We start from the raw sequence: 107,733 nt of genomic DNA, 5'->3' as shown, positions 1-107,733 counted from the left end.
CAGGGTCGGCGTCTCGACGGTGACGCCCGCGCGCGGCACGTCGAGTTCGCCGATACGGGCGAGGCCGTCCTGTGCGCCGACCTCGAAGACGTCTCTCATTGCACCGGAGTAGCCACCTCGCGCGCTTGAGGCTTGCCTTCGGTGGCGGCCGTCAGGAGTCCTGTTCCACGTAGAAGACGCGCTCTCGGGGAATCCGGCGGACGGTGCCGTCGCCGGTCTTCACGAGCCAGTGGCCCGTCGACTCGTCGTAGCGCAGTCGCTCGTCGTCGGTCGGCCACTCGGTGACGCCGCCCTGCGGGTCCTCGTAGACGATGACGCCCATACCGGGTGCGCGTCGGGCAGCGAGATAAAGCTACGCGAGTTCGTGCTGGAGGACGCCGAGCGCGGTGCGCCCGTCCCGAATCTCGCCGTCCCGCACCGCGGCCACGAGGTCGTCGTAAGACTGGGTGGCGACCCGGATGGACTCGTCGTCGTCCAGCGACTGGCTGCCGGTCGGCGTGCAGCCCTCGGCGACGAAGTAGTGGTGGACGGCGTCGCTGATGCCGTTGGCGGGCTCGTAGGTCGCGTACTGTTCGAGGGTGTCCGGCTCGTATCCCGTCTCCTCGCCGAACTCGCGGCGGGCCGCCACGGCGAGGTCCTCGCCGGGTTCGACGCTGCCGGCGGGGAGCGCGCGGTTCACGCGGTCGACGGCCTGCCGCCACTCCTCGACGAGCACCACGTCGTCGTCGGGCGTGAACCCCAGTACGACGACCGCGGGGCCGTCGCGGAGGTAGTCGTAGTCGGTCTCCGTGCCGTTCGGCAGGCGGACGTCCTCCCGGACGATGTCGAAGCCGGGGCACGTGTACGCGACTTCGCGGCTCGTCGTCTCCCACGCGAGCGGGTCCGTCTCGTCGGTCACACCCGGGGCTTGGCGTCGTCCCGAGAAAAGGCTACCGCGGCGGCCACCGAGCCCGGTCCGACAGCGGTGTCGACGGAGCCGTGGCCCGGAATAGTGCTGTGACGGTCGGTGCGTGGGGCGCGCTCGGAACACAGGGTGAACGCTTTTGCCGCGGTGGCACCCTGTCTCGACCAGCCGATGAACGCTTCCCGGCGAACCACGGCATCTGTTGCCCTCCAGTTCCTCTCGTACAGCATCGTCGCGACGGGCGTGTACTACGTGTTCTCCGACGCGTCGCCGCGCGGCGCAGTGTCACTGGGGCTCGCCGCTGGCATCACTGTGACTGCCGTCGTGTACTGGCTGGGGTCGCGCGAGTAGCGCGCTGGCAGACTGCGTGGCACTCGCCGCACAGGCCCAGGGAGTCTGCGTCCGGGGGACGCCCGTCGCGGACAGTCAGAAGAGTTCGTTGACCTGACCGAGCGTCTCGTCGAGCGTGCCGGAGTTGTCGACGAGCGCGTGCTCGCCGGCGATGGCCTCGAACTGCTCGCGGAACCGCTGGTGGATGGCGAAGTCCGCGTCGCTCTCGTCGCCGGAGCGCGCGCGGATGCGGTCCTGAACCACGTCCTCCTCGCACTCGACTTTGACGAGTGTGAGCGGGACGCCGACGCGCTCGGCGGTGCGGCGGGCGGCCCCGCGGAGGTCGCGCTCCTTGAACGTCCCGTCGACGACGACCGGTTCGCCGGCGCGCAGCGCGGCGGCCGCGCGGTCGAGGAGTTCGTCGTAGACGGCGCGCATCTCCGCCGGCGTGTACTCGGGGTCCGGGAACAGCTCTTTCCGGACCACATCGGTGCGGAGCAACTCGGCGTCCAGCGTGTCGACGGCGTGCTCGGCGACGGTGGTCTTGCCGGCACCCGGCAGCCCACAGACGACGACGAGTCGCGGTTCGGTGCTTCTCGCGCCCCCGGCCTCCGAGATGGACTCCCCGCTCACGGTAATCGACTGGTAGACGACGTGCCTGCAATATGAAACTGTGGAAACGCGGCCGGGGTCGCGGCGGTCAGTTGCCGTCGTCGAGTTCCACGACGGCGGCCTCCCAGTCGGGGCTGTCGTCGCCACTCCGGCACGCCCACGCGCCCTGCACGTCGATGCCCTGGGCGTACGCCCGGACGAGCAGGTCCGCGAGAGCGGCGTTGAACGCTGCGGGTGTCGAGACATCGGCGTCGGACTGAGAGTCGCGAGTCATAGTGAGCCGGACGTGCGTTCCATTCGGCGAGAGTTCGACTGCCACGAGGCGGCCGCAGGCGACGTGTAACTCCGCATCGGGCGACGCGTCCACGCGCACCGAGACGTGCCAAACCGAATAGTGTACCGATAACCTTGGCATACCAAGCCAATTCTGGCCGCATGGCGTACCAAGCCGGCCGTATTTAACCGTCTCGGCCAGCTATTAGCACACACAATGAGCGTCATCGCGGAGCTCTCCATCCCCGCCAGCGAGTTCGAACTCGGGCGGATCCTCGACATCGAGGGCGACACCACCATCGAACTGGAGGAGATGGTCCCGCTCGGGGAGACCGCGGTCCCGTTCTTCTCGCTGCGCGCGGGCACCAGCGAGACCTTCGAGGAGAGCGTCCGCGACCACCCGTCTGTCGACAACCTGCAGCGAGTCAGCACCCACGGCGGCGACGTCTACTACTCGCTGAACTGGCGGCACGAGCGCGACCTCGTCTTCGAGGGGTTCCTTGAGACCGACGCGCACCTCCTGACGGCCACCGGCCACGCGAGCAACTGGGAGTTCGAGCTCCGCTTCCCCGACCACGACGCGCTCTCGACGTTCAAGCAGTACTGCGAGAACGCCCACGTCACGCTCACCGTCAACCGCATCTACAACCCCACGAAGCCCAGCGACGCGCCCTGGTTCGGGCTGACCGAGGTCCAGCGCGACACGCTCATGTACGCCGTCGAACAGGGCTACTACGCCATCCCCCGCGAGGTGTCGACCCAGAAGCTCGCCGACGAGTTCGGCGTCTCCGACCAGGCCGTCACCGAGCGCCTGCGCCGCGCCACTATCGCGCTCGTCGGGAACACGCTCGCCGTCGCAGCGGCCGACGGTGCACAAATCGACTGACGCCGGCCGGTCAGTCGCCGGCAGCCGTCTCGTGCTCGTGAATTACCGTGAGCAGCGGCAGGAGGTCTTCGAACGCCGGGCCGCGCCGGACGGTGCCGGAGTCGGGGTCCCACTCGACGTAGCCCATCGCGGCGAGTTTCGGGAGGTGGACGTGGTGGAGGCGAACCGCCGTCTCCGGCGAGGTCGGTGTGCTGACGAGCAGGTCTTCCGGGACTCGGACTGGCGGGTCGCCGTCGCTCGCAGTCGCCAGCAACGTGAGGAGGCGTCGCCGGTTCTCGTCCGCGAGCGCCGTGAACAGGGTGTCGTCCATGCGGTACTTTAGCACACAGACGACCAACTTCATTCGGCATGGCTTACCATGCCCACAGTCGCTCGTCAGTGGCGTGCCCGGCGACGACGCAGCACCGCCTAATCGGGAGAAGTGCTATCCACGGAGTGATACACTGCTTTACCTATCAGGGGGGTGCCGTTTCCCGGCCGCTGCCGAAGAGAGCGTATGAGCGACAGAGCCCCGCCAGTCGCCACTGCCTCCCTCCACCCCAGTCGACCGGCCGACGAGCCGTCGAACGGACGCCGCTACACCCTCCGCGCCGTGTCGCTGAACACACCCGACGACCCCCGGACCACCGGGAGACACAGCGGATGGTCTCGATAGCCGAGTTCCGGCTCCCCACCGACGCCTTCCCCCTCGGCACAGTGTTCGTCGGGCTCCCGGACGCGACCGTCTACCTCGACCGCGTCGTCCCCGGCACGGGCCGCGTGGTGCCGTACTTCTGGGTGCGGGACACCAACCGACCGCGCGTCCGCGACCAGTTCGGTGACCACCCCGGCGTGCGCGACGTCCGCGAAGTCGACCGCGTCGACGGCGACCACCTCCTGCGCTGCGAGTGGGTGCCCGACCACGCCGGCATCCTGGACGTGCTCGCGGCCGACGCCGTCACGCTGTTGTCCGCCGTCGGCACCGCCGACGGATGGACCTTCGAAGTCCGCGGCGACACCCGGGAAGCCATCGCGCGCTTTCAGGCCCACTGCCGCGACCGCAGCATCCCCATCGAACTGACCGAACTCCACACGCTCCAGGCCGTCGACGCGAACGACGTACTCACAGACGCCCAGCAGGAGGCGCTCGCGCTCGCCTACGACCGCGGCTACTTCGACTCCCCGCGCCAGGCGACGCTCGCAGAACTCGCCGACGGCCTCGACATCACCCAGCAAGCACTCGGTGCCCGCCTCCAGCGAGCGACCCGTCGGCTCGTCGAGCGGGCGCTCGGTGCCCAGCACCGCTGAAACGGGGCCCCGATAAGTACCCCCTTGTACTCGAAACAGCCAGAGTGACCCGCGCCGAGCGGCTACGTACGCTCGATGTCAGACCAAGGCACCCTTCCAGCCACCAACTCGACCCCCAGCGACCAGTCGGTCCCGGGCGCACCGACGCCGGGCGGCCACAACCTCGACCGGAGTGTTTGCTCGTTCGACTACTTCGAGTACGACGGCGAGAAAGCGGTCTTCTACGCCACCTTCGACAGCACCGACACCGACCCGAGTCTCGCCGTCGCGAGCGCGGTCGCGGTCGTCACCAACACCGACCCGACGGCCATCGAGCCCCTGCACACCACCATCGACACCGACGCCCTCGACGCGATTCTCACGCGGGGCCCCGTCGACGGAGCCGACGTCACGGTCACGTTCACGGTCGAGGGCCACACCGTCCAACTGGAGACCGGCGGCACGCTCAGCGTCTGCCTGCCCGACGCCGACACGTAACCCGACACGGGGTGACGGACCGCGGAAGCCTCGACTGTCTACTGCTCTCGCTCGATTCTCCGCCCGCCTGACCGACAGGGAACGGCCGAGCGACCCCAGAACGCCGGCCGTCGTCGGTCGGCCGAGAGCGTCACGACTCGTCGAGCTGAGCGGCCTCGACTGTGAGCACTCCCTTCTGTGTGAGTTCGTATACTTCGCGCCGCCCCTCCTCCCTCCCCGCGACGTAGCCTGCGTCGTCTAACTGCTCCAGGTGCTCGTAGATCGTACTGCCTTGGACCCCTAGCTCTTTGGCGAGCATGTAGCCGTGGCGTGGTTTCTCGTGGAGGAGAGAGAGAACGTCTCGCTTTGCGTCCGTCAGCGTCAGGCCCATGAGGGGGTTTCGTCTGCGCCCGTGGAAAAGTGTATTCTCACACACCCATGCGTAGGTGAGCACCTACCTAAATCGGGAGAAAGAATGAAGCACTCAAGTCCCCCAGACCCGGACGATAGAAGCAATCGAATGTTCCTCGTCGATCTCACGAGTATCGTCTCCGCTGCGTCGTCACTAGACGGAGTGCTGGACGAAACGAGTGGGCTGTGGGCGTCGCTGTACGACCGGATGGACGCCACCGAGACCCTCTGGGTTGTGGCACCCAACGATTACCGCGACGGGCAGATGTGGCCCGTTTCGATGGCCGCAGCCGACGCTGCCCGCGAGGAGTCGAATCTCGTTCTGAAGAACACGATCACACTCCACACGTGGGACGACCGCGGAGCCGACATGGAGAGCGCCTACGACGAGATTCTCTTTCTCGTGAAGGACAAACGCGAGTACCAGTTCCACAAAGACCGCATTCGGACCGCACACGTCTATCAGGGCCACGAGTGGGGCGGCGAGCGCGAGACGGGCAACAGCGCCTATCACGATAGCGCGGTGAGTCGATACAACGAGGACGGAAAAGACCCCGGCAACGTCTGGCTGGAAGAAGACCGGACACAGACCGACACTCAAGAAGTCAATGAGACGAACCAACTCCCTCTCGAAGAGGCTGTGCGCCGATGTGTACTCGCGGGGTCCAGTGAGGGAGAGACGGTTCAGTTGGTGAACGGAGACCACACCCTCGCAGCGACCATCGCCGGCGAAGACCGTGAAGTGGATGGACTCGATATCACAACACTCCGCGGAGAGGTGGTGGACTGATGCCCGGCCTCGATGCGTACGACGGGCTGAAGGTACACTGGCGTTCGAGCGAGGACATGGAGAGCGTCGACGAGGGCTCCGTCCAATCCGTCGTCACGTCACCGCCCTACTGGGATTTGAAGGATTACGGCCACGAGAACCAGATCGGGACGAGTGACGAATCGTACGAGCGATACCACGAGCGGCTGCAGCGAGTCTGGCAAGAGTGCTATGACGCGCTCTCCGAAGACGGGACGATGTGGGTCGTCGTCGACACCGTCATGGACCGAGGTGACCTCCAACTGCTCCCGTTCCACATCGCGGAGCGAGCCGAGGAGTGCGGGTTCGTGTTGCAGGATATGGTCACGTGGTACAAGCCGACGGCCATCGCGGGGATGACCGAGCGAAACGTCGTGAACAAGAAGGAGTACGTCGTCTTCCTCTCGAAATCGAAGGACCACAAATTCCGTGACGGACGCGGGTCGAATGGGTCAGAAGACCCCGCGGTCGGGTCCGGGCACCGACTCGGAAACCTGTGGCGGCAGCCAGTGAAGCGCGGGTCGGTCGGGCAGAACGTCCTCCACAAAGCCCCCTACCCAGTCGCGCTTGTTGACCGCATCGTTGAACTCTCGACGGACGAGGACGACACAGTTCTCGACCCGTTCCTGGGTTCGGGAACGACCGCGTACGCAGCCCTCGATTCGGGCCGCAGGTGCGTTGGGTACGAACTGAACGAGGAGTTCCGCGACGTCGTCGAGGAGCGACTCGAACCCGTCCGGCAACGGTCTCTCACTGAGTTCTAGATCTCCGTTTCTCTCGTCTCCTCCGTGGATCTGGGGGCGTGTGTAGCTAGGTAGTTACCTATGTATCGGCGTTCGAAGATTGATTGTTTATCGGGGGAAAGCGTCCGTACTCGCATATGTCTGACAGAGACCCCTGGACGGACAGCCTCGGATTCACGGATTTAGGGACCGAGGACCGAGCGGAGACGCTTGCGGAAGTGAAAACCCTCATTCAGGAGCTTCACGAGAAACACCCCGAGGTCTTCGACGACGAGTCGCTCACACCACAGGAGTACGGACGGGAACTTCGCGATGCGATCTTCTCTCTCGGAGGGACGTTCCGGCAGGGACACGGTGCCGACAACGAGGATGTCGTGCGCGACGTATTTCTCGCCCCGGCTCAGGAGGACGGGCACCTGACATACGCCGACAATCGGGAGGGCGAACGCATCGACTTCAAGGGGAGGCTCCGAGACACAGGCGACACCTTCGCGATGGACGTAAAGGGTGGCGAGGGACAGTCAATTGGCCATCTGCTCGTTCCAGACAACACGGACATCTTGGTGTTGTGGTCGGAGCGAAACGCTCGAAACACCAAATCACCCTCCTCACGGCTGAACGAAGTCATCAATAGAGCCGTGCGGTGGGGATTCAATCACGCGGAAGACCCGAGTTATATCGTAATCCGTGACCCGCCCGCGGGAGCAGTTACCGACGACAACCGTATCATCCCCGACGTGGTCGTCTTTCCCGAGCAGTTCCCGTCGCCAGACGACCCTGACCCCGACCTGCCCACCCTAGACAACCTCCGCTTCGCCGAACTGCTGTTCGATGTGCTGACCGACATAGGCGACCTGAACGACGATACCGTGAAGAAACACATCTGGTGGCACAACCTCACGTACAGTGACGGCCGGATCGACAAGGAAATCCGGAACGCGTGGGACGAGACCATCAGCCTGCCGACGCAGTCCATCGATTACTCCCGCATCTCGGACGTGACGTAGCTCGCCCACAGGGCACCGCTAGGCACGCACTCAAGCAGTCTACGAGGTGGCGCACCACGACGCCCCCCTGCTCTTGACGCACCCGCGAACAGTGGCACCGCGTGGTCGGTGCGCCACGCGTCGACCAATCCCGGTCTGAGGCCTTCGGGTCACAGCCCCGAAGAGGGTCCGGTTGCCTCCTCGCGAGCGAACGCGTAGTCGCAGACGGGGTGACCCGAGAAACCGACGAGCTGCTGCGCGCACGAGGCGGAAGTGCTGCAGAGACGCACCCAGACCACACTCCGCAGAGCCGTCCTGACCATCAGAGATACGGGGAGCGTGGACCGACGCGACGCCCAAATCACCCCGGAGCCCGGACCTCGCGAGTGTCCGATCGCTTCGCTCACGAGGGCGCACTCACGGCTAGCTGAATAGCGAAAGAAGTCACCAATCGAGTCGAATTGCGGGAGAAGTGGGCCGGCGCGAATTCGAATCGCGGTTACGGCCACCCGAAGGCCGAAGGATACCAAGCTACCCCACCGGCCCGCACTCGAACGAACGCACGTGGGCGGTTTAACGGTTCCGAATCGGCGAGCAGATGCGGGGCGAACGACCCCGTCGGACCGCCCGACGAGCTACCGTCCGGGCGAGAGCGCCGCGGTTACTGCAGGTCGAAGCGGTCGAGCTTCGTGACCTTACTCCAGGCGTCCACGAAGTCCTCGACGAACTTCTGCTCGGCGTCGTCGGCGGCGTACACGTCGCCGATGGCGCGCAGCCGGGAGTTCGACCCGAAGATCAGGTCGAAGCGCGTGGCCTCCAGTTCGTCCTCGCCGGTCTCGCGGTTCCGGCCGACGTAGACGTCCTCGTCCTCGTCGGACTGCTCCCACTCGTAGTCCATCGTGAGCAGCGTCTGGAAGAAGTCGTTGGTCAGCGTCCCGGGCTCGTCCGTGAAGACGCCGCGGTCGGAGTCGCCGTAGGTCGCGCCGAGGGCGCGCATGCCACCGACCAGCACGGTCATCTCCGAGGCCGTCAGGTCGAGCAGTTCGGCCTTGTCCACGAGGCGCTCCTCGGGGGTGTCGTCGTAGCCGTCACCGACGTAGTTCCGGAAGCCGTCGGCCTTCGGCTTCAGCGCCTCGAAGGACTCGGCGTCGGTCTGCTCCTCGGTGGCGTCGACGCGCCCCGGCTCGAACGGCACCTCGACGTCGTAGCCGGCGTCGGCCGCCGCCTGCTCGACGGCCGCGTGGCCGCCCAGCACGATGAGGTCGGCCAGCGAGACGCGGACGTCGTCCGACTGCGATGCGTTGAACTCCTCCTGGACGTCTTCGAGCGTGCGGAGCACGGTCGTCAGCTCCTCGGGCTCGTTGACCTCCCAGCTCTTCTGGGGCTCCAGACGGAGCCGGGCACCGTTCGCGCCGCCGCGCTTGTCGCTGTCGCGGTACGTCGACGCGGACGCCCACGCGGTCTTCACGAGCTGCGGGACAGAGAGGTCCGTCGCGAGGATGTCCGCTTTGAGTTCGGCCGCGTCCTCGTCGCCGATGACGTCGTAGTCGGCGTCCGGGAGCGGGTCCTGCCAGAGCATCTCTTCGTCCGGAACCTCGGGGCCGAGGAAGCGCTCCGGCGGGCCCATGTCGCGGTGCGTGAGCTTGTACCAGGCCTTCGCGAAGTTGATGCCGAACTCCATCGGGTTGTCCTGGAAGCGCTCGACGATTTCGCGGTAGTCCGGGTCACGCTTCAGCGCGATGTCCGTGGTGAGCATCATCGGCGTCACCGTGTCGTCGCCCTCGACGTCCTCTGCGGAGTCTCTGAGGTCCTCGTCGACCGGGAGCCACTGCCAGGCACCACCGGGGCCCTTCTGGGCCGCCCACTCGTACTCGAGGAGGTTGTCGAGGTAGCCCGAGTCCCAGGCGGTCGGTGCCTGCGTCCAGGGACCCTCGATGCCGCTCGTGATGGTGTCCTTGCCCTTGCCGGACCCGTAGCTGCTCGACCAGCCGAGGCCCTGCTGCTCGATGGGCGCAGCCTCGGGCTCCGGGCCGACGTGCTCGTCGGGGTCGGCGGCACCGTGGACCTTCCCGAACGTGTGACCGCCCGCGATGAGCGCGACGGTCTCCTCGTCGTTCATCGCCATGCGGTCGAAGGACTCGCGGATGTTCTCCGCGGACAGCTCGGGGTCGGGGTTGCCGTCCGGCCCCTCGGGGTTCACGTAGATGAGCCCCATGACGGTCGCACCGAGGTCGCCCTGGAGGCTCCCGTCTTCGTCCCAGCGCTCGGAGGCCTCCCACTCGTCTTCGGGGCCCCAGTCGACCGCCTGGTCGGGCTTGAACGTGTCCTCGCGCCCGCCGGCGAAGCCGAACGTCTTCGCGCCCATCGACTCGATGGCGACGTTCCCCGCGAGGATGATGAGGTCAGCCCACGAGAGCTTGCGGCCGTACTTCTGCTTGATCGGTTCGAGCAGCCGGCGGGCCTTGTCGAGGTTCGCGTTGTCCGGCCAGCTGTTGAGCGGCGCGAGCCGCTGAGCACCCTCGGAAGCGCCGCCGCGGCCGTCAGTGGTGCGGTACGTGCCCGCGCTGTGCCACGCCATCCGGATGAACAGCGGGCCGTAGTGGCCGTAGTCGGCCGGCCACCAGTCCTGCGACGTGGTCATCACGTCCTCGATGTCTGCCTTGACCGCGTCGAGGTCGAGGTCCTGGAACGCCTCGGCGTAGTCGAAGTCGTCGTCGTGGGGCCCGATGCTCCGGGCGTTCTCGTCGAGAATATTGACGTTCAACTGGTTCGGCCACCAGTCCTGGTTAGACTTAGTCATCGTCTGTTAATTGCTTCTTACCCATATAATCTTGTTCCATTCGGTAAGGAACCTTCGTACCAGCCCAAGCAAACTGTCTGTTGCGTGTAGGTGTCAGCGGTGGCTAGCGCGACCCTCGACGCCGGTCAGAGCGTCCGCGATTCGACGTAGTCGACGGCGTCGGTCGGCGTCTCGACGGCGTGGACGTGCGGGGCGTCGAACGTCCCGAGACCCGCGGTCGGGCGGTCGTGGATGCCCGCGTAGCCGAGTTCGGAGAGCGTGCCGCTCGCGCCGTCGACCGCCACCACGGCGTCGCCGTTCAGCACCACGAGGCCGTTGCGCGCGTGCCCGATGCCGGTCGCGATGGCTTCCTCGACGTGCTCGTTCGCGTCGGCGCGGTCGTAGCCCGGGAGGATGCCGATGGTGTGGCCGTCGTGCTCCCGAGCGCCCGCGCTGACGGCCTCCATGACACCGCCGAGGCCGCCCGTGACGACGGTGTGGTCGCGGTCGGCGAGCACGCGGCCGAGTTCCCGCGCGGTGTCGGCAGTCGCCTCGTCGATGCGGCTCCCGCCGACGACGCTCACGCGCACGGTCAGTACACCTCGAAGCCGTCGGTGTCGAGGTAGTTGTGCGCGACCGTGACGGTGTGGTCGGCGTGCAGGACTTCGGGGCCGACGCGCACGCGCTGGTCGCTGGCGTCGGCGAGCAGGGCGGCCTCCTCGTCGGTGAAGTCCCGGTGGTCCGACAGCACGAAGGTGGGGTCTGCCGGGGGTTCGACATCGGCCAGCGGCGCGCCGTCCTCGTGGAGTTCCACGACCGTCCCCGAGACGGCGTCCAGCACCGCCTCGAAGCCGCGTTTGGAGACGTGGATTCCGGGTGTCGACTCGGCCTCCCGGTGGCCGATGGCCTGGTCTTTCGCGTCGAGCGCCTTCTGCAGGAGGCTCGCGACGTTGCGCTCGTCGGGGTTCATGTACCGGAGGTCGCCGGCGTCGATGCGCACCGTCACCTCGTCGCCGAGGACGAGGAACACCGCCACGTCGTCGCGGATGCCGTGCGAGCGGAACAGCGCCGCACTTACGCAGCGGCAGAGCACGTCCAGCCGGCCGGCCGCGCCCGGCAGGTCGTCGAGCGGGAAGTCGGGAGTCGTCGGAGCGTCGTGCCCGATGACGACGAACTGTCTCATGCGTGGGTCGTCGGGCGTGGGTGGCTTACGTGCATCGGGTTCGGGACTGGCGCGGAGAACAGCTCCGACGGCCGCGGCGCGTGCAGGTAGCGACAAACCCTATGTGCCCGCCAATCGACTTCCTCAAAGAGATGAGTCGGTCGCTCGAACTCTCGGGGAGCGCGCTCCGGGTCGTCTTCGAGGCGGTGTCGGTGGTCGCCCTCGTGGTGTTCGTCGGGCCGGCCGTCTGGCCGCCAGAAGACGCCGCGGGCGTCGCGCTCGTCGCCCTGTTCGGCCTCGTGGTGGTCGGTCTCGTCGCCGCGATGTGGCGCAGCCGGCGCGTCGACGCGTCGTACCTCCGGTCGGGCTACGACATCTCCGACGACCCGGTCGGGGACCCAGGGCAGGTAGCGAAAGACCGATGGCGGAAGTCGGTCGCGCGTCTGCCCGACGGGAACGACGAGGAGGACGACTGACTGGACCCACCGACAGTAAGAACCACACAGCTAGTAAGATTTATACAATCCACTGTCGATATTAACGTATGGATATGCGGTTTCTGTCCCGACTGCAGAACCCCGAGTACACCGGTGAGAATCGATGTACGCCGTGTACCGTGCTCAACAGCCTCATCGCGGTCGCGGCGGCTGGCGGTGTGGCACTCGTCTCCCCGGCGCTTGCAGTCGCGACTCTCCTCGGCTCGGCGGTCGTCATCACCCTCCGAGGCTACCTGGTGCCCGGAACGCCGACACTCACTAAGCGGTACCTCCCGCGGCGCGTGCTGGCGTGGTTCGGGAAGACGCCGCTCCCCGACGAACCGGTACCGACGGACGACCGGCCGGAGAACACCGATACGGACCTCGAAGCACTGCTGTCCGAGAAGGGTATCGTCCGGCCGTGTGCGTCCGCTGACGACCTCTGCCTGTCCGACGCGGTCCGCGAGACGTGGCTCGCCCACCTCCGGACCGCGGACGAGTGCAGCCCGGAGCACGTCGCCGAACTCACGGACGATCAAGCGGCAACGTACGAAATCACCGAGAAGCGGGGCGGCGTCGTCGCCTACGACGGCGGGTCGGAGGTCGGCCGCTGGCCGTCCGAGGCGGCGCTGCTCGCGGACGCGACGTGCGCCGCGACGATGAGCGAGCACTACCCCGGCTGGGCGTCCCTCTCGGGCGAGCGGCGGGGCGAACTGCTCTCGACGCTCCGGTTCTTCACGCCCGAGTGCCCGCGAGCGAGCGGCGAGGTGGAGCTGACCACGGAAACCGTCGAGACGTGCTGTTCCGCCCAGGAGGTCGTCGCGCTGCAGTGCGTCGAGACGGGGACGAACCTGGCCAGGCACCCGCTCAGGCAGTGACGCCGGACCGGGCTGCCGTCCGGCGAGCGGCCACGCGGACGCCCCGTGACGGCTAGCGGTACCGCGGACTGGCTCGGACGGCGCTGGCGAGCGCCGCCGGGTCGACGAGCGCTCTGAGGCGGACGTCGTCGCCGTCCTCGCGTTCGACGACGACGGGATACTTCTCGAACGGGAGCACGTGAACGAGGCCCAGAACCGTCCAGCCGAGCGGGTCGTCGCCGACCGAGACCGAACTGATGTCCTCGACGGGGACGACCCACTGCGTCTCGTCGAGCAGCGAGTCGTAGGCGACCAGCGCGTCGTCGTAGACCCGGTACTCCTCGTTGGCGTGCCCCAGCCAGACCGCGGCGAACACGGTGAGGACGGCGACCGGCGGCGCCGCAAGGAGGGCTATCGCGACCGCCCACAGCGTGACGCGCAGCGACCCGGAGAGGAGAACCGCGACAGTCCCGAGGAATCCGGTCAGCGAGGTGGCGAAGAGGACGGCGTACGAGAGGCCGTCGTGGACCGCCCACGCGCGGACGACGCCGCGGTCGTTCTGGACGGTCGCTCGCGGCGGTCCGTCCGGGACCGAGAGCGGGTCGAGTGTCGCACCGCCCGCGGGGTCGAAGGTCAGCGGCCACGGGCCGACCCCGGACTCGCGGCACTCGAAGGCGAACTTCGGGAGGCAGAACAGCGCCGTGGCCGCGGTCACCTGCGCGGGGTCCGAAGGCGTCCTGGAGAGCCACCAGACGGCGACGCAGGCGACGACAGTGCTGTAGACGATGTCGCGGCTCGGTCGGACGGTTCGTGCCGACGCGGTCGCGTACCGGCCGGCCGCGGCCCACGTCTGAACGATGCGGTCGTGTTTCACCGCGACGAGGAGCACGGCCGGGAGCAGTGTCGGCCCGAGCCCGCCCTCGAACGGCTCCAGCGCGGTCCACGCGAGCACGACCACCGGGAACACGGCGAAGAAGACGACCCACTGGTCGACGACGTACGGGAGGTTCCGCGGGTACACCGACGGGAGCCGGGCCGCGACTCGGACGCTCCCTCGTTTGTCCGCCACCGTCTCGTACAGCGATTCGAGGAACCGGAGCGGCGTCATCGCGGGCGGCGTGGTCGACGCCCGTTCAGCCGCGAGGCGTTCGTAGAGGAGGCGGGCGATGCCGGCGACTGCGTCGAGCGCGAACACCACCGCGATCGTGAGTGCGCTCTCCGAGAACAGCGCCCCGACGACCAGGGTCGCGTTCAGCGCGAGAACGATGCCGAGGAGCCCGGCTGTCCCGCTTCGCATCCAATGATAATTTCGGGATGTTTCACTTGAATCTATTCATTCCGGCGGGGTGCGTCCGGGCCCGCTCCGTAGCGTGTAGCCGGCGGCGTGCCGCCAGCCGCGGTCCGAGTCGGAGCCGGTGGCCCGGAGCGACCACCAGACGTCTGTCGGCACTCGTCCGGCTAGCAGGCGTCGAGCTCTGTCGGAGTCCCGTACCCGCTGCAGACGTCGACCACGTCGGGGCCGGCAATCGTGTTCGCGTACTCGAGGAGCGCCCCGACCACGGCCCCGCAAGCGACACCGCCGGCGATGGGGAACGCGATGCCGAGCGCCGTACACGTCCCGTACGCGGTCGCTTCGAGCCCGACAGAGAGGAGAATCGAGATCATGGCGAGGCAGCCGCCACAGCCGAGGTTGTTGTCGGCGATCTCTTGGAACGCTCCGGATTGGCCGAGCGAGACGAGCGACCCCGCGAATCCGGGCTTGATGCCGAGCAGGAACTTGCTGAGCGTCCGCTTCGGGAGCTTGTCCTGTGCCTCGGCGACGAGTTCGATGAGGACCTCTTGCGAGTCGACGATGAGTGTCGAGGTCTTGATCGCGATGTCGTCTATCGTGGTGTTCTGAGCGTTCTCGATGGCGTTCGAGATGATGTCGCTGGCCGTCTCCTTGGTGATGTCGCCGACGGTGGACGCGAAGTCCGAGAGCGTGTCCCCGAACGCGTCGAGGAGGTCCTGCGGGCTCGGGACGTCCGGCACCCAGTCGGGAACCGAGAACCACTGAGTCGTGTACGTGCCGCCCGCACTCCCGTCGAAGACGTCGACGGACGGACCGGCGTCCGTCGCGGAGCGGTGCTTCGTCCCGCGCTCGAAGGTCTGGACGTCGAACGACGACCCGCGGGCCGGGTCGCTGAGTTGGTGGACGGAGAGCTTGCGCGGGTTCCCGTCGTCCGCGAGCCACTGGAGTTCGTAGTTGGCCTGCTGGACCTCGTTGGACCGGCGCACCCGACTCAGGTGGGCGGAGCCGAAGTCGGCCTCGGGGAGGTCGGTGAGCTGGAAGAACGCCATGTCCCGGGCCACGTCGCCCGTCGTCGAGGTGGTGCGGAGGGCCTGGGCGTCGTGGCGAATCCGTCCGTCCACCCGCGCCTGAATCTGCTGGAAGGCGCTCGTGCGCTCGAACTGGGCCGCGAGCTGGCGCTTCGCCGACTCGACGGCGTCTTTGTACACCTCGGGGTCGAATCTGATGTCCAGCGCGTCGATGGACACCGCGGCGGGACGGCCGCGGTACTTCACGGCTTTCGTCTGACCGGCGTCGACCGTGAACTCTGCTCGCTGCGTGTCCTCGCGGTCGAGGGCGACGCCCTCGCTGGCTTCGACGGCGAACGAGACCGAGGTGTCGGCCGGCGCGGAGCAGAGCAGCCGCTTCGAGGTCTCCCAGACCTCGACGGCCGCGCCGTTCTCGTGCTCGATCTGTTCGACGTTCCCGTCGTAGCGGGCGACGACGTCGCGGGCCGTCGGCGACCCGGTGACGGTCCCGTCGGCGGCGCGGGCGCCCGTCCCCTGTTCGATTCGGGCCGCGTCGGAGGTGTGGACGGTCGCGTCCGCGTTCCCGCCGGTGATGTGGAGCTTTCCGGGGAGGTTAGAGGGGAGGACGTCCCCGGCGTCGACCGGCGACCCCTGCTTGAATACCTTCACGTCGTCGGCCGGTTCGAGGTAGGTGAGCTCGCCGGAGTACTTGAAGTCGGTGCGTCCCCGAATCGTGCCCGTGACGCGTCGGGGGTTCGGCTGGTCGAGGTCCGCGTCGACCGCTTCAATGCCGCCGCTCGCGGAGATGTCGACGTCCGTTCTGCCGCGGGCGACGACCGACAGCGACTTCTCCGGGTGGGCTTCGGCGTCGAAGCGCTCGCCGTTGATCGTCACGTCGACGCGCCCGGTCGTGGTGATTTCGACGACCTCGCCGCTGAACTCGTAGGCGTGGGTGTCGTCGGCGAGCGTCGCCGACGCGGTCCCGGAGTCGACGGCTCCCCGGGGCGCCTGCTTCGGGGAGAGCGTCCCGGAGACGGCGAACTCGTACTGGGCGTCGCCGTCCGCTCGGAGGGTGAGCGTCCGCGTCCGGGTCGGGCCGTCTCGGCTGATGGAGCCGCGTTCCGTCACTTTCGTCGCTTTGCTCGCGGAGCGGGCGCCCGCCATCGCGGGCCCCACCGAGAGGCCGCCTGCGGCGGCTGCGGCCGTCTTCAGGACGCTCCGTCGGGAGAGTCCGTCGCTATCTGCATCTCTATCTACCATGCAAAAAATAGCTAAGTTCCAGTTCTAATAGTAGTTTCTAAATTCAATTTATTCCAGTTGTGTATTTAATGTGTGTGATGGGGCGCGGCGTCGACTCGCGGACCGAAGCATACGTACCGTGCGCCCCCGAGAACACGCACATGACTGTACTGGAGGACGCGCGGCGGGTGCTGGCGGAGGACCCTATCTGTGACGCCTGCGTGGGCCGGTGTTTCGCGGAGCGGAGCTTCGGGCTGTCGAACGCCGAGCGCGGGCGGGCGCTGCGGACCGCGGTGGCGCTGGAGGACGACGAACCATACGAGGAGCCCGAGGAACCGTGCTGGGTGTGTGAGGGGGCGTCGGGTCGGTTCGACGAGTTCGCGGACCTCGTGGTCGAGGCCATCGAGGACGTGTCCTTCGACACGTATCAGGTGGGGACGCGAGCGCCACCGCTCGTGGAGGAGAACGAGACGATGCTGCGCGATGTAGCAGGGTTGGACGAGGATGCGGGCGAGCTGTTCAAGTCCGAGTGCAACCGCGAGGTCGGGAAACGCGTCGGCGACCGCACGGGCGCGGAAGTGGACTTCGGGCGGCCGGACGTGCTCGCAGTGCTCGACGTCAGAGACGAGACCGTCGAGGTGACTGTGAACTCGGCGTTCGTCTACGGTCGGTACCGCAAGCTGGACCGCGAGATTCCCCAGACGAAGTGGCCGTGTTCGGACTGCAACGGGACGGGGACGCTCGTGGACTCGCCGTGCCCGCACTGCGACGGCACCGGCTTCCTCTACCCGGAGAGCGTCGAGCAACTGACCGCGCCGCCCGTCGTCGAGGCGATGGACGGGTCGGCGGAGTCGTTCCACGGCGCGGGCCGCGAGGACATCGACGCGCTGATGCTCGGGACCGGCCGGCCATTCGTCGTGGAGGTCGAGGACCCACAGGACCGCCACCCGGACGCCGAGGAACTCCAGGAGGCCATCAACGACTACGCGGACGGGAAGGTCGAGGTGGAGGGGCTGCGCGTCGCTGACTACGGAATGGTCGAGCGCGTGAAGGAACTCGACGCCCGCAAGCGCTACCGGGCCGAGGTCGAGTTCGACGCGCCCGTGAGCGACGACGACCTTCAGGCCGCGATCGACGAACTCGACGGCGAGACCATCGAGCAGGAGACCCCGAATCGGGTCGACCACCGGCGCGCGCACCTCGTGCGCGAGCGAGACGTCTACGACATCGAAGCCGACCTCGAAGACGACACGCACGCGACCGTCGAAATCGAGGGCGAGGGCGGGCTCTACATCAAGGAACTCGTGTCCAGCGACGAGGGGCGAACGAATCCGAGCCTCGCGGGCCTGCTCGGCGTCGGAGCCGAGGTCACCGCGCTCGACGTGGTAGCCGTGGAGGGCGAAGCGGAGGCCTTCGAGGACACCGAGTATCTGCACTGAGATGCCGGATTTCGGCGTGGACGAGGCGGGGAAGGGGCCGGTTCTGGGGTCGATGTTCGCGGCGGCGGTGGCGGGCGACCCCGGCGACCTCCCCGACGGGGTCGCGGACTCGAAGCGCCTCGCCCCCGGCCGCCGCGAGACGCTGGACGAGGCCATCCGCGAGTCGATGCGGGTGGGGGTCGCGGAAGTCTCGGTTGAACGTATCGACGACCCGGAGACAGACATGAACGAGCTCGGCGTCGCGGCGCAGGTCGACGCGCTCGGGCAGGTCGCCAGCGACGGCCTCGCGGGCTACGTCGACGCCGCCGACGTTGACGAGGCCCGGTTCGGAGCGCGCGTCGCGGCGGCTGTCGACGCCGACGTGGACGTGACCGCGGAGCACGGCGCGGACGACGAGTACGACCTCGTGGCGGCGGCGAGCGTCGTCGCGAAGGTCGCGCGGGACGCCCACGTCGACGCGCTCGCCGACGAGTACGGCGAGGTCGGCTCCGGCTACCCGAGCGACCCGACGACGAGAGACTTTCTGGAGCAGTACGTCCGCGAGCACGGCGAACTCCCGGGCTGCGCTCGGGCGTCCTGGCAGACGAGCGAGGACGCGCTGGCGGCGGCCGAGCAGTCCGCGCTCGGAGACTTCTAGTCGTCGGACGTGGGCACGTTCGACTGCTTGGCGTCGATGCCGCGGCGGCGCGCGTCCAGTTCCGAGAGTGCGTAGACGAGGCCGACGAGGACGGGGACACCGACCGGCACCAGGAGCCACGGCGTGACGCGCGTGTACCCCCAGACGACCAGCAGGAGTGCCGCGACGACGACGACCGTGACGGCGTAGTAGAGCTGCGTGCGGACGTGGTCGATGAGGTCAGCGCCGGTGAACGTCGCCGACAGCACCGTCGTGTCCGAGATGGGGGAGGCGTGGTCGCCGAAGATGGCCCCGGAGAAGACGACGCCGACGACCGCCGACACCATCGTGTGGGTGCCGGCGAGCTCCCACGCGACCGGCACCGCGATGGGGGTGACGATGCTCATCGTCCCCCACGAGCTCCCCGTGGAGAACGCGACGAACGCGGCCGTGAACAGCACGACGACGGGCAGCAGTTCGGGCGTCAGGAAGCCCCCGACGACGTTCGCGACGTAGTCGGCGGTCCCGAGCGCTTCGACGACGTTCCCGATGGACCACGCCAGCACGAGAATGGTGACGGCGGTGAGCATGATACCGAAGCCGTCGATGGTGGTATCGACGCTCTCGCCGAGCGAGAGAACGCCGTAGAACAGACCGAGGAGGTACGTGGAGACGACCATGGCGAACGACCCGAAGATGAGCGCGAGCGCGTAGTCGGCGTCCACGACCATGTCGTAGAGGGTGGCGTCGGGGGTGTACCCGGTGTACAGCGCGGACGCGAGGGTGACAGTGATGAGGACGGCGATGGGGCCGAAGAAGGACAGCAGCCTGGGGTTCTCGACGCTCGGCTCCCCGAGTTCCTCCTCGACGTCCTGCATCGGGGTGGCGTCGTCGCGCGTGACGGCACCCGTCGTCGACGCCCGGTGTTCGGCACCGAGCATCTCGCCGAAGTCCCGGCGGGTCAGGACGACGATGGCGACCATCGCGACGGCGAGGATGGAGTACATGTTGAAGGGAATCGCCTGCAGGAAGATTTCGAACGAGCCGGGGCGCTCGGCGAGCGAGAGTTCGGCGTAGCCCGCGTCGATCATCGACAGCTGGAACGCCACCCACGACGAGATGCCGAGCGTGGCGACCGGGGCGGCCGTGGAGTCGACGATGTAGGAGAGCTTCTCCCGTGAGATGCCGAGGTGGTCGGAGACGTCTTTCATCGTGGAGCCGACGACGGCGGTGTTGGCGTAGTCGTCGAAGAACAGCAGGATGCCGAGCAGCCACGCGACCATGCCGGCCGAGCGCTTGCTGTCGATGCGCTGGATGGCCCAGTCGCGGACGGCGTGGCTGCCGCCGAGCCGCCAGATCATCCCGACGGCCGACCCGAGCAGGAGCGTGAAGATGATAATCTGGGCGTGGAACGTCGACCCGTCTCCGCCGTTCGCGTCCACCTGCGAGATGGAGCGAGCGATCCAGTCGAAGGTCTGTTCGAGGCCGACGCCGCCCGTGAAGATGACCGCGCCGGCCCAGACGCCGACGAACAGCGACAGCACCGCCTTCCGGGTGACGATGGCGAGCGCGATGGCGAGCAACGGCGGAACGACAGAGAGTGCGCCGAACTCAGACATACAACGCCAGTTCATTTCCAGCGGTTTAAACTCACGCTCAGAGGGCGAGACGAATCGCACAATCCACACGTTTAACCCCGGTTCGCGGCAACGACCGGCAACGATGGCCGCAGAGAGTCTGGACGCGCCGGACCCCGAGGCGTTCGTCGCGGCGGCGAAGGCGGCGTTCCGGGACGGCGCGGTGTTGAGCGTGCAGGCGCGCTGCGAGGTGGAGTACGAGGGCCGCACGAGCGGCTACCTCGCCGAGGGCGACCGACTGCTCGTCGCGAAGCCGGACGGGACGTTCCTCGTCCACCAGCCGACGGGCCACAAGCCCGTGAACTGGATGCCGGGCGGCGGCACGGTCGAAGCCCGCGAGAGCGAGGGCGAGGCCGTCCTGCTGGCGCGGCGCACGAACCCCAGCGAGCGCGTCGAGACCCGGCTCCACGAGGTCTACGGTGTCACGCGGTTCGACGCCGAGGACGGCGCGACCTACGAGGAGTCCGGCACGGAGGCCGAAATGCACGAGTACATCCAGGCCAACCCCGAGGAACTGGAGTCGGGGCTCCGCATCGTCGAACACGAGCGCGAGACGAAGTACGGCTTCGTGGACTTCTACGCCGTCGACGAGGACGGCACGCCGGTCGTCGTCGAGGTGAAACGCATCCAGGCGACGCTGAACCACTTCGACCAGCTCAAACGCTACGTGGAGCTGTACGACGAATCGAACGACAAAGTTCGGGGCATGCTTGTCGCGCCGTCGGCCTCCGAGCGCGTGCGGCGCGCGCTCCGGGACAACGGTCTGGAGTTCGTCGAACTCGCGGAGTTCGGGCTGGACGCGAAGGGAGCCACCGAGGCGAAGCTCACCGACTTCTGAGCGCCGGCGACCGGACCGCGACCGCGGCGCTCACGCCCGGCGGAGGCTGAGCGCGACGGTCGTCCCGTCCGCCCCGGCGTCGAAAGAGAGGTCACCGCCGTAGACGTCGGCGACCCAGCGTACGACCCAGAGCCCGAGCCCGCTGGCGTGTTCGAGCTGGGTGACGTCGGTCTCGCCGGTGACGACTGCGGTCTCGGTGTCCGGAATACCGGGGCCGTCGTCGACCACTTCGAGGACGACGCGGCCGCCATCGACGGTCGCCGAGAGCACGACCGACGGCGAACCGTCGTCGTGGTGCTCGCACGCGTTCTCTACGAGCTCCGCGAGCGCGTCGCGGAGGTAGTCGCCGGCCTCGACAGCCACGCCGTCGGGCACGTCGACCGCGATGTCGGCGTCGGGGTGGTCGCTGCGGGCGTCGGCAGCGACCTCGTCGGCGAGCGCGGAGAGGTCGACGCTGCGGGCGGTGACGTCGCCGTCCACGAGCGTCTGCACGAGCCCGCTGCGGTCGTGAATCGCCGAGAGCTCCTCGCCCGCGCCGTGGACGGCCGCGGCGACCGCTTCCGGGTCGTCGTCGCCCGCGGCGGCCGGCTCGACGCGGTTCGCGTAACTGAACAGCAGTTGGGCGAGCGTCCGGAGGTCGTGGCGGACCACGCGGGACAGCACGTCGAGTTTCCGTCGTTCGCGGGCGAGTTCGGTCGCGCGGATGCGGCGCACGTCGTTGACGCCGATGAGGACGTGTGCGACGGCGCTCACCGCGACGACGACGGTGCCGGAGAAGACTGGCGCGGCCGGCACGGACGCGACGGCCGCCTGGTACGCGAACAGGAGCGCGAGCGCCGCGCCGATGACCAGGATGCCCAGGAGGTTCCAGCCCGCGACGCGGAGCGCGTGCTCGGGGGCGACGTCCAGGTAGACGAGCCCGTAGCCGGCGGCGACGAGCGCCAGCCCGACTAGAGTCCCGAATCCGGCCAGCAGGAGACCGGAGGTCGGGGGCGCGCTGGTCGCGACGTGGACGGCCATCACGGCGACGACCGCCACTCCGGTCAGGGAGACGCTGGCGGCGGCTGCCGTGCGACGAAGCGAAGACATGCGTCCACGACGAGCGGCCAGGTCGAAAAGCGTAGCGACAGCGGCGGCGAGCGGATGCCGGCCGCGTTACCGGTTGTCCGTCAGGAGCCGCCGGAGCACGTCACCGTACGCCGGGCGGGTGACGATGACCCCGACGAGCACGCCGAGGATGGTGACGAGTGCGAACCCGCGGAGGTCACCGAGGCTGAGCACCGCCAGCGGACTCATCGCGAGGATGGTGGTGGCGGCCGCTGCGCCGATGACCCACAGCGCCTTCCGGAAGCGGCTCTGGAAGACCCGCGAGGAAGACACCTCCTCGGTCATCACCTCGTCGGCGATGATGACGAGGTCGTCCACCCCTGTCCCGATCACCGCGATGAAGCCGGCGAGGTGCGAGAGGTCGAGCGCGAGTCCGGACACCGCCGCGAACCCGAGGAGGATGACGACCTCGGAGAGCGCGGTCAGCACCATCGGGAGGGCGACTTTCGCCTCGCCGTACCGGAGGAACACCATCAGCGCGACCGCGAGGGCGGCCGCGATGCCGGTGACGAGCGTCAGCGGCTTGTAGCGGTCCGCGAAGCTCGGGGAGACGTAGTAGGAGTCCTGGAAGACGAGGTCGGCCGGGAGCGCGCCGGCCTGAAGGTTCACCTGGAGGTCGCGGGCCTCCTCCATGGAGTTCGCGGTGATGGTGAACGTCGGGTTATTCGCGAACGTGCCCGACCGGAGGTCCGCCGCAAGGTCGGGGCTCATGCTGGCGTCGTAGACGACATCGCCGTCGAGAGTCGTCAGCAGACAGTAGCCGCCGTCCGGGTACCGGCAGTTGCTGGTGCCGGACTGGCTCGTGAACCCGAGGCGCTGCATGTCGCTCGCGAAGCGCTCGCCGGCGGACTCGCTCAGCTGGACCGGGACGATGGGCCGGCCGCGCGTGTTCCGGGTCGGCTGGTCGACCTCGACGAGCTCCTCGCCGCGGAGGACGGTGGTGTTGGTCTGCGTCCCGTTCTCGCCGGGGTAGAACGCCCACAGTTCGACCTCGCCGCGGCCGCGGATGAGGTCCTGGACCTGGGTGGCGTTCTGGCCGGGCACCTCGACGACCACGTAGTGGGAGCGGTCGCCGCCCTGCGTCTGGATGTCGTAGACGTCGGCACCGCCGAGGCCGGTGGCGTCGACTTTCGACTCGATGATGGAGACGATGTTGTCCCGCGTGGCCTGCGTGACGCCGACGGCTACGGAGTCCGGCTCGTAGCCGGCGTCGGTCAGCGCGGCCTCGACGTCCGAGGGCGCGACGTCCTGATAGACTTCGACGGTGTCGCCGGCGGGCCGGGCGCGGACGTCGCCGCGTTCGACGTCGAGTGCGGTAGCGACCGCCTCGGCGATGTCACCCTCGTTGTCGACAGTGACGTCGACGCCGTCGGCAGTGACGCCGGTGACGGTCGCCCGCAGTCGGACGCCGCCGGAGAGTTCGAGCCCGTAGTTGAGGTTCGTCGGGCCGGAGGCCGCTTCGGCCTGCTGGCCGCTCCCGCCGCCACCGCCGGCACCGACGCCGGGCGCGAACAGGGCGACGGAGCTACCGAGCAGGAGGACGACGAGCGTGGCGACCCGCCAGTTCTCGCGGAACCAGCTCATCGGTTCACCCCCTCGAACTTGTACCAGCGAAGCAACGTGACGTTCAGCATGTAGGTGTTCATCAGGTCAGTCGTCAGTCCCATCACGAGCACGATGCCGATGGCGGACATCAGCTTGATGCCGAAGATGTAGGAGGCGACGGTCATCACGGCCATCGCGGCGATGGAGGTGACGGTCATCGTGACACCGGTCTTCATCGCGCGGTCGACGCTCTCCCAGAAGTCTCCGGAGCGCCGGAGCACGTGGTTGTTCAGGAGGATGTCGGAGTCGACACTGTAACCGATGAGCATCAGCAGCGCCGCGACGGTGCCCAGCGAGAGCTTGATGTCGAAGATGTTCATCAGTGCGACCGGCACGACGATGTCGCTGAACGCGGAGACGACGACGGCGATGCTCGGCACGAACGTGCGGAACAGCGCGAACACGAGCAGGCTCATCCCGAGGAACGCGCCCGCGACGCCGAGCAGCGCGAGTTCCTGCGTCGAGGAGCCGAACGTCGCGGAGACGCTCTGTGATTGGACGATGTCGAGTGTCACGTCGGAGTCGTCACGGATGTCCGGAACCTCCTCGCTCTGGAAGGTCAGGAGATACTGGTTACCGCCCGTGCCGACCGACCGGGCGTTGACCGGCTCTGTCTCGAACGCCGCTGCGACTTCGGACTGTGAGGCGTCTGACTCTGCGACCAGCTCCGACCCGCCAGTGAACTCGATGCCGGGAGAGACCGGCGAGCCGGTGGTGGCCATCCACCCGCCGATGACGGCGAGTGCGACGACCAGCACGGCCAGCGGCGGCGCGGCGAGCTGCCGCATAGAGTACTGGCTGAGGTCGACGTCGGGGACCTCGAACCGTGGCATGCCTGCGGCTGGGATGCGACGGTGGTTAAGGCTTCTTATCCCCGGCTACGCGCCGGCGTCGTCAGTGGACGAAGCGCTCGGGGAGCCGGCCGCGCAGCGGCTCGGGGACGAATCCGACGAGCCGACGAACGACCCGGGGGAGCCGTCGCCGGACCACCGCGTAGCCGATGGAGACAGCGAGCGCGAGTCCAGTGACCTGCTGGACGGTGGGGCCGAACGCGAGCGCGGCGGGGACGCCGACGCCGGCGGCGAGGACGACGTCTTCCGGGGAGCCGTCGTAGCGGACGAACCGCCGGGGCGCGAGCCAGCGGCCGTGGAAGTGGCTGTAGACGGCGCGCTCGCTGGTCGCCTCCCACGGTTCGAGTTCGAGGCCGCCACCGAGCGCGTCGCCGGCGGCGTGGAGTGCGGCGGCCGCGAGGAAGACGGCGGCAGCGGCGGTCCACGGCCCCGGGGCGAGGACCGCTGCGAGTCCGGCGGCCGAACCGGCGAGCGCGTAGTAGACGGGGAAGTGGAGCGTTCGACGGTGGCCGGCGTAGAGGTCGAGGTCGGGGAAGACGCCACCTGCGAGGCCGGCGGCCGCGAGGACGGGGGCGTGGTCGGGCGCGAAGAGCGTGGCGAGCGCCGCGACTGCGAGCCCCGCCATCGCGTGTGTCGTCGCCATCATGTAGTGACCAGTACGCGTCACCCCCTCTTCAGCGTGTCGCCCCTGAAACAACAGAATCAGCGACAGCTCCAAGCGCGTGCCACTCGTACACACGAACATGGCCACCACCAGCGTCACGCTCGCGTACCCCGCGGACGTCTCCGACTGGGGGTACGACCAGCTCACCACCGGCCACATGCGCGCCTACCTCAAGAAGACGAAAGGGCCCGCCCGCGAGGGCGACACCTGGAGCGTGTTCCTCGACGTCGGCTGCTGCGGCGACAGCCCCGACGTGCCGCTCACCGTCACCGCGGTCGACGACGACGGCGAACTGAGCGAGGACACCGAACTCCGCTTCGAGGAGGGCGCGGCCTGCGGCGTCGAATCCGGCTGGGAGGTCCAGAGCGAAGCCGGCCCCAGCTAGCGCCGGCGAACGCGATTGTCCTGTCGCGTCAGGGGAGGTAGCGCACGCTCACGAAGTCGTCGCCGGACCGAATCTCCACGTGGTCGATGCCGATGCGGGCCGCCCGCGAGACCGTCTGTTCGTCCTCGGCGACGTCCGCGACGGCGTCGTCGACGTTGTCCGCGCCGACCGACAGCACGTGGACTTCGCCGACGCCCGCGCGCTCGGCCGTCGCCAGTTCGCCCTCCGGCAGCCCCTCGGCCAGGTCGCGGGCCTGCGGCGTCGGCGTCTCGTCGCTCACGCGGACCGGAATGTCCACTCGCTCCACGACCTCGACGACGCTGTACGTGACGTTCATCGGCGGGTCCGGCGACAGAGTCGCCTCCAGCACGTCGCCGGCCGCAACGCCGGGATTCTCCGAGAGCGTGTGCACCTGGGCGTCCGAAACGTCGGTGAGGATGGCCGAGTCCTCGCTGGCCTCCGTCACGAAGAACGTGGCCGTCTTCGCCTGCTCGTCGCTCATTGCTCGCGGGTAGGCCGTCTCCGCGTTTCCCTGTTTCGACCGAGCCGCGTTCAGGATCGGAGCCGGCGGTGGACGGCGTACACGAGCAGCGCGCCCGCCAGCGGGACCAGGAAGGACAGTGCGGGCGGCAGCGCGTACAGCGCCTCCACGACCGGTGCGAAGACGCCGCTGGGTTCCGGCCGAGTCGTCAGCTCCTCGCCGACGCGGAACTCCGCCGGCATGGACGCGACAACGCCGAGGTAGACAGAGAGCGCGAAGACGTAGCCGCTGGCGGCGAGCGCCGGGTCGTAGCGCTCCCGGACCGACAGCTCGCGGCGGTGACGCCGAGCCACAAGCAACACGGGCGCGACCAGCGGGAAGAACACGAACAGCCCGAGGACGACGTAGAACGTCCGAGAGAGCGTCAGCGACCCCCCGGTCGTGCCGGTCGTGTTCCCGACGAGCACGACGAGCGCGCCCGCCATCAGGAACGCGAACAGGCCGCCGAGGACCGCCGCGACGACGGCGTAGCTCTTGAACAGTCGGGAGTCCGACGCCCGGAACGCGTACGGGAACGCCGTCAGCAGGCCGGAGTAGCTGTCGAACCGTCCCATCGCTCGAAGCTCCGGACCCGGCGAGCAAAAGCGCGGCGACTCCCGACCGCGACTGCAGCCCGTGAACACGACGGCCAGCCTTAATCAGTTCTGGCCTGACGACCCAGACGTGCGTGACGAAGTGAAGCAGGGGCTGTACGGTGTCGTCGCCTGGGTCGCAGTCGGGACGGCGCTGCGGGTCGCGGTCTCGAAGTGGGCGGTCGTCGACGCCCTGGCGCAATCACTCGTGGGAGCCACCGTCTTCGGTGTGGTGTACGGGTACATGACGTACCGCCGCGCCGACTGACCGGCGGCGACCAGCTACCATCAAGTAGCCGGGCGTCGCCCGTCCACACATGCGAGTAGACATCGGGAACGCGCTCGCCGCGACCGCCCGCCCGGGGGTTTCGGCGGACGCCCTCGACCGACTGGACGACCGGGTCGCCGCGGCCCACGACCGCATCGCCGACGGCATGGCCGACAGCGAGTTCGGCTACGCCGCCCTGAATCTGCCCGAGACAGCCGACCCGGCCGCCGTCGAAGCGGCCGTCGAACCGCTCGCGGACGCCGACACGCTCCTGACCGTCGGCATCGGCGGGAGCGCGCTCGGCGCGGCGACGCTCGTCGACGCGCTCGGCGACGGCCTCGACTACCACGCCCTCGACAACGTCGATCCCGCGCACGTCCGGGACCTGCTGGCCGACCTCGACCTCGCCGACACCGTCGTGCACGTCGTCTCGCGGTCCGGCACGACCGCCGAGACGCTCGCGAACTTCCTCGTCGTCCGCGACGCGATGGCCGACGCGGGCGTCGACTGGACCGAACGCACGCTCGTCACGACCGGCGTCGAGGGGAACCTCCGGGACCTCGCCGACGACCACGGCCTCCCCGTACTCGACGCGCCCGAGGGCGTCCCCGGCCGGTTCTCGGCGCTCTCCACGGTTGCGCTCCCCGCGGCCGCGCTCGCCGGTGTCGACCTCGACGAACTGCTGGCCGGAGCGGCGGCAGGCAGGGACGCCCTGTCGGGGTCGCTGTACGACTGTCCCGCGTACGCCTACGGCGCGGTCGCCTACGCGCTCGACGTGCGGGGCGCGAGCGTGAACGCGATGCTGCCGTACGCCGAGGGCCTGGAGACGTTCGCAGAGTGGTTCGCGCAGCTCTGGGCGGAGAGCCTCGGGAAGGACGGCCTCGGACAGACGCCCGCGCGGGCGCTCGGCGCGACCGACCAGCACAGCCAGCTCCAGCTCTACCGGGCCGGCCCCCGCGACAAGCTCGTGACGATGGTCCGGCCGGAGTCGCGGCCCGACTGCGCGATTCCCGAGACCGACCTCGACGGACTAGACTACCTCGCGGGCGGCGACCTCGGCGGGCTGCTGGACGCCGAGTTCGAGGCCACCGAGGCGAGCCTTGCGGAGTCCGGCGTTCCCTCCGTCCGCGTGGAGCTTCCCGCCGTCGACGCGCACTCCCTGGGCCGGCTCCTGTTCGATATCGAGGCGGCCTGCGTGCTCGCGGGCGAACTCTACGGCGTCGAGACGTTCACCCAGCCCGCCGTCGAGTGGGGGAAAGACGCCGCCCGGGGCCTGCTCCGCGGCGAGGCAGACCTCCCCGAGAAAGACGTTCTCGTCGTCGAGTAGTCAGGCCTATGCCGTCCGGGTGCTGACCCCAGAACGTGACAGACCGGTACGCGCAGACCGTCGCGTTCGTCGTCGCCGGCGTCGGCGTCGCGTCGGCGTTCCTCGACTGGACGCCCGCCCCAGCGGTCGCCGCGCAGGTCGCGGGCGGGGCCGCTGCGGCCGCCGCACTCGCGTTCGCCGTGCGACGCCACGGGAGCGGGCCGCGCTGGCTCGACTCGGCCGGCACGGCGGCCGGCGGCGTACTCGCGCTCGCCGCGGCGGGCGCAGTCCTCGAACTGAACGGCCCGCTCGCCGCCGGGCCGGTAGTGGCGCTGTTCGCGGGTCTCGCCGTCCTCGCCGCCGGCGCGGCGGCCATTCGAGGCGTCGGGAAAGACGGCGTCCGCACCCGGGAGCGAGCGGCGTTCGGTGCGACCGTCGCGTCGGTCGCCGCGCTCGTCTTCGGCAGCCTCCTGGCCGCCGCCATCGTTCCGCTCGCCCCCGACGCGCCCGTCGTCCGGTGGCCCTTGAACACCGCCGTCGGGAGCGTCGGCTTCGGGCTCGCCGGACTCGCGGTCGTCCAGGCGTTCGACGGACACGTCGACGTGAGCGCTCCCGGCCGGCGAGACGTCGTCGTGGCCGTCGTCGGCGTCGCCGCCATCTTCGCGCTCCACCTGCTGTTGAACGCCGTCGTCACGGTGTTCTCGCTCCCGCAGAGCACGCACGGCCTCGTCGAGACCGCCCGGGACAACCCCCAGATTCTGCCGCCGCTGGCCGTCGTCTCCCTGCTGTTCATCGGCCCCGGTGAGGAACTGCTCGCGCGCAACGGCGTCCAGCAGTTCCTCTACGGCGCGTACTCGCGGACCGGCGCGGTCGTCGTCGCGTCGTTCGTCTTCGGCGCTGCCCACCTGCTCTCGTACGCGGGCGCTGGCGTCGCTCCGGGGGCCGTTCTGGTCGCCCTCACGCGGGTGTTCCTCGTGTCGCTCGTGCTCGGCGTCGCCTACGAACGCACGGACGACCTGTTCGCGCCGGTCGTCGTCCACGGCGTCTACGACGCGGTCCAGTTCGGGCTGGCGTACCTCCAGTTCTCGTAGCGTCAGACGCGAGGCTGACTAACCATTACGTGGACGCAGTGTGGAATAGATTCGCATGCCCCGGAAGTACTCGGTCGTCTGCGAGGACTCGCTCGCAGCGGACATCGAGGCGCTGGCGCGGGAGTACGACATCTCCGAGCAGGAGGTACTCCATCAGCTCGTCGAAGTCGGCCTCGAAGCCCGCGACTAGTTCGGGTTCTTGCGCTCCAGGGGGCTCCCACAGACGGGACACCGGTCGCGGTCGTCGTCGAACTCGCGGCCACAGCCCTGGCACTGGAACCGCCAGTCGCGGCGCTCGCTGATGCCGTCCTGCGCGATGACCTCGACCGCCACGCCGAGTTCGGCGGCGACGTTCTGCATCGCGTAGTCGTCGGTGACGAGCGTCGCGTCGAGTTCGTGCGCGGTCGCGAGCAGCCGGCGGTCGGTCTCGGAGAGCACGTCGTCGTCGCCGGTCGCCTTCGCCGCGGTGCGCGTGCGCTGTCGGGCGTCCTGCCCGGGCACGTGGACCTGCATGCCGCTACCGGACGCGGCGTCGAAACGGAACGCCGCCGAGTCAGTGAGCTCTTCGCGGACTTCGGGCACCGACGCCGTCGGACCGTCGGCGTCGTACTCGTGAATGAACGCGGAGGCGTCTAGGACCTGCACTATCGCTGCACGACGATGTAGTCTTTCACGGCCTGCACGCGACCGACCGGCACCCGGTAGCGGCCGTCGCTGTCCTTGGGGAAGTCCGCCGCGACGGACTCCTCGGTCTGCTCGACGAGGAGGTGTTCGAGCTTCCCGGATTTCAGGTCCATCGTGATGTTGTACAGCATCCCGAGCTCCGTGCCGTCGGACCCCATCACGGCCTTCCCGGAGAGGTTCTCGGCGAGGATGTCGGCCATACAGGGGCAGACTGTCGGGATTCACATAAACCCCGCGGGGTCGTCGGACGCCCGGCGGACGGCCCGACGCGGGCAGCAACGGTGAGGCCGGGACGGGGCGACGGCTACGAGCCCTGGTTCGAGGTGTCCGGCCGGCGAGGGTGCGACAGATTAGGTACTACTTGCGGCAGAGCGGACGCTGCCGTAGACGCTGCCGAGGTACGCGAGTCGACTGCCGAGGTACGCGACGCCGAAGACGACGACGGATAGCGGGTCAGAGCGGAACAGGAGTACGATACACGCGGTGACGAAGAGCCCGACGTCCAGTTCGCTCGCCCACCGTCCGAGTCTCAGCATCGGAACGAGGTCCTGGTGTCGCATCACCGGCGGGTAGCCGGCGCCGAGCGCGAGCCCCAGAAGGGCGCCGCCGAGGACGACCAAACTGTCCGTGTCGGGAACCCACTCCGATACGGGCGCGACTAGGTCGAAGGACAGAGCGAAGTAGAGTCCGCCGCCGAATGCCACCGCGAGCGCGACCGTCTGAAAGAGTGTGTAGGCGAACGCCGGTCGGCTCGCGTAATCGATTTGTGTCGCGTAGAACTGTTCGAGTTCCGTTTCGTACCGGCGGATACCGAGGTAGAGCGTGACCCCCAGAAGCCCGGCCACCCCACCGAGAACAACTGCTACCCACAGCCCTTCGAGTGCGCCAACGGCCACCATGAGGACCGACGGTAGGACCAAGAATCCTGAACCTAACCGCTGCAGTGTTGTCCGATTCACGTTCAATCCGACCCCACGGCTGCGGAAATATGCTCTGGTGGGATTGGGGTCCTGCGTGCTGGACGGGTCGGTCAGTCGGGGCGAGGGTCAACCGGCCCGCCACGGCGTGACGATGGAATTAAACCCCGCGGCCCGTTCAGTACGGGTAACGACCGTTCTCTCGGAGGATTCTACTATGTCCGACGCAGACACCACCGACGACCCCGGAGACCTACGCACGCCCATCGTGGCCGTCCTCGGCCACGTCGACCACGGGAAGACCAGCCTGCTCGATAAGATTCGCGGCTCGGCCGTCATCGAGGGCGAGGCTGGCGCTATCACCCAGCACATCGGCGCGACGGCCGTCCCCCTCGACACCGTCTCGGAGGTCGCGGGTAGCCTCGTCGACCCGACCGAGTTCGACCTCCCGGGCCTGCTGTTCATCGACACGCCCGGCCACCACTCGTTCTCGACGCTGCGCTCGCGTGGCGGCGCGCTCGCCGACATCGCCATCCTCGTCGTGGACGTCAACGACGGCTTCCAGCCCCAGACGGAGGAGGCCGTCCGCATCCTCAAGGACACGGGGACGCCGTTCGTCGTCGCCGCGAACAAGGTCGACACCACACCGGGCTGGAACCCGAACCCGGACTCGCCGATTCAGCAGACCTACGAGGCCCAGAGCGACCGCGCGCGCTCGGACCTCGACGAGGCGCTGTACGAACTCATCGGTGAGATGTCCGACCACGGCTTCTCTTCTGACCTCTACTGGCGCGTCCAGAACTTCCAGAAGAACGTCGGCGTCATCCCCGTCTCCGCCGAGACCGGTGAGGGCGTCCCCGACCTGCTGACCGTCCTGATGGGGCTCGCCCAGCGCTACATGAAAGCCGAGATGGAAGTCGACGTGGCGGGGCCGGGAGCCGGCACCGTCCTCGAAGTCAAAGACGAGCAGGGCTTCGGGAAGACCGTCGACGTCATCCTCTACGACGGCACCGTCCGTTCGGGTGACACCGTCGTCGTCGGCGCGCAGAACGACCCCATCGTCACCGAGGTGCGGGCGCTCCTGAAGCCCCGCGAGCTCGCGGAGATTCGCACCGAGAAGCGCTTCGACGACGTCGACTCGATGCAGGCCGCGGCCGGGCTGAAAATCGCCGCGCCCGACCTCGACGACGCGATGCCGGGCGCGCCGGTCCGCGTGGTCGGCGACCGCAGCGTCGAGGAAGTCGTCGCCGAGGTCGAGGCCGAGCTCGCGGAGGTCGCCGTGGAGACCGAGGAGGAGGGCGTCGTCGTCAAGGCCGACACGCTCGGCAGCCTCGAAGCGCTCGTGAACGCGCTCGAAGAGGCCGAGATTCCCGTCATGTCCGCCGAGGTCGGTGACGTCGCGCCCCGGGACGTGGCGATGGCGACGACCGTCGACGAGGACAAACACCACGTCTTGCTGGGCTTCAACGTCGACGTGCTGCCCGCCGCGGCAGAGAAGGCCGAGAACGAGGACGTCCGCATCTTCGACAGCGACGTCATCTACCAGCTCGTCGAGGACTACGAGGCGTTCGTCGAGGAGCGCGAGCGCGCCCAGAAGGAAGCCATCTTCGAGAACATCCGGCGGCCGGCGCGCTTCCGCATCCTCAAGGACCACGTGTTCCGCCAGAACGACCCGGCGGTCGTCGGCGTCGAAGTGGTCTCGGGCACCCTCAAGCGAAACACGCCGGTCGGTCTGATGGAGGGCAACGACGTCGACCGCGTCGGCGTCGTCAAAGGCATCCAGGACCAGGGCGAGGACGTCGACGAGGCCCGGGCCGGCAACCGCGTCAGCGTCTCCATCGACGGCCCGACGGTCGGCCGCGACATCGAGGAGGGCGACGAGCTCTGGGTGGACCTCCCCGAGAAGCACGCGAAAGTGCTCGACCAGGAGCTCAGCGACGAGATTCCGGCGGACGAGCGCGAAGCGCTGAAGTCCTACCTCGACATCATGCGCAAGCGCGACCCCTTCTGGGGGAAGTAGCGACTCACCGCCTGCGAACGCTGGCCAACGTTCTTTTCGCGTGGTGTCGAACGTGGAGAGGATGCCCTCCACGCGGAGCGTAGGCGGCGCGGCGCTGGCAGTTGTTGCTGCTGCACTCGTGGCGGCAGCTGCAGGCATCGAACAGGGGCTACCGGCCACGGTAGCGGTCGAACAGCGCCCGGCCGCGGACGCGTCCGGGCTCTCGCTGTACGGCCTGTTTACGGTGCTCGTTGTCCGAGTGCTCGCGCTGTTCGGGGTGTCCGCGGACCTGACCGCAGTGGGTGCGCCACGCGGGTCGTGGCTGTCGGTCGCGGCCGCTGTCCTGCCCGAGGTGGCAGCGGCGCTCGCAGTGCTGGCCGTCGCCGGAAGCGTGGGCTGGGCGGCGCTGCGGGCGCGAGAGCGGCGGGACACGCGACAGTCGGCTGCCGAGCGGGCGCGCGACTCTGAGGCCGACAGTACCAGCGAGGCCGGCCAGCGACCGCCCGCAAACGCTGTCGAGTCGAACTGGGCGGACGCGGTGGCGGCCGACCGCAGAGACGACACGTCCCGAACCCCCAGCGAGTCGGCGGCGGAGCGAGTCGACGCCGGGGCACCCGAGGACGCAGTCGCGTCGTTGACGCGGCTGTTCCGCGCGGTCAGATACGGCGGACGGACAGCGACAACGAAGCGCGTGCAGCGAGCGACCGAGCTCGCCGACACGGTTCGGGACGCGGAGGATGGCCGAGATGACTGACAGCGCGCTCCTGCGACGCAGCCGCCGCTGGGCGACCTGTGTCGCTGTCGTTCTCGTGGCCCTCGGTGGCCTGTTCGTCGCGGCTGGCGTCGACGCGTCGCAGTACGACTCCGCGGTCGGGGGCGGACTCGTACTCGGCGTGGTGACAGTGGCGTTCAGCACGGGGACCCTCGTCTGGTCGCTCCGACGCCTGCCAGCAGTCGAGGAGCGCGCTCGCGTCGGCCGCTCTGCTCGACGGGAAGAGATGACCCAGGGCGCGACGTTCGACCGACTTGCGGGGTGGCGGGTGCTCCCACCAGTAGTGCCGGCAACGGACCGCGACCGAATCCGGAACCGCCTGCGAGCGGCGGCAGTCGAGGCAGTCGCCGGGAGTGCGGCCTGCGACTACGAAACCGCCCGGAGGCAGGTGCGGCGTGGCGATTGGACGGCCGACGCAGTAGCCGGGGCGTTTCTCGGTGGCTGTCCGCCACCCCGTCGTGTGGTGTGGGCCGCACGCGTCTCCCAGAGTGTCGCGTTCGCGGTCGGAGCACGAGCGACACTCGCGGCAATCGACCGTCAGACCGACGAGGAGAGAACGTGACCTGGGAGCGAACCGGCCGGTGGCGTCCCGCGGCCGCCGCAGCGCTGTTCGTCGTCGCGCTCGGCGTCTACGTCGCTGACGCCGCCGTCCTGCTGGCCGCCGTCGTCCCCGCTGCGTACGCCGCCTACCCCTCGCTCGTGCGGCCGCCCTCACCCGCCGTCTCGGTCGAGCGCACGGTCGCCGACTGCTCGCCCGACGCCGGCGAGCCCGTCGCGGTGTCGCTGCGCGTTCGGAACGACGGAACGTCGCCGCTCGCGGCCGTCGCCGTGGCGGACGACCAGCCGGAAACCCTCGGTGTGAACGGTGACTCGCGACTCGCCACGCCGCTCGCGCCCGGCGAGAGCGTGACCCTCGAGTACGAGGTTACGGCCCGCTACGGCGTCCACGAGTGGGGGTCACCGTCGGTCGTCGTTCGAGACCGAAGTGGCGGCCACGAGACCGCTCGCTCGCCGGTCGCAGGCGGAGACGACCGCATCGAGTGTCGGCCCACTGTCCCCGGGCCGCTCTGCCGTGCAGGAGCGCCACGGTCGGGGCGGCGGGCGTCCGACGCTCGGGGCGCGGGCAGCGAGTTCGGGCACGTCCGCGAGTACCGCCACGGGGACGCACCGGCCCGCGTTGACTGGCGGCGGTTCGCGGCGACCGGCGACCTGCGGACGGTCGTCTCGCCGGTCGCCCAGCGCGGAGCCCTCGTTGTCTGCGTGGACGCTCGCGAAGCCGCCTATCGGGAGCGAGCGGGCGACCACCCGACAGCGGTCGCACACGCAGCCACTGCGGGACGTGCCGTCGCGGCGGCGGCTGCCAAGCGCGGCGTTCAGGTGGGGGCGGCCGCGTTCGGCGCGCAGTTCGACTGGGCGGCACCGACCGGTGGACGGTTCGAACGCAGTCCGGCCGCCACAGTTCTCGACGACCGCGTCGCCGACTGGCAGTCCGAGGGGAGAGAGACTCGCGAAGGCTGGCAGCAATCACTGCGCTCACTGCTGCCCGCGGGAGCCACTATCGTGTTCAGCACGCCGCTCTCCGACGGGGCGGTGGCGGCGTTCGCGCGCCGCCTCGCCACCGACCGGAGTGTCGTCGTGGTGAGCCCCGACGTGACCAGAAGCGACACCGCGGGCGCGCGAGCGGCGAGACTGGAACGCCGACACCGGATTCGAACGCTCCGGAACGAGGGCGTCCCGGTGGTGGACTGGCGGCCGCCCGCGCCGCTGGCCGCCGCTGTCGAGCGGTCGAGGGCTGGGGGCGGGTCGCCGTGAGCGACCAGAACCCGTCGCTGGCCGGCAGCGTCGTAGCCGTCGCGCTCGCCACCGCCACAGCCGGACTCGTCGCCACGACCCAGCTCACCAGAGGGGTTGCGGCAGTCGCCGGCGTCTCGGCCGGAGTGCTCCTGTGCGTTCGCGTCGCCCACCGGAGCGGCACCGCTGCACGGGTGGCGTGTGGCGCGCTCGGCGCGGTCGGTCTCTGGGTTGCCGTCGGTCTCGCCGCTGTCGCGCCGCTTCCGCTCCGCGTCCGTGGCCCGCTCGTACTCGCCGTTCTCGGCGTGCTCGTCCTCGCGTTCGCGGTGACGCCGGTACGGCGTGCGTGGACGCGCGCCCTCATCGAAGCGGGGTTCGCGGCGCTCCTCGCGGCCGGCCTGCTGCGGAGCGTTCTCGTGCCGGTCCCCGTCTGGTACCCGGCCGTCGCCGTCTGGTTGGCCGTGCTCTCGTGGGACACAGCGGCCGTCGCCACGGCCGTGGGTCGTCGCGCACCCGAAGGAGCCGGAACGCGGCGCACGGTCGCTCGCCACCTGGTCGCGAGTGTCGGCGTCGGCGGTGCGGCGGCCGCAGCAGCCGTCGCGGGCTACGCCGCAGTCCCTGCTGTCGACTCGACTACCGGTGTCGCTGTGTTCGCCGCGGCTGCCGTCGTCGCTATCGGCGTCATCGCCGTCAGCGCGTGAGAGCGAGACTGGAGAAACGAGTGTCGGCGTGCGCTCTGTGCCGCGTTACCTGGCCGTCTCGGGAACGTCGTCGCCGAGGGCGTGCTTGACCTGAAGTGCTGCGCTCGCGGCGAGGCCGCGGGCGACCTCCTCCCGGTCCTCGTTCGGGATGAGGTCGTCGTCCGCGAGGTTCTCGAACTCGGGCGTGAACCCCGCGCTGACGGGGTTGCCGGCCGGCGGCCGTACGGCCACGGTGACCTGGACGCCGCTGGAACCACTGGATATCTCGGAGCCGACGACGTACTCGTCCGGGAGGAACTCTCGCGTTCGGGACGCGATCTGCGCGATGCTCGTCCTGAGCGCGCGGCGCTGGTCCCCGGTGAGGTCGGACGTGGCGTTCTCTGGCCCGCTGTACGGCGCGTTCCCGTGCATGCGTCTCTAATAAGGGGCGGCCACGTATAGTCCTTGTAGTGTGCGAAGAACTCGCGGTCAGAGTAGCGGCTCGCTGTCTCCGTACGCCGCCAGAACGACCGCCGCGGCGTACTCGCCCGGTTCGGCCTCAACTGTCACGGACCTGACCTCGGGGGCGTCGGCGTCCCAGTCCCGCAGTTCGAGGCCCGCGTCGATGCCGGCTGTCACCCGCGACTCCACGTCGTCCGGGCTCGTCTCGCCGGCCGCCTCGTAGAACAATCCGGGGTCGTCGCCGCGGGCCGCCCACGCGAGCGCCGCGCTCGCGCGACCCGGACCGGCGGTGTCGGCGTGCGCCTCGACGACCGTCAGCCTGTTCCCGGCGGGCCCGAGGTCGGGCGCGGTGCCGACGGCCTCGACGCTGGCGTCGGCCGGCACCACCGAGGAGACGGCGACGAGATTGTAGTTGTGGAGGTTCGCGTCCGCGAGCGCGGCGTCGTAGGCCGCCATCTCGGTCGGGGCGGACCCGGTCCCCCACGCCACTCGAATAGGCATACCCGGACTAGCCGGCCGGCCGTAGAAGAGCGCTCGGATACAGGTCGTCTACTGGATGTAGCTCGGGTAGCTCGGACCGCCCTCGTCGTCGCCCTCCGCCATCAGCTTCTCGTGGGCGTCGTCGAAGTCCTCGCGGCGGACCTCCTGGCGGTCGTCGCGGATGGCGAACATCCCCGCCTCGGTGGCGAGGCTGGCGAGCTGCGCGCCGGAGAAGCCGTCGGTGTCCCGCGCGAGGTCCGAGAAGTCGACCTCGTCGGCGACGTTCATCTCCGCGGCGTGAATCTCGAGGATGCGCTCGCGGGCCTCCTCGTCCGGGTGGGGCACCTCGATGAGGCGGTCGAAGCGGCCCGGCCGGAGGATGGCGGAATCCAGCATGTCGAAGCGGTTGGTGGCGGCGATGATGCGGACGTCGCCGCGCTCGTCGAAGCCATCCATCTCCGAGAGCAGCTGCATCATCGTGCGCTGGACCTCGGCGTCGCCCGACGTCTTCGAGTCCGTCCGCTTCGCGGCGACAGCGTCGATCTCGTCGATGAAGATGATGGCGGGCTCCTTCTGCTCGGCGAGCTCGAAGAGGTCCCGGACCAGCCGGGAGCCCTCCCCGATGAACTTCCGCACGAGTTCGCTGCCGGCCATCTTGATGAAGGTGGCGTCGGTCTGCTTCGCGACGGCCTTCGCGAGCATCGTCTTCCCGGTGCCCGGCGGCCCGTGCAGCAGCACGCCGCTCGGCGGCTCGACGCCGACGGCCGCGAACTTCTCGGGGTTCACGAGCGGGTCCTCGACGGCCTCCCGGACCTCCCGGAGCTGCTCGTCGAGGCCGCCGATGTCCGCGTAGTCGACGGTCGGCGACTCGTCGACCTCCATCGCCTGCGCCCGGGCGTCCGTCTCGTCGTCGAGGACGCGCTGGACGCTGAACGAGTCGTTGATGGCGACCCGGTCGCCCACGTCGAGGTCGTCGGCGAGCCGCGGCGACAGCTCGGTCAGCACTTCCTGGTTGTTGCCGTGCTGCTTGATGACGGCGCTGCCGTCCTCGGGCAGGTCCTCGACGGTTGCGAGGTACAGCGATGCGGTCTTCAGCGTCTCGTTCTCGCGCTGGAGGCGGTTGACCTCCTCGCGGAGCTCTTCGCGGCGAGCCTCGACGTCGTCGAGTTGCTCTCGGAGCTCCTCGTGGACCGCCAGAATCTCCCCGTAGTGATCCTGGAGGGCGTCGAGGCGCTCCTGTGGCGTCGACTCGGGGTCGACGTCGAGCGTCGGCCGGTCCGGCAGTGAGGGACTACGCGACATTCGTTGGCCACGCTAGGGTCCCCGCGTAGAAGTTCCTTTGGGTAGGCTGAACGCCTACCGCAGGTCGCTTTTCGGACGCTTCGGCCGCGCTACCGCCCGGAATCGACGCCTCGGCTGGCGGCTCAGACGAGGTCCTCGGCTTCGCCGAGGTAGTCGTCGTAGACGCCGAGCGCGCGCTCGATGGGCTCGCTCGTGGACATGTCGACGCCCGCGTCCCGGAGCAGTTCGAGCGGGTACTCGCTGGACCCGCGCTGCAGGAAGTCGAGGTAGCGGTCCGCGGCGGGCTGGCCCTCGTCGAGGATGTCTTCGACGAGCGCGACGGCCGCCGAGATACCGGTCGCGTACTGGAAGACGTAGAAGTTGTAGTAGAAGTGCGGGATGCGCATCCACTCGCGCTCGATGTGGTCGTCGACGTTCGCGTTCGCGTAGTAGGCGCGCTTGCGGTCGCCGTACACCTCGTCGATGCGGTCGGGCGTCAGCGCCTCGCCCTCCCGGGTGAGCTCGTGGAGGCGCTGCTCGACGTCCGCGAACAGCGTCTGGCGGTAGAGCGTCGACCGGAAGCGCTCCAGATACTCGTTGAGGATGTGGCGGCGGAAGTGGTCGTCCTCGACCGTGTCCAGCAGGTGGTTCACGAGCAGCGCCTCGTTGACCGTCGAGGCGACCTCGGCCACGAAGATTTCGTAGTTCGAGTAGACGTACGGCTGCTCCTCGCTGGTGTACTGGCTGTGGAGGCTGTGGCCGAGCTCGTGGGCCAGCGTGAACATCGAGGAGATGTCGTCCTGGTAGTTCATCAGGATGAACGGCTGGGTGTCGTAGGTCCCGCCGCTGTACGCGCCCGAGCGCTTCCCGCGGTTCTCGTAGACGTCCACCCAGTTCGAGTCCAGGCCCTCGGCGACCCGCTGCTGGTAGTCCTCGCCGAGCGGCGCGACCGCCTCGACGACGTGCTCGCGGGCCTCCTCGTAGCCGATTTCGGGGCTCTCGGAGTCCACGATGGGCATGTAGAGGTCCCACATCTCGAGTTCGTCGACGCCGAGCGCCTCCCGCTTGAGGTCGGCGTGGCGCTGGACCTTGTCGAGGTTGTCGTCGACCGTCTCGACGAGCGTGTCGTAGACTTCGGTCGGGATGTTGCCGTCGTCGAGGGCGGCCTCCCGGGCGGTGTCGTAGTTCCGGGCCTGCGCCAGCTTGACGTCCCGCTTCATCTGGCTCTTCATCGTGGAGCCGATGGTGTTCCGGACGCCGCTGATGCTCTCGAAGAACTCCTCGTGAACGGTCTGCCGGAACTCGCGGTCCGGGTTCTTGAGGAGCTTCGTGAAGTTCGCCTGCGAGATTTCGACCTCGTCGCCGTCGGGGTCCTCGACAGTCGGGAACTCCAGGTCGGCGTCCGTCAGCATGCTGTAGGCGTCGCTCGGCGCACCGAAGACCTCGCCGAGGTCGCTCAGCAGCTCCTCGACCTCCGCGGAGCGCGTGTGGGGTTTCATCCGCAGCACGTCGTCGAAGTAGTGCTCGTACTCCGCGAGGCCGGGCGTCTCCTCGACCAGCGCCTGCAGCTCCTCGCGCGTGCAGTCCTGGAGCTCGGGGTCGAAGAACGAGGTGGCCGAAGAGACGTCCGCCATCAGGCTCTGGCCGCGCGCCCGCAGCGCCTGGTACTCCTGGTCGCGGGTGTCCTCGTCCGAGCGCATCCGCGCGTACGAGGACACCTTCTCGGCCTCTCGGAAGATTTCGTCACGGAGTTCGAGGGCTTCCAGAAGCGTCTCGCCGTCCGACGTGAGTCGGCCCTCGTAGGCCTCCAAGTCCTCGAGTTTCGTCTGAAGGGCCTCGAAGCCCTCCTCCCACTCCTCGTCAGTGGCGTAGATGGACTCCAAATCCCACTTGTGCTCGTCGTCCAGCTCTTCCCGTTCGGGGACACTGCTCATACGCCTCAGCGTTCGCGTGCGGTCGGTTAAACGTTCGCAAACGGCAGCGTGTTTGCCGGCGATTGCCCCCGAAATTAACCGTCCCGCCCTCGTATCTGACGGCATGACTGAGGAAGCGCGCGCCCTCGGATTGGCGTGGACCGACGAGACGCCATGGACAGTTCTCACCGCGCTCACCGAACTCGACCACCGGCTCGCTGGCCACGAGGGAGCGCGTCGTGCAGCCGAGATAACCGCGGACGCGCTCCGCGAGGCGGGAGCGCGCGATGTCCACACCGACCAGTTCGCCCTCCCGGTCTGGACGCGGGGCGGCTGCTCGCTGCGCGTCACGCAGCCGACCGATCGCGAGTTCGAGGGTATCGCGCTCCCGTACTCGCCGGCCGGCGACGTGGCCGGCCGCCTGGTGGACGTCGGGTACGGGACCGAAGACGGCTTCGAGGGCGTCGACGTCGCGGACGCCGTCGTCCTCGCGTCGACAGACAGCCCGCCGGGCGGTCGGCTCGTTCACCGGATGGAGAAGTACGGGCGTGCTGTCGACGGCGGAGCCGCCGCCTTCGTCTTCTACAACCACAGGGACGGCCAGCTCCCGCCGACAGGCTCGCTGCGGTTCGGCCGCGAGGGCGAGATTCCCGCCGTCGGCGTCTCCACCGAGACCGGGGACTGGCTCCAAGAGTACGCCGACCGCGGCGGCGAGGTCGCACTCTCCGTGGACGCCCGGACGGGCCCGGGCGAGGGCACGAACACACAGGGCGCGCTCGGCCCCGATACGGACGAGGAGGTCGTCGTGCTCGCCCACCACGACGCCCACGACATCGCGGAGGGCGCACTCGACAACGGCTGCGGGGTCGCCGCGCTCGTCGCCGCGGCCCGCGTGCTGGCCGACCTCGACCTCGACACGAGGGTGCGGCTCGCGACCGTCGGTGCCGAAGAGGTCGGGCTCCAGGGCGCGAGCGCGCTCGCCGGCAGTCTCGACCCCGAGTCCGTGCGCGCGGTCGTGAACCTCGACGGTGCCGGCCGCTACCGGACGATGCGGGCGTTCTGCCACGGCACCGACCACTTCGAGGGCGTGCTGGAGACGGTCAGCGACGACACCGGCCACCCCATCGAGGTGCGGGACACCGTCCACCCGTACAGCGACCACTGGCCGTTCCTCACCTCGGGCGTCCCGGCCGTCCAGTTGCACTCCGTCACGCCCGAGCGCGGCCGCGGCTGGGGCCACACGCACGCCGACACCCGGGACAAGGCCGACCCCAGAAACATCCGCGAACACGGGATGCTCGCCGCGCTGCTCGTCCGCGAACTCGCAGGCGAGGACGAAGCCGTTCCGCGCCCCGACGCGGACGCGCTGCGCGACCGCCTCGCAGACGACGGCATGCGGCCCGGGATGGAGGCCGCCGGCGTCTGGCCCGAGAACTGGGGTTAGATGTCAGCGATGTGGCGGGCGACCCGCGCGAGGGACCGACGGTCGTTGTGGAGCGCCTCAAACGTTTCGCGCGCCAGCGCAACGGCGTCCGCGTCCACGGCGAAGTCGAAGTCGTAGTCGACATCGGAGAGCACGAGCGGGTGGGGGTTCGCGGGCGGCACGCCCTCGGGACCGGCCACGGACTCGTCGCTCAGGACCGTCTCGATGCGGCCGAAGTCACCCGACGCTGTGACCTCCCGGACGAGCGAGACGGCGCGCCGGACGAGCTCCCGGCAGAAGCCGCTGGCTCGGACGGTGACGGCGAGGAAGTCGCCCTCGCGAGCGAGGCCGGCGTCGAGGTCGCGGACGGTGTACTCGTCGTCGGGCGTGAGGTTGTGGAAGTCGTGCTCGCCGGCGAGGCTGGCGAGTGCGCGCTCGGCGCGGTCGTCGTCGACGGCGGGGGCATACCAGAAGTACCGGTACTCCCGCCAGTTCGCGTCGTGGGTCGCGTGGAAGTCGTCCGGCGCGTCGGCGTGCGCCCAGGTCTGGATTGGCGTCGGGAGTTCGCCGTTCAGCGCGTACGGCGTCAGCCACTCGGGCGCGTCGAAGGCGACGGTCTGCGCGCGGGCCGAGACGCCGGCGTCCGTGCGTCCCGCGGCGGCGTAGCCTGGGGGCTTCTCGCCGCTGAACACGTCCAGCCGGCGGAGCGCACCGAACAGTTCGCCTTCCACCGTGGTCACGTCGGGCTGGCGCTGGAAGCCGTGATAGGGCCGACCGTCGTAGGCGACGCGGAACGCCCGGCGAACCATCCTACTCGAAGTCGTCGACGGTCGGACTGTCGAGCTCGCCCGGGAAGTCGTCGACCGGCGCGGTCGTCTGGTCGCCGCTGGCCATGTCCTTGACCGTGACGTTGCCGTCCGCGAGGTCCTGCTCGCCGACGATGACGACGGTGTCGGCACCGACGTTGTCGGCGTAGTTCATCTGCGCACCGAAGCTCCGACCGGAGATGTCGGTGTCGACGACGTTCCCGCGGTCGCGGAGCGCCTGCGCGACCGCCGCGGCCTCGGCCTCGGTGTCGCCGACCTGGAGGACGTAGTAGTCCGCGGTGAACTCGCCCTCGGGGAGCACGCCGGCGCGCTCCAGCAGGAGGTTCAGCGGGGCGTGGCCGGGCGCGACGCCGACCGCGGGCGTCGGCTGGCCGCCGAAGCTCTCGATGAGGTCGTCGTAGCGCCCGCCGCCGAACACCGAGCGCCCGATTTCGCCCGTCGAGTCGAAGCACTCGAAGACGACGCCGGTGTAGTAGTCCAGCCCGCGAGCGGTGGTCAGCGAGACCTCACAGAACTCCCGGACGCCCAAGTTCTCGGCGGCCTCGAGGACGTTCCGGAGGTTCGAGACGGCAGCCTCGACGCGGTCGGTCCCAGCGAACTCGACGAGTGCGTCGAGGTCGTCGCCGGCGAGCAGGTCGTCGAACTGTTCGGCCTGGTCGTAGGAGAGGCCGGCCGCCGCGAGCCCGTCGAGGTACTCGGCGCGCTCGATCTTCTCGCGCTTGTCGACGGTCCGGATGGCCTCCTCGATATCCACGTCGGCGTCGAATGCCTCCAGCAGGCCGCCGAGGATGTCCCGGTGGGAGACCCGGAACTCGAAGTCCTCGCCCGTCAGCCCGAGGTCGGTGAGACCGTCGGCGGCGACGGCCAGCACTTCCGCGTCCGCCCGCGGGTCACTCGACCCAAAGATGTCGACGTTCGTCTGGTAGAACTCCCGGAACCGGCCCTGCTGGGGCTCCTCGTAGCGCCAGAACGGCCGCGTCGAGTACCACTTGATTGGCTTCGACAGCGCCTGCTGTTTCGCCACCACCATCCGCGCCACGGTCGGCGTCAGCTCTGGCGTCAGCGCCACGTCGCGGCCGCCCTGGTCAGTGAACGAGTACAGCTCCTCGACGATGCCCTCCCCGGACTTGTCCACGTACATCTCCGTGGACTCCAGGGCAGGCGTGCCCACCTCTCGGAAGCCGTAGCTCCGGGCCGAATCCTCGAGGGCGTCCATCGCCACCCGGCGCGGCCCCATCTCCTCGGGGTAGAAATCCCTGAACCCCTTGAGTCGGTCGTACATGGAGCGTCGTTGTCGCGTCCCGCGCTTCAATGCTTCCGTTCTCTGGTTCTGTGTGGCGAAACGTGAGCGCGGACAGGAGTGCGGGGAAGATAACTTCGAAATCCCCGAGCCCGTGGACTTGATGCACTCGCTGTGCTCCTCGCTCACTCCGTTCGCTGCGGTGCTTGCTTCGTCCGTCTTCGTCCACAGGCTCGACCCTTCAGTCCGCCCGATACCGGCGCTCCGACGGCCGATTAGACCGCTATCATCCCGACGCCGACCACCGCCAGAACAGCGGCGGCGAGGCGGCGGCGGAGACCCGGTTCGCCGAGGAGCAGGCAGCCGAGGAGGACGGCGACGATGGCCTGGCCGTTGACGAGCGTGGAGACGATGCTGGCGGGCGCGGCGGCGAACGCGAGCGCCGTGACGTGCTCCCCGAGTGCGACGCCGGACCCGGCGATTGCGAACAGTGCGAGGTGCGGGCGGACGCCCTCGCTGGGCCAGCGTCGCAGCGCGAGCGGGAGGACCGCGATGGCGACCCCGCCGAGGAACGTCGGCACCCAGAGCCGCGTCGGGAACGTGTAGTCGCCAAGGACGAGCCGGCGGCCGACGTCACTGACGGCGTACAGCATCGCGGACAGCAAAGCGAGCTGGGCGGCCCGCGAGGTCGCGGCGCGCCGGAGCGGCTCGGCGAGGTCGCCGCCCTCGTAGTTCGCGAGGTAGACGGCCGTCGTAGCGACGGCGACCCCGAGGACCGACAGCGGGTCGAGGACGGCACCGAGACCCAAGACCTCGATTGGGAGCACGAACACGGGCACGATTTTCGCGATTGGAGCGACGTAGGAGACGTCGCCGACCGAGAGCGCGTGCACCGACAGCAGGAACCCGGCTCCGCCGAGGAGAATCGTCGCCACCAGCACGCCCGCAGCGGTCGGTTCGAGCGGCGGAAACGACGGAATTCCCCCGTCGCCAGTCGCCGCGGCGACGGGGAGGTACCAGAGGATGGCCGAGACGTTCACGAACAGCGTGAGGACGGCCCCGTGGATACCGGCGAAGTACCGCTTCAGGGCGAACAGGTAGCCGCCCCAGATGCCGGCGGCGGCGAGCGCGTAGGCCAGCCCTGACTGCATCACGTCGAGGGAACCGCGGGCCGGAGAAGAGTGGTTCGATTACGGGAGGCGGTACGCCGACAGCCGAGATGTCGAGCCGGGCGTCCGGTCAGTCCCGGAGGCCGTGGACGTACGTCTGGTCGTGGTCCGGGAACACCTCGCGGATGGCGTCCTCGTCTCGTTCCTCCGCGAGCAGCGCCCGCAGCTCCGCCTCGTAGTCGGCCCGGGGAATCTCCTCGCTCGGCCCGACTTCGACGTCCAGTTCGGCGTCCACGAGGCGGTCGACCGCCCCGCGGCCGAACCCGACGAGCGGCGAGATGTAGTCGACGTCGTGGCGGTCCTCCAGACTCTGGGCCTGCGCCCGCGACACCGTCGGCACGCGGTCGTCCCGCCGGGTGCCGTCAGCGATAGCGTCGAACCCCAGACCCGCGACCGCCTCCAGCGCCTGCTCGTGGACGTGCTGGATGCCGTTCCGCGGGTAGCCGTCGTCCAGCATCAGTTCGACGGCGTCGTCGGCGACCCCGCGGTCGAGTTCCAGTGCGCGGAACTCGAAATCCGTCGCTGCCGCGGCCTCGCGTGCGTGCTCGAACTCGTCGGTGATGCCGAAGTGCGCAGTGACGAGCGTGATGTCGTAGAACCGGTCGAGTACGAGGGCTGCGAGCGTGGAGTCCTTTCCGCCGCTGTAGAGCAGTCCCAGCTCCATCTATCGGCGGTTGATGTTGAAGCTCTGGGAGTCGGGCTTGAGTTCGCGCAGCAGCTCTTTCATCTGGTCCTCGTCGATGCGCTCCTGGAGCCGGCCGGACTGCGCGAGCGCGACGACCTGCTGTTCGACCTTCTCGGCGAACTCCGGCTTGCTCATCCGGATGGTGTTCAGTCGCTTGCGAGCGCCGTCGGTGAGGTTCTGCTTGAGCAGCGCCTGCTTCTGCTGTTCGGCCTGCTGCTGGGCCTGCTGCTGGGCTTCACGCTGGCCGTCGCCGCCGCCCTGCTGTTGCTGCTTGAGCTGTTCTTTCTTCTGCTTGCGGAGCTCTTCCAGTCGTTCGTCGTCCGGGTTCCCACTCATACTGGGAGACAGTTCGCCGCGAATCCCGTTAATTGTTGCGCACCCGGCGGACCAGTGCCGCGGCTCGCGGTCGGAAGAACAGAACCGGGACGGTCCCGTGACGCGTTACGCGTAGCGTTCGAGTTCGGGACGGTCGAGGTCGGCGATGACGTCGGCGGCGGTCTGGTCGAGGAGGCTGCGACCCTCACCGGTGACGACGCGGCCGCGGTCGTTGCGCTGCTCGACGAGACCCTCGTCCTCGAGCTGCTGGAGGATGGTTCGGACGATGTTCCGGGAGCCGGAGGACGTCTTCGACGGCGCGACGACGTAGCGGGTCGAACCGTCGGTCGTGGAGCCGTACGCGGAGGACAGCCGCTTCACACCGATGGGGCCGTCGACGGCAACCTTCCGGAGGAGGCTGGCGGCGCGCGTCGCCCAGAAGTCCTCCTGCTCGGGCGGGAGTTCGCGGCCCGCGCCCGTCTTCGCGTACTCGGCCCAGTCCGGCTCGTCGAGTCGGTCTTCGAGGTCCGCCGCGAGCTCGTCGATGAGCTCGTCCGCGGGAGCGTCGTAGAGAGTTGCCATTGGAGGCACGTCGTCCCTGATTCGTTTAAAGCCATCGTTAGCCTGTCGTGCGGGCCCGTGGGCACGCCTCGTGACCCCGAGCGGCGGTCTCCAGTCCGGCTCGGAGCGAGGGCAATCGGGGCGTCAGAGGGGGTATCCGCGGGCTTTTGAGTGGGGATGGTCAATCCGGCGTATGGACGAGCGCGCGGCCCTGGACCTCGTCGGTGGGCTCGTGTCGGGAGCCGGCGACGACGCGGCCGTCGTCGACGGCACGGCACTCACCATCGACATGCTGCACGAGACGACCGACTTCCCGCCGGGGACAACGCGGTACACGGCCGGCTGGCGGGCGGTCGGCGCGTCGCTGTCGGACGTCGCCGCGACCGGTGCCGACGCCACTGCGGCCGTCGCCGCCTACGCCGCACCCGAGTTCGAGGAGGGCGAGCTCTCGGAGTTCGTCGCGGGCGCGAACGAGGTGTGTGACGCGGTCGGCGCGGCGTACGTCGGCGGCGACCTCGACGGCCACGACGAGTTCACGGTCGCGACGGCGGCCGTCGGAGACGCCGACGGGCAGGTCGGCCGGGACGGCGCACGGCCGGGCGATGCCGTCGTCGTCACGGGCTCTCTGGGGCGGAGCGCGGCGGCCATCGAGTACTTCGAGCGAGGGGACACGCAGCGAGCGAACGCCCTCTTCCAGTTCATGCCGCGCGTGGCCGCCGGTCGCGCGCTCGCCGGGCACGCGACGGCGATGATGGACTCCAGCGACGGGCTGGCTCGGTCGCTCCACCAGCTCTCAGAGGGCAGCGGCTGCGGGTTCGACGTGGACAGCGACCGAATTCCGGTCGCCGACGACCTAGAGGGTCTGGTCGCGGACCCGCTGGACCGGGCGGTGACGTTCGGCGAGGACTTCGAGCTCGTCGCGACGGTCCCCCCGGAGCGCGTCGAGGCGGCCCGTGGTGCGCTGTCTGTGGATCTCTCGGTCGTCGGTGAGGTGACGGAGTCAGGGATTCTGCTGGACGGTGACCCGCTCCCCGACGAGGGCTGGACGCACTAGACAATCTGAATCGGGAGCGGCATGAAGCAGAGCGCGCCGAGGACGAACGTCAGCACGCCCAGCGCCATCCGGCGGCGGTCGAGCGGCCGGTCGTCGACCGGTTCGACGCTCCCGGAAAGCGTGACGACGGACGCGAGGACGCCCCAGAGTAGCCAGATGCCCGCGGCGTTGCCGGCGTCTCTGACGACCCAGAGGTAAGCGCCGAGCCCGAACAGCGCGGTCGGCACGATGGGCGCGATGCGGCCCGCCGTCTCGCCGACCAGCGACCGGAGGATGTGGCCGCCGTCGAGTTGGCCGACCGGCAGGAGGTTCAGGAACGTGACGAACATCCCGATCCAGCCGCCCATCACGACCGGATTGATGGACCGCGTGGGGTCGCTGTACCCGAGCGGTTCGCCGAGGATGGCTGCAATGCCGCGCAACAGCAGCGGGTAGTCGAACTCGATGCGGACGGCCGAGGCCGAAGTGGCGATGTCGGTCGGCACCGACACCGGCGGCAGCGAGAGGCCGATGGCCGAGACGACGACGGCGGCGACCAGCCCGGCGAGCGGGCCGGCGGCACCGATGTCGAAGAGGGCCTTGCGGCTCGGCATCCGGCCGCGCATCCGGATGACAGCACCCATCGTCCCGAACAGCGACGGGAACGGGATGAAGTACGGGAGGCTGGCGTCGACGTCGTGGTACCGGCTCATCGCGTAGTGGCCGAGTTCGTGGACGCCGAGGACGCCCAAGATGGCGAGCGTGAACGGAATTGCCTGCACGATTTCCGGGGAGAACGGGTCGACGTAGTACCAGCTCGCGCCGACGAACAGCGTGGACGCGAGCGTCGCGACGAACAGCGCGACGTTCTTCCAGGGAATGCCGTCACTAGTGGCGTCGATGGGGTCGGCGACGAGCACGAGTTCGCCGGTCCGGCTGGCGAGCTGCACTTCGTAGCCGTGTTCGCGGAACAGCGGCCAGAGCTCCTGTTCGATGGTGCGTCGGTCCGTGCCGGCGCGCCCGAAGTAGAGCACGCGGCCGTCCTGCTGGCGCACCTCGTAGACGTCGAAGAGTGCGCCGAAGGCGGCGGGTGACGGGGCGTCGTCGGGCGGCTGAGCCGACATTGGCAGACGGTAGCGGCCACAGCCGCTTAACGACTATGCCAGCGGTGAGAACGGGGGCTGCACGGCGACCGGACGAACGGGAGTGGCGGAGCGCGGCGTTCGAGGCCGCGTGAGGAGTTTCGGGAACCGGGCGGGAGTGGGACCATACTGGGGTCGTGGCGGGACTAGTCTCGGATTTGTTTGGTCAGGCGGGCTGGACGCGCCACGTGGTGGCGCTCGTGTACGACCACTTCTCGACTTCGAGGTCCGTGGCGGACTTCGAGAGTTTGACCATCAGAGCGCCGATCTCTTTCGGCGAGAGGTCGACGTCGTCGGCGATGAACTTGCTCTTGAAGTAGAGTTCGCCGTCCTCGGCCTTTTCGCGGAGGTAGGACTTCAGGCGCGTTTCCTTGTCCTGCGGTTCGGCCTCGGAGGAGGGCTGTTGGGTTGCGCTCATGGGTGCTGGCCTCGCTCCATCCTACTGGCCCCGAGAGGTTATAAAGGGGTGAACGTTCGGGCAGATTTCCGCCGTTTCACCCGTAAACTGATTCCGTCCGACGTTTCACAACAGTTTCAAAACGCCGCAAAAAGTTTATCGAGACAGCAGGAACTTTCTTTCACACCCCATCTTGTCGCCACCTGAATGCGAGTAGGCAGGGTCGTCACCGTCATCGACGCGTCAGACGCGGCCCAATCTGTTACCAGTTCGTCGTCGAGCGCGGCCAGATAGCTACCACCTGCGAGCGCAGCGAGCGCGTCACTCGGACTCGTTCGCGCTGCGCCGTCGCCACCACTGAACGAACAGCGCGGCACCGCCCAGCAGGAAGCCCACGGCCACGGCGACCAGCACGTCGTCGTACGGAGCCACGAAGAACGCCGACAGCTGTGTGAGCGAGTACGCCAGCCAGAACAGGGCCGCGGAGAAGACCACGAGCGCTCGCACGGGCGGGAGCGACCCCCACCGGTACCGGAAGCCGGCTGCGAAGAGCACGGCGACCCACGCCAGCGTCAGGAGGACCGCGGGGTCGAGGACCGAGACCATACGGGAGCGTCGGCGCGGGTACGCATCGGTGTTTCCCCAGAACTCCACCAGCCACCACTTGGCAACCCTTAAGGACGGCTCCGGGCTATTTCTCCACAGTATGCGAGTCGTGGTTTCTATCGGCGGGAGCGTGCTCGCGCCCGACCTGGCCTCCGAGCGGGTCGACGCGCACGCCGCCGCCATCGACACGCTGACCGACGCCGGCTGCGAGATCGGCGCTGTGGTCGGCGGCGGGGGAGTGGCACGAGACTACATCGGCACCGCCCGCGAACTGGGTGCCAACGAGATCGAACTCGACGACATCGGCATCGACGTCACGCGGCTGAACGCCCGCCTGCTCATCGCGGCGCTCGGCGGCGCGGCCGCCCCGAGTCCCGCGATGAACTACGAGGAGGCCGGCGAGGCAATGCGGCGCGGCGATGTCGCCGTGATGGGCGGCGTGGTCGCGGGGCAGACGACCGACGCCGTGAGCGCGGCGCTCGCCGAGTACACGGACGCGGACCTGCTGCTGTACGCGACGAGCGTGCCGGGCGTGTTCTCCGCGGACCCGAACGAGGACGACGACGCCGAGCACTTCGCAGAGATGAACGCGGGCGAACTCGTCGACATCATCGCGGACATCGAGATGAACGCCGGGTCGTCCGCGCCGGTCGACCTGCTCGCGGCGAAGCTCATCGAGCGGTCGGGCGTCCGCACCATCGTCCTCGACGGCACCGACCCCGAGCGCATCGTCGACGCCGTGCTGTACGGCGAACACGACGGGACGGACATCGTCCCGGACGGCACAGACGACCAGATGACGTACTGGGTCGACGAGTAGATGCACCCCGACGACGACCCCTACGCCGACGACGACAGCGGCCGCGTGTTCTGGGCTGACGCCGCCGCCGACCGCGTCCTCGCCCGCGACCCCGAGGAGCCAATCGTCGTGAAGGGCGGCATTTCGCCCTCCGGCGTCCCGCACCTCGGGAACATGAACGAAATCGTGCGGGGGTACTTCGTCGCCGAAGCCCTCCGAGAGCGCGGCCACGAGGTCCGCCAGGTGTTCACGAGCGACGACCGCGACCCGCTGCGGGGGCTGCCCCGGAAACTCGCCGACCTCGACGGCGAGGTCGTGGACCTCGGTGACGTGAACGCCGGCGCGCTCGGGCAGAACCTCGGCGCGCCCTACACGGCGATTCCGGACCCGTTCGGGTGCTGTGACTCCTACGGCGCGCACTTCTCGAATCTCATCCAGTCGTCCGCGGACCTGCTGGGTGTCGACGTGGAGATGGTCTCGAACACCGAGACCTACGAGGACGGCGACTTCGAGGCCGTCACCCGGTTCCTCCTCGAACACGTCGACGAGGCCCGCGACGTGCTCGCCGAGTACCAGGACAAGGTCGACGAGGACTACGTCCCGTTCAATCCTGTCTGCGAGGAGTGCGGGAAGGTCACGGAGACGGTCACCGGCTTCGATGCCGAGGCTGGCACCGTCGACTACGTCTGCACGGACATGGACGCCGGCGACCAGACCATCGAGGGCTGCGGTCACGAGGGCACCGCGACGCTCCGCGGGGGAAAGCTCCCGTGGCGCTTCGAGTGGCCCGCGCAGTGGCGGGTCCTCGGCGTCGACTTCGAGCCGTTCGGGAAAGACCACGCCGAGGGCTCGTGGCCGTCGGGCGCGGACGTCGCGCGGAACGTCCTCGGCGACGAGCCGCCCGTCCCGATGGCCTACGAGTGGTTCACGCTCGACGGCGAGCCGTTCAGCTCCTCTGCGGGCCACGTCGTCCTCGTTCAGGACGTCCTCGAACTGCTGGAGCCCGCGGTCGTGCGGCTGTTCTTCAGCAAGGACCCGCGGCGCTCGCGGGACTTCGCGATCGAACACCTCGACCAGCTCGTCGACGAGTTCGACCGCATGGAGCGCGTCTACTTCGACGAGGTCGACGCCGACGAGGACGAGCGCGAGCGCGCAGAGCGCGTCTACCCGTTCCTCGTGGACGAAATCGACCCCGACCGTGTGCGCATCCCGTACACGTTCGCGGCCGTCCTCGGGATGACCGACGACCCCGACCTGCGCGAGGAGATCGCGCGCCGCGAGGGCCACATCCCCGAGGACGCCGACGAGGCGACCGTCGAGGCCGCGCTCTCGCGGGTCCGGCTCGCCCGCGAGTGGGCGCGCCGCACGGACAACGAGTTCAACTACGACCTCAAGCGCACGGAGATTCCGGCCCACGACTTCGACGACGCCACCGCGGCCGCCCTCGACGACCTCGCGGACTACCTCGAAGCGGAGGACCCCGACGCCGAGGCGCTGCAGGGCGAGGTCTACGAGTCCGCGAAGCGCCACGACGTCGACATCGGCGCGTTCTTCTCGGCCGGCTACCGGCTGTTCTTCGACGAGAGCCAGGGCCCGAAGCTCGGACCGTTCCTCGCGAAGCTCGACCGCCAGTTCGTGCTCGACCGACTGCGCCGCGAGGCGTAGCGGTCGACGGCTCTCAGTTCCACGGCGGGGCTCGCCGCCGCCTGTGTCTCGTCCCCGAACCCCTTTTGTCGCGGGAACCCCGACTGTGCTAGCAATGGAAACCTGGCAGCTCCTGTTGGTCGCCCTGGCCGTCTACTGGGTCGGGGTGTCGTGGGCGCGCAGTCGCGGCCTGCTGCCGTCGTTCGTCCACACGAGCGGGCCCATCACGACGCTGCACACGAGACGCGGGAAGCAGTTCCTCGACTGGGCGGCGTCCCCGAAGCGGCTGTGGCGCGCGTGGGGGAACTTCGGGCTCGGGCTCGCGACCGTCGTCCTCGTCGGCGTGCTGTTCACGCTCGTGTTGACCGCCGTCACCACGCTCGCGAATCCCCCGGAACCGTCGTCTATCACGCAGCCACAGAACGCGCTCGTCATCCCGGGCGTCAACGACTTTCTGCCGCTGTCGGTCGCACCCGAAATCGTGACCGGCCTGTTCGTCGGCATGGTCGTCCACGAGTTCGGCCACGGCCTGATGTGCCGCGTCGAAGACATCGACGTGGAGTCGATGGGGCTGGCGCTGCTCGCGGTGCTGCCGGTCGGCGCGTTCGTCGAACCCGAGCGCGAGAGCCAGGAGGCCGCCGACCGTGGGTCGAAAGCCCGCATGTTCGCGGCGGGCGTCACGAACAACTTCCTCGTCGTCGTCGTCACGCTGGCGCTCCTGTTCGGGCCCGTCGCGGGTGCCATCGCGGTCGCCGACGGCGGCCTCGTCGGCGACGTCTACGACGGTTCGGCGGCCGCCGAGGACGGCATCTCCGGCGGCGACCGCATCACGCACGTCGCCGGCGAGCCGGTCGCAAACAACACCGAGTTCGAGGCCGCGCTCCGCGACCACGAGGAGGCGTCGGTGTCGGTGACGCTCGCCGGCGGCGAGTCGGTGACCGTCGACAGGCGACTGCACGTGGTCGCGAACGCCACGAACTCGCCGCTCGCCATCGAGGACGGTGACACAGTCACAGCCGTGAACGGCACGAGTGTCGCAACCGAAACCGGGCTGTACGAGGCAGTCGCGGACCGCGAGATTGCCACGTTCGAACTCGCGGACGGCTCGACGACGACCGGCCCCGCCGGCGCGCTGCTGACGGTCGCACCGGACGCACCCGCAGCCGAGGCCGGGATGCCCGCCGAGGAGGACGCCGTCGTCGTCTCCGTCGCGGGTGAGCGCGTCACCACCCGCGAAACGCTCAGCGACGTTCTCGACGCGCGCGACCCCGGCGACACCGTCGAGGTGGCGGCGTACGTCGACGGCAGCCGAGAGACCTACACAGTCGAGCTGGGCGAACAGCGAGACGGCTCCAGCTACCTCGGCGTCGTCATCTCGCCGGGAGTCAGCGGCATCGCGACCTCGGACTTCGGCGCGTCGCTGTACCCCGCCGAGACCTTCCAGGCGCTGGTCTCCGGGGACATCTCCGGGTCGGCGTACCTGAACGCGCTGTTCGGCGGTGACAGCGGCCCCGTCACGGGCTTTCTGCAGGCCATCGTCGGCGCACTCTACCTGCCGTTCATCGGCCTCATCGACCCGACGCTGGCCTTCAACTTCCCCGGGTTCGCCGGCACGAACGCCGCCTTCTACGACGTGACGGGTGTGCTCGGCGTGCTGCCGGACTGGGTGACGTTCGTCGGGGCGAACCTCCTGCTGTGGACGGGGTGGGTGAACCTCAACCTCGGGCTGTTCAACTGCATCCCGGCGTTCCCGCTGGACGGCGGCCACCTGCTCCGGAGCGGCGTGGAGGCGGTGACGTCGCGGCTCCCCTCCGACAACCGCGAGGCGCTCACCCGGGCTGTCACGACGAGCATCGGGCTGTTGATGCTCGCGAGCCTCCTGCTGATGCTGTTCGGGCCCGAGCTGCTGTCCTAGTCGAGGCCCATCCGTTCGACGAACTCCTCGGGGGTGTCCTCGATGCGCTCGAAGTCAGAGAAGTAGTGTTCGTGGTGCCGAACCACCTGTTCGACAATCCACGCCGAGAAGTCCTCGTCGAAACGCCACCCCTCGCCGACGGCCGGGTTCTCGACCTCGAAGCGCTCGTCGGTCCCGAGGACGGCGAACATGTGGTAGAAGCCGAGGATGACGTCGAAGAGGTCTTCGCCCGTCTCTCCGACTTCCTCGCGTTTCTGGTCGAGTTCCTCCCGGCCGGCGTCGGTGAGTTCGAAGTACTTCCGGTCGGGTTCGTCTTCGACCTCCAGGCGTTCGGCGTACCCCTCCTCCTCGAACTTGTAGAGGATGGGGTAGACCGAGCCGTAGGAGGGCTCCCAGTGCCCACCGGACAGCGACTCGATCTCCTTGAGAATCTCGTAGCCGTACCGGGGCTGTTCGGCCAGTAGCTCCAGGACCAGGTACGAGACTAGGCCCTTCGGCGGACCGCTCTTTCGCATCTGCCCCCACGTTCCGGAGGTCACGGGGAAAGGGTTTCGGTCGGGGTACCCCGGACTGTCCGGCCCGGGCTCGCGCCGGTTTGGGAAAACCCTTCTACGCGGCCGCCCAACCTCGCGACATGGCAGACGCTCCACCGACTGACGAGGGCTGGTTCGTGCTCCACGACTTCCACACCGTGGACTGGGACGCGTGGCGGGACGCGCCCGAGCGCGACCGAGAGGCCGCGCTCAACGACGCCGAGGCGTTCCTCGAACACCGGGAGTCGCTCGCTCGCGCCGACGAGGGCGACTCCGCCGTGTTCTCCATCACCGGCCACAAGGCCGACCTCATGTTCGTGCACTTCCGGGAGACGCTGGACGAACTCGACCGCATCGAGCGGTCGTTCGAGCAGACGGCGCTGGCGGAGTACACCGAGCAGTCCCACTCGTACGTCTCCGTCGTGGAGATTTCGGGCTACACCGTCCCCGAGTACTTCGAGGACCCCGACTCCGTGGACGCCGGCGTCAAGCAGTACCTGGAAGGGAAGCTCACGCCGGAGATTCCGGACGACACGTACGTCTCCTTCTACCCGATGAGCAAGCGCCGGCAGCCCGAGCAGAACTGGTACGACCTCCCGCTGGAGGAGCGCGCCGAGATGATGGAGGTCCACGGGGACCTCGGGAAGGAGTACGCCGGAAAGGTCAGCCAGGTCATCGCGTCCTCCGTCGGCCTCGACGACATGGAGTGGGGCGTGACGCTGTTCGCGGACGACCTCACGGACATCAAGGACATCGTCTACGAGATGCGCTTCGACGAGGTGTCCGCGAAGTACGGCGCGTTCGGCGACTTCTTCGTCGGCCGCCGGTTCCCGCCGAGCGACCTCCCGGCGTTCATGGCCGGCGAGGAAGTCCCCGCCCCCGAGGACACCGGCCACCACCACGGCGAGGGCGGGCACGCCCACGGAGAGGGTGACGCCCACCACGGCGACAGCGACGGGCACCACGACGGTGACACCGAGGACACACACCACGGGACCGGCGACGAGGCCGACGACGGCATCCGCGGCGAACTCGAAGACCAGGACATCTACGCCGGCCAGCCCCACGGCGAGGACGTCTACGCCACCGTCCTCTACTCGGAGGCCGACGCCGACGAGCTCTTCGAGGAGGTCGACGGGCTGCGCGGGAACTTCGAACACTACGACACCCACGTGAAGACCGCCGTCTACGACGGCCACGAGGCCGACCGGCGCGCCGTCGTCTCCATCTGGGACACCGCCAGCGCCGCCGACACGGCCGCCGGCTTCCTCTCCGAACTCCCCGAGGTCGTCGAGCGCGCCGGTGAAGAGTCCGGGTTCGGCACGATGGGGATGTTCTACGAGACCAAGCCCGAACACACCGACGACTTCGTCGAGAAGTTCGACACCGTCGGCGAGGTCCTCGCAGGCATGGACGGCCACTTCGACACCGACCTGATGGTGAACGTCGAGAACGAGGACGACATGTTCATCGCCAGCCAGTGGCGCTCCCAGGAGGACGCCATGGCGTTCTTCCGCAGCGACGACTTCAGCGACACCGTCGACTGGGGCCGCGACGTGCTCGCGGACCGCCCGCGCCACGTCTTCCTCGCGTAGGACCTTTTTACTGCGGGGGGTTTCCTCGTTCGCGCTGTGCGCTCACTGCGGGAACCCCCGCTTGCAAAAAGCTACGCTAAAAACTCCCCGCGCTCACTCCGTTCGCGCGGCAAAACCCTCGCTACGCTCGGGTATGCTCGACAACAGTGGTGCGCTCGCGACGAGTGGAGAACGTCGGTGCCTCAGTCGGCGGAGCCGAGAATGCCGGCGTCCCGGAGGTCGTCGCCGTCGACGCTCGTCCGGTAGTCCTCGTTCTCCATGCCGTCGAAGCGGTCGACGCCGAAGTTGTCGGCGTAGAGGTCGGCGACGCGCTCGCGCTCCTCGTCGCTGAGCGCGGGCGTCTCGGAGGCGTTCGACCACTCCTCGATGTCGGCCTTCGAGCGGAACGTCGGCGTGACGGTCGCGACCTCGTCGAAGCTGAGGAGCCACTGGATTGCGGCCTGCCCCATCGTGCGGACGCCATCCCGTTCGAGGAAGCGCAGGGCGTCGACCTTCTCCCAGCCCGTCTCGTACCACTCCTCGGGCCGGAAGCCGCGGTGGTCGCCCTCGCCGAGTTCGGTGTCAGGCGTGACCTGCTCGTTCAGGAGACCGGAGGAGTGCGGGACGCGCGGAATCAGGGACGTGGCCGCGTCCTGCTCGCGGACGGTGTCCACGAAGTGGTTGTGGACGTCCTGTTCGAGGATGTTCCCGACGTACTGCACGGAGTCGAACGCCTCCTCGATGGCGCGGTCGCCCTCGGCGAGCCAGCCGATGGAGGGGCCGAGCGCGACGCCGATTGCGTCGGCGCGGCCGTCCTCGCGGAGCTCGTCCAGCAGTTCGAGGACGTCCGGCGTGAGTTCGTCGACGTCCGGGTTGTGGAGCTGGAGGACGTCGACGTGGTCGACGCCGAGGCGGTCCATGGACTTCTCGACGGCGTCCCGGAGGTAGTCGACGGACATCTCCTTCGGGAGTTCGCCGTGGCCCGCCTGGGGGTTGTTGTAGAAGTCGTAGCCGACCTTCGTCGCGACCGTCATCTCGTCGCCGTGCTCGGCCAGGGACTTGCCGAGCAGTTCCTCGCTGCGGCCGTGGCCGTAGACGTCGCCCGTGTCGAAGTACGTGATGCCGTGGTCGAGCGCGTACTCCACCATCTCGAGGGCGTCGTCCTCGTCGCGGTCGCCCCACCAGTCCGTGCCGACGACCCACGCGCCGAACCCGACTTCGCTGACCTCGACGCCGGAGTCACCGAGCTCCCGATGTTGCATGGTTCCGAGTTGGGCGTTCTGCCACTTAGCGCCGACGGTTCCAGCGACTGGGGAACGTTTTAGTCGAGTGGATTCGACAGCCACGGGCATGGACGACGCCCTCCAGCGCAGACTCGACAGATTGACCTGGCTCGTGGCCGGCCTCCTCGTCGCCGTGCTCGCCCTGGGCTTCCACGAGTACGGCAACCAGTACCTCTCGACGCTCGTCGCGGTTCTCGTGTTCGGTGGTCTCGCCGTCGTCGCCCTGACGGTTGTGTGGTCGCTGGGCGACCTGGCGGCCGGTGACGACGCGTAACCGGCGGGAGCCGTCGGGACGAAAACCACTATCCGTACCGGCAGTCCACTACGGGACATGACCAAGCGACACGTCTCGCTGCCCGCAGACGCCGAGGCGACCCGGCGGGCGTTCGTGTCGGACGTCGACGAGCGGCTGTCCGTCGCCGAGACGCCCGACGAGCTCGCCGACGCCGTCACGGAGACGCTCGTGGACCTCCACGGGGCGCGGGACGCCTACGAGGCCTGGCTGGACGACGACGCCGACGTGTCGCCGACCGCGGCGGCGCGGCTGGCGAACTTCGACCCGCGGAACGCCACCCTCGAATCGGAGTACTACGCGGAGAAAGACGAGGACGCGTTCGCGCGCTCGAAGCCCCTGCAGTGGCTGTGGCGGCAGTTCGACGGCACGCCGCTGGCGGACAACGTCGAGTTCGCGCTGTCGTTCCGCCGGATGCTCGCCGACCACCTGTTCGCGGACGTCGGCGAGGGTGTCCGGCTGTTCAAGGGCATCTCGATGACGTACGGTCACAACATCGAACTCGGGGACGACGTCGTCGTCCACGACGACGTCCACCTCGACGACCGCGGCGAGCTCGTGGTCGGTGACCGCGCGAGCGTCAGCGACGGCGCGCACGTCTACACACACGATCACGACGTCGTCGACCAGACCGAGGTGACGAACTACCGCACCGAAATCGGCGACGACGCCCGCGTCACGCAGGGCGCGCTCGTGCGGGCCGGCGTCCGCGTCGGCGAGAACGCGCTGGTCGGCTCCCGGTCGGTCGTCCAGGGCGACGTGCCGGACCACCACATCGCCGTCGGGAGTCCGGCGGAGAGCGTCCGCGTGAAGCCGGGCTGGGAGTCGGTCGCCGCGCCGCTGTCGGACGCCGGCGAGCGCAACCAGGACCAGCGGCGGCTCGACGACGACTTGCCGGCGGACCTCGACGCGTACGACGAGTTCGGCCGCGACCTGTCGCCGCCGGACGCGTGAGCAACCGAAAGCTCAAGACCGAGGGCGTGTTAGTGACACGCATGGAGTGGGGGCTGTTCGTGCTCGCGATGCTGTTCGTGGCCGCGCTCCAGTTCGTGGTGTGGCGGCGCATCCAGAGCGGCAACGTCGGCGTCTCCGACGCTACCGCGCCCCGCGACCAGAGCCACCCGGTCGACCTCACGAGCGAACCCGACGACCCGGAGGCAATGCTGTGCCCGGCCTGCGGCGCAGAGAACGAGGTCTGCTACGACTTCTGTCGGCGCTGCGTGGGTAGCCTGGGACCGTGACGCGGGCCGTCGCCGTCAACGTCGCGGCGAACACGAACCAGCCGGGGTTCCGCGGCCCACTACGAGCCGACGGCTCGTTCGTCTACGTCCCCATCCCGGAGAGCCAGCCGACGGCCGGCAACGCCCCCACGTACGCTGACCTCGACCTCCCGACAGACGTGCCGGAGGACAGCCGCGACACGCCCGTCCACCTCGACCCGTCGTTCGCCGAGTACCCCTGCTGTGAGCGCTACACGTACGGCGACCCTCACGGCGTGAAGGCCCGGCCGCTGCTCGACCTGGCGGCGGGCGACCGCGTCTACTTCTACGCGACACTCGACGCCCCGGACGAGCCCGCCGACTGGATGCCGCCGGACTGGGGCGCGTACCTCCTCGGCGAGTTCACGCTCGCCCGCGACCCCCTCACGGGCGACGAGTTCACCGCCCTACCGGACGACGAGCAGGTGGCGTTCGCGGGGAACGCCCACCTGCGGCGGGACCCCTTCGACGCCGCCGTGATGCTCGCCGGCACCGACGACTCGCGGCTGTACGACGGTGCCGTCCCGCTCAGCGGGGCCCGGGGCGTCGACGCGAACCGCGCGGTCACCGAGTGGTCGTCGGACTCCGGGAAGGGACCGTGGTGGCGTCGCCCCCTGCGGTACGACGAGGACGGCGCTGCCCGCCTGCACGAGTGGGTCGAGCGGGAGACGTATCCAGCCGTCCGCTGACGCTTACGTGGCTGGCCGTCGAACGGTCTGGTGTGCTGGAACTCTACCAGTCGGAGGGCTGCCCGTACTCCGCGACCGTCCGCGAGACGCTCTCAGATCTCGGAGTCTCATACGTCGCCCACAACCCCCGGCTCCCCGGCGACGAGGGCGGCGACGTCACGAACGAACGCACCCACGACGAACTTCAGGCCGGTGGGGACGACGAAATCCCGTACCTCGTCGACACCGACCGCGAGGAGGCGCTGTACGGCAGCGACGACATCGTCGAGTACCTGGAGACGCACTACGCGTAGCCGGCTCAGCGGACCACGGCGTCGACGGCCACGTCGCCCCGGCGCTCGTAGCGGTGCTGGTTCGTGAGCCGGAACGCCTGCAGTTCGACGACGAGCCGGCCACCGTCGAGCGTCGCGCGCAGCACCGGCCCGCGGCCCGTTACGGTGACGTACGGCGGCGCTGCCACCGGCGCTGCCGACAGCGCTCCGCCCGCGGCCTCGACAGCCGCCACGAGCACGCCCGGCAGCCGACTGAGGACGCCGCGCTCGGCGAGCGTCGACTCGAACGCGTCGGCGAGCGCGGTACCGGTTTCGAAGCAGTCCCCAGCATCTCCCTGCGCGGCGCGCTCGACCGCGTCCGCACTCTCTCCGACGGCCGCGACGACGTCCGCGTGTTCTGTCAGCACGCACTCTCGGGCGGCCGGAGCGTCGAGTGACACGGCCCGGTTTCGCTCGCCTCGCACAAAGAACGTTCCGGGTTCGCGAGCGCTGGCGGCTGCAGGCGGAGTTTCGTGGCGTGACACGGTCCGCCAGATATTATGCCGTCGGCGCTGTCAGCAGCGCGTAGGATGCAGTTCACCGTCGGCGAGACGCCAGTCACGGTCACGAAGTGGACTGTCGTCGCGCTGTTGCTCGCGACCGCCTGCGCCGGCTACGGGGGGTACGACTACGTCCAGCAGTCGGCGGCCGTCGAGGACGCCGTGGCCGTCGACGCGACCATCCACGAGGCGGCTGTCGAAAGTGACAGCGGCGGCCGTCGCAGCGGCATCCAGTACGGGTTCGACGTCGAGTTCACCTACCGCTACGAGGGCACGGAGTACACGAGCGACCGCGTGTTCCCGGGGAGCATCAGTCGCCAGTACGACTCCCGGAGCGACGCCGAAGCCGTCCTCGAACCCTACGAGCCGAACGCGACCGTGACCGCGTACGTCGACCCGTCTGCCCCGGGCGAGGCGTTCCTGGAGCGCCAGACGACCTCCGGTCCGTTCGTGTTCGTCGGCGGCGGCGCGGTCGTCTTCGCGCTGGTCGCACTGAACGCCATCGGCGCACGCGACCCCGGACAGCACACCGACCTCCGGCCGGAGCGAGAGTCGACCGACGCGGACGCCGGGACGCTGCTCGGCGTCGACCGGAACGCCGTCAACACCGCGAGCAAGCGCCTGATGGTCGCCGGACCGGTGCTGGTGCTCGTCTCGGTGCTCGCGCTCGTCGGCATCCTCCTCGCCGCCGGCGGTGGCGCGCCGGGCGCGTCCCCGACGCTGGAGTCGGAACCCACCGACCCGGCCGGCCTCGCCGTCTTCGGATTGGCCGGCGGTCTGGGGCTCCTCGTGCTCGGCGTCGTGCTGTATCTCACCTGGTCGTTCGGGGAGTACCGTCGCGTCCGCGCCCGCGTCCGCGAACCACGGCCGCCCAGCCCATTCCGACACCCGAGTCGGCTCGTCACCATCCTCGGCACCGACGACGACGACCTCGACGCATACGGCTGGCGCGTCAAACGCACCGGCTTCGCGCTCGCCGTGCTCGCCGTCCTCGGAGCCGTCGTCGCAGAGCTACTGGTGTTCTGACCGGCCGCGAGCCCTCGCGAGGCAGTGTCCGTCCGCGTCCACGTTCGGCGACACGGCCGTCGCTGGCGGTTCGAGTTCCAGAGGAGTGCGCTGGCCGGGAGTGAGCAGTCCGCAGGACTGCGAACGTCGGAAGACGCTACGCGTCTTCCGGAAATCTCGTGAGCGGAGCGAACGAGACGTCGGCAGCGCACGAGCTGTCGAACGAAGTGAGATTGCGAAGTGCGCTGGCCGGGAATTGAACCAGAGCCAGACGTGCTCGCTCACTGTGTTCGCTGCGCGCGACTGGCAGGGCTCAATTCCCTCGCGAAGCCACGTGACGAATCGAACGAACAGCGACACAGCCGTCGCTGGTCGGTTCGAGTTTCAGGGGAGTGCGCTGGCCGGGAATTGAACCCGGGCTATGAGCTTGGGAAGCTCATGTCCTACCACTAGACCACCAGCGCCCGTTGCACTTGCGCTGTACCTCGCGAACCCGTCGGGTCCGCTCACCACCAGCGCGCGACCGGGATTTGTCTGCGCCTGCACTTGAACGTAGCGCTTCGCGGAGTGGACGTTCGTCCAAGTTTCTCGCCCGGGCGCGGGGGTTTTAGTCGCGGTGCGCCGAATCTAGGGGCGATGAGTGCCCCAGAGACCGTCGAGCCGCTCGACCTTCGCTTCTCGGACGCCGAACTCGCGGACCGTCGAGACCGCATCCAGTCGTTCGTTCGAGAAACTGTCGACGCCGCGGGTGCCGAGCGCTGCGTGCTCGGGCTCTCGGGCGGCATCGACTCGACGACCGTCGCGCACCTGACCGTCGACGAACTCGGCGCGGACGCCCTGCACGGACTCGTGATGCCGGGCGCGGTGTCCAGCGACGAGAACATGAGCGACGCCGAGCGCGTCGCCGAGGACCTCGGCATCGAGTACGACGTCGTCGAAATCGACCCGTTCGTCGACCAGCTCGCAGACATCTACCCCGACGCGGCCGACGACGAGCTCGCGGTCGGGAACGCTCGCGCGCGGACGAGAGCCGTCCTGAACTACTTCGTCGCGAACCACGAGCAGGGCCTCGTGCTGGGGACGGGGAACCGCGCGGAGGCGATGACGGGCTACTACACGAAGTACGGCGACCAGGCCGTCGACTGCAACCCCATCGGGAATCTCTACAAGATGCAGGTCCGGCAGCTCGCCCGCGACCTCGGCGTCCCCGAGGACCTCGTGACGAAAGCGCCGACCGCGGGGCTGTGGGCCGACCAGACCGACGAGGGCGAACTCGGCGTCGGCTACGATGTCATCGACGCCGTGCTCGCCGTCCACGTCGAGGGCGGCGTCCCGGCGAGCGCGACGGCCGACCACCTCGGCGTCGACGCGACCGTGGTCGAGACCGTCCGGGAGCTCTACGAGGCGAGCGAGCACAAGCGCGCGATGCCGCCAGCGCCGTAACGCCGGAGAGCCGCTATTCGTCGAGCAGTCGGCCGAACGCCGCCGCTTCGCGGTCGTCGGTCGTCTCCCGGTCGCCGTCCACCCGCAGCAGCGGCGTCAGTTCTCGGAGCGCGTCCGGGTCGTTGGCCGCAATCTCTTCGGCGACCCGCCGCGGGTCGTCGACGACCCGGGAGACCAGCCCCATCTCTCGGGCTTCGTCCGCGTCGACGGCTCGACCCGAGAGCGAGAGGTCGGCGGCGTGCGTGGAGCCGACCGCCTGCCGGAGCCGCCGGGTGCCGCCCCAGGCACCGAACAGGCCGAGAGTGACTCCGGTCTCCGCGAACGACGCGCGCGGCGTGCAGACGCGGACGTCGCAGGCGAGCGCGAGTTCGACGCCGCCACCCCGGGCGGGGCCGTCGACGCCCGCGACCACGACGCTGTCGGCGTCCGCGATAGCGTTCATCGTGCGCTGGCCGCGGCGGGCGAACGCCTGCCCGGATTCGCCGTCCAGACGCTGGACTGTGTCGAGGTCGGCACCGGCGCTGAACGCGTCGCCAGCACCGTGGACGTAGACGACGGGCTGGGCGGCCGACTCGACGCACTCTCGGAGGCGGTCCAGTCCGTCGCGCGTGAGAGCGTTTCGCTTGGCCGGCCGGTCGAGGAGAATCTCGCGCAGGTGGTCGCCGTCGGTCACCGAGAGCATGCCGGTGGCTAGGTGTGGTTTCCAAAGGTCTTTGCCGTTGCCACCGCTAGTCCGACCAAGATGGACGAGGCCGAGCAGGTAAGTGCCGCCGCCAGAGAGGCCGTCGCGGACGTCGAACCCGACGGGCTCCGGGCGGTCATCGACGACCACGTCGCGTCGTCCTCGATGCTTCCGGGCGTCCTGACCGTTCTCAGCGCCCGCGTCGTCGACGGTGCGGTCGACGACCACGCCGCATCCCGACGAGCAGCCGGTGTGCAGCTCATCTACGACGGGCTGCGCGTCACGCGCTCGCTGGTCGCCGCCGAGCCGTGGACGCACGCCGACGCCGACGACCCGACGGCCGACCTCGACATCCTCGCCGCCGACGTGCTCGTCGCACGGGGATTCCGGCTGCTCGCGCGCACCGAGGCTGCCGAGCAGGCCGTCGAGACCGTTCGGGCGTTCGGCCGCGAGCAGACCGACCAGCACGCCGACCGCACGCCGACCGACCGCGGCCTGGAGGCGAACGTCTTCGAGCTCGCCGCCATCGCCGGCGGTTCGACGTCCGGCTCCGAAGCGCCGGTGCCGCTCCGGCAGTACCTCGTGGGCCTCGCCGACAACCACGGCGAACCGCCGCTGCCGGACTCCGGCGACGCGCTCCCGGAGGGCGTCGAGGACGTGATGGCGCGAGTCGGCACCCAGACGGGGGACGACCGGGTCGGCACGCCGTCCGTCGGCGACCGCTGAATCGAAACGCCTAAAGTTACTCCCGAACCTTTCTCGGAATGCGTGCCTGGGTAGCTTAGCGGTAAAGCGCGTCCTTGGTAAGGACGAGACCCCGGATTCAAATTCCGGCCTAGGCTCTTCCTGCGAAGCGACAAATCGTGGAGTTTCATCTCTACGGAACCGAAACGAGTGTCGAATCGCGGAACCCCCGGCAACGCTTATACTGCGTCGCTCCGACGAACCCGAAGTGAGCGAACCAGAGGGGTTTTCTGCACCGCTGGCAGCGTTCTACGAGGCCACCCACGACTACGGTGACGTGGGCGATGAGGGGTTCTACGTCGGCGCGGCGACGGCGGCTGACGGACCCGTACTGGAGGGAGCCTGCGGGAGCGGCCGGCTCTATCTGGAGTTCTGTCGACAGGGCGTCGACGCCGACGGCTTCGACGCGTCCACCCCGATGCTGTCACTGCTCCGCGAACAGGCGGCCAGAGAGGGGTTGTCGCCGGCGGTCTGGCAGGCGGACCTGCGGACGGTCGGGGCCGACCGGACGTACGAGCTGGCAGTAGTGCCGTACAACTCGATGTGCGTCCTCCAGACCGTTGACGACCAGCTCGCGGCGCTGCGCTCGCTGTACGACGTGCTGGCCGACGGCGGTCGCCTGCTGTTCGACGTTTACGTCCCTCGCTACGAGGTTGTCGCGGAGTCGTTCGGTGAGTGGCACAGTGTCCGGGAGTTCGAGTACGGCGACGAGACGCTGACTGGCCGGTCGCGGGCCATACTCGCCGACGAGACGGCACAGACCTACCGCACCGAACAGGAGCTCCGCGACGCTGGCGGCGAGGTCGTCGCCCGAGACGAGTTCGTACTCTCGCACCTGCCAGCCCAGCAGGTCGAGTTGCTCGCCCGACAGTCCCCGTTCACCGAGTGGACGGTCAACGGTGGGTTCGACGGACAGCCGCTCGGTGACGGGGACGACGTGCAGGTCTGGGAGCTGGTGAAGTGACACAGCGTCCTCGAAGCCTCAAGTACCGGGGCGACGTACTCCCGTCCATGGACGCGGAAACCGTCGAAGCCTACAACGGGAACACGGTGGAGATAGCGCCCCAGCATCCGCTGGAGTCCGGCGGGGCGCGCGTGGAGGTGACCGACGAGGACGGCACGAAGTGGGAACTCGACCTCGACCGCGACGGCAGTTACGAGGTCGTGGCGTCCTGGGACGAGACCGGGGCGCTGGCGGACGTCGCGGTGCCGGAGTACGTCGAAGACCTGCTGACGCGGATGGGCTAGAAGAGCTTCGCGAACTCGTCGTCGTCGAGGTCCTCGATGACCGACTGGGTCTCGTTCTGGAGGTCGCGTTCGCGGTCGCGGAGTCGCTGGTACTCGTCGTTGTCTTCGAGCGCGGAGTCGGGGAGTTCGGCTTCGAGCGTCACGCGCTTCTGGACGACCGCGTAGAGGTCGTCGACGGAGTCGTCGTACTGTTCGAGGTCGAGCAGGCGGCCGACCACGTCGTGGAGCGCGTCGCCGTCGACGGGCTTCTGGACGTACTCCTCGAAGGGCAACTCGACGATGTCGAAGTCGGGGTCGACGCCGGTGACCATCGCCACCCGGCAGTCGAGTCCCCGGTTCCGGAGTTCTTCGAGGACCTCGTCGCCGGTCGTCCCCGGCATCTGTCGGTCGAGCAGCGCCACGTCGACGCTGTCGTCGGCCACCTCGAGGGCCTCCTCGCCGCTGGTGGCGGTCAGCACGCGGTAGTCGTCCTCCAGCCAGAGGGCGAACGCCTCGACGACGCGTGGTTCGTCGTCGACAGCGAGGACGACCGGGCGGTCGTCGGTGTCCGTAGTCGTCGCGGTGTCCGTGTCGTCGGGTGTGCGTGAGTCCATGTGTAGTCACCTCGGGTGAACGTCGAAGCGGGCTCCACCGGCCGCGGATTCGGACGCCTCGATGGTCCAGCCGTGGGCCGTGACGACGTCCCGGACGATGCTCAGGCCGAAGCCCGTGCCGTCCTCGCTGGTCGTGTAGCCGTAGTCGAAGAGCTGTTCGGGGTCGGCGTCGCCGAAGCCGGCCCCGTCGTCGGCGACGTAGAAGCCGTCGTCGGTGGGGCCGAGCGTGACCGTGACGGCGTCACCGCCGTGTGTCACCGAGTTCCGGAAGAGGTTCTCGAGGAGTGTGCGGAGGCGTTCGCCGTCCGCCTGCAGCGTCGGGAGGTCGGGGTCGACGTCGAGCGTGGCGTCGTCGGTGCCGGCGGTCGACCACGCGTCGTCGGCGACCGCTGCCAGCGAGACCGGCTCCGTCTCGCCGACGGCCTGGCCGTGCTTGGCGAGCGTGAGAACGTCCTCGACGAGTTCCTCCATGCGGTCGAAGATGGTTTCGAGGTCGTCGAGAGCCGTCTCGTCGCCGGCTTTCGCGAGCGCGGTGGTGGCCCGGGCGGACTGGATGGGGTCTCTGAGGTCGTGGGAGACGATGCTCGCGAACCGTTCGAGGCGCTCGTTCTGTCGTTCGCGTTCGGCTTCGCGTTCGGCGCGGGCGAGCGCGGCCTCCGTGTTCGCCGCGAGGATGCGCACGAGGTGTTTCGTGTGGTCGTCGAAGTTGGCGGTGTCGGTGTCCGCGACGAGCAGGACGCCGTGGTCGCCGAGCGGGACGGCGTACTCGGCGGCGACCGGCCCGTCGGGGCGGTGGACGGGGACGTCGCGGTCGTCGTCCTCGTGGTACTCCGCCGGGTCGCCGGACTGGAACGCCTGCCACGCGAGGCTGCCGTCCGCGAGCGTCGGTGCCTCCCCGAAGAGGTCGACCGCGTCGTCGCTCTGTGCGGCCGGTCGCAGCACGTTGCTGGCGGCGTCGTGGCGGTACAGGGAGGCCAGCGGGAAGCCGATGACGTCGACGGCGGCGTCCACGGCGCAGTCGCCGATGGCCGAACTGGTGCGGGCCTCCATCAGCGCTCGCGCCGTGGCCTGGAGGGATTCGAGCGTCTCCTCGTAGGACTTCCGGGCGGAGATGTCCCGCATGATGCCGGAGAACACGCGGTCGTCCTCGTGGACGTGTTCCTCGAACGTGATCGAGAGCGGAATCTCGTGGCCGTCGGCGTGTTCGGCGGGCAACTCGATGTTGCTCCAGTCGAGTTGGCGTTCGCCGGTGTCGAGGTAGCGGTCGACGGCGTCGAAGTGGTCGGCGCAGAATCGCTCGGGCATGACAGCGGTGAGTTTCTCGCCGATCAGGTCCTCCGGTGCGTACCCGAAGACGCGCTCGACCGCCTGGTTGGCGTACCGGATGGTGCTGTGTTCGTCGATAGTGACGATGGCGTCCGACCCGTTGTCGACCAGCGAGCGGAAGAACTCCGCGTCCTGGGCGAGTGCGTCGAGATCTGGGACGCTGCGGTCGTCTGACGGTCCCGAGGCGGCCATTACCTGTACGGGGGGCTCGCGCAGTTGTAAAGCTACGGGCAGCGGGGGTCGCCACGGCGACCCAACCCGGGTTTCGACCCCACCGCAAGGACAGAACCCGATTGATTCGCCTGAACTGGGTTTATCTCAGTTCGACCGAAGACGGTATTAAGTTCGTGTCGCTCCCAGGCTCACCCGGGTCGATTCCAATGACCGACCACACACGACGGACGTTCCTGCGCGGCGCTGGCGCTGCGACCGCCGCGCTCGCAGGCGTCCCCCTGACAGTATCGGCCGCCGACGGAGACAGCTGGACCGTCGCAGAAACCCCGACCGGGAACACCCTCTACGACGTCGCCTACGCGGCCGACGGTGCGTACGCCGTCGGTGCCGGCGGCGTCGTCCTGGAGCGCACGGACCGCGGCTGGCGGAAGCTCCTCGACGGCGGCCCGACGGGCAACGGGAACAGCCTCCACGGGCTGGACGTCACCGACGACGGCGACCGCCTCTGGTTCGCCGGGTCCTCCGGCGCTATCGGCGAGTACGACATCCCCGCGCGGACGCTGTACAGCCACTCCGCGCCGATGGACATCACGAACAACTTCAACGGGGTCGCCGTCCGGGGCGAAGCCGGCTCGGCGAACGTCTACGTCGCCGGCGACTCGGGGAAGATATACTACAGCTTCGAGAACGGCGCGACCGGCACCTGGGACTACGTCACGCCCGGGAGCGGGAGCGCCGTCAACGCCATCGACTTCCACGGCCCGCGCTCCGGGCACGCCGTCGACGGCAACAAGACAGTCTTCGTCACTGACGACGGCGTGACGTGGGAGAAGCTCGGCATCGAGAACGCGAACGTGAACTTCTACGGCGTCGACAGCGACGGCGACGGCGACGTCACCGTCTCCGCGGGCGGCGGCGTGGTGCACAACTGGAACGGCTCGTCGTGGACGCCCGAGGACACCGGCGACGCCGGCCTGCGCGACGTGGAGGCCGACGGCGTCGACGCGCTCACGGTCGGCGGTGGCGGCGCGGTCTACCGCCGCGACAGCGCCGGCTGGACGCGGGAAGCGACGCCGACCGGCCAGAACCTCACGGCCGTGACGCCCGTCGACAGCAGCATCGAACTCGCCGTCGGCGCGGGCGGCACCATCCTCGAACGGTGACGTAGCGGCCGCTCGGAGCCGAACCGCGTCGCAGTCGTTCTCCGCGTGTGTATGGCCCGGCAGCGGCAGCGCTGCCGGGCGTGGTCCACATCGAAAGCGGGAGTGGGAGAGTGCCGGACGCGCGGGGGGAGGAGGAGTCGCGCGTCCACTCGGCCGGTTTCGCTGTCGGTACTTAAATCCGCGTCAGACGTTCGGCCGACCACAACCGTCATCGGGCGGCGGGTCGATGGGTGGCCCATGCAGGGACTCGGCGTACCGCTGGCGACACCGTTCGACGACGACGGCGACGTGGACCACGACGCGCTCGGCGCGCTCGCCGAGTGGGTGACCGACCGGGGCGTGGACTTTCTCGTCCCCTGCGGGTCGAACAGCGAGGCGGAACTGCTAACGGCCGACGAGCGCACGGCCGTCGTCGAGACGGTCGCGGACGCCGCGCCGGACGACGTGCCCGTGCTCGCCGGGACGGGTGCGCCCGGTCTCCGTGAGACCCTCGAACTTACCGAGGGCGCGGCCGGCGCGGGTGCCGACGGCGCGCTCGTCGTCACGCCGTTCTACTTCGACCACGGCGACGACGACGTGGCCGCCTACTACCGGGCAGTCGCGGACGACGCCCCGATTCCGGTCTTTCTCTACAGCGTCCCGAAGTACACCGGCTACACGCTTCCGCCCGCGGTGGCCGGTGACCTCGCCGACCACCCGAACGTCGCCGGAATGAAAGACTCTGGGGGCGACCTCGCCGCGTTCCAGCGGACGCGCGCTCGCACCGCCGACGCTGACTTCGACCTCCTGGTCGGCAGCGGCGGCGTGTTCGCGCCCGCGCTGGACGCCGGCGCGGACGGCGGCGTGCTGGCGCTCGCGAACGTCGCGCCCGAAGTCGCCAGCGAGATACTGGACGCCCACCGCAGCGGCGACGACGACCGCGCACGTAACCTGAACCGCGCGGCCGTCGACCTCAACCACGCCGTCACGGCCGGCCACGGCGTCGCCGGGCTCAAAGCCGCGATGCGCTCCCGCGGCGCGCCCGCGGGCACCGTGCGCTCGCCGCACCGCCCGGTCGACGACGACACCGCGGCCGACCTCGCCGCGCTTGTCGACGACGCGCTGTGAGGCCGTCGACCCAGTGACCGGGGCGGTCGACTGAACACACAGACCATCGTGTTGCACGGCCTACACCGGCCAAAACACCCATACGCGCGCAGCGACGGAGAGAGGTGTATGAACCGCCGCAGATTCATCGGGGGAGCGAGCGTCGTCGGGCTCGGCGCTCTGGCTGGCTGTACGAACGCGCTCGGCACGGTCGCGCCGCCCGAGGTCCCGGACGAGCAGCTGGACGAGGGCGGCTGGGAGCAGACCGACCGCACCGAGGAGACGGTTCTCGACCGGTCCTACGGCCCCGTGAACGTCACCGCGAAGTCCACCACGCTGCTGTTCAGCGACACGGCGCTCGCGTCGGAGGTCACGGACAAGACCCTCGACCGCATCGAGGGGACGATGGCCATCTACGCGGCCTCACACATCAACTTCGACCCGAACCTCAACAACCTCCCGGCGGACATCGGCAAGAAGGAGGTCGTCAACGAAGTGGAGAGCCAGGCCCGCTCGCAGTTCGAACAGCAGATGCGCGACCAGGGCCTCGAGAACGTCGAGCGCGTCGGCGAGGCCGAGTTCACCACGGACTCCGGGAAGAACCCGGGACTGGCGACGTACCGCGGCGAGTTCCCAGTCGGCACCATCGAGTTCGACACGGACGGTGAGACGTTCGCGCTCGACGTCGGTGCAATCGAAGTGGCCGGCGATGTCGCGGTCTGGAACGAGGGCGACTACGTCGTCGTCGCCGGTGGTGCCTACCCGGACGAGAACTACGCCGACACCGTGACCCGCGACCTCTCGGACGCAATCACCGTCACTGTCGACGTCGACCTCGGGCTGACGCCGGACGAGTACCGCGAGGAGACCCGGCGTCTGATGGCAGCGACGAAGTGATGCCCGACCACGACTGGCGGGCGCTCTTCGACCGAGCCGCGGACGCCGGTGTGACGGTCGGGGACGTTCAGGACGCGCTCGCGAACCGCCGCAGCGATGACTGACGCAGGACGGAGCGACGCGAGCGGCGACGGCCCCGACCCCGCCGCGCTCGCAGCGGACGCCGACGTGCTCGCCGCAGACCTGTTCGTGGACGGCGACGCCCGAGACGCCATGGACGTGGTGCGCGCCCACGACTGGGTGACACTCGTCGCCAGCGAACCACTGCTCAACGACGCCGAAGCGGTCGTCGCCGCGCTCGCCGACGACGACCTCGCAAGCGACTGGCGCGAGACCATCGAGGCGCTGGCGACGGTCGTGGACCACCCGGACGGCGACCACCCGGCGCTGTCGGCCGCCGTCCACGGCAGCGCCGCCCACGTGCTCTCGATGGACGGACGGCTACAGTCCGCAGCGACGGGCGCTATGCTCTCGAAGAGAGCGGACGTCAGCGTGAAGTCGCCGGCGGCGTTCGCGCGGCTGTTCGACCCCGAGCGACTGTACCCGACTGTCGTCGGCGGCGAGTACCCGGGCCCCGACCGCGACCCCCGCGAGTAATCAGGTGTCGCCGTCGGCGAGCCAGTCGGCGAGCTTCGCGAGCGCGCGGCCGCGGTGGCTCAACGCGTTCTTCCGGTCGGTCTCCATCTCCGCGAACGTCGCGCCGTCGTGCTCGAAGATGGGGTCGTAGCCGAAGCCGCCGTCGCCCCGGGGTGCCACGATAGTACCCTGAACCGCGCCGTCGAACGTCTCGGTCGTCTCGCCGTCCGTGTACGCGACGACACAGCGGAACGCGGCCCGGCGGTCGTCGAGGTCCTCGGCCAACTCCCAGACGCGCTCGACGCCGAGCGTGTCCTCCACGTACGCTGAGTACGGACCCGGAAAGCCGTCTAGGTCCCGGACGAAGAGCCCCGCGTCGTCGACGATGACGGGCGCGTCGCCCTCGCTGGCCTCGTAGGCTTCGGCCGCGCCCTCGGCGGCGATGGTCGCGAGGTCGTCGCTCTGGACTTCCGTGTAGTCGTAATCGAACTGTTCGACGCTGCGCAGGCCCGCGAGGTACTCCTCGGCTTCCCGGACCTTCCCGGCGTTCGTCGTGACGAACCGGAGCGTGCTCATGCCCGAGCACTCTTACTCCGGGGAGAAGATGGCGTCGGTTAGTCGTCGACGACGACCTCGACGGCCTCGTCGACCGCCGACTCGTCGCTGTCTTCGTCGGACCCCTGCTGCTGGTAGAGCAGCACACCCGCGACCGCAAGCACGATCCACGACCGCCAGTTCGCGAGGTTCAGCGTGTAGCCGACGCCGAACGGCTTCTCGACGAGCATCCCCTCGCCGGGCTGCCAGTACGACGACAGCATCTTCGAGAGTTTCGGGCGCTCGAAGTTGTACGGCACCCCGAACAGTTCCCCACTGGTGGGTTTCTCGGCCATACCCTCACTTCGACGCCGGCGGTCATATCAGTTGGGGCTCAAGTCGGGTCGCGTCGGCCGCGGCCCGGCTCAGTCGTCCTGGTACCGCCCGCGACCCTCGATGGCGCGCAGTTGGTCGAGCACCGCCGAATCACCGACTGTCCGGTAGGACTGCTCGAACGCCGCCACGAGCGCGTCCGCGTCGTCCGCGGTGCCCGCGAGGCTCTGCTCGAAGACGTGGCAGTCCATCGCGTAGTCCTCCACGTCGTCCGTGTAGTAGCCGAGCCCGAAGTCGATGAGGAACGTGCGGTCGTCTTCGGGACCCACCCGTTGCTCACGGGTCGCTTTGCTCCCCGTTCGCTCGTTCGGTGGGTCCTGCGGACCCACCCGGACGTTTCTCGTCGTCGGGTCGCCGTGCACGAACCCGGCGCGGTGAATCGCAGCGAGGTGCCGGCCCACGTCCCGGACCCGCTGCTCGCTCAGGGCGTCCCGGAGGTCGCTGTCGCCGACGTGCTGGAGTTCGATGGTCGCCTCGGGAACGTCGACGTCCCAGACGAGCGGCGTCGGGACGCCCTGCCGCCGCGCCTCGCTCGTCAACCGGGCTTCGAGGACGGTGCGGTCCCGCCGCAGGCGGTCGTCCAGTCGCTCGTGGCGGTAGCGCTTCGGGACGCGCTCTTTCACGACGCGGTCGGCCTCGATGGTGACGGTGGCTTCCGCGCCCTGCCGGACCGCCCCCTCGCGGGCCGGCGGTGCCTCGGGCGCGCGCCACGTCACCGGCACCTCGTCCGGCCGGAAGTGCGAGTCGATAGCGGAGTCGTCGACGTCGAGGGTGTCGCCGGCTTCGGCCATCCGTGCACCGAGCACCGCAATCATTCCGGCGTTGTCCCGCAGGAACCGGGGTTCGGGCGCGTAGAACTCCGCGCCGCGCGCCTCGCACATCTCCGCGAGCATCGACCGGAGCCTGTCGTTCTGCCCGACGCCGCCACCGAGGACGAGTTCGTCGCGACCCGTCAGCGCGAGCGCGCGCTCCGAGACCTCCGTGAGCATCGCGAAGACCGTCTCCTCCAGCCCCCGACAGACATCGTCGACGGGGACGCCGTCGTCGACGGCCTGCTTGGCGGCGCTCATGATGCCCGAGAACGAGAAGTCCATCCCCTTCACGACGTACGGCAGCTCCGTGTACTCGCCGTCCGCCGCATGGGCCTCGACCTTCGGGCCGCCGGGGTGCTGCCAGCCGACGTGCCGCGTGAACTTGTCGATGGCGTTGCCGACGCCGGTGTCCATCGTCTCCCCGAGCACGCGGTACCGGCCGTTCCGGTACGCGAGCACGTGCGCGTTCGCGCCGCTCGCGTTCAGGCAGACCGGCGCGTCGAACCCGGACCCGTGACGCCCGATTTCGAGATGGGCCACCATGTGGTTGACGCCGACCAGCGGCACGTCCAGCGTCTGAGCGAGCGCGCGCGCCGCCGACCCGACGATGCGCAGGCAGGGGCCGAGGCCCGGCCCCCGGGAGAACGCGACCGCGTCCACGTCACCGTCCGCCTCGTCGAGAATCGTCTCGATTACTCGGGGAATCGCCTGCCGCATGTGCTCGGCGGCCTCACGCGGGTGAATACCGCCGCTGTCCGGCTGGTACGCGTCAGACTCGATGACGACAGAATCAGCGTCGGCGTCGTACAGCGCTGCACTCGCGCACCACGCGGTGCCCTCGACGCCGACGACGCGCATCTACGTCGCTACTCCCACTCGGTGAACCCGCACTTCCCACAGACCTGCCGGTCGCCGTGGTCCGCGAGGAACGTGTCGCCGCAGCGCGGGCACATGTCCTTCTCGGTGGTGCCGTCGTCGTTGTAGTAGTCGCCGCGCGCCATCTTTAGGCCTCCTCCGTCTCCGCGTCGGCGTCCTCCTCGGTGCCGATCTTGTTCCGTTCGAGCATGTGGTCGTGCTCGATTTCGGCGGCCTCCGCCGGGGAGTCGTAGACCTTCGCCTCGCCGCGGGTCTTCCGCATCCCGAACTTCGTGTCCAGCTTCTGGACGACAACCTCCTCGGAGTCCTTGTCCAGCTTCGCCGCGAGGCTGTCGCGAACGGACAGCCGCGACGGGCTGGCGTCCTCGTGAACGATCTCGAAGTCGACCTCGGTCCGGTGGAGCAGAGGGTTGTCCTCCTGCCCCAGAATCTCGATTTCCATGGTCAGTTATGACGTACTTGCGCGCGAAATCTGTAAAAGCATTTCGACACGCCGCCTCAGTCCACGAGCCGCCAGAACGCCTCGGTCGTCTCGAGGCGCTCGGCGAGTTCACGCATCCGCGACCGGAGGTCGGCGTCGACGGTCGCCAGCACCATTCCCTCGCCGGGCTGCCCGTAGACGACGCTCGCGCCCTCGGGCACCGCCAGCACCGCAGGGACCACGGCGAGGTCCTCCTCGCCGTCGACCTCGATGACCGTCTCGCCGTCGCCGTCGATGGCCGTCACGAGCGCGTCGAGGAGGTCCCGGGAGACCGTCGCCGGATCGCTCGCCACCGAGACGTCCGCGGGCGGCAGCCCCTCGCTGACCTCGTCGGTGACCGCCTCGCGTTCCGTCCGCCCATCGATTACCGCGACCTTCGGCGTGTGTCCGGCCGCCACCAGATGGTACGTCACCACGTCGCCCACGGTGACAATCGGGCTGCCGGCGTCCGCCAGCAGGCGCTCGGCGGCCGTGTAGACCGGACCAACGGGGTCCTTGAACGCGTCCCGCGCCTCCTCGGGGAGGGTGGCGACCGCGTCGCTCACGCTCAGCGGACCTTCAGCGCGTACTCGCCCGCCTCACTGACTTCCATCTTCTCCGCGATCTCGGACTCCTCGGGGTGCGTGACGACCACGTAGCCCGCCCAGTCCTCGGTGAGGCTGTTCGACTGGCAGTGCGGACACCGCTCCTCGTCGGGCTCCACGATGCGGTGGCAGTCGTGGCACGCGAGTCGGTTCGACGCCATCTATTGGCCCTCGCTGCTGGCTTGCTCCTGCTCGCGGGTCTCGCGGAGCCAGCCGTGCTTCCCGAGGCCGGGCTGTTTCGCCGTGAGCCCGATCTTGGACTCCCGGGGGTTGCGCTCGTCGATGCTCTTGGTGACGATGCGCGCCCGCACCGCGTCACCCGTGCCGAGAATCTGGTTCGACTCTCGGGAGGCCAGCTGCTGGTTCTCCTCGTCGAAGGCCAGGTACTCGTCGCTGATCTGGGAGACGTGCAGCAGACCGTCAACGGGCCCGATGCCGACGAACGCGCCGAAGCTGACGACCTCGACGACCTCGCCGTCGACGACCTCCTGCATCTCGGGCTCGAACGTGACGGCGTCGAACTCCGCCTCGTAGTAGACGCCCGGACGGTTCGGCAGCACCGCGCCCTCGCCGAGGTCGTGGACCTCGGTGACGGTGACGACGCTGCCGACGTCCTCGTCCATGCGCCCTTCGAGTTTGTCCTGTAGCAGTCGCTTCACCAGGTCCGGACCGACGTCCCCGAGGTGCTCGGGTGGGACCTCAATCGTGTCTTTCAGCCGTGCTCGCTTGTACATCTATGGTCGAGTGATAGTCAGTTGCGTCCGACCCCTTAAATGAATTACCGGCGCGCCCGCGTCGAGCACGCGCTCTTTCAGGGGGCCGTCGTTCGTCGCGACAGCGTCCACGTCGCCGCCCGCCGCGAGCGCGTGGAGCGCGTCGTCCGCGTACGATTCCTCCGTCTCGACGGTGTCACACCGGTCTGCCAGGTCCGCCGCCACGCTCGCCGCCGTCGCCGTCTCCCCGTTGCCCGCGCGGAGCTCCGACAGCTCCTCGCGGACGGACTGGGGGACGACGCCGTCGTAGTCGCCGAGCAGGCCGTCCAGCTCCTCGAAGAGCCGGAGGTTCTGCTCGACCGGCAGCATCAGCGCGTTGGCGTCCATGGCGACCCGCATCACTCCGTCAGCGTCCCGACGCCGATGAGCCGCCAGCGCGCGCCGACCCGGCGGTTGATGGCGATTTTCGCCCCAGCGGGCGCACAGACCGGGCGCTTGAGTGCGACCTCGCACTCGCCGCCGCGCGCGCTCGTCACCGAGCCGACGGTGGTGGCGGTGCCGACGGTGAGCATCAGCGGCTCACCGGTCGAGATGTTCTCGATCTCCTCGCCCTCTTCGGCACCGACGAGGCGCTCCAGGAGGTCGACCTCCATCTCGAAGGAGTTCCACGTCGGCGGCAGCGTGCCGGGCGGTCCGGCGACCTGTCCGGCGAGCGCGTCGCCCTTCGTCAGGCTCGGGTCGAGCCCCGTGCCGACACCGAGCAGCCCGCCCGGCGAGGCACTGTCGACCGACTCGCCGCCGGCCTGAATGCTCCGGATGTCGGTGCTCACGGACCGCCACTCGGTCTGGCCGCCCTCCTCGACCTCACGTCCCGGGCGGAGTTCGATCTCCTCGTCGGGTTCGAGTTCGCCCTGCACGAGGCTGCCACCGAGCACGCCGCCCATCAGCCCGCCGTACTTCGTGCCGGGGCGGTTGATGTCGAACGACCGCGCGACGTACATCCGGGGGTCCGCCGTCGGGTCGCGGTCCGGCGTCGGAATCTCGGATTCGAGGGCGTCGATGACGAGGTCGACGTTGATCTCCTGCTCGGCGGAGATGGGGACGATGGGCGCGTCCTCCGCGACGGTGCCCTCGACGAACTCCTTGATCTCCTCGTAGTTCTCTCGGGCCTCGTCGGCGTCCACGAGGTCGACCTTGTTCTGCGCGATGACGATGTTCTCGATGCCGATGATGTCCAGCGCCATGAGGTGCTCCTCGGTCTGGGGCTGGGGCACCGGCTCGTTCGCGCCGACGACGAGCACCGCGCCGTCCATCAGCGCCGCGCCCGACAGCATCGTCGCCATCAGGGTCTCGTGGCCCGGCGCGTCGACGAACGACACCGTCCGCACGATTTCGGTCTCGGTGTCGTGCTCGTCGCACGTCTCCGCGACCGTGTAACACTCCGGCTCCTCGCAGTCAGGGCACCGACGCAGCGTCGCGTCGGCGTACCCGAGGCGGATGGAGATGCCGCGTTTCATCTCCTCGGAGTGCTGGTCTGTCCACTCGCCACTGAGCGCGCGGACCAGGGTCGTCTTCCCGTGGTCGACGTGCCCGACCAGTCCGATATTCACCTCCGGTTGTCGGTGTTCATCTGCCATGTTCACAGAGTAATCTTGCGTGAATTTCGCCCCGAACGACTGATAAACCTACTGTTACGGAGGCGACGCCACGACGCCCGGTTCTCGCGTTCGTCAGAGCCGCTGCCGGCCCCCGGCGGCAGCGTACTGTGGCTGCCGACGATTTAACCGCACAGCCCGCCTACGGCAGTCCAGTGCGAGAGTACGCGTTCGAACTGCGGCTGTGCGCTCACCTCGAGACAGCGGATGTGCCGGGCGTCGGCGACGCCAGCGTCGTGTCTCGCCAGCTCGGGACGAGCGTACACGCCTCCGGGGGCCGCATCGTCGACACCGTCTGCGTGCTCCCGGGCCCGGAGTTCGGCGACCGCGTGGCGCTCACCAGCGACACCGTCCCGCCCGCAGTCCTCGATACGGACGTACCCATCGGCGAGTACGAGCGCGTGACCCGGGTCTTCGACGGACCGCCGGAGCGCGCGCGGTCGCTGGCCGACGCCGGGGCCAAGACGGGGTTCCTTGACGTGACGCGCCGAGACGGCCAGCAGGTCGTCCGGCAGACCACGCGCTACCCCGACTGGGTGGGCGGCCTGATCGGCGTGGAGAACAAGCCCGACCTCGGGCGGCCCGGCGACCTCGAACGCCAGATGCGCCACGACGCGAGCCTCGGGGTCCTCGACTACGCCGTCGTGGCGACCGAGAGCCACGTGACGCGCGCCCACCTGAACCGACTCCCCGACGACGTGGGAGTGTGGCGCGTGGACTTCGATCGGGAGGACCCAGTCGAGGTGATTCGCGCCCCCGAACGGCTCGACTCGACTGGTCCGGGACTGGAGGTGCTGGACGAACACGCGGCGCGCACCGACGTCCGGCCGGTGACGGCCGGCGAGAAGGCCCGCCAGCGCCGCCGCGTCGTCGAGCGCGCCTACGGGAAGGGCTGGCGGACGTTCGACCTGCCGGCCTGCGCTCGCGTGTCCACGGGCGACGGCGACACCCCGCTCCCGTGCTGCGAGCACTTCGGGCGCGTCGTCGACCCAGCCAGCGAGTGCGGCGACGAGTGCCCGGGCTTCGAGGCCGCCGACGCGCCCGACGTTGACCTCGACGCCGAGCGCGAGCGCAGGACGCCCTGGGAGCGCGACGCGGGCGGCCGGCGGCGGCAGGCCGGCCTCGACCAGTTCTGAGTCGCGCCTCGCAGCCGGTGTGAGCGCGACCGACGTTTGAAGTCGGCAGAGCCGTAGTGACGCGTATGAGTCGCGTTCGCCGCCGCGCCGCGGCAGTGCTGAGTGGGCTCGCCGCGGCCGCGGCAGCGGTGCTCCTCGACACGCCGCCGACGGCCGCAGTCGCGATTCCAGCGCTGTACGCCGGCGCTGGCTACTACGTGGCTGCCCACCCCGACGTGGTCTGGGGGCGCGAGCGGTCGCGACCCGACTGGACCGCGGGCGCACTGGGCGGCGGCCTCACGTTCGGGCTGCTCGGCCTCGCGAACGCGGACGCGCCGCCGTGGCTGCTGCTGTTCGGATTCGGGTTCGTCGTGTTCGGCTTCGCGACGGGCGTCGCGTACGGCCGAGAGAGTCGCGAGACGGGCGACGCCACAGCGTGAGAGGGCGGCCGCCAGTCAGAGTCGGAACGTCTCGCCGTCGACCGCGATTTCGTCGGCGAAGGCTTCGTCTTCCGGGTAGTAGTGGGCGGCGTGGACGACCTTCGTTTCGTCGGCGTCGAGGTCGTCGCCGAGCGCGAGCGCGCCCTCCCGGGTCATGTGTTTCGTGCCGAACGTCCGCGGAACGCCGTCGCTGTCGAGGTGCCGGCCGCCCTTCGGGTGGTAGTCCGCGAGGCTCGCGGGGACGATGCCGTCCGCGAGCAGGAGGTCTGGGTCTCGCATCGCGTCCAGAGACGCCTCGGGGATGTCGTAGGTGGTGTCCCCCGAGAGGGCGAGTGTCGCGCCGTCTCGCTCTATCACGACGCCGTAACAGACCAGCGGCGGGTGGTCGACGGGGACGAGCGTGACCTCGAAGCCCGCCGCCTCGAACGGTTCGAGCGGCGAGACGGGGTGGGTGTCCAGCGGAGCGAGGTAGTCGTACTTCGACGCGACGGTGTCCGCGACAGACTCGCCGGTCACCGGGTCTGTCTCGTCGGCGGCGTACACGGGGAGGTCGTCGAACAGCCGGTAGGCGTTCCCGAGGCCGTCGAGGTGGTCGAAGTGGATGTGGGTCACGATGCCGGCGTCCGGGAGGTGGGCGTCGTCCTCGCGGAGGAACTGGTGCCGGAAGTCGGGGCTGAAGTCCACGAGCAGCGCGTCTCCCGATGCCTCGTCCTCGACGTGGACGGAGAAGCGGGTGCGTTCGACGCCGCGGTCGCGGGCGGCCCGGCAGGTGTCGCAGTCGCAGTCCGGCGTCGGCGTGCCGGTCGTGTCGCCCGTGCCGAGCAGCGTCACCCTCATTCGGGCGTCGGGTGGTCGTGGTCCGCGTGGTCGTGGCCGTCGTGATCCTCGTCGAGCGCGTCCTCCAGCGTGTCGAGGTTCCGGAGGTGGTCGCGGTCCTCGAAGTCCTCGATGGCGGCCATGAGGTCGTCCTGGGTGAGTTCGGTGCGGTCCTCCACGAGCGCGTCGAGGACGGCCTCCCGCAGCACCAGCCGGAGGTCGCTGCCGGTCAGCCCGTCCGTCTCGGCGGCAATCTCCGCGGGTTCGAAGTCCGCGACGTCGACCTCGCTGGTGACGAGCGAGATGATGTCCGCGCGCATCTGCTCGTCCGGCCGCGGGAACGAGAGAATCTCGTCGAAGCGCCGCCACGCCGCGGCGTCCAGTTCGTCCGGGTGGTTGGTCGCGCCGATGAGCAACACGTCGTCGTTGACGAGGCTGACCTCGTCGATGCTCTTCAGGAGCGTGTTGACGGCGCGCTTGATGGCGTTGTGCTCGTCACCGGTCCGCGTCGTGGCGACGAAGTCGAACTCGTCCATGAAGAGGATACAGGGCGAGAGGCGCTTCGCCACCTCGAAGACCTTCTCGACGTTCTTCGCCGTCTCGCCGAGGTACTGGCTCGTGATCATCGAGAGCTTGACTTCGACGAACGGCAGGTCGAGCTGGTGGGCGAGCCCGCGAGCGGTCGACGTTTTCCCCGTGCCCGGCGGGCCGACGAACAGCAGCTTCCCGATTTCGCTGAGCCCGATGGTCGCGAGGTAGTCGCGGTGCTCGATGGCCTTCGCCACCTTCGACATCTCCTCCTCCTGCTCCTCCGTGAGCACGATGTCGTCGAGGGTCACTTCGATTTCGGCGGGCGACCGCACCTCCACGAGGTCCAGCATCTCCTCGTCGTCCTCGTCGAAGTACTCCTCCAGCAGGCCGTCGATCCACTGCGGGTCGGCCTGCACGGAGCGGTTCGCGTCCCGCGCGGCCTCGTAGTCGACGCCGAACTCGTCGCCGAAGACGAACGCCAGCACGGGGTTGTCGCGGACGCGGTCGGCGTCGGCGCGCTCGACGTACCAGTCGATGGCCATGTCGTCGTCCACCAGCGAGACGTTCCCGGCGAACGCGTCCCGGTCGGTGAACATGAGCCCGGAGACGGCGTCCCACGGGTTGTCGACGCCGGTCGCTTCGCGGGTCGCGTCTTCGGTGGTCTGTGGCGGCCGGGGGACGCCGTCGTCTCCCCAGAGCGCGCTCCGATGCGCCGGCGGCAGGTCGTTCTCGTCTAAGTCCTGGTGGCGGTCGTAGACGCGAGCCGTCAACAGGAACTCCACGACGTCGAGAGCCTCGGTCACTACCCAAGAACTACCGCCCCGGGCGGTTTAAGAGCGTCGCAGTCCGTCTGCGAACGGGAGTACGTTAGTATTGGGGATTTTGAACACGCTGGCAGAGCCTATCGGGCGTATCAGGGTGGACGAGACCAGCCACCGAGAGAGGAATCGGTACACGCTGAACACGGAGACGCTTGAGGGCCGATACATCTGAGGGTGGGCGGACGCGGAAGTCTGGATAGTTGAGGGATCAGACCGCTCGGCCCTCAGCGACGGCTAGAGCCACGCCCGAGCGTAGATTATCGGCTTGGCCGTCAGCGGGGTGCTTCCGTATCAGCTCGTCACATTGCACCTCTGCTGCCGGTCCTCCGGGGTACCGGCCTCTGATGACCGACCGTGCGGAATCAGCTAACCGGAAAACGCCTGAACAACCACAGAAAACAGTTTACCGTGGAGACAGATATTTTAATTATGCAGAGTCGAAGAAAGTTCCTGTCCGGTGTCGGTACAGGCCTTGCCGGCCTTTCAGGATTCACTCTCTGGTCCGCCAGAAAAAACAACCCTCGTTCAGAAGGAACAGTGCTCCTCCAGTTCATCAATCGTTCCGGTGAAAACGCGAAAATAGCAGCAACCCTCAACTCAACCACTTCTAGGGCCAGCATTTCGCGAAATAGCGCTCTGGCTTCGGGTGAACGTAACCACTTCCATACCCAGATAAACTCTGGTGAGCGGTATAAAATCGAAGCAACCGCAGAGATATCTGATGAAGAAGCATCTATTCAGACCGAAGGAATGCCAGACACAGCCAGCGTCAGCTTCGAGAAGTCACCCGTTGAACAGACTACAACTCTTCACAACGAAGATAGAATCATCGTTCGACTTTCCTCTGACTTGAAACTAGATCTAGATGTTGAATAACGGGGGACTGGTTTGCAGGAGAAAGAAAGAACCGACTAGTTCATCTCGTAACTGCCAAAGTCCGGAGTGAGGTTGTTTGCGAGAGCATATCCTGCGGCCCCGTCACTGTACTGACCATCTTTCGTAGAGAAATCGGCTCTTTGCATTCCGGCAGCGAAGAACCAATACTGCCCGTTAGATCGGTCCAGTGCGAACCGTAGTGCGCCGAGTCGTGATTGGCGACCAATCGAATCACGGGACGGATGGCCCAGCTACGACGGTGCGACGTAGAACACGAGCGGCTGGCTGTGCTGGTAGCCCTGGTGGACGACGCGGTCGTACCCTCGGGCTTCGAGCCCCTCGCGAATCGGCTCCTCGTCGTCTTCGAGCGTGACGACGACGGGTGAGTTCGAGTCCGCGACCGCGCCGGCGTCGGTGGTGCTGGAGACGTTCGCGTCGTAGGTCTCCAGATACCACGGCAGCGGCAGGCGGTCGAACCAGCCCTCGTACCCGCCGCCAGTGTCGTTCTGGTCGTCGTAGTCGTCGATGCGGAGCGTGGGCGTCCCGCCCGCCGCCTCCTCGGCGTTGTAGAACTCCTCGCCGTAGAACAGGACGTCGACGCCCTCGTTTGCGGCGGCGCGCTCCTCGATGTCGGCGAGCGTCCCCTGCATCTGTCCGGACGGCTGGGCGTACTGCACGAGCGGATTGTTCGGCCCCTGCGCGTTCGCGTACGTGGTCTGTGCGGCTACAGCGCCGGTGCCGACCGCGGCGACCACCAGCACGGCGGCGGCGAGGCGCGCCCTCGTCGGGCGGTCGAGTTCGACCCCGCTCAGCCCGTACCGCACGACGACGCCGACGCCGACCGCAGCCGGAATCGCGAGCGGGACGAGCGCGTTCACGGCGGTCCAGGGCGCGGCGATGTCGGAGACGGCGGGGTAGCCGAACACGGAGAACGCCCCCCAGTAGAACGCGAACGCGACGATCGCTCGCGGTCGGTCGCCGGTGTACCGGTCGTGGAGGAACCCGAGGAGCGCCGCGACGGTGAGCGCGGACGCGCCCGCGAGTAGGACTTCGAGGTCGTGTTTCAGGAAGGCGATGTAGGAGTGCTCTTTCGTACTCGTCGACCCCCAGAGCCCGACGAACTCGTCGTAGGTGCCGAACGTCGCCGCGCGCAGTACGCCGCCGGCGAGGTCGGGGTTCGCGAGGATGCGGTAGAGCTCCGGTTTCGGCGCGTAGAACGCGACGACGACGGCAGCCACCTGAACGGCGACGAGGGTGAGAGCGAGTTTGTACCGCCACGCGACACGGAGCACGCGGCGCAGGTGGCTTCGTGCGGTGTCGAACCGGCTCTCCTCCTCGTCGGCCTCCGCGAGCACCATCCGGCCGTCGAACACCAGCGCGAGCGCGCCCAGCCAGCACACGGGGTACAGCAGGCTGTTCTCCTTCGTGGTGAACGCCAGCGCGAACGGGAGCGCGCCGGCGTAGAGGTACCGCGTCTTCCCGGTGTCGATGGCGCGCACGAACAGGCCGAGCGCGACGAACGTGAACGCGGCGAGCAGCAGGTCGTTGCGCATGAACCGCGAGTAGTACAGCAGGACGGGGTTCGCCGCGAGGAACACCCCGAGCGCGACAACCTCGACGTCGGTGAGGTGCTCGCGGTAGAGCCACGCCGCCAGCGGCAGCAGGCTGCCGACGAGCGCGACCACCAGCCGCATCGCGAAGTCCGATGGCCCGAGGAGGTCGAAGACGACGCCGTTGACGTGCGGGAGAAACGGGCCGTGGATGATGGCGCGGTACTCCCAGCCCCCGACGTCCATGTAGTGGAGAATCCAGCTTGCGACGCGGGCTTCGTCCTGGTGGGCGACTCGCCAGCCGAGCGCCCACAGCCGCGCTGCGAGCCCGGCGGCGGCGACCGCGAGGAGGGCGGCAGCGACGCGGACCGACGCGCCGTCGCGGCTCCGTGACATACCACGCGGTTGCGGAGACGGTACTAAACGCTTTCTGGAACGCAGTGCGGCCGCGAGCCGAGCGCCGCAACCGGGGAGTCTGACGGCCCGAGTAAACGGCTGGTGGTGTGCGGCCGGTTGTCGGAGGTTTAAGGACTGTCGTCCGCACGCTACTGGTATGGCAGATACCACCACTCCAGTCATCGCGGCGGCCTACCGAACCCCCCAGGGCAAGGAGGACGGCGTGTACGCGGACACCCGCAGCGAGGACCTCTCGGTCGCGCTCATCGACCACATCCTCGACGAGACCGGCCTGACGAGCGACCACGTCGACGACCTCCAGTGGGGCGTCGCTCAGCAGCGCAGCGAACAGGACAACAACGTCGCGCGCGTCATCGCCCTGCTCTCGGAGCTCGGTGAGGACGTGCCGGCCGCGTCCATCAATCGCTGGTGTGCGTCCTCGATGGAGGCCATCATGCGGTCGGCGGACTCGATTCGCGCCGGTCAGCGCGACGCCATCATCGCGGGCGGCGTGGAGAACATGAGCCGCGTGCCGATGGACGGCAACTCCTACGAGCACCTCCACCCCGGGCTCGCCGAGCACTACAACATCCCTCAGCTCCAGATGGGGATGACCGCCGAGGAGGTCGCACAGCGCCACGACATCTCCCGTGAGACGCAAGACGAGTACGCGCTCCAGAGCCAGCAGCGCGCCGCCGCGGCGACCGACGAGGGCCGCTTCGACGACCAAATTGTCCCCATCGAGACCGACGACGGCCTCGTCGAGGAGGACGAGGGTATCCGCCGCGACACCACGATGGAGGCGCTCGGCCAGCTCCCGACCGTGTTCAAGAGCGACGGCTCCGTCACCCCGGGCAACGCCAGCCAGATTTCGGACGGTGCGGCCGCGACGCTCGTCACGAGCGAGTCGTTCGCCGAGGACCACGGCCTCGACATCCTCGCGTACGTCGGCGACCACAACGTCGCGGGCGTCGACCCCGAAGTGATGGGCATCGGCCCGGTGCCCGCCACCCGGGGCCTGCTCGACCGCACCGGCGACTCCATCGAGGACTTCGACCTCGTGGAGCTGAACGAGGCGTTCGCGTCCCAGACGGTCTACTCCCGTGACGAGCTCGGCATCGACAACGAGAAGTTCAACGTCAACGGCGGCGCAATCGCGCTCGGCCACCCGCTCGGCGCGAGCGGCGCGCGCCTCCCCGTGACGCTCGTCCACGAGATGAACGAGCGGAACGTCGACAAGGGCCTCGCGACGCTCTGTGTCGGCTTCGGGCAGGGCGCGGCGATCACGTTCGAACGGTAAGCCGCCGACCGCGCCGCGGGCGCGGGTACCGAGGACCCCCGTAGTGGGGTCCGACGGTGCTTTTGGCCGAGCTTTTGCCGAGCCGAGCGGCGACGCCGCTCGCGCAGCGCAAAAGGTCGTCGTGGCAGGGCGCGGCGATCACGTTCGAGCGGTAAGCCACCGGCCGCGCCGCAGGCTGCGGCCACCGCCCGGTGAGAAACCACGAAACTGATACCGGCCCCCCGATTCTCTAGGGACGATGGACTCCGTCGGCATCGTCGTCCCCGCCTACGACCCCGACGTGGAGCGACTCGTCGGTTACCTCGACGACCTCCGGGAGACGCTCGACCCGGCCGAGCTGCACGTCGAGTTGGATGCTGCCAGCGCCGGGGTCGCCGACCGTATTCGAGACGCGGGCGCGACGGTCGCCGAGAGCGCCGGTCGCCGCGGCAAGGGAGCCGCAATCACGGCCGGCTTCGAGGCACTCGACACGGACGTGCTGGCGTTCGCGGACGCCGACGGCGCGACGCCAGCGGGCTCGCTGGCTGATGTCGTCGCCCGCGTGGCAGACGGCAGCGCGGACCTCGCCGTCGGGTCGCGACGGCACCCCGACAGCGACGTGAAGAGCCACCAGACCGTCGTCCGCCGGCTGCTCGGCGACGGGTTCGCGTGGCTCGCTGGCACGCTCCTCACCGTGGACCTCTACGACTACCAGTGCGGCGCGAAGGCACTCACGACCGGCGCGTGGGAGCGCGTACGCAGTCACCTCCACGAGGCCGGGTTCGCGTGGGACGTGGAACTGGTCGCCGTCGCTGGCGCGCTCGGCTGCCGGGTCGCCGAGGTCCCAATCTCGTGGGAGGACCAGCCCGGGTCGACGGTGTCGGCCGTCCGCACGCCGTTCCGGCTGCTCGGGTCGCTGCTGCGGGCGCGCCACCGCGCGAAACGCCTCGGGGACAGCACACTGCACGCCGCCATCGCGGACCGCCGCGACGGTGAACCGGCGCTCGTCGAGGAGCCGACGGACCATGAGTAGGCTCGACGGCAGTCTGGACCGCGTCCGGGCAGCGGTGCCGGCGCGCTTCGAGGCGCTGGTCTCCGGTGTGCGATTCGGGCAGTTCGTCTCCGTCGGCGTCGTGGGTGCCGCCTTCGACGTGACGACGCTCCTCGTCCTGACCGAGTTCGCGGGGCTGTCCGCGGCCGTCGCGAACGTCGCCAGCATCGAGACGGCCATCCTCGTGATGTTCACCGTCAACGAACACTGGACGTTCGCCGACGAAGGCGGCGACGACGGCCGGTCGCTCGGCAGACGGCTCCTCCGCTCGCACGTCGTCCGCGCTGGCGGGTCGACGCTCCAGTACCTCCTGTTCGTCGGCGTGTTCTACAGCGTCTCCGTCGAGCTAGCAGTCGCCGGTGTCGACCTCTGGCTGGTCCTGGTGAAAGGCGGCGCAATCGCCGTGGCGATGCTCGTCAACTACGTCTTCGAGAGCATCTTCACGTGGCAGGTCCACCGCGAGTGAACGGACGGGGCGACGCCGGGGTTACGCCTCGGCGTGACACCAGTCGAGCGCGTTCCTGACGGCGTCTTTCCGGCCGAGGAACGTCAAGTGGTCGCCCTCCTGAAGCGTGAAGTCGGCGTCCGGCACCCTGTTGTCGCCGTCGCGACCGACGAGCGCGATGATGACGCCAGCGGGCAGGTCCTCGTCGAGTTCGTCGATGGTCAGGCCGACGAGGTCCTCCGAGGTCACTTCAACCTCCTGGACGTCGCCCGAGCGCCCGATTTCGGTCATCCAGTTGGAGAGCGCGGGCCGCTCGATGATGTTGTCGATGCCCCACGCGGTCGCGAGCGACGAGGAGACGGTTCGGACACCGAGGTCCTCGAACGCGTCGACGTTGTCGGGGTTGTTCGCGCGAGCGATGATGGTGTCCACGTCGAACTTCGAGTCCGCGAGCTGGGCGACCAGGAGGTTCACGTCGTCGTCGCCGGTCGACGCGACCAGTATCTTGGCGTTCTCCGCGCCCGCCGACCGGAGTTCGTCGGTGTCGGTTCCGTCGCCCTTGTGGACGGCGTACCCTTCGTTCCGCGCTCGTTCGACTGCCGGTTCACGGTTCTCTACGATGACGACGTTCTCACCGCGGTCTTCGAGGCGCTCTGCGAGCGCGCGACCGACGGTGCCGCCGCCGACGATGATGACACGCATTGGTATGACGTCGAGTGCTTGCGCGATGTGTCTGGCGAATCCTCCCTCCACGACGACGGTCAGGAGGATGGTGAGGAAGACGGTACCGACGAGGAGGTTCGCGGCCTCGTTCATCCCGATTGTCTGGAGCTCCGCGGCGAACAGCGTCGCGACGGACGCCGGGATGATGCCGCGCGGACCGACCGCGCTCATGAACGCGCGCTCGGAGCGCTCGTACCGGCCGCCGGCCGTGGACGCGAACACCGCAATCGGTCGCACGATGGCGGCCGCGACTACGGCCACGGCGAGTCCCGCGAACCCGAGGTCGAGCAGCGTCTCGAAGGATAGCAGGGCGGCCAGCCCGATGAAGACAAAGGACAGGACGACGAGCGTCACGTCGCCTTTGAACGCCTCTATCTCCTCCTCGTAGGGGAGATTCGCGTTTCCGAGCACGACGCCCGCGGTGGCGACGGCGGCGATGCCGGCCTCGCTGTAGAGGGTGTCCGCGGCACCGTACGCGACGAGCGCGCCGGCGAGGACGACCAGCCGCGCGTTCTGGGGGGCGTTCCCCCGTGAGAGGTCGACGTACCGGAGGAGGTACCAGACGGCACCGGTGACGATGAGGCCGATGAGGACGCCGGTGCCGAGCCGAGTGATGAAGTCCCGGACGATGACGTCGCTCGACCGGTTGGGGTCCACGACGACCTCGAAGACGACGATGGCGAGGATGGCCGCCGTGACGTCGTTGACGACCCCCTCGGTCTCGAGGGCGGCACCGACGCGGTCCCGGACCGGGACGACGTTCAGAATCGGTGTGATGACCGTCGGACCGGTCGCGACCAGGAGGCTCCCGATGAGGAACGCGACCCCCCAGTCGGCGTTCAACAGGACGCGGACGGCGAGCGCCGTCCCGACGAGTGCGATGGCCGCACCGACTGTGACGAGCCGGAGCCACGCTCCCGGGGCCTCCCGGAGCTTCTCCAGTTTGAGGTGGAACGCGCCCTCGAAGACGATAATCGCGACCGAGAGGCCGACGATGCCCGACAGCGTCTCGATGCCGCCGAACGACTTCAGGGTGACGACGCCCAGAACCTCGGGGCCGACGACGATGCCCGCGAGGATGAGAAACAGCACGCTGGGCACCTGCAGCCGGGCGGCGACGACCTGCGCGAGGACGCCGAGCGCGATGATTGTGGCGACCACGGGGATGATTGCGGAACTCATCTGTGGCCCTCCGGTTGTCGCATCGTAGGGACGTTACTTTCCCTCGGTATAAAGCAGCCGGGTTGCGGCGGCCTTCTCGTCGTTACTCGGCGTACATGTCGCCGACGGTGTCGGCGAACTTGTCGAGGATGTTCCGGCGCTTCTTCTTCATCGTGGGCGTCAGGAGGTCGTTGTCCTCCGTGAACTCCGTGGCGACGAGCCGGAACTGTTTGATCTGCTCGTACGTCTCGAAGTTCTCGTTGACGTCGTCGACTTCCTCCTGGATGCGGTCGTAGACGCGGTCGTCCCGGCAGACGGCGTCCGGGTCGTCGGGGATGTCGACGCCCGCCTGGTCGGCCCACTTGCGGACGCCGTCGAAGTTCGGGACGACGATAGCGGAGATGAACTTCTGGCTGTCGCCGACGACCATCGCCTGTTCGACGAGCGGGCTGGCGGCGAACGCGTCCTCGATGGGGCCGGGCGCGACGTTCTTGCCCGTCGAGAGCGTGAGCAGCTGCTTCGCGCGTTCGAGGAACTGGACATAGCCGTCCTCGCGAATCTCGACGACGTCGCCGGTTCGGAACCACTCTTTGCCCTCGTACTCGACGAACGCCTCCTCGGTGGCGTCCGGGAGGTCCCAGTAGCCGTCGAACACCTGGGGGCCGCGGGCGAGCAGTTCACCGACGTCTCCGTCGTGGCGCTCGCGCTGCTCCGGGCTGGCGACGGACTCGTCGACGACCAGTTCGGTGTCCGGGAGCGCCGGGCCGATGGTCCCGACCTGGGGGTTCTCGTAGGGATTGACCGCGAGTACGGGGCTGGTCTCCGTGAGCCCGTACCCCTCAAGAATCGGGATGTCCATGCCGTGGTAGAGCGCACAGAGGTCTGCGGACAGCGACCCGCCGCCGGAGATGAAGAAGTCGATGTTGCCGCCGAGGGCGTCTTTCACCTGGCCGAAGACGAGTTTGTCCGCGACGGTGCGTTTCGCACGCAGGGCGAGTCCGGGGTCGTCGGTCTCGTGGAAGTCGCGGCCGACGTCGGTCGCCCACTCGAAGATGCGTTCTTTGACCGGTGACTCCGAGGCCTGTTCGCGGATGGCGTCGTAGAGCTTCTCGTACACCCGGGGGACGCTGGTCGCAGTGGACGGCTCGAACAGCCCGAAGTCCTCGCGGAGCGTGTCCGGTGATTCGGCGTAACACACCTCCGCCCCGGACGCGAACAGCAGGAAGTGTCCCGCGAGCCGTTCGAGGACGTGCGCGAGCGGGAGGAAGGAGAGGTGGCGGGTCTCGTTCGTGATGGCGGGCGCGCCGCCGCGGTCGGGCCGCGGCCCGAAGCGTTTGCGGCACTGGTTGACGTTCTCCCGGAAGTTCTCGTGGCTGAGCGCGGCACCCTTCGGCTTCCCGGTGGTACCGGAGGTGTAGATGAGGCTCGCGATGTCGCCGTAGTCGCGGTCGTCGATCCAGCCCTCGTAGGTGTCGCGGTCGAACGTCTCGCGGCCGCGCTCGTAGACGTCCGACAGCGGGATGGCGTCGTCGTCCGCGACGCGGTCCATCGTGACGACGAACTCGATGTCGAGGTCGTCTTCGACCGCCCGCACTCGGTCGAGCATCTCCGCGTTCTCGACGACGACGCCGACGGCACCGCTGTCGCCGAGGAGGTGTCGCACCTGTCGGGGGCTGGAGCTGGCGTAGACGGTGGTGACGGCACCACCGGCGGCGAGTATGCCGAAGTCGGCCTGCGCCCACTCCATGCGGGTGTGCGAGAAGATGCCGACGCGGTCGCCGGCCTCGACGCCGAGGTCGCGGAAGCCGGCGGCGAGATTCCGGACGATGTCGCGGAGTTCGCCGTACGTCAGTGTCTCGAAATCGTCCGGCGGCGCGGGTTCGACGACGTCCGGTGTGAGTGTCCGCTCGTAGACGTCGCCCTTGTAGCTCTGTGCGGCGCTGTCGGCGTGCCGGGCGGCCGCCGTCTCGAACGTGCGTGGGAGTGTCTGCCGAGCGATGGTGTCGTCCGTGTACTCGGACTCGGCTTCGCTGAAGGTCATGGCCCCTACTACGCACCCCTGTTCTTAAGGTAATGGAGAACTCCACGAACGTTCATCGCAGTTTCCGCCTCGGCCTTGTGCTCGCCCCAGACGTACTGCACCTCGGTCGTCGCGGAGAAGTGGTCGATGGCGGCCTCCTCGCTGCCGCGCTCGACGACTTCGGCTTCCACGGCCTCGACCCAGTCCCGCAGCACCTGCTCGTACTGCTTCAGCACCGCGTCCGTGTCGTCCGGGCCGGGGCCGAAGTGCGCGTACAGCAGCGTGTCGGGGTCCAGCCGGCGGAGCAGTTCCGCGTCGTCGATGCACTGTTCGAGGTCGAAGTTCGGCGGCGGACTCGTCTCCCGCACCCGGTCCTGTTCGGGAATCCAGATGCCGGCCGCGTCGGCCGTGAACACGGCGTCACAGGAGTGGTCCTCGAAGACGACCTGGTGGGGGGCGTGGCCGGGCGCGTGGTGGGCCGTCAGCTCCCGGCTCCCCAGGTCCACCGTGTCGCCGTCGGTGAGTTCGACGATTCGGTCCTCGGGGACGGGCTCCGGCTCGACGTAGTACTGCCACTGGTCGCCGACCGCTTCCTTCGTCCCCTCGACGAGCCGGCCGGGGTCGACGAGGTGGCGCGCTCCGACCTCGTGGACGTAGACGTCCGCGTTCGGGCACGCCGCCGCGAGGTAGCCCGCGCCGCCGGCGTGGTCGAGGTGGACGTGGGTGACGAGAATCGCTTCGAGGTCCGAGCGCTCGATGCCCTGCTCGTCGAGGGCGTCGAGGATGCGCTCGTGGTTCGTGCCGATGCCCGTGTCCACGATGGCGGGGCGGTCGGCGTCGATGACGTACACCGAACCGTACTCGGCCGTGTCGTACATGCCGGTGTCCACGTAGGAGACACCGGGGCAGGACTCGACGTCGAAGACGTCGCCAGGACTCATACACGAACGGGGGACGGCCGCCGGGAAAAGCGTTCGTGTGCCAGCACAGCGGCGGTCGAACCGACACGCTGCGCGGACGCAGCACCCGAGACGAGCCGGCGCGAGCGGCGGCGGCCGCGTTACTCGGCTGCCAGCGCCAGCGCTTCGTCGAGGGTCGACGCCGTCTCGACGTCGACGCCCTCGATGCTCCCGATTTCGCTCGTCATCGCGTGGCCCTTGATGCCCTCGGAGACCGCGATCCAGGTGTGGATGTCGTGGTCGACGCCGACTGTCGCCGCCTCCTTGGCCTTCCCGAAGACGTCGCTGCTCAGCGGTGAGTCCATCCGCAGCACGGAGATGTGGGTGTCGACGTCCGGGTCGGCAGCCAGCCGCTCGAACTCCTCGTTGACGGCCGCGAACACGGCCTCGTCGGTCGAGATGTCGGCCGCGAAGTCCGCGACCAGTGCGTTGTCTTCGACGTACACGTCCCAGTTGTCTCTGTCGGCAGTCATACCCTTCAGGAGGGGGCAGGTCGTAAAAAGGGTCTCGCTGTGGGCAACTAGCGCCCGTGCCGCCGGACCGCGGCGTGACTGCGTCACAGGGATGCGATACGTTCTTGCCCGGGCCCGGCGAACCGACGAGCAAGAATGCTGTCCCGACAGTTCGTCCGCGAGCACCCCGACGACGTGCGGGACGCCCTCGACAAGAAGGGCGTCGACGCGGACCTCGACCGGATTCTGGAGGTCGACGAGGAGTGGCGCGAACTCAAAGCGCGCGGCGACGAGCTGCGCCACGAGCGCAACGAGGTGTCCTCGAAGATCGGCGAGCTGAAGCAAGCCGGCGAGGAGGCGGAAGCCCAGGACGCTATCGAGCGCTCGCAGGAACTCAAGGACGAACTGGAGACCGTCGAGGCCCGCGCCGACGAACTGGAGGCCGAACTCGAGGAACGGCTCCTGACGCTTCCGATGGTGCCCGACGACGACGTGCCGGTCGGGGCCAGCGAGGACGAGAACGTGGAGCGCCGCCGCGAGGGTTTCGACGACCTCCGCGACCTCCCCGACTCGGTCGTCCCGCACTACGACCTCGGTGAGGAGATGGACATTCTCGACTTCGAGCGCGGCGCGAAGGTCTCGGGCGGCGGCTTCTACTTCGCGAAGGGAGCCGGTGCCCGCCTCGAACACGCGCTCGTCCAGTTCATGCTGGAGGTCCACCGCGAGCAGGGCTACGAGGACGTCTTCCCGCCGATTCCCGTGAACTCGCAGTCGATGGAGGGCACCGGCCAGTTCCCGAAGTTCGTCGAGGACGCCTACCGAATCGGTGGCGAGAACGACGCGGAGTACGCCGACGACGACCTCTGGCTGCTGCCGACGGCGGAGGTCCCGGTGACCAACATGTACCGCGACGAGATTCTGCTGGACGACGACCTCCCGCTGAAACACCAGGCGTACTCGCCGAACTTCCGCCGGGAGGCCGGTGAGCACGGCACCGAGACCCGGGGCATCGTGCGCGTCCACCAGTTCAACAAGGTCGAGCTCGTGAACTTCGTGCGCCCCGAGGACTCCGAGGAGCGCTTCCACGGGCTCGTCGACGAGGCCGAAGAGGTACTGCGCCGCCTCGACCTCCCGTACCGAATTCTGGAGATGTGTACGGGCGACCTCGGGTTCACGCAGGCGAAGAAGTACGACATCGAGGTGTGGGCTCCCGGCGACGACATGGACGATGGCCCCGAGGAGGGCGGCCGCTGGCTCGAAGTCTCGTCGGTGTCGAACTTCGAGGACTTCCAGGCGCGCCGTGCTGGCATCCGGTACCGGCCGGAGCGACACGAGTCGGCCGAACACCTCCACACTCTGAACGGGTCGGGCGTCGCGGTGCCCCGCGTGCTCGTCGCTATTCTGGAGTACTACCAGAACGAGGACGGCACCGTCGACGTGCCCGAGCCCCTCCAGCCGTACATGAACGGCCAAGAGGTCATCGAGGGGTCGCGGAAGGTCGGGGAGTCGGCGCTCGGGGACGGGGAACGCGAGGCCTGAACGGCGCGGTTCGGAGCGAGTGCGTGGGTCGGAGCAAGTGAGACCCACGGGACGGCGAACGGGGAGCGAAGCGAGCCGTGAGCCGAGCGTAGCGAGCGAGAACCGCGGGAGTGGCGAGCGGCGAACGACGCGAGCCGCGAGCGAAGTGAAGGCCTCGGACTGCGCGAACGGAGAGTGCGTGGCCGCGTCAGTTCGACGAACGCAACTAATCTGAAACTACGCTCTTTCCGGTCGCGGCCGAACTGTCGCGGTGATGAGACGAACACCGCGGAGGTGGTGCTGAGTGGTGGCACTCGGGTACACGCTCTCCAGCGAGGAGCATCCTCCGAACGACCTGGTGGAACACGCCGCGCTGGCGGAGGACGCGGGCTTCGACTTCCTCGGCATCTCGGACCACTTCCACCCGTGGACGACCACGCAGGGCGAGAGCGCGTTCGTGTGGTCGACGCTCGGCGGTGTCGCCCACGCCACCGACGACATCCCGGTCGGCGTCGGCGTGACCTGCCCAATCCTGCGGTACCACCCGGCGACTGTCGCGCAGGCGGCGGCCACTGTCGCTGACATGCTGCCGGGGCGGTTCGCGCTCGGCGTCGGGACGGGCGAACTCCTGAACGAGCACGTCCTCGGCGACCACTGGCCCGAGCACGCGGTCCGCCTGGAGATGCTCGAAGAGGCCGTCGATGTCATCCGGAGCCTCTGGACGGGCGAGCAGGTGAACCACCACGGCGAGCACTACACCGTCCAGAACGCGCGGCTGTTCACGCTCCCCGAGGAGACGCCACCCATTCAGGTCTCGGCGTACGGCGAGCGCGCGGCGAGGACCGCGGCGGACATCGGTGACGGCTTCTGGTGCGTCGGCCCCCAGGACACCGTCGAGACGTGGGAGGAGGCGGGCGGCGAAGGCCCGCGGTACACCCAGTTGCAGATGTGTTACGCCGAGACCGAGCAGGAAGCCGTCGAGACGGCCCACGAGTGGTGGCCGAACGACGCGCTCCCCGGAGAGTTGAGCGCGCAGCTGCCGACGCCGGTCCACTTCGAACAGGCCTGCGAACTGGTCTCGGAGGCGGACATCGCCGAGGGCGGCATGGTCACGAGTCCAGACCCCGAGGACCACGTCGAGAGCATCCGAGAGGCCGTCGACGCGGGCTACGACCACGTCTACGTCCACCAGGTCGGCCCGAACCAGGCCGAGTTCGTGGCGTTCTACGAGGACGAGGTGTTCCCGGCCCTCGCGGACGCCGGGCTGGTGTAAGTCCTCAGGTGCTGGACGACGCCCGTCGAGACGTCGAAGACGTCGACGAACGCGAAAATCTCGCCGTCGGCGTCGAGCAGGCGGCCGCGGGCGGCCACACCGTTCCGGCCCTCGTAGACGGCGTCGAGGACGTGTGCGGTGTCGGTCTGCGGGCGGTCGTCGCGCATGAAGGCGACGAACTCCTCGCGGCCCGAGAGCGTGCGGTCGGGGCGGACGTGCTCAAACTCGGGCGCGAGCACCTCTCGGAGGGCGTCGTAGTCGCCGTCGTCGATGGCGTCGTAGTAGGCCTGCACGAGGCCGTCGGCGTGCATGCGCGGACAAAGTGGCCGCCGCGTCAAGAAAGCGCGGCTCGCCACTGCGGACGCGGCGACGCGAGCGAGTGGCTTTTGCCGGCTGGCAGTCAACGAAGAGTGAATCGTGGACCTGCACGTGCGCTACGAGGGCGACGACGACCCCGAGAAGTGTACGGCGCGGAAGCTCGCGCGCTTCGACGTGGTCGACCTCCACCACACCGCCCGGGAGACGCCGTACGGGGTCGTGTTGAATCCGCACGCCGAGCAGGCGCTGTCGCCGGCCGACGACACCTCGGTCCTCGTGGCGCTGGACTGCTCGTGGGAGACGGCGGGTAAAGCGATGTTCGAGCTGGACGGCGAGCACCGCGCGCTCCCGTTCCTCGTCGCCGCGAACCCCGTGAACTACGGGCAGCCGTTCCAGTTGAACACGGCCGAGGCGTTCGCCGGCGCGCTCGCCATCCTCGGCCACCGGGAGCGCGCCGAAGCGGTGCTCTCGAAGTTCACGTGGGGCCACACCTTCCTCGAACTGAACGAGGAGCCGCTCCGGCGGTACGCCGACTGCGAGGACTCCAGCGAAGTCGTGGCGGTCCAGCAGGAGTACCTGGACGCCGGCGAGGGCTGACGCGGCGTGACCCCGTTCCGAACCGCTTAAACGCGGTGGTGCCGAACCCGGGTGCATGAGCCAGACCATCGAGGACCGACTGCTGGGGAAGCAGATCTGCATGCGGTGCAACGCACGGAACCCGAAGGACACCGAGAGCTGCCGGAAGTGCGGCTACAAGAACCTCCGTCCGAAGGCCCTCGAGCGGCGTTCGACGTAGACGCACCTCGTTTTCCAGTCGCTCGACGCCGGGCAGCGGCAGCACCGGGGTCAGTCACGTGACTTCGACGCCGTCGCCGTCGAGCGCGTGGACGACCCAGTCGTCGCTGGGTTCGAGGTCGTTCGGGTAGTCGCCGACCGCGAAGAAGTCGACGGCCGTCGTCTCGTCCCCGTCCGGTTCCGGGTCGCCGTCGACCCACTCGCAGCGGAAGACGTGCGCGAGGAACTGTTTTCGGCCGTCCGGGGTGTCGAAGACCTGGGTCGCGGGGTCGGTGTAGACGCCGGTGAGTTCGGGGCCGGTGACGACGAGTCCGGCCTCCTCGCGGACCTCGCGGACGACGGCCTCGCGGACCGACTCTCCGGGGTCGACGCGCCCCATCGGGAGCGTCCACCGGTCGCGTTTCTCGTCGCGAACGAGACAGACGCGACCCTCGCCGTCGAGAACGACCGCGACGACAGCGGGCACGAGGTCGAGGGGCTGTGACGCCCCGGTCGGCGTCGTCATCCGTCCCACTCGGACTCCAGGACGCTGTAGTAGTGGAGGTCTCGGTAGGACCCGTCGACGTACACCGCGTCGCGGTGGGTGCCGTCGAGGTCGAAGCCGAGTTTCTCCCAGACGCGCATCGAGGCCTCGTTACCCTCGAAGACGCAGGCGACGACGCGGTGCCGGCGGTGCTGGTCGAAGGCGTACGTGGTGGCGAGCCGGCCGGCCTCGGTGCCGTAGCCCTCGCCCCAGTACGCCTCTGCGAGGAAGATTCCGAGTTCGGCGCTGCCGTTCACGTCGTCGACGCCGTGGACGCCGATGGTGCCGACGGGGTCGCCGTCGACGGCGAGGACGAAGTTCACGTTCCCGTCGTCGTCGCTGGCCTGTTCCTCGTACCACTCGCGTTCCTGGCGCGCCGTGGTCGGCGTGCGGCCGCCGATGGTCGGCCAGACGGCGGGGTCGTTGACGGTGTCCCGGAGGAAGTCGAGGTCGTCCTCCTCGACCGGGCAGAGGTCGACGGTGTCGCCGGAGACGAACGGGCGGCCGGGCATGGCTGGTAGTTCGCCGCCCGCCGAATAAGGGTTGTCGTGGTGTGGCAGGCCCTGGCTACTCGTCGGGGTACTTCGGTTCGCGGCGCTCGGCGCGCTCCAGAGCGCGCTCGACGACCGCGCGGACATCGCCCTCGAAGACGCTGCCGTGGCCGGCGTAGAACCCCGAGACTGAGTCCGGCATGCGAGCGAGCAGCTCTCGAATGCTCCCGACGAGGCGTTCGCGGGACTGACCGGGCATGTCCGTCCGACCGAAGCTACCGTCGTCGAACGCGCCGTCGTCGTGGACCACGACGTCACCGGAGAACAGCGCGCTCTCGGTGACCAGAGAGACGTGGTCGGGGGCGTGCCCGGGCGTGAACACGACCTCGGCGGTCTCGTCGCCCACCGGGAGTGTATCGCCGTCGGCGAGTTCGTGGGTCCGACGCGGGTGATCGGCGAACGCGTACACGTCCGGGTCGAAGGCCTCGACGACGGTGTCGAGTTGCTGGACGTGGTCGCCGTGCTGGTGCGTGAGCACCACCTGGTCGACGCCGTCGGTGTGCTCTCGGACCTCGTCGACGACGCCCTCGTACGCGCCGGCGTCCACGAGTGTCGTGGTCTCGCCGAGCGCGAGGAAGGCGTTGCAGGTGAACGATTCCGCGCCGCTGGTGACGACTTCGACGTCCATGTGACCGAACAGGCGCGTTCGGTACCTAAACCCGGCGAGGAATTTTAGTAATCCAACCACCTACGCTCAGGTGGTCATGGGCTTCGGGAGCTACGACGAATCCGAACAGGACAACCAGTCCATCGACTCCGACGACCTCGACGCCGACGACGGCGTAGACACGGCCGAATACGAACACGACGGGGGCGTGGACTACGAAATCGGCGCGTCGAACGACGAACTCCTGGACCGCCTCCAGGACATCAAAGACGAGTCGTAGCGTCGTGAAACCCGGGACGCGCGCGCTCGGCGTCGCCGTCTCCGGGGGTGGCGACCGCGCGACGGTCGCTGGCGCAGTGGTGCGCGCGACCCGGGTCGTCGACGGATTCTCGTTTACTTCGTGTACGGTCGGCGGGCTCGACAGCACCGCGGCCGTCGTGGACTGCTACGAGCGCCTCGGCCGCGAGGACGTTCGGTACGTCCTGCTGGCGGGCGTCGCGCCGGCCTGGTTCAACGTCGTCGACCTGCGGGCCGTCCACGACGCCGTCGACCGGCCCGTCCTCTCGGTCTCCTTCGAAGCGAGCGACGGCCTTCGCGCCCCCATCGAACGGGAGTTCTCGGGTGCGGCCCGCGACGACCGGCTCGCCGTCTACGAGGCGCTCCCCGACCGCTACAGCCTCGACGTGAACGGCGAGCGAGTGTTCGTGCGGAGCGTCGGCTGCGAGGACCCGGGTGAGATCGTCGCCGCGTTCACGCCCGAAGGCGGGCGGCCGGAGCCACTACGGGTAGCGAGGCTGGCCGCGAGAGGCGTCGAGGAGCGCGGTCCAGCTCGGGGAGCGTCCGACGACCACGCTTAACTCTGCGCGACGACGACGACGGGACATGGACGGAATGGACGGGGTGGAGGTAGAGAGCTGCACGCACTGCGAGGCGCTCGTCGACTCCCGCAGCCAGATCGTCAACGGCGACGGCCCGGCGGACGCGGACGTGGTGTTCGTCGGCGAAGCACCGGGCGCGAACGAGGACGCGGAGGGGGTGCCGTTCGTCGGCCGGAGCGGCGACGTACTCGACGGCGCGCTCCGGGACGCCGGTCTCGACCGGGCGGATGTCCGCATCACGAACTGCGTGCGCTGCCGGCCGCCGGACAACCGCGACCCGGCCAGCGAAGAACTCGTGAACTGCCGGCCGTACCTCGACCGCGAGCTCGAACTCGTCGACCCCGAGGTCGTGGTCACGCTCGGGAAGGTGCCGGGCGAACACCTCCTCGAACGGGATGTCGCCGTTACGAACGAAACCGGGAGCGTCGAACGCGTCGCGCTCGGCGGCCGAGAGCGCGACGTACTGCTGTGCCTGCACCCGGCGGCGACGCTGTACGACGCGAGTCAGAAGACGGCCTTCCGGGAGACCATCGAACGAGCGGCGACGATGGCGGGCGTCAGCGGCGGGCAGTCGAACCTCGGCGACTTCTAGGGCTGCCGGTCACTGATGCCGAGCCACTTCTTCGGGTTGAACAGGTCGCGGACGGCCTCGACGAAGCCCTTGCCGCTGTGCTCGCCGGGACGGAGGCGAGCACGGATTCGCGACGAAACGAGTTCGATGCCCAGCACGACGATGAACACCATGATGAGGCCGGCGGCGGTCTGCTGGAAGCTGAAGAGGTCCTGGCTGTTCCGAATCATCAGCCCCAAGCCGCCGGCGCCGACGACGCCGAGCGAGATAGCGATTCGGGTGTTGATCTCCAGGATGTACAGCGTCCACGCGATGAACGACCGGGAGACCTGACTGAGCATCCCGAAGCTGATTGTCTGCGTGCTCGACGCGCCCGTCGACCGGATGGCTTCGATCGGGCCTTCATCGATCTCTTCGAGGTCGTCTGTGAACAGTCGGCCCAGGTTCCCGATGCCGTCAGTTGCGATGGCGAGCACCGCGGTCATCTGACTGGGCGGTCCAATCGGGATGTAGAGGAAGATCCAGACGACGGCGGGAATCGCGCGGATGGCGCTGAGCGTCCCACGGAAGATGAAGTTGAACGGGAACGGCGTGACGCGCTCGCTCCCGAGGACACCCAGAATGAGCGCGAACGGGAACGCGAGCGCAGTGCCCATGAAGCCCAGCAGGAGCGTCACTACGCTCGCCTTCACCAGGGACTGTCGGGACGACCCGAAGCTGTCGATGATCGGCTGACCGAAGTCCCGGAAGCTCGCCGGGATGGCCTGCAGGCCACTGATACCCTGATCTTTCGTGTATATCGTGAACTTCTGGAAGTCCGGCGGAAAGAAGCCAGTCGAGATGAAGTCGTACATGGCCGGGAACCGGTCGGCGACGACGTACGCCTTGAAGCCGACGAAGCCCAGCCCCCAGTACGTGATGCCGACGACCGCAGCGAACAGCGCGAGCCAGAAGACGTACTTGAGCCGTCGGACTCGGTCGAGCGCCGCGAGCTTCTCCCGGATGCCGGAGTCGGCGGACGGCGAACTCACGTCTCGTCACCTCCGGCGGTACCTGCTTCCGTCATGTCTCTCTCCATCGGCTTCGTCTTCGGGCCGTCTGAGGATGTGTCCGACTCGGCGGTGTCGCCGTAGTAGATCCGGTCCATCTCCTCCATCGTGAGGTCGTCTGCGTCGCCGTCGAAGATGACTTCGCCGTCACGGATGCCGAGGAATCGGTCCCCGAACTCGCGGGCGATGTTCACTTGGTGGAGGCTGGTGACGGTCGTGAGGTCTTGTTTGGACGCTGCTTTCTTCAGGTAGCGCATCACGTCACGCGCGGCCTTCGGGTCGAGGCTGGCGACCGGTTCGTCGGCGAGCACAATCTTTGGCTCCTGAACGAGTGCGCGAGCAATCCCGACGCGCTGTTTCTGGCCCCCGCTCATCGACTCGGCGCGCTGACCGGCTTCGTCGAGCAGACCGACGGTCTGGAGAGCTTCCAGTGCGTTGACCTTGTCGTACTCGTCGTGCATGCCGAGGGCGCTCCGTACGAGCCCATTCCGGGAGAGCGCGCCGGACAACGCGTTTCCGAAGGCAGTCTTGCTTTCGAGGAGGTAGTGCTCTTGGAAGACCATCCCGACCTCGCTGCGGTTCTTCTTGATTTCCTGACCGCCGACGCGAGCAGTGCCTTCGGTGGGCGTCGTGAGGCCGTTCAGGACACGGAGCATCGTGGACTTCCCCGCGCCGGAGGGACCGAGGAGAATGACGAACTCGCCCTCGGGAATGGTGAAGGACACGTCGTCGAGGGCGACGGTGTCCTCGTCGTATATTTTCGTGACGTTTTCGAATTCGATGGATGGCATATGTGATGTGGGGGATTAGGCAATTGCCCGGCCGCCGGAAAAACTGCCCGAACTTTCACGCCGGGATCGGAGTCGGTCTACTGCTCGAAGATGTCGGTGCCGACGTTGAGTTCGTCGGCGACATCGATGACGGACTGGTAGTCGTCCCGCGTCGCTTCGCGAACGTCGCTAAACCACAGGTCGTCGTCAGTGCCGTCTTCGCCGTCCGCACCGTAGTAGATGCTGTCCGGGCCTTCGAGGAACGCGTCCTGGATGGCCGACTTCGCGTCGTCGCTGAGTTCCGGCGAGACGACGATGGGCGCACGCGGGAGCCCCGAGTCCTCGTGGAGCGTGGTCGCGACCTCCTGCCACTCTTCGGGCGCCGGGCCGGTCTTCGTGTCGCGGACGAAGCCGCCCATCGCGGCGGCGTCGACCTGACCCTGTTTGAGAAGCGTGTACGAGCCGACGTGACCGCCGGCGAAGCGGGCGTCGAACTCGGCCTGCGAACCGTTGCCTTCGGGGAGTTCGCCGACGTCGAGACCGCCGTCTTCGGAGATGCTGTACAGCGGATAGAGTGCGCCACTGGTCGAGAGCTGGTCGGAGAACGCGACCGTCTTCCCGGAGAGGTCCGATAGCTCCTCGATGTCGCTGTCGTTCGGCGTCGCGATGATGCTCTTGTACGTCCAGCCGCCGTAGCCGTACCGCTGGAGGATGACTTCGGCGTTCCCAGTCATCACGCCGAGCGCGGCCGCGAACGGCCCGGTCTCGGCCATGTCGAGCGTGCCCTGGCCGAGCGACTGAATGATGGCGCTGTAGTTGCTACCGATGGTTCCGTTGACGCTCAGATCGCTCGCCACCTCGTAGTTCTCGTGGATGTAGCTATCGACGTGGTCTTTGAGAGGCGAGTACTGGACTTCGAGGTCCTCCTGAGGAACGGCCGGTGAGATGCCGAAGTTGATGGCGTTGTCGCCACCGAAGGTGAGCTGGTCGGAGCTCTCAGCCGTCGACTCGGAGGTCATGCCGCCATCGCCGCTCTCCGTCGTCTCACTGCCGCCGTCACCGTCGCCGTCACCCGTACAGCCGGCGAGGCCTGTCAGTCCCGCGATACCTGTAGCGCCTGCAACTTTGAGGAATTTACGTCGTCCCGCCATGCGAATTCGTATTGGGACTGTGAATGGTACGGCATAAGAGTTGCCGTTCCGTTCTCCCGGGTTGTACGCACGTCTATGTACTGTTATGGATGCCAACGCACTTGGTTACCGAGGTCGAATACACGGACATGAGTAAATCCGCCACCCGCCAGACGGCCGCCGAGGTCGTCGTGGTGGACTACGGGCTCGGGAATCTCCGGAGCGTCACGCGCGGTCTGGAACGCGCGGACGCCGCCGTCACCGTCTCTGACGACCCGGGCGCGCTGGACGACGCAGACGGCATCGTGCTGCCGGGCGTCGGGGCGTTCGGCGACGGCATGGAGAACGCCGGCCCGTTCCGGGACGCGCTCGTCGACGCCGCCGACGAGGGGCGGCCGCTGTTCGGCATCTGTCTCGGCATGCAGATGCTGCTGACGTCCAGCGAGGAGGCCGACCGCGAAGGGCAGGGCGACGCGAAAGGACTCGACCTCATTCCGGGCCGGAACGTCCGGTTCACGGGCGACGTGAAGGTCCCACACATGGGCTGGAACGAACTGGACGTCACGCGCGACCACCCGCTCGTCGACGGCGTCGACACCGTCTCGTCAGAGACGCAACGAGCAGACGGAACCACCGGTGGTTCCGTCGACGGCGAGCACGCCTACTTCGTCCACTCCTACTACGCCGCGCCCGACGACCCCGGTCACACCGTCGCCGAGACCGACTACGGCGAGCGGTTCCCCGCCGTCGTCGCGAACGACGCCGGCAACGTCTTCGGCACCCAGTTCCACCCAGAGAAGTCCGGCGAGACCGGACTGCGCATCCTCCGGAACTTCGTCGACTACTGCGCGGACCGGTGAGCGCCGGTCACTCGGAGCGCCGCAACTCGACGACGAAGACGCTGCCGTCGGGGTCGTTGTCCTCGACCCAGACGTCGCCGCCGTAGCGGTCGACGAGCGTCCGCACGAGGTACAGCCCCAGCCCGGTCCCATCGCTGTCGAGGCCGCGTTCGCCCTCGTCGAAGATGCGCTCTTTCTCGTCGTCCGGAATCCCCGGCCCGTTGTCCGCGACGCGGACCCGAACCACGTCCGCCTCGACGGTCGCCGACACCGACACTTCGGGGAGCGTCGCGTCGCTGTGAACGACCGCGTTGTTGAGCAGATTCCGGAAGACGGACTCCAGCATGTCGTCGGCCACCACGTCGGCGTCCGGAATCGCCGCGTCGACAGAGACGATGGCGCGCTCGTGGCGGGCGCGGACGCCGTCGATCTGGTCTTCGAGCACCCGCCGGACGTTCACCGGCGTCCGGTCGGCCTCCGAACGGAGCAACACCTTGGTGACGTCGCCGGCGGTCCGCGTGACGTCGACGGCCTCGCGGCCCGCTTTCAGAATCTTGCTGAGGTGTGTCTCCCCGTCGCCCTCGACGCGGTCTTCGAGCATGCCGCCGTACGCGAGCACGAGCTGGAGGGCGTTCCTGACGTCGTGGCGAACCACCTGATTGAGGACTTCGAGGTTGTCCCGCTGGCGTTCGAGGGCGTGCTCGTAGGCTTTGCGCTCGTCGATATCGAGGTGGATGCCGACGGCTCGAATCGGGTCGCCGTCCTCGTTGCGCTCGGCGACCTCGCCGATGTCCCGGACCCACTTCCAGCCGCCGTCGGCCGTCTGCATCCGGTGTTCCGTGTCGAAGCGGTCTGCGTCGCCGGCGAGGTTGGCGTCCAGTGCGCTCTCGATCTGGTCGAGGTCGTCGGGGTGGACGCGCTGTCCGCACTCCGCGAAGCTGAGTGTGACCTCGCGGGGCTGGTGGCCGAGCATGCGGGCCCACTGCTCGTTGAACGTCACCTCGTCGGCGGTCATATCCCAGTCCCAGACACCGAGGTTCGCGCCCTCGACGGCGAGCTCGAACCGCTCTTTGAGGCGTCGAAGCTCGAGTTCGCGCTGCTTTTGGTCGGTGATGTTCGTCGACACGCCACAGACCGCCGTGACCTCGCCGTCGTCGTCGTACACCGGTGACTTCCTCGTGAGGCGGACAGTGCTCCCCGTCGCCGTCGGAATCGTCTCCTCGACTTCGGTCGTGTCCCCGGTCTCGGTGACGTACCGGTCGGTCGCCCTGGCTCGCTGGGCGACGTCCGGGGGGAACAGTTCGTCGTCGGTCGACCCGATGACCGCTCCGTCGTCGAGGCCGAACAGCTCGCGGCAGGCCTGGTTCATCAGGAGGTACTGCCCCTCCGTGTCCTTCAGGAACACCGCCGCGGACATCGTTCCGAGGACGGTCTCGAATCTGCGGTGGAGGCGCTGTATCTCTCGCTCCTGGGTCTTCTTCTCGGTGATGTCGCGGGCGACACCGACAATCTGTGTCACCGTGTCGTTCTCGACGATGGGGGTGAGTTTCGTCTGCCAGTGGCTGGTGCCGCCCGGCAGGTCCAGGGTCTCCTCGTACTCGATGGATTCGCGCTGTTCGACACACCGACGGTAGTTCGCCGCGACGGTCGCGCCCTGTTCGTCGCCGAGGAGTTCACGCGGCGTCTGGCCGCGCATCTCGCCCTCCGAAAAGCCAGTCAAGTCCCGGTGTGAGGCGTTGTCTCGCCGGAACGTGAACTGGTAGTCGTCGCCCGACTGGTCGACGCCGATCAGGAAGACTGCGTCCTCCATCTCGCGGAAGATGACCTCGTAGACGTTCGGCGACTCGCCGCCGAGCGTCGCGTCTGCGTCAGTTATCGAATCCACGTCGGCGTTCTCGTTCATTACGGTGTTCCGTACGCGTACGGGACGCCGACGATTATACTCTCTGGCGCGCCCGCAGCGAGACGGGACGACTCAGACGAAGTCTCGGACGTCGCTGTAGAACATGTCGTGGTGGTCGACTTCGCCGACGCGGTCGGCGATGGCGGCGGCGAGGGCGTGCCAGCAGGATTCCTCCGGGCCGAGGTTGTACTGGGCGTCCTCGCAGTTGCAGGAGCCGGCTTCGACGATGTACTCGTCGCCGTGGCCGACGACGACGGTGAAGTCGTTGTACTGTTTGACGCGGCCTTCGCTGGCGGCTTCGATGGCGCGCTGGCCGCGGTCGCCGTGGGCGTCGAGGATGCGTTCCGTGGTGGCTGGCGTGAGTTCGCCGTCGTCGGCGAGCGCGTCGCGCCAGTCGTCGACCTCGGGCACGGCCGTTCGTTGGGTGGGGCGTGGTATAGCAGGTTCGGTTAGCAGCGAGTTCGTGCGGTGTGTTTACACGCGCCAATCTGAGACCTTAATTATTATCCATTATACCAACCCAATTCCACATGATTAATCATTAACTTTATTCGTGTCCTCGATGCCTGTCTGGTCGCAATGCGCGTAGCAGGCCATCTCGGTCAGACCCCCGCCCGCAGCACCACCACGCGACCACAACCGCAGCCCCCCCGACAACGCCGATGCCAACCTACACTGACATAGAGAACACGGGCGCGCCAGTCGTCCCCGACATGCGAACCGACTACGACCGCGAGACGTGGCTCGACGAGACAGTCCGCAGCCACCGCCTCGACGAACCGACCGACGAGCCAGCCGACCCCACCGACACAACTGATGACTGACGAGTACCCCGACTACACGCGACGAGACATCGACAACCCCGCAGCCCGCGAGTTCCGCGAGCTGCTCGACGACCAGTACGTGTTCGCGCCCGGGCTCTACCACGCCCTCGACGCGCGGCTCGCCGAGCGCGCCGGCCACGACGCCGTCTACATGAGCGGGTACTCCACCGTCCTCGGGCAGTTCGGCTTCCCGGACCTGGAGATGGTGTCGATGACCGAGATGGTCGAGAACGCCAAGCGCATCGTCGACGCCACCAGCCTCCCCGTGGTCGCCGACTGCGACACGGGCTACGGCGGCATCCACAACGTCCGGCGCGCCGTCCGCGAGTACGAGAAGGCGGGCGTCGCCGCCATCCACATCGAGGACCAGACGACGCCGAAGCGCTGCGGCCACATCGCGGGCAAACAGATTGTCTCCCGGGAGAAGGCCAGGGCGCGCTTCGAGGCCGCCGTCGACGCCAAGCAGTGCGAGGACACGGTCATCATCGCGCGCACCGACGCCTACGGGTCCGCGAACGGCGACTGGGAGGAACACCTCGAACGCGGCCGCATCTACGCCGACGCGGGCGTCGACCTGGTGTGGCCGGAGATGCCCGACCCGTCCCGGGAGGACGCCGTCGAGTACGCCGAGACCATCCACGAGACCCACCCGGACCTCGATTTGGCGTTCAACTACTCGTCGTCGTTCGCGTGGAGCGAGCAGGACGACCCGCTGACGTTCGAGGAGCTCGGCGACCTCGGCTACAAGTACGTCTTCATCACCCTATTTGGCCTACACTCCGGAGCCCACGCCGTCTACGAGGACATGGTGAACATCCAGGAGAACGCCGAGGAAGCGCAGTTCGACCTCGAAGACCGCTACCTCGGCCACGAGACGGAGAGCCACCACGACCTCTCGCTTGTCAGCCGCTATCAGGACATCGAGACGCAGTTCGACCCGGAGGCGAAGCGCCGCATCGAGCAGTCGGAGGGGTACAGCGAGGACGAAGCCGACCCCATCACGGCCGAAGACGGCGCGACCACGGAAGCCAGCGATGACGACTGACCCGACCGCCCGCCACTACGACCGCGAGTTCGTGCGGACGTTCTTCACGTCCCCGACGGCCGTGGACGACGACGACTCCGCGAAGATGCTCCGGAGCGCAGCCGAGCTCCGGGGGGTGGAGGCCCCCGACGTGTGGGTGCCGGACAACGAGGACGCCACCGCGCCGTCGATGCGCGACCAGGGCGTCGAGAACGTCGTCGAGGTCGTGAGCGAGCACGGCGCGGACTTCCCGGGCGAGATTCACCCGCGAGTCGTCTGGCACCGCGAGGACCCGGCGACGCGGCACGCGGGGTTCCAGCAGATGCACGCGATGGCCGACCCCGAGCGAGGGGCTGTCGAACACCTCGACGGCTTCGTGATTCCCGAGGTCGGCGACGTCGACGACTGGAAGAAGGCCGACGAGTTCCTGACCGTCGTTGAGACCGACCACGGCCTCGACGAGGGCAGCCTCTCGATGTCCGTCATCGTCGAGAGCGGCGAGGCCGAACTCGCGATGGGCGACCTCCGCGAGGAGATGGGGAAGCCGTCGAACAACCTCGAACGGCTGTTCCTGCTGGTGGACGGCGAGGTCGACTACACGAAGGACATGCGGGCGATGACGCCGACCGGCGAACTCCCCGAGTGGCCGGAGTTGCGCCACAACACGTCCCGTGGCGCGAGCGCCGCCGGTCTGATTGCGGTCGACGGTCCCTTCGACGACATCCGGGACGTCGAGGGGTACCGCGACCGCATGACGGCGAACCGCGCGAAGGGGATGACGGGCATCTGGTCGCTGACCCCGGGCCAGGTGGTCGAAGCGAACACCGAACCCCTGCCGCCGGAGGCGGGCTACTGGCTGCTCGACGACGGCGAGTCCGAGACCGAACTCCGGGAGGCGGACGGCCGCTGGGTGTACGACGGCGACGACCTCGGCCTC

126 protein-coding genes and 3 tRNA genes (2 of these 129 running past the window's edge) are annotated in these 107,733 nt (G+C 68.7%); 60 read left to right on the top strand and 69 right to left on the bottom strand.

Translation table 11 applies throughout. The features are described from left to right. The 3 genes in view from tgtA to BMW35_RS11345 are tightly spaced (at most 52 nt apart) and all read right to left on the bottom strand, a layout consistent with a single transcriptional unit that may run on beyond the window. Positions 1–99, bottom strand: partial view of a tRNA guanosine(15) transglycosylase TgtA gene (gene tgtA / locus BMW35_RS11350; RefSeq protein WP_089669553.1) — the 5' end (the start) only. It extends 1,377 nt beyond the left edge of the window; the window shows 99 of its 1,476 coding nt (coding positions 1–99); its start codon is at positions 97–99; its stop codon lies beyond the left edge, outside the window. A 52-nt stretch (positions 100–151) separates the two neighbouring features. Then, complete coding sequence (locus BMW35_RS15660; RefSeq protein ID WP_177170829.1) at positions 152–322, bottom strand: hypothetical protein; 171 nt, start codon at positions 320–322, stop codon at positions 152–154. A gap of 30 nt (positions 323–352) precedes the next feature. Beyond that, a complete protein-coding gene (locus BMW35_RS11345; RefSeq protein ID WP_089669552.1) occupies positions 353–898 on the bottom strand; it encodes an NUDIX hydrolase in 546 nt (181 codons plus the stop codon). A gap of 177 nt (positions 899–1,075) precedes the next feature. On the opposite strand from BMW35_RS11345, the gene BMW35_RS11340 reads away from it, so the two are divergent. Beyond that, positions 1,076–1,255 (top strand): hypothetical protein, encoded by a 180-nt coding sequence (locus BMW35_RS11340; RefSeq protein WP_089669551.1) that lies wholly within the window; start codon positions 1,076–1,078, stop codon positions 1,253–1,255. Between the two features lie 75 nt (positions 1,256–1,330). Here the strand turns inward: BMW35_RS11340 and BMW35_RS11335 are convergent, their stop codons facing one another. Together BMW35_RS11335 and BMW35_RS15900 are read right to left on the bottom strand one after the other, a co-directional pair. Then, positions 1,331–1,867, bottom strand: a complete 537-nt coding sequence (locus BMW35_RS11335) for a P-loop nucleotide/nucleoside kinase family protein (protein WP_245708168.1) — start codon at positions 1,865–1,867, stop codon at positions 1,331–1,333. A gap of 67 nt (positions 1,868–1,934) precedes the next feature. Continuing rightward, a complete protein-coding gene (locus tag BMW35_RS15900) occupies positions 1,935–2,120 on the bottom strand; it encodes a hypothetical protein (RefSeq protein ID WP_245708167.1) in 186 nt (61 codons plus the stop codon). A gap of 216 nt (positions 2,121–2,336) precedes the next feature. Between BMW35_RS15900 and BMW35_RS11330 the strand changes: the two genes are divergently transcribed. Further along, complete coding sequence (locus BMW35_RS11330; protein ID WP_089669549.1) at positions 2,337–3,005, top strand: helix-turn-helix domain-containing protein; 669 nt, start codon at positions 2,337–2,339, stop codon at positions 3,003–3,005. Between the two features lie 10 nt (positions 3,006–3,015). On the opposite strand, the gene BMW35_RS11325 is transcribed toward BMW35_RS11330, so the two are convergent. After that, on the bottom strand, positions 3,016–3,315 hold the full coding sequence (locus BMW35_RS11325; RefSeq protein ID WP_089669548.1) for a DUF7344 domain-containing protein: 300 nt from the start codon (positions 3,313–3,315) through the stop codon (positions 3,016–3,018). Positions 3,316–3,647: 332 nt separating this feature from the next. On the opposite strand from BMW35_RS11325, the gene BMW35_RS11320 reads away from it, so the two are divergent. Then, the gene (locus BMW35_RS11320) at positions 3,648–4,292 is read left to right on the top strand and encodes a helix-turn-helix domain-containing protein (protein WP_089669547.1); all 645 of its coding nucleotides are present in this window, start codon (positions 3,648–3,650) and stop codon (positions 4,290–4,292) included. 75 nt (positions 4,293–4,367) lie between these two features. Beyond that, on the top strand, positions 4,368–4,769 hold the full coding sequence (locus tag BMW35_RS11315) for a HalOD1 output domain-containing protein (RefSeq protein ID WP_089669546.1): 402 nt from the start codon (positions 4,368–4,370) through the stop codon (positions 4,767–4,769). Positions 4,770–4,899: 130 nt separating this feature from the next. On the opposite strand, the gene BMW35_RS11310 is transcribed toward BMW35_RS11315, so the two are convergent. Continuing rightward, a complete protein-coding gene (locus BMW35_RS11310) occupies positions 4,900–5,139 on the bottom strand; it encodes an ArsR/SmtB family transcription factor (protein ID WP_089669545.1) in 240 nt (79 codons plus the stop codon). A gap of 129 nt (positions 5,140–5,268) precedes the next feature. On the opposite strand from BMW35_RS11310, the gene BMW35_RS11305 reads away from it, so the two are divergent. From BMW35_RS11305 to BMW35_RS11295, 3 genes are all read left to right on the top strand, one after another. Further along, a complete protein-coding gene (locus BMW35_RS11305) occupies positions 5,269–5,949 on the top strand; it encodes a DNA methyltransferase (RefSeq protein WP_089669544.1) in 681 nt (226 codons plus the stop codon). Further along, positions 5,949–6,731, top strand: a complete 783-nt coding sequence (locus BMW35_RS11300; protein ID WP_089669543.1) for a DNA-methyltransferase — start codon at positions 5,949–5,951, stop codon at positions 6,729–6,731. The genes BMW35_RS11305 and BMW35_RS11300 overlap by 1 nt, the downstream gene beginning before the upstream one ends. A 116-nt stretch (positions 6,732–6,847) precedes the next feature. Beyond that, the gene (locus BMW35_RS11295) at positions 6,848–7,717 is read left to right on the top strand and encodes a hypothetical protein (RefSeq protein WP_089669542.1); all 870 of its coding nucleotides are present in this window, start codon (positions 6,848–6,850) and stop codon (positions 7,715–7,717) included. 452 nt (positions 7,718–8,169) lie between these two features. On the opposite strand, the gene BMW35_RS11290 is transcribed toward BMW35_RS11295, so the two are convergent. From BMW35_RS11290 to trmY, 4 genes are all read right to left on the bottom strand, one after another. Then, positions 8,170–8,242: transfer RNA gene (locus BMW35_RS11290), tRNA-Pro, on the bottom strand. Positions 8,243–8,357: 115 nt separating this feature from the next. Continuing rightward, positions 8,358–10,496: a catalase/peroxidase HPI gene (gene katG, locus BMW35_RS11285; RefSeq protein ID WP_089669541.1), complete on the bottom strand. Its 2,139-nt coding sequence runs from the start codon at positions 10,494–10,496 to the stop codon at positions 8,358–8,360. A 125-nt stretch (positions 10,497–10,621) separates the two neighbouring features. Continuing rightward, positions 10,622–11,065 (bottom strand): TIGR00725 family protein, encoded by a 444-nt coding sequence (locus BMW35_RS11280; RefSeq protein ID WP_089669540.1) that lies wholly within the window; start codon positions 11,063–11,065, stop codon positions 10,622–10,624. Positions 11,066–11,067: 2 nt separating this feature from the next. Next, positions 11,068–11,658 (bottom strand): tRNA (pseudouridine(54)-N(1))-methyltransferase TrmY, encoded by a 591-nt coding sequence (gene trmY / locus BMW35_RS11275; RefSeq protein WP_089669539.1) that lies wholly within the window; start codon positions 11,656–11,658, stop codon positions 11,068–11,070. A 131-nt stretch (positions 11,659–11,789) separates the two neighbouring features. On the opposite strand from trmY, the gene BMW35_RS11270 reads away from it, so the two are divergent. Then, positions 11,790–12,113, top strand: coding sequence for a DUF8000 family membrane protein (locus BMW35_RS11270; RefSeq protein ID WP_089669538.1), 324 nt, complete (start codon positions 11,790–11,792; stop codon positions 12,111–12,113). Positions 12,114–12,181: 68 nt separating this feature from the next. Further along, positions 12,182–12,991 (top strand): DUF8054 domain-containing protein, encoded by an 810-nt coding sequence (locus BMW35_RS11265; protein WP_089669537.1) that lies wholly within the window; start codon positions 12,182–12,184, stop codon positions 12,989–12,991. 52 nt (positions 12,992–13,043) lie between these two features. Here BMW35_RS11265 and BMW35_RS11260 read toward each other — a convergent pair whose 3' ends face one another. After that, positions 13,044–14,267, bottom strand: coding sequence for a hypothetical protein (locus tag BMW35_RS11260; RefSeq protein WP_089669536.1), 1,224 nt, complete (start codon positions 14,265–14,267; stop codon positions 13,044–13,046). Between the two features lie 161 nt (positions 14,268–14,428). Then, positions 14,429–16,528 (bottom strand): hypothetical protein, encoded by a 2,100-nt coding sequence (locus tag BMW35_RS11255; protein ID WP_143052194.1) that lies wholly within the window; start codon positions 16,526–16,528, stop codon positions 14,429–14,431. A 140-nt stretch (positions 16,529–16,668) separates the two neighbouring features. On the opposite strand from BMW35_RS11255, the gene BMW35_RS11250 reads away from it, so the two are divergent. Both BMW35_RS11250 and rnhB read left to right on the top strand, forming a co-directional pair. Next, positions 16,669–17,946, top strand: coding sequence for a tRNA pseudouridine(54/55) synthase Pus10 (locus tag BMW35_RS11250; protein WP_089670415.1), 1,278 nt, complete (start codon positions 16,669–16,671; stop codon positions 17,944–17,946). Position 17,947: 1 nt separating this feature from the next. Then, a complete protein-coding gene (rnhB, locus tag BMW35_RS11245) occupies positions 17,948–18,583 on the top strand; it encodes a ribonuclease HII (RefSeq protein ID WP_089669534.1) in 636 nt (211 codons plus the stop codon). On the opposite strand, the gene BMW35_RS11240 is transcribed toward rnhB, so the two are convergent. Continuing rightward, positions 18,580–20,181 (bottom strand): Na+/H+ antiporter NhaC family protein, encoded by a 1,602-nt coding sequence (locus BMW35_RS11240; RefSeq protein ID WP_089669533.1) that lies wholly within the window; start codon positions 20,179–20,181, stop codon positions 18,580–18,582. The genes rnhB and BMW35_RS11240 overlap by 4 nt on opposite strands. A 103-nt stretch (positions 20,182–20,284) precedes the next feature. Here BMW35_RS11240 and nucS point away from each other — a divergent pair, with 103 nt between their 5' ends. Then, positions 20,285–21,037, top strand: coding sequence for an endonuclease NucS (gene nucS / locus BMW35_RS11235; RefSeq protein WP_089669532.1), 753 nt, complete (start codon positions 20,285–20,287; stop codon positions 21,035–21,037). A gap of 30 nt (positions 21,038–21,067) precedes the next feature. Here nucS and BMW35_RS11230 read toward each other — a convergent pair whose 3' ends face one another. From BMW35_RS11230 to BMW35_RS11215, 4 genes are all read right to left on the bottom strand, one after another. After that, positions 21,068–22,126, bottom strand: coding sequence for a sensor histidine kinase (locus tag BMW35_RS11230; RefSeq protein ID WP_089669531.1), 1,059 nt, complete (start codon positions 22,124–22,126; stop codon positions 21,068–21,070). 66 nt (positions 22,127–22,192) lie between these two features. Further along, the gene (locus BMW35_RS11225; RefSeq protein WP_089669530.1) at positions 22,193–23,728 is read right to left on the bottom strand and encodes a preprotein translocase subunit SecD; all 1,536 of its coding nucleotides are present in this window, start codon (positions 23,726–23,728) and stop codon (positions 22,193–22,195) included. Further along, positions 23,725–24,582, bottom strand: a complete 858-nt coding sequence (secF, locus tag BMW35_RS11220) for a protein translocase subunit SecF (protein ID WP_089669529.1) — start codon at positions 24,580–24,582, stop codon at positions 23,725–23,727. Before secF ends, BMW35_RS11225 begins: the two co-directional genes overlap by 4 nt. Before the next feature lie 61 nt (positions 24,583–24,643). Then, positions 24,644–25,243, bottom strand: coding sequence for a hypothetical protein (locus BMW35_RS11215; RefSeq protein WP_089669528.1), 600 nt, complete (start codon positions 25,241–25,243; stop codon positions 24,644–24,646). A 100-nt stretch (positions 25,244–25,343) separates the two neighbouring features. Here BMW35_RS11215 and BMW35_RS11210 point away from each other — a divergent pair, with 100 nt between their 5' ends. Next, complete coding sequence (locus BMW35_RS11210; RefSeq protein ID WP_089669527.1) at positions 25,344–25,649, top strand: DUF7968 family protein; 306 nt, start codon at positions 25,344–25,346, stop codon at positions 25,647–25,649. A gap of 28 nt (positions 25,650–25,677) precedes the next feature. Here BMW35_RS11210 and BMW35_RS11205 read toward each other — a convergent pair whose 3' ends face one another. Continuing rightward, the gene (locus BMW35_RS11205; protein WP_089669526.1) at positions 25,678–26,151 is read right to left on the bottom strand and encodes a DUF5812 family protein; all 474 of its coding nucleotides are present in this window, start codon (positions 26,149–26,151) and stop codon (positions 25,678–25,680) included. A 50-nt stretch (positions 26,152–26,201) separates the two neighbouring features. Beyond that, on the bottom strand, positions 26,202–26,744 hold the full coding sequence (locus BMW35_RS11200; protein ID WP_089669525.1) for a DUF8056 family protein: 543 nt from the start codon (positions 26,742–26,744) through the stop codon (positions 26,202–26,204). 109 nt (positions 26,745–26,853) lie between these two features. Between BMW35_RS11200 and BMW35_RS15655 the strand changes: the two genes are divergently transcribed. The 4 genes from BMW35_RS15655 to BMW35_RS11185 are packed head-to-tail and all read left to right on the top strand — an operon-like array spanning position 26,854 to position 29,617. Then, on the top strand, positions 26,854–27,030 hold the full coding sequence (locus BMW35_RS15655) for a hypothetical protein (RefSeq protein ID WP_177170827.1): 177 nt from the start codon (positions 26,854–26,856) through the stop codon (positions 27,028–27,030). Between the two features lie 49 nt (positions 27,031–27,079). After that, positions 27,080–28,357 (top strand): glucose-6-phosphate isomerase, encoded by a 1,278-nt coding sequence (locus BMW35_RS11195; RefSeq protein WP_089669524.1) that lies wholly within the window; start codon positions 27,080–27,082, stop codon positions 28,355–28,357. 35 nt (positions 28,358–28,392) lie between these two features. After that, on the top strand, positions 28,393–29,427 hold the full coding sequence (locus tag BMW35_RS11190; RefSeq protein ID WP_089669523.1) for a CPBP family intramembrane glutamic endopeptidase: 1,035 nt from the start codon (positions 28,393–28,395) through the stop codon (positions 29,425–29,427). A 55-nt stretch (positions 29,428–29,482) separates the two neighbouring features. Beyond that, positions 29,483–29,617 carry a CopG family transcriptional regulator gene (locus BMW35_RS11185; RefSeq protein ID WP_089669522.1) on the top strand — a complete coding sequence of 45 codons (135 nt, stop codon included), beginning with the start codon at positions 29,483–29,485 and terminating at the stop codon, positions 29,615–29,617. On the opposite strand, the gene BMW35_RS11180 is transcribed toward BMW35_RS11185, so the two are convergent. The 3 genes from BMW35_RS11180 to BMW35_RS11170 form a co-directional block, all read right to left on the bottom strand. After that, a complete protein-coding gene (locus BMW35_RS11180; protein ID WP_089669521.1) occupies positions 29,614–30,072 on the bottom strand; it encodes an NOB1 family endonuclease in 459 nt (152 codons plus the stop codon). The genes BMW35_RS11185 and BMW35_RS11180 overlap by 4 nt on opposite strands. Then, positions 30,072–30,311 (bottom strand): PRC-barrel domain-containing protein, encoded by a 240-nt coding sequence (locus BMW35_RS11175; RefSeq protein ID WP_089669520.1) that lies wholly within the window; start codon positions 30,309–30,311, stop codon positions 30,072–30,074. The genes BMW35_RS11180 and BMW35_RS11175 overlap by 1 nt, the downstream gene beginning before the upstream one ends. Before the next feature lie 150 nt (positions 30,312–30,461). Continuing rightward, positions 30,462–31,070, bottom strand: a complete 609-nt coding sequence (locus BMW35_RS11170; RefSeq protein ID WP_143052193.1) for a DUF8100 family protein — start codon at positions 31,068–31,070, stop codon at positions 30,462–30,464. A 175-nt stretch (positions 31,071–31,245) separates the two neighbouring features. Here BMW35_RS11170 and infB point away from each other — a divergent pair, with 175 nt between their 5' ends. The 5 genes from infB (at position 31,246) to BMW35_RS11145 (ending at position 36,291) form a co-directional block, all read left to right on the top strand. After that, positions 31,246–33,048: a translation initiation factor IF-2 gene (gene infB, locus BMW35_RS11165; protein ID WP_089669518.1), complete on the top strand. Its 1,803-nt coding sequence runs from the start codon at positions 31,246–31,248 to the stop codon at positions 33,046–33,048. Between the two features lie 61 nt (positions 33,049–33,109). Continuing rightward, positions 33,110–33,781, top strand: coding sequence for a DUF4129 domain-containing protein (locus tag BMW35_RS11160; RefSeq protein WP_089669517.1), 672 nt, complete (start codon positions 33,110–33,112; stop codon positions 33,779–33,781). Then, positions 33,774–34,361: a DUF7269 family protein gene (locus tag BMW35_RS11155; protein WP_089669516.1), complete on the top strand. Its 588-nt coding sequence runs from the start codon at positions 33,774–33,776 to the stop codon at positions 34,359–34,361. Before BMW35_RS11160 ends, BMW35_RS11155 begins: the two co-directional genes overlap by 8 nt. Further along, a complete protein-coding gene (locus BMW35_RS11150) occupies positions 34,358–35,611 on the top strand; it encodes a DUF58 domain-containing protein (protein ID WP_089669515.1) in 1,254 nt (417 codons plus the stop codon). Before BMW35_RS11155 ends, BMW35_RS11150 begins: the two co-directional genes overlap by 4 nt. Continuing rightward, positions 35,608–36,291 carry a DUF7519 family protein gene (locus BMW35_RS11145; RefSeq protein ID WP_089669514.1) on the top strand — a complete coding sequence of 228 codons (684 nt, stop codon included), beginning with the start codon at positions 35,608–35,610 and terminating at the stop codon, positions 36,289–36,291. Before BMW35_RS11150 ends, BMW35_RS11145 begins: the two co-directional genes overlap by 4 nt. 45 nt (positions 36,292–36,336) lie before the next feature. Here the strand turns inward: BMW35_RS11145 and BMW35_RS11140 are convergent, their stop codons facing one another. From BMW35_RS11140 to pepF, 4 genes are all read right to left on the bottom strand, one after another. After that, positions 36,337–36,702: a DUF5811 family protein gene (locus tag BMW35_RS11140; protein WP_089669513.1), complete on the bottom strand. Its 366-nt coding sequence runs from the start codon at positions 36,700–36,702 to the stop codon at positions 36,337–36,339. A 57-nt stretch (positions 36,703–36,759) separates the two neighbouring features. After that, positions 36,760–37,233 carry a pyruvoyl-dependent arginine decarboxylase gene (locus tag BMW35_RS11135; RefSeq protein WP_089669512.1) on the bottom strand — a complete coding sequence of 158 codons (474 nt, stop codon included), beginning with the start codon at positions 37,231–37,233 and terminating at the stop codon, positions 36,760–36,762. A 48-nt stretch (positions 37,234–37,281) separates the two neighbouring features. Then, a complete protein-coding gene (pan2, locus tag BMW35_RS11130; RefSeq protein ID WP_089669511.1) occupies positions 37,282–38,514 on the bottom strand; it encodes a proteasome-activating nucleotidase Pan2 in 1,233 nt (410 codons plus the stop codon). Between the two features lie 122 nt (positions 38,515–38,636). After that, a complete protein-coding gene (gene pepF, locus BMW35_RS11125; protein WP_089669510.1) occupies positions 38,637–40,427 on the bottom strand; it encodes an oligoendopeptidase F in 1,791 nt (596 codons plus the stop codon). A 103-nt stretch (positions 40,428–40,530) separates the two neighbouring features. Between pepF and BMW35_RS11120 the strand changes: the two genes are divergently transcribed. Next, positions 40,531–41,850, top strand: a complete 1,320-nt coding sequence (locus BMW35_RS11120; RefSeq protein ID WP_089669509.1) for a M28 family peptidase — start codon at positions 40,531–40,533, stop codon at positions 41,848–41,850. Here the strand turns inward: BMW35_RS11120 and truA are convergent. From truA to BMW35_RS11090, 6 genes are all read right to left on the bottom strand, one after another. Then, entirely contained in the window at positions 41,847–42,638 is a 792-nt protein-coding gene (gene truA, locus BMW35_RS11115) for a tRNA pseudouridine(38-40) synthase TruA (protein WP_089669508.1), read from the bottom strand. The two genes, BMW35_RS11120 and truA, sit on opposite strands and share 4 nt — an antisense overlap. 1 nt (position 42,639) lies before the next feature. Then, positions 42,640–43,938, bottom strand: coding sequence for a histidine--tRNA ligase (gene hisS / locus BMW35_RS11110; protein ID WP_089669507.1), 1,299 nt, complete (start codon positions 43,936–43,938; stop codon positions 42,640–42,642). Between the two features lie 233 nt (positions 43,939–44,171). Continuing rightward, positions 44,172–45,047: an EamA family transporter gene (locus BMW35_RS11105; protein WP_089669506.1), complete on the bottom strand. Its 876-nt coding sequence runs from the start codon at positions 45,045–45,047 to the stop codon at positions 44,172–44,174. 88 nt (positions 45,048–45,135) lie between these two features. Beyond that, entirely contained in the window at positions 45,136–45,729 is a 594-nt protein-coding gene (locus tag BMW35_RS11100; RefSeq protein WP_089669505.1) for a DUF7411 family protein, read from the bottom strand. After that, positions 45,730–46,086 carry a DNA-binding protein gene (locus BMW35_RS11095; RefSeq protein ID WP_089669504.1) on the bottom strand — a complete coding sequence of 119 codons (357 nt, stop codon included), beginning with the start codon at positions 46,084–46,086 and terminating at the stop codon, positions 45,730–45,732. 105 nt (positions 46,087–46,191) lie between these two features. Further along, positions 46,192–46,647 (bottom strand): 30S ribosomal protein S19e, encoded by a 456-nt coding sequence (locus BMW35_RS11090; RefSeq protein ID WP_089669503.1) that lies wholly within the window; start codon positions 46,645–46,647, stop codon positions 46,192–46,194. Positions 46,648–46,819: 172 nt separating this feature from the next. Here BMW35_RS11090 and thiL point away from each other — a divergent pair, with 172 nt between their 5' ends. Next, positions 46,820–47,680, top strand: a complete 861-nt coding sequence (thiL, locus tag BMW35_RS11085) for a thiamine-phosphate kinase (protein ID WP_089669502.1) — start codon at positions 46,820–46,822, stop codon at positions 47,678–47,680. Here thiL and BMW35_RS11080 read toward each other — a convergent pair. The 3 genes from BMW35_RS11080 to BMW35_RS11070 form a co-directional block, all read right to left on the bottom strand. Then, positions 47,677–48,783, bottom strand: a complete 1,107-nt coding sequence (locus tag BMW35_RS11080) for a site-2 protease family protein (RefSeq protein WP_089669501.1) — start codon at positions 48,781–48,783, stop codon at positions 47,677–47,679. The two genes, thiL and BMW35_RS11080, sit on opposite strands and share 4 nt — an antisense overlap. Before the next feature lie 184 nt (positions 48,784–48,967). Further along, a complete protein-coding gene (locus BMW35_RS11075) occupies positions 48,968–49,219 on the bottom strand; it encodes a DUF7123 family protein (protein ID WP_089669500.1) in 252 nt (83 codons plus the stop codon). Positions 49,220–49,519: 300 nt separating this feature from the next. After that, positions 49,520–49,804: a hypothetical protein gene (locus BMW35_RS11070; protein ID WP_089669499.1), complete on the bottom strand. Its 285-nt coding sequence runs from the start codon at positions 49,802–49,804 to the stop codon at positions 49,520–49,522. Between the two features lie 100 nt (positions 49,805–49,904). Here BMW35_RS11070 and pyrH point away from each other — a divergent pair, with 100 nt between their 5' ends. From pyrH to BMW35_RS11055, 3 genes are all read left to right on the top strand, one after another. Then, positions 49,905–50,624, top strand: coding sequence for a UMP kinase (gene pyrH / locus BMW35_RS11065; protein WP_089669498.1), 720 nt, complete (start codon positions 49,905–49,907; stop codon positions 50,622–50,624). Continuing rightward, positions 50,625–52,268 carry a lysine--tRNA ligase gene (gene lysS / locus BMW35_RS11060; RefSeq protein WP_089669497.1) on the top strand — a complete coding sequence of 548 codons (1,644 nt, stop codon included), beginning with the start codon at positions 50,625–50,627 and terminating at the stop codon, positions 52,266–52,268. A gap of 94 nt (positions 52,269–52,362) precedes the next feature. Further along, the gene (locus BMW35_RS11055) at positions 52,363–54,162 is read left to right on the top strand and encodes a site-2 protease family protein (RefSeq protein WP_089669496.1); all 1,800 of its coding nucleotides are present in this window, start codon (positions 52,363–52,365) and stop codon (positions 54,160–54,162) included. On the opposite strand, the gene BMW35_RS11050 is transcribed toward BMW35_RS11055, so the two are convergent. Continuing rightward, positions 54,159–54,677: a PadR family transcriptional regulator gene (locus BMW35_RS11050; protein WP_089669495.1), complete on the bottom strand. Its 519-nt coding sequence runs from the start codon at positions 54,675–54,677 to the stop codon at positions 54,159–54,161. The genes BMW35_RS11055 and BMW35_RS11050 overlap by 4 nt on opposite strands. A 119-nt stretch (positions 54,678–54,796) precedes the next feature. Between BMW35_RS11050 and BMW35_RS11045 the strand changes: the two genes are divergently transcribed. After that, a complete protein-coding gene (locus BMW35_RS11045; RefSeq protein WP_089669494.1) occupies positions 54,797–56,290 on the top strand; it encodes a heme-binding protein in 1,494 nt (497 codons plus the stop codon). A 182-nt stretch (positions 56,291–56,472) separates the two neighbouring features. On the opposite strand, the gene BMW35_RS11040 is transcribed toward BMW35_RS11045, so the two are convergent. Then, a complete protein-coding gene (locus BMW35_RS11040) occupies positions 56,473–57,531 on the bottom strand; it encodes an aldo/keto reductase (protein ID WP_089669493.1) in 1,059 nt (352 codons plus the stop codon). A gap of 88 nt (positions 57,532–57,619) precedes the next feature. Between BMW35_RS11040 and BMW35_RS11035 the strand changes: the two genes are divergently transcribed. The 5 genes from BMW35_RS11035 to BMW35_RS11015 are packed head-to-tail and all read left to right on the top strand — an operon-like array spanning position 57,620 to position 60,085. After that, a complete protein-coding gene (locus tag BMW35_RS11035) occupies positions 57,620–57,826 on the top strand; it encodes a hypothetical protein (RefSeq protein ID WP_089669492.1) in 207 nt (68 codons plus the stop codon). A 57-nt stretch (positions 57,827–57,883) separates the two neighbouring features. After that, positions 57,884–58,798, top strand: coding sequence for an acyltransferase (locus BMW35_RS11030; RefSeq protein ID WP_089669491.1), 915 nt, complete (start codon positions 57,884–57,886; stop codon positions 58,796–58,798). Next, positions 58,795–59,085: a DUF7577 domain-containing protein gene (locus BMW35_RS11025; RefSeq protein WP_245708166.1), complete on the top strand. Its 291-nt coding sequence runs from the start codon at positions 58,795–58,797 to the stop codon at positions 59,083–59,085. Before BMW35_RS11030 ends, BMW35_RS11025 begins: the two co-directional genes overlap by 4 nt. Beyond that, positions 59,082–59,792: an Nmad3 family putative nucleotide modification protein gene (locus tag BMW35_RS11020; RefSeq protein WP_089669489.1), complete on the top strand. Its 711-nt coding sequence runs from the start codon at positions 59,082–59,084 to the stop codon at positions 59,790–59,792. The genes BMW35_RS11025 and BMW35_RS11020 overlap by 4 nt, the downstream gene beginning before the upstream one ends. 32 nt (positions 59,793–59,824) lie before the next feature. Then, positions 59,825–60,085, top strand: coding sequence for a glutathione S-transferase N-terminal domain-containing protein (locus BMW35_RS11015; protein ID WP_089669488.1), 261 nt, complete (start codon positions 59,825–59,827; stop codon positions 60,083–60,085). A gap of 5 nt (positions 60,086–60,090) precedes the next feature. On the opposite strand, the gene BMW35_RS11010 is transcribed toward BMW35_RS11015, so the two are convergent. Further along, positions 60,091–60,504 carry a DUF7988 family protein gene (locus BMW35_RS11010; protein ID WP_089669487.1) on the bottom strand — a complete coding sequence of 138 codons (414 nt, stop codon included), beginning with the start codon at positions 60,502–60,504 and terminating at the stop codon, positions 60,091–60,093. A 129-nt stretch (positions 60,505–60,633) separates the two neighbouring features. Between BMW35_RS11010 and BMW35_RS11005 the strand changes: the two genes are divergently transcribed. Beyond that, complete coding sequence (locus BMW35_RS11005; RefSeq protein ID WP_177170826.1) at positions 60,634–61,629, top strand: DUF3592 domain-containing protein; 996 nt, start codon at positions 60,634–60,636, stop codon at positions 61,627–61,629. 372 nt (positions 61,630–62,001) lie between these two features. Here the strand turns inward: BMW35_RS11005 and BMW35_RS11000 are convergent. Beyond that, positions 62,002–62,072: transfer RNA gene (locus BMW35_RS11000), tRNA-Gly, on the bottom strand. A gap of 172 nt (positions 62,073–62,244) precedes the next feature. Between BMW35_RS11000 and BMW35_RS10995 the strand changes: the two genes are divergently transcribed. Beyond that, positions 62,245–63,051 carry an NAD+ synthase gene (locus BMW35_RS10995; protein ID WP_089669485.1) on the top strand — a complete coding sequence of 269 codons (807 nt, stop codon included), beginning with the start codon at positions 62,245–62,247 and terminating at the stop codon, positions 63,049–63,051. A gap of 13 nt (positions 63,052–63,064) precedes the next feature. Here BMW35_RS10995 and BMW35_RS10990 read toward each other — a convergent pair whose 3' ends face one another. Beyond that, a complete protein-coding gene (locus tag BMW35_RS10990) occupies positions 63,065–63,733 on the bottom strand; it encodes an enoyl-CoA hydratase/isomerase family protein (protein ID WP_089669484.1) in 669 nt (222 codons plus the stop codon). Between the two features lie 60 nt (positions 63,734–63,793). On the opposite strand from BMW35_RS10990, the gene BMW35_RS10985 reads away from it, so the two are divergent. The 4 genes from BMW35_RS10985 (at position 63,794) to BMW35_RS10970 (ending at position 65,725) form a co-directional block, all read left to right on the top strand. After that, positions 63,794–64,459 (top strand): DUF7114 family protein, encoded by a 666-nt coding sequence (locus BMW35_RS10985; RefSeq protein ID WP_089669483.1) that lies wholly within the window; start codon positions 63,794–63,796, stop codon positions 64,457–64,459. A gap of 44 nt (positions 64,460–64,503) precedes the next feature. Beyond that, positions 64,504–64,575: transfer RNA gene (locus BMW35_RS10980), tRNA-Thr, on the top strand. Positions 64,576–64,685: 110 nt separating this feature from the next. Next, entirely contained in the window at positions 64,686–65,441 is a 756-nt protein-coding gene (locus BMW35_RS10975; protein ID WP_089669482.1) for a class I SAM-dependent methyltransferase, read from the top strand. 47 nt (positions 65,442–65,488) lie between these two features. Continuing rightward, entirely contained in the window at positions 65,489–65,725 is a 237-nt protein-coding gene (locus BMW35_RS10970; protein ID WP_089669481.1) for a hypothetical protein, read from the top strand. Here BMW35_RS10970 and BMW35_RS10965 read toward each other — a convergent pair. Continuing rightward, positions 65,722–66,318: a response regulator gene (locus BMW35_RS10965; protein ID WP_089669480.1), complete on the bottom strand. Its 597-nt coding sequence runs from the start codon at positions 66,316–66,318 to the stop codon at positions 65,722–65,724. The genes BMW35_RS10970 and BMW35_RS10965 overlap by 4 nt on opposite strands. 6 nt (positions 66,319–66,324) lie before the next feature. Then, positions 66,325–67,836, bottom strand: a complete 1,512-nt coding sequence (locus BMW35_RS10960; RefSeq protein WP_089669479.1) for a PAS domain-containing sensor histidine kinase — start codon at positions 67,834–67,836, stop codon at positions 66,325–66,327. Positions 67,837–68,024: 188 nt separating this feature from the next. On the opposite strand from BMW35_RS10960, the gene BMW35_RS10955 reads away from it, so the two are divergent. The 4 genes from BMW35_RS10955 to BMW35_RS10940 all read left to right on the top strand — a co-directional run bounded on the left by BMW35_RS10955 (position 68,025) and on the right by BMW35_RS10940 (position 71,561). Next, entirely contained in the window at positions 68,025–68,981 is a 957-nt protein-coding gene (locus BMW35_RS10955) for a sialidase family protein (RefSeq protein WP_089669478.1), read from the top strand. Positions 68,982–69,218: 237 nt separating this feature from the next. Beyond that, on the top strand, positions 69,219–70,088 hold the full coding sequence (locus BMW35_RS10950; RefSeq protein ID WP_089669477.1) for a dihydrodipicolinate synthase family protein: 870 nt from the start codon (positions 69,219–69,221) through the stop codon (positions 70,086–70,088). A gap of 108 nt (positions 70,089–70,196) precedes the next feature. Then, positions 70,197–70,964: a DUF6517 family protein gene (locus BMW35_RS10945; RefSeq protein WP_089669476.1), complete on the top strand. Its 768-nt coding sequence runs from the start codon at positions 70,197–70,199 to the stop codon at positions 70,962–70,964. A 96-nt stretch (positions 70,965–71,060) separates the two neighbouring features. After that, entirely contained in the window at positions 71,061–71,561 is a 501-nt protein-coding gene (locus BMW35_RS10940) for a DUF7384 family protein (RefSeq protein ID WP_089669475.1), read from the top strand. On the opposite strand, the gene rdgB is transcribed toward BMW35_RS10940, so the two are convergent. The 10 genes from rdgB to BMW35_RS10890 form a co-directional block, all read right to left on the bottom strand. After that, on the bottom strand, positions 71,562–72,116 hold the full coding sequence (gene rdgB, locus BMW35_RS10935; protein ID WP_089669474.1) for an RdgB/HAM1 family non-canonical purine NTP pyrophosphatase: 555 nt from the start codon (positions 72,114–72,116) through the stop codon (positions 71,562–71,564). Between the two features lie 38 nt (positions 72,117–72,154). Further along, positions 72,155–72,430, bottom strand: coding sequence for a DUF5808 domain-containing protein (locus BMW35_RS10930; protein ID WP_089669473.1), 276 nt, complete (start codon positions 72,428–72,430; stop codon positions 72,155–72,157). 69 nt (positions 72,431–72,499) lie between these two features. After that, on the bottom strand, positions 72,500–74,137 hold the full coding sequence (locus BMW35_RS10925) for a bifunctional N(6)-L-threonylcarbamoyladenine synthase/serine/threonine protein kinase (protein WP_089669472.1): 1,638 nt from the start codon (positions 74,135–74,137) through the stop codon (positions 72,500–72,502). 8 nt (positions 74,138–74,145) lie between these two features. Then, positions 74,146–74,280: a 30S ribosomal protein S27ae gene (locus BMW35_RS10920; RefSeq protein WP_089669471.1), complete on the bottom strand. Its 135-nt coding sequence runs from the start codon at positions 74,278–74,280 to the stop codon at positions 74,146–74,148. Between the two features lie 2 nt (positions 74,281–74,282). Continuing rightward, positions 74,283–74,597 carry a 30S ribosomal protein S24e gene (locus tag BMW35_RS10915; protein WP_089669470.1) on the bottom strand — a complete coding sequence of 105 codons (315 nt, stop codon included), beginning with the start codon at positions 74,595–74,597 and terminating at the stop codon, positions 74,283–74,285. Positions 74,598–74,653: 56 nt separating this feature from the next. Further along, on the bottom strand, positions 74,654–75,181 hold the full coding sequence (locus BMW35_RS10910) for a GTP-dependent dephospho-CoA kinase family protein (RefSeq protein ID WP_089669469.1): 528 nt from the start codon (positions 75,179–75,181) through the stop codon (positions 74,654–74,656). Between the two features lie 2 nt (positions 75,182–75,183). Beyond that, positions 75,184–75,381, bottom strand: a complete 198-nt coding sequence (gene spt4 / locus BMW35_RS10905; protein WP_089669468.1) for a transcription elongation factor subunit Spt4 — start codon at positions 75,379–75,381, stop codon at positions 75,184–75,186. After that, entirely contained in the window at positions 75,382–75,954 is a 573-nt protein-coding gene (locus BMW35_RS10900) for a DNA-directed RNA polymerase (protein WP_089669467.1), read from the bottom strand. Further along, the gene (locus tag BMW35_RS10895) at positions 75,955–76,320 is read right to left on the bottom strand and encodes a twitching motility protein PilT (protein ID WP_177170825.1); all 366 of its coding nucleotides are present in this window, start codon (positions 76,318–76,320) and stop codon (positions 75,955–75,957) included. Positions 76,321–76,331: 11 nt separating this feature from the next. Then, the gene (locus BMW35_RS10890; protein ID WP_089669465.1) at positions 76,332–77,570 is read right to left on the bottom strand and encodes a translation initiation factor IF-2 subunit gamma; all 1,239 of its coding nucleotides are present in this window, start codon (positions 77,568–77,570) and stop codon (positions 76,332–76,334) included. A gap of 173 nt (positions 77,571–77,743) precedes the next feature. Between BMW35_RS10890 and BMW35_RS10885 the strand changes: the two genes are divergently transcribed. Then, positions 77,744–78,724 carry a DUF5787 family protein gene (locus BMW35_RS10885; protein ID WP_089669464.1) on the top strand — a complete coding sequence of 327 codons (981 nt, stop codon included), beginning with the start codon at positions 77,744–77,746 and terminating at the stop codon, positions 78,722–78,724. A gap of 65 nt (positions 78,725–78,789) precedes the next feature. Then, the gene (locus BMW35_RS10880; RefSeq protein WP_089669463.1) at positions 78,790–79,143 is read left to right on the top strand and encodes a hypothetical protein; all 354 of its coding nucleotides are present in this window, start codon (positions 78,790–78,792) and stop codon (positions 79,141–79,143) included. Between the two features lie 15 nt (positions 79,144–79,158). Here the strand turns inward: BMW35_RS10880 and BMW35_RS10875 are convergent, their stop codons facing one another. Further along, entirely contained in the window at positions 79,159–79,980 is an 822-nt protein-coding gene (locus BMW35_RS10875) for an MBL fold metallo-hydrolase (protein WP_089669462.1), read from the bottom strand. Continuing rightward, positions 79,977–81,293, bottom strand: coding sequence for an ATP-binding protein (locus BMW35_RS10870; protein ID WP_089669461.1), 1,317 nt, complete (start codon positions 81,291–81,293; stop codon positions 79,977–79,979). Before BMW35_RS10870 ends, BMW35_RS10875 begins: the two co-directional genes overlap by 4 nt. 426 nt (positions 81,294–81,719) lie before the next feature. On the opposite strand from BMW35_RS10870, the gene BMW35_RS15380 reads away from it, so the two are divergent. Further along, positions 81,720–82,187: a hypothetical protein gene (locus BMW35_RS15380; RefSeq protein ID WP_143052192.1), complete on the top strand. Its 468-nt coding sequence runs from the start codon at positions 81,720–81,722 to the stop codon at positions 82,185–82,187. A 251-nt stretch (positions 82,188–82,438) separates the two neighbouring features. On the opposite strand, the gene BMW35_RS10865 is transcribed toward BMW35_RS15380, so the two are convergent. Further along, entirely contained in the window at positions 82,439–84,133 is a 1,695-nt protein-coding gene (locus BMW35_RS10865) for a flippase activity-associated protein Agl23 (RefSeq protein WP_089669460.1), read from the bottom strand. 157 nt (positions 84,134–84,290) lie between these two features. On the opposite strand from BMW35_RS10865, the gene BMW35_RS10860 reads away from it, so the two are divergent. The 3 genes from BMW35_RS10860 to BMW35_RS10850 all read left to right on the top strand — a co-directional run bounded on the left by BMW35_RS10860 (position 84,291) and on the right by BMW35_RS10850 (position 86,929). After that, a complete protein-coding gene (locus BMW35_RS10860; protein WP_089669459.1) occupies positions 84,291–85,433 on the top strand; it encodes a thiolase family protein in 1,143 nt (380 codons plus the stop codon). A gap of 238 nt (positions 85,434–85,671) precedes the next feature. Then, a complete protein-coding gene (locus BMW35_RS10855; RefSeq protein ID WP_089669458.1) occupies positions 85,672–86,445 on the top strand; it encodes a glycosyltransferase in 774 nt (257 codons plus the stop codon). Continuing rightward, the gene (locus BMW35_RS10850) at positions 86,438–86,929 is read left to right on the top strand and encodes a GtrA family protein (RefSeq protein WP_089669457.1); all 492 of its coding nucleotides are present in this window, start codon (positions 86,438–86,440) and stop codon (positions 86,927–86,929) included. The genes BMW35_RS10855 and BMW35_RS10850 overlap by 8 nt, the downstream gene beginning before the upstream one ends. 21 nt (positions 86,930–86,950) lie before the next feature. Here BMW35_RS10850 and BMW35_RS10845 read toward each other — a convergent pair whose 3' ends face one another. The 4 genes from BMW35_RS10845 to BMW35_RS10830 all read right to left on the bottom strand — a co-directional run bounded on the left by BMW35_RS10845 (position 86,951) and on the right by BMW35_RS10830 (position 92,244). Then, positions 86,951–88,813 carry a cation:proton antiporter domain-containing protein gene (locus BMW35_RS10845; RefSeq protein ID WP_089669456.1) on the bottom strand — a complete coding sequence of 621 codons (1,863 nt, stop codon included), beginning with the start codon at positions 88,811–88,813 and terminating at the stop codon, positions 86,951–86,953. An 82-nt stretch (positions 88,814–88,895) separates the two neighbouring features. Beyond that, positions 88,896–90,833, bottom strand: a complete 1,938-nt coding sequence (locus BMW35_RS10840) for an AMP-dependent synthetase/ligase (protein ID WP_089669455.1) — start codon at positions 90,831–90,833, stop codon at positions 88,896–88,898. An 8-nt stretch (positions 90,834–90,841) separates the two neighbouring features. Further along, a complete protein-coding gene (locus BMW35_RS10835) occupies positions 90,842–91,753 on the bottom strand; it encodes an MBL fold metallo-hydrolase (protein WP_089669454.1) in 912 nt (303 codons plus the stop codon). A 119-nt stretch (positions 91,754–91,872) separates the two neighbouring features. Continuing rightward, the gene (locus BMW35_RS10830) at positions 91,873–92,244 is read right to left on the bottom strand and encodes a hypothetical protein (RefSeq protein ID WP_089669453.1); all 372 of its coding nucleotides are present in this window, start codon (positions 92,242–92,244) and stop codon (positions 91,873–91,875) included. A gap of 135 nt (positions 92,245–92,379) precedes the next feature. Between BMW35_RS10830 and serS the strand changes: the two genes are divergently transcribed. Beyond that, complete coding sequence (serS, locus tag BMW35_RS10825; RefSeq protein ID WP_089669452.1) at positions 92,380–93,762, top strand: serine--tRNA ligase; 1,383 nt, start codon at positions 92,380–92,382, stop codon at positions 93,760–93,762. A 283-nt stretch (positions 93,763–94,045) separates the two neighbouring features. Then, positions 94,046–95,014, top strand: a complete 969-nt coding sequence (locus BMW35_RS10820) for a TIGR03557 family F420-dependent LLM class oxidoreductase (protein ID WP_089669451.1) — start codon at positions 94,046–94,048, stop codon at positions 95,012–95,014. Here BMW35_RS10820 and BMW35_RS10815 read toward each other — a convergent pair. Further along, positions 94,966–95,325, bottom strand: coding sequence for a nuclear transport factor 2 family protein (locus BMW35_RS10815; protein WP_089669450.1), 360 nt, complete (start codon positions 95,323–95,325; stop codon positions 94,966–94,968). The genes BMW35_RS10820 and BMW35_RS10815 overlap by 49 nt on opposite strands. 106 nt (positions 95,326–95,431) lie before the next feature. Here BMW35_RS10815 and BMW35_RS10810 point away from each other — a divergent pair, with 106 nt between their 5' ends. Together BMW35_RS10810 and BMW35_RS10805 are read left to right on the top strand one after the other, a co-directional pair. Continuing rightward, on the top strand, positions 95,432–95,929 hold the full coding sequence (locus BMW35_RS10810; protein ID WP_089669449.1) for a DUF367 family protein: 498 nt from the start codon (positions 95,432–95,434) through the stop codon (positions 95,927–95,929). Between the two features lie 55 nt (positions 95,930–95,984). Continuing rightward, entirely contained in the window at positions 95,985–96,128 is a 144-nt protein-coding gene (locus BMW35_RS10805; RefSeq protein WP_089669448.1) for a 50S ribosomal protein L40e, read from the top strand. Between the two features lie 54 nt (positions 96,129–96,182). On the opposite strand, the gene BMW35_RS10800 is transcribed toward BMW35_RS10805, so the two are convergent. Genes BMW35_RS10800 through BMW35_RS10790 form a run of 3 tightly spaced genes read right to left on the bottom strand, consistent with a single transcriptional unit; the run spans position 96,183 to position 97,829 of the window. Continuing rightward, complete coding sequence (locus BMW35_RS10800; RefSeq protein ID WP_089669447.1) at positions 96,183–96,632, bottom strand: NUDIX domain-containing protein; 450 nt, start codon at positions 96,630–96,632, stop codon at positions 96,183–96,185. Beyond that, positions 96,629–97,162, bottom strand: a complete 534-nt coding sequence (locus tag BMW35_RS10795; protein WP_089669446.1) for a GNAT family N-acetyltransferase — start codon at positions 97,160–97,162, stop codon at positions 96,629–96,631. The genes BMW35_RS10800 and BMW35_RS10795 overlap by 4 nt, the downstream gene beginning before the upstream one ends. Positions 97,163–97,217: 55 nt before the next feature. Further along, positions 97,218–97,829 carry an MBL fold metallo-hydrolase gene (locus BMW35_RS10790; protein WP_089669445.1) on the bottom strand — a complete coding sequence of 204 codons (612 nt, stop codon included), beginning with the start codon at positions 97,827–97,829 and terminating at the stop codon, positions 97,218–97,220. 76 nt (positions 97,830–97,905) lie between these two features. On the opposite strand from BMW35_RS10790, the gene BMW35_RS10785 reads away from it, so the two are divergent. From BMW35_RS10785 to BMW35_RS10775, 3 genes are read left to right on the top strand one after another with little or no spacing between them, the layout of a single operon-like run. Continuing rightward, positions 97,906–98,088 (top strand): DUF5786 family protein, encoded by a 183-nt coding sequence (locus BMW35_RS10785; protein ID WP_089670414.1) that lies wholly within the window; start codon positions 97,906–97,908, stop codon positions 98,086–98,088. A gap of 4 nt (positions 98,089–98,092) precedes the next feature. Beyond that, on the top strand, positions 98,093–98,665 hold the full coding sequence (locus BMW35_RS10780) for an endonuclease dU (protein WP_089669444.1): 573 nt from the start codon (positions 98,093–98,095) through the stop codon (positions 98,663–98,665). Positions 98,666–98,690: 25 nt separating this feature from the next. Next, positions 98,691–99,278, top strand: coding sequence for a uracil-DNA glycosylase (locus BMW35_RS10775; RefSeq protein ID WP_089669443.1), 588 nt, complete (start codon positions 98,691–98,693; stop codon positions 99,276–99,278). Here the strand turns inward: BMW35_RS10775 and BMW35_RS10770 are convergent. From BMW35_RS10770 to phnD, 3 genes are all read right to left on the bottom strand, one after another. Further along, positions 99,275–100,288, bottom strand: a complete 1,014-nt coding sequence (locus tag BMW35_RS10770; protein ID WP_089669442.1) for a PhnE/PtxC family ABC transporter permease — start codon at positions 100,286–100,288, stop codon at positions 99,275–99,277. The two genes, BMW35_RS10775 and BMW35_RS10770, sit on opposite strands and share 4 nt — an antisense overlap. After that, positions 100,285–101,097 (bottom strand): phosphonate ABC transporter ATP-binding protein, encoded by an 813-nt coding sequence (gene phnC, locus BMW35_RS10765; RefSeq protein WP_089669441.1) that lies wholly within the window; start codon positions 101,095–101,097, stop codon positions 100,285–100,287. Before phnC ends, BMW35_RS10770 begins: the two co-directional genes overlap by 4 nt. A gap of 77 nt (positions 101,098–101,174) precedes the next feature. Further along, complete coding sequence (gene phnD / locus BMW35_RS10760; RefSeq protein ID WP_089669440.1) at positions 101,175–102,227, bottom strand: phosphate/phosphite/phosphonate ABC transporter substrate-binding protein; 1,053 nt, start codon at positions 102,225–102,227, stop codon at positions 101,175–101,177. A gap of 128 nt (positions 102,228–102,355) precedes the next feature. Between phnD and hisH the strand changes: the two genes are divergently transcribed. Further along, a complete protein-coding gene (hisH, locus tag BMW35_RS10755; protein WP_089670413.1) occupies positions 102,356–103,066 on the top strand; it encodes an imidazole glycerol phosphate synthase subunit HisH in 711 nt (236 codons plus the stop codon). Between the two features lie 7 nt (positions 103,067–103,073). On the opposite strand, the gene BMW35_RS10750 is transcribed toward hisH, so the two are convergent. After that, entirely contained in the window at positions 103,074–104,948 is a 1,875-nt protein-coding gene (locus BMW35_RS10750; RefSeq protein WP_089669439.1) for a sensor histidine kinase, read from the bottom strand. 72 nt (positions 104,949–105,020) lie between these two features. Beyond that, entirely contained in the window at positions 105,021–105,359 is a 339-nt protein-coding gene (locus tag BMW35_RS10745) for a hypothetical protein (RefSeq protein ID WP_218138603.1), read from the bottom strand. A 251-nt stretch (positions 105,360–105,610) separates the two neighbouring features. Here BMW35_RS10745 and BMW35_RS15650 point away from each other — a divergent pair, with 251 nt between their 5' ends. The 3 genes in view from BMW35_RS15650 to aceB are tightly spaced (each overlapping or abutting the next) and all read left to right on the top strand, a layout consistent with a single transcriptional unit that may run on beyond the window. Beyond that, a complete protein-coding gene (locus BMW35_RS15650) occupies positions 105,611–105,772 on the top strand; it encodes a hypothetical protein (RefSeq protein ID WP_177170824.1) in 162 nt (53 codons plus the stop codon). After that, on the top strand, positions 105,765–106,817 hold the full coding sequence (aceA, locus tag BMW35_RS10740) for an isocitrate lyase (RefSeq protein ID WP_089669437.1): 1,053 nt from the start codon (positions 105,765–105,767) through the stop codon (positions 106,815–106,817). Before BMW35_RS15650 ends, aceA begins: the two co-directional genes overlap by 8 nt. Then, a protein-coding gene (gene aceB, locus BMW35_RS10735; RefSeq protein ID WP_089669436.1) for a malate synthase AceB crosses the window boundary here: on the top strand, positions 106,807–107,733 show its 5' portion. 384 nt of this gene lie beyond the right edge of the window; the window shows 927 of its 1,311 coding nt (coding positions 1–927); it begins with the start codon at positions 106,807–106,809; its stop codon lies beyond the right edge, outside the window. Before aceA ends, aceB begins: the two co-directional genes overlap by 11 nt.

The sequence above is a fragment of the Halobacterium jilantaiense genome (assembly GCF_900110535.1).
In the GTDB taxonomy this organism is placed as follows: domain Archaea; phylum Halobacteriota; class Halobacteria; order Halobacteriales; family Halobacteriaceae; genus Halobacterium; species Halobacterium jilantaiense.
The sequence above is the reverse complement of the archived record's forward strand: the minus strand, read 5'-3'. Positions and strand labels throughout refer to the sequence as shown.

Coding starts and splice junctions, on each gene's coding strand:
- BMW35_RS10945 (WP_089669476.1), top strand. CDS start 70,197: ATGAACCGCCGCAGATTCATCGGGGGAGCGAGCGTCGTCGGGCTCGGC.
- BMW35_RS11225 (WP_089669530.1), bottom strand. CDS start 23,728: ATGAGCTGGTTCCGCGAGAACTGGCGGGTCGCCACGCTCGTCGTCCTC.
- lysS (WP_089669497.1), top strand. CDS start 50,625: ATGCACCCCGACGACGACCCCTACGCCGACGACGACAGCGGCCGCGTG.
- hisS (WP_089669507.1), bottom strand. CDS start 43,938: ATGTACGACCGACTCAAGGGGTTCAGGGATTTCTACCCCGAGGAGATG.
- BMW35_RS10900 (WP_089669467.1), bottom strand. CDS start 75,954: ATGTACAAGCGAGCACGGCTGAAAGACACGATTGAGGTCCCACCCGAG.
- BMW35_RS10840 (WP_089669455.1), bottom strand. CDS start 90,833: ATGACCTTCAGCGAAGCCGAGTCCGAGTACACGGACGACACCATCGCT.
- BMW35_RS11090 (WP_089669503.1), bottom strand. CDS start 46,647: ATGGCAACTCTCTACGACGCTCCCGCGGACGAGCTCATCGACGAGCTC.
- BMW35_RS10990 (WP_089669484.1), bottom strand. CDS start 63,733: ATGCTCTCGGTGACCGACGGCGACCACCTGCGCGAGATTCTCCTCGAC.
- BMW35_RS10890 (WP_089669465.1), bottom strand. CDS start 77,570: ATGGCAGATGAACACCGACAACCGGAGGTGAATATCGGACTGGTCGGG.
- BMW35_RS11330 (WP_089669549.1), top strand. CDS start 2,337: ATGAGCGTCATCGCGGAGCTCTCCATCCCCGCCAGCGAGTTCGAACTC.
- BMW35_RS11240 (WP_089669533.1), bottom strand. CDS start 20,181: ATGTCTGAGTTCGGCGCACTCTCTGTCGTTCCGCCGTTGCTCGCCATC.
- BMW35_RS10960 (WP_089669479.1), bottom strand. CDS start 67,836: ATGGCCGCCTCGGGACCGTCAGACGACCGCAGCGTCCCAGATCTCGAC.
- pan2 (WP_089669511.1), bottom strand. CDS start 38,514: ATGTCGCGTAGTCCCTCACTGCCGGACCGGCCGACGCTCGACGTCGAC.
- BMW35_RS11120 (WP_089669509.1), top strand. CDS start 40,531: ATGACTGAGGAAGCGCGCGCCCTCGGATTGGCGTGGACCGACGAGACG.
- trmY (WP_089669539.1), bottom strand. CDS start 11,658: ATGAGACAGTTCGTCGTCATCGGGCACGACGCTCCGACGACTCCCGAC.
- phnC (WP_089669441.1), bottom strand. CDS start 101,097: ATGCCATCCATCGAATTCGAAAACGTCACGAAAATATACGACGAGGAC.
- BMW35_RS10970 (WP_089669481.1), top strand. CDS start 65,489: ATGGACGCGGAAACCGTCGAAGCCTACAACGGGAACACGGTGGAGATA.
- hisH (WP_089670413.1), top strand. CDS start 102,356: ATGAGTAAATCCGCCACCCGCCAGACGGCCGCCGAGGTCGTCGTGGTG.
- BMW35_RS11205 (WP_089669526.1), bottom strand. CDS start 26,151: ATGAGCGACGAGCAGGCGAAGACGGCCACGTTCTTCGTGACGGAGGCC.
- BMW35_RS11265 (WP_089669537.1), top strand. CDS start 12,182: ATGGATATGCGGTTTCTGTCCCGACTGCAGAACCCCGAGTACACCGGT.
- BMW35_RS10775 (WP_089669443.1), top strand. CDS start 98,691: ATGGACGGAATGGACGGGGTGGAGGTAGAGAGCTGCACGCACTGCGAG.
- BMW35_RS11105 (WP_089669506.1), bottom strand. CDS start 45,047: ATGCAGTCAGGGCTGGCCTACGCGCTCGCCGCCGCCGGCATCTGGGGC.
- BMW35_RS11300 (WP_089669543.1), top strand. CDS start 5,949: ATGCCCGGCCTCGATGCGTACGACGGGCTGAAGGTACACTGGCGTTCG.
- katG (WP_089669541.1), bottom strand. CDS start 10,496: ATGACTAAGTCTAACCAGGACTGGTGGCCGAACCAGTTGAACGTCAAT.
- BMW35_RS11040 (WP_089669493.1), bottom strand. CDS start 57,531: ATGCAACATCGGGAGCTCGGTGACTCCGGCGTCGAGGTCAGCGAAGTC.
- BMW35_RS10985 (WP_089669483.1), top strand. CDS start 63,794: ATGGACGAGGCCGAGCAGGTAAGTGCCGCCGCCAGAGAGGCCGTCGCG.
- BMW35_RS10965 (WP_089669480.1), bottom strand. CDS start 66,318: ATGGACTCACGCACACCCGACGACACGGACACCGCGACGACTACGGAC.
- BMW35_RS11260 (WP_089669536.1), bottom strand. CDS start 14,267: ATGCGAAGCGGGACAGCCGGGCTCCTCGGCATCGTTCTCGCGCTGAAC.
- BMW35_RS11295 (WP_089669542.1), top strand. CDS start 6,848: ATGTCTGACAGAGACCCCTGGACGGACAGCCTCGGATTCACGGATTTA.
- rdgB (WP_089669474.1), bottom strand. CDS start 72,116: ATGAGCACGCTCCGGTTCGTCACGACGAACGCCGGGAAGGTCCGGGAA.
- aceA (WP_089669437.1), top strand. CDS start 105,765: ATGACTGACGAGTACCCCGACTACACGCGACGAGACATCGACAACCCC.
- BMW35_RS10845 (WP_089669456.1), bottom strand. CDS start 88,813: ATGAGTTCCGCAATCATCCCCGTGGTCGCCACAATCATCGCGCTCGGC.
- BMW35_RS10835 (WP_089669454.1), bottom strand. CDS start 91,753: ATGAGTCCTGGCGACGTCTTCGACGTCGAGTCCTGCCCCGGTGTCTCC.
- BMW35_RS10750 (WP_089669439.1), bottom strand. CDS start 104,948: ATGAACGAGAACGCCGACGTGGATTCGATAACTGACGCAGACGCGACG.
- thiL (WP_089669502.1), top strand. CDS start 46,820: ATGGACGAGCGCGCGGCCCTGGACCTCGTCGGTGGGCTCGTGTCGGGA.
- infB (WP_089669518.1), top strand. CDS start 31,246: ATGTCCGACGCAGACACCACCGACGACCCCGGAGACCTACGCACGCCC.
- BMW35_RS10850 (WP_089669457.1), top strand. CDS start 86,438: ATGAGTAGGCTCGACGGCAGTCTGGACCGCGTCCGGGCAGCGGTGCCG.
- BMW35_RS10950 (WP_089669477.1), top strand. CDS start 69,219: ATGCAGGGACTCGGCGTACCGCTGGCGACACCGTTCGACGACGACGGC.
- BMW35_RS10895 (WP_177170825.1), bottom strand. CDS start 76,320: ATGGACGCCAACGCGCTGATGCTGCCGGTCGAGCAGAACCTCCGGCTC.
- BMW35_RS10915 (WP_089669470.1), bottom strand. CDS start 74,597: ATGGAAATCGAGATTCTGGGGCAGGAGGACAACCCTCTGCTCCACCGG.
- BMW35_RS11310 (WP_089669545.1), bottom strand. CDS start 5,139: ATGGGCCTGACGCTGACGGACGCAAAGCGAGACGTTCTCTCTCTCCTC.
- pepF (WP_089669510.1), bottom strand. CDS start 40,427: ATGAGCAGTGTCCCCGAACGGGAAGAGCTGGACGACGAGCACAAGTGG.
- BMW35_RS10940 (WP_089669475.1), top strand. CDS start 71,061: ATGACTGACGCAGGACGGAGCGACGCGAGCGGCGACGGCCCCGACCCC.
- BMW35_RS11035 (WP_089669492.1), top strand. CDS start 57,620: ATGGACGACGCCCTCCAGCGCAGACTCGACAGATTGACCTGGCTCGTG.
- truA (WP_089669508.1), bottom strand. CDS start 42,638: ATGGTTCGCCGGGCGTTCCGCGTCGCCTACGACGGTCGGCCCTATCAC.
- BMW35_RS11315 (WP_089669546.1), top strand. CDS start 4,368: ATGTCAGACCAAGGCACCCTTCCAGCCACCAACTCGACCCCCAGCGAC.
- BMW35_RS11160 (WP_089669517.1), top strand. CDS start 33,110: ATGCCCTCCACGCGGAGCGTAGGCGGCGCGGCGCTGGCAGTTGTTGCT.
- BMW35_RS10860 (WP_089669459.1), top strand. CDS start 84,291: ATGGCAGATACCACCACTCCAGTCATCGCGGCGGCCTACCGAACCCCC.
- BMW35_RS10925 (WP_089669472.1), bottom strand. CDS start 74,137: ATGCGCGTCGTCGGCGTCGAGGGCACCGCGTGGTGCGCGAGTGCAGCG.
- BMW35_RS10800 (WP_089669447.1), bottom strand. CDS start 96,632: ATGACGACGCCGACCGGGGCGTCACAGCCCCTCGACCTCGTGCCCGCT.
- spt4 (WP_089669468.1), bottom strand. CDS start 75,381: ATGGCGTCGAACCGACTCGCGTGCCACGACTGCCACCGCATCGTGGAG.
- BMW35_RS10815 (WP_089669450.1), bottom strand. CDS start 95,325: ATGCACGCCGACGGCCTCGTGCAGGCCTACTACGACGCCATCGACGAC.
- BMW35_RS11175 (WP_089669520.1), bottom strand. CDS start 30,311: ATGGCCGACATCCTCGCCGAGAACCTCTCCGGGAAGGCCGTGATGGGG.
- secF (WP_089669529.1), bottom strand. CDS start 24,582: ATGCCACGGTTCGAGGTCCCCGACGTCGACCTCAGCCAGTACTCTATG.
- BMW35_RS10785 (WP_089670414.1), top strand. CDS start 97,906: ATGGGCTTCGGGAGCTACGACGAATCCGAACAGGACAACCAGTCCATC.
- BMW35_RS11305 (WP_089669544.1), top strand. CDS start 5,269: ATGTTCCTCGTCGATCTCACGAGTATCGTCTCCGCTGCGTCGTCACTA.
- nucS (WP_089669532.1), top strand. CDS start 20,285: ATGGCCGCAGAGAGTCTGGACGCGCCGGACCCCGAGGCGTTCGTCGCG.
- BMW35_RS10830 (WP_089669453.1), bottom strand. CDS start 92,244: ATGACTGCCGACAGAGACAACTGGGACGTGTACGTCGAAGACAACGCA.
- BMW35_RS11140 (WP_089669513.1), bottom strand. CDS start 36,702: ATGCACGGGAACGCGCCGTACAGCGGGCCAGAGAACGCCACGTCCGAC.
- BMW35_RS15650 (WP_177170824.1), top strand. CDS start 105,611: ATGCCAACCTACACTGACATAGAGAACACGGGCGCGCCAGTCGTCCCC.
- BMW35_RS11135 (WP_089669512.1), bottom strand. CDS start 37,233: ATGCCTATTCGAGTGGCGTGGGGGACCGGGTCCGCCCCGACCGAGATG.
- BMW35_RS11030 (WP_089669491.1), top strand. CDS start 57,884: ATGACCAAGCGACACGTCTCGCTGCCCGCAGACGCCGAGGCGACCCGG.
- BMW35_RS15900 (WP_245708167.1), bottom strand. CDS start 2,120: ATGACTCGCGACTCTCAGTCCGACGCCGATGTCTCGACACCCGCAGCG.
- pyrH (WP_089669498.1), top strand. CDS start 49,905: ATGCGAGTCGTGGTTTCTATCGGCGGGAGCGTGCTCGCGCCCGACCTG.
- BMW35_RS10880 (WP_089669463.1), top strand. CDS start 78,790: ATGAGTCGCGTTCGCCGCCGCGCCGCGGCAGTGCTGAGTGGGCTCGCC.
- BMW35_RS10805 (WP_089669448.1), top strand. CDS start 95,985: ATGAGCCAGACCATCGAGGACCGACTGCTGGGGAAGCAGATCTGCATG.
- BMW35_RS11005 (WP_177170826.1), top strand. CDS start 60,634: ATGCAGTTCACCGTCGGCGAGACGCCAGTCACGGTCACGAAGTGGACT.
- BMW35_RS11045 (WP_089669494.1), top strand. CDS start 54,797: ATGGCAGACGCTCCACCGACTGACGAGGGCTGGTTCGTGCTCCACGAC.
- BMW35_RS11195 (WP_089669524.1), top strand. CDS start 27,080: ATGCGAGTAGACATCGGGAACGCGCTCGCCGCGACCGCCCGCCCGGGG.
- phnD (WP_089669440.1), bottom strand. CDS start 102,227: ATGGCGGGACGACGTAAATTCCTCAAAGTTGCAGGCGCTACAGGTATC.
- BMW35_RS11095 (WP_089669504.1), bottom strand. CDS start 46,086: ATGAGTGGGAACCCGGACGACGAACGACTGGAAGAGCTCCGCAAGCAG.
- BMW35_RS11230 (WP_089669531.1), bottom strand. CDS start 22,126: ATGTCTTCGCTTCGTCGCACGGCAGCCGCCGCCAGCGTCTCCCTGACC.
- BMW35_RS11320 (WP_089669547.1), top strand. CDS start 3,648: ATGGTCTCGATAGCCGAGTTCCGGCTCCCCACCGACGCCTTCCCCCTC.
- BMW35_RS11325 (WP_089669548.1), bottom strand. CDS start 3,315: ATGGACGACACCCTGTTCACGGCGCTCGCGGACGAGAACCGGCGACGC.
- BMW35_RS11210 (WP_089669527.1), top strand. CDS start 25,344: ATGGCCACCACCAGCGTCACGCTCGCGTACCCCGCGGACGTCTCCGAC.
- BMW35_RS11200 (WP_089669525.1), bottom strand. CDS start 26,744: ATGGGACGGTTCGACAGCTACTCCGGCCTGCTGACGGCGTTCCCGTAC.
- BMW35_RS10995 (WP_089669485.1), top strand. CDS start 62,245: ATGAGTGCCCCAGAGACCGTCGAGCCGCTCGACCTTCGCTTCTCGGAC.
- BMW35_RS15660 (WP_177170829.1), bottom strand. CDS start 322: ATGGGCGTCATCGTCTACGAGGACCCGCAGGGCGGCGTCACCGAGTGG.
- BMW35_RS10795 (WP_089669446.1), bottom strand. CDS start 97,162: ATGCCCGGCCGCCCGTTCGTCTCCGGCGACACCGTCGACCTCTGCCCG.
- serS (WP_089669452.1), top strand. CDS start 92,380: ATGCTGTCCCGACAGTTCGTCCGCGAGCACCCCGACGACGTGCGGGAC.
- BMW35_RS11050 (WP_089669495.1), bottom strand. CDS start 54,677: ATGCGAAAGAGCGGTCCGCCGAAGGGCCTAGTCTCGTACCTGGTCCTG.
- BMW35_RS10920 (WP_089669471.1), bottom strand. CDS start 74,280: ATGGCGCGCGGCGACTACTACAACGACGACGGCACCACCGAGAAGGAC.
- BMW35_RS11055 (WP_089669496.1), top strand. CDS start 52,363: ATGGAAACCTGGCAGCTCCTGTTGGTCGCCCTGGCCGTCTACTGGGTC.
- BMW35_RS11070 (WP_089669499.1), bottom strand. CDS start 49,804: ATGGTCTCGGTCCTCGACCCCGCGGTCCTCCTGACGCTGGCGTGGGTC.
- BMW35_RS10930 (WP_089669473.1), bottom strand. CDS start 72,430: ATGGCCGAGAAACCCACCAGTGGGGAACTGTTCGGGGTGCCGTACAAC.
- BMW35_RS10955 (WP_089669478.1), top strand. CDS start 68,025: ATGACCGACCACACACGACGGACGTTCCTGCGCGGCGCTGGCGCTGCG.
- BMW35_RS11250 (WP_089670415.1), top strand. CDS start 16,669: ATGACTGTACTGGAGGACGCGCGGCGGGTGCTGGCGGAGGACCCTATC.
- BMW35_RS10855 (WP_089669458.1), top strand. CDS start 85,672: ATGGACTCCGTCGGCATCGTCGTCCCCGCCTACGACCCCGACGTGGAG.
- BMW35_RS10790 (WP_089669445.1), bottom strand. CDS start 97,829: ATGGACGTCGAAGTCGTCACCAGCGGCGCGGAATCGTTCACCTGCAAC.
- BMW35_RS11100 (WP_089669505.1), bottom strand. CDS start 45,729: ATGGAGCTGGGACTGCTCTACAGCGGCGGAAAGGACTCCACGCTCGCA.
- BMW35_RS11155 (WP_089669516.1), top strand. CDS start 33,774: ATGACTGACAGCGCGCTCCTGCGACGCAGCCGCCGCTGGGCGACCTGT.
- rnhB (WP_089669534.1), top strand. CDS start 17,948: ATGCCGGATTTCGGCGTGGACGAGGCGGGGAAGGGGCCGGTTCTGGGG.
- BMW35_RS10875 (WP_089669462.1), bottom strand. CDS start 79,980: ATGAGGGTGACGCTGCTCGGCACGGGCGACACGACCGGCACGCCGACG.
- BMW35_RS11340 (WP_089669551.1), top strand. CDS start 1,076: ATGAACGCTTCCCGGCGAACCACGGCATCTGTTGCCCTCCAGTTCCTC.
- BMW35_RS11080 (WP_089669501.1), bottom strand. CDS start 48,783: ATGTCGGCTCAGCCGCCCGACGACGCCCCGTCACCCGCCGCCTTCGGC.
- BMW35_RS11270 (WP_089669538.1), top strand. CDS start 11,790: ATGAGTCGGTCGCTCGAACTCTCGGGGAGCGCGCTCCGGGTCGTCTTC.
- BMW35_RS10865 (WP_089669460.1), bottom strand. CDS start 84,133: ATGTCACGGAGCCGCGACGGCGCGTCGGTCCGCGTCGCTGCCGCCCTC.
- BMW35_RS11185 (WP_089669522.1), top strand. CDS start 29,483: ATGCCCCGGAAGTACTCGGTCGTCTGCGAGGACTCGCTCGCAGCGGAC.
- BMW35_RS11255 (WP_143052194.1), bottom strand. CDS start 16,528: ATGGTAGATAGAGATGCAGATAGCGACGGACTCTCCCGACGGAGCGTC.
- BMW35_RS11215 (WP_089669528.1), bottom strand. CDS start 25,243: ATGGCGACGACACACGCGATGGCGGGGCTCGCAGTCGCGGCGCTCGCC.
- BMW35_RS11075 (WP_089669500.1), bottom strand. CDS start 49,219: ATGAGCGCAACCCAACAGCCCTCCTCCGAGGCCGAACCGCAGGACAAG.